Raw genomic sequence first — 83511 nt, 5'->3', positions numbered from 1 at the left:
TTTTACTTACTTGTATAGTGACCTATCAGGAAATTATTCGCATTTATACATAAAAAACTTTAATTATAAGGTTACAGTGTGTTTGTATGCGTTATTCTTTAAAAATTGAAGAAATACTACTAGCAGCAAACATATTCAACATTTTCCATCTGAAATATCTTAGTAACATTTTTAAAATTTCCTCTAACCTATGAGTTTAATGGGATCATCTTTGTATCTCATTACCCGAATAAAGATAATTTGTGACATATTTTAAAATAAACTATATATCAAGCAATCTGCTTTTTAAAATTGTTATAATATGAACGAACATCTTTGCTCAATACTTCACAATAGAAAGGAGAAATTGATATGAGAAAACGAAAACGCTTAGTAATAATCGGTAATAGTATATCTAGTTTACGCTGTATTGAAGAGATTTTAATACAAAATCCTAATATGTATAGCATTTCTATTTTCAGTGATGAACTCTATCCTCTCTACAATCAAATAAACACTATTTCATTACAATTAGATATTAAAAATAGAATACAAAAGCAATATAATTGGTACAAACAACATAATATTAAGCTTTTTACAAACGAAAAGGTAATAGAAATTGATCGTGAGGACGAGGTCATTGTTACAGATAAACGCCGTATTGTTTTCTACGATAAACTCATCATTGCAACAGGATCTACTGCTTTTATTTTTCCCGTTAAAGGACTGCAATTATTGGGAGTAAATAAACTTAGAACAACTGAAGAAATCCAATTTCTATTAAATATTAAGAAGCATGCAAAAAAAGCTATTATTATTGGCAATGGCCTGCTCGGTCTAAAAATTGCACAAAAATTATTTGATTTTGGAATAGACGTCCACGTAGTTCATTTCAGTTCACACTTAATGGCAAAACAAGATATCTTGGCTTGTTCATTACTATGTAACAAGCTAAAAGCAAAAGGGATTCAATTTCTCATGGAAAAAAACACGGTTAAAATCCTAGGTACAGACTATGCAGAGGGGATCCAATTCGAAGATGGCACTATTAAAAAATACGATTTAATTGTAATACCTATTGGTAGGCGACCTAATACACATTTAGCAGAAAAAGCTGGCTTATATGTTAAACGTGGCATAGTTGTTAATAAGTATATGCAAACAAATGATAAATTAATTTATGCAATTGGTGAATGCACTGAACACAATGGGATTACATTAGGATTTCCAGCTCCCCTCCATGCACAAGCTACTGTATTGGCCGAGCATATAACAAATGTACAGACAAATACTCTTTTTGCATAATTTCTTAGTTAATTAAAACTAATTCTTTATAACTTTTATCTAAAAAACTCTTCTTAATAATTGTTTAAGAAGAGTTTTAAACCTTTGAAAACGTGTTAAAGAGAACACCTTAATATTGACACATTTGCAACCCCGTTACGTATTAAATTAAAGTATTAATTTAACGAATTTCCGGAAAGAATTCTCCTTCCTCAAGCGTGTGAAGGGCGTAGCCCAACGGTAGGTGGGAGATGAATTTCGGTTTGGCGTAGCCAAAAGGTTTTCCTTTTTATTTTGCCTCTGATATAATCAGTCTTATAAATTATAAAGGCTGGTATATAAATGAAATTAGATAGTAATAACCATTCAGTATTCTTGTTATATTATCACCTTGTATTGGTCGTGAAATACAGAAGAAACGTGTTTGATGATGATATGTCAGACTATGCAAAAGATATGTTTGTTCGACTATCTGAAAACTATAACATCACATTAGTTGAATGGAATCATGATGTAGATCATGTTCATATTTTGTTCAAGGCACACCCTAATACAGAAATGACAAAATTCATCAATGCTTATAAAAGTGCAAGTTCTCGACTTATTAAAAGAGATTTTCCACAAGTGAAAAAGAAACTTTGGAAAGAGATGTTTTGGGCAAGAAGTTTTTGCTTGCTAACTACTGGTGGTTCGCCAATAGACGTAGTAAAAACATATATTGAAAATCAAAGTGAAAAGTGAGGTGAAATGATATGACAAAGCATAATAAAGCGTATAAATTCCGTTTGTATCCAACAGAAGAACAAGCACATCTTATGCGTAAAACCTTCGGTTGTGTACGTTTCGTGTATAATAGAATGTTAGCTGAACGAAAAGAAGTGTACGAAAAATACAAAGATGATAAGGAACAACTCAAGAAACAAAAGCTTCCCACTCCTGCGAAATACAAAGCAGAATTTGAGTGGTTAAAAGAAGTTGATTCATTAGCATTGGCAAATGCTCAACTAAACTTGCAAACTGCCTATAAGAATTTCTTTCGTGGTCAAAATGACTTCCCAACATTCAAAAGCAAAAAAGACAGAAAGTCTTATACAACGAATGTAGTGAACGGAAATATTATATTGCTTAACGGTCATATCAAATTGCCAAAACTGAAAATGGTACGTATCAAGCAGCATAGAGAAATACCACAAGACCATGTAATCAAGTCATGTACGATTTCTATGACACCTACTGGTAAATACTATGTGTCTATCTTGACTGAATACGAAAAAGAGATTGTACAAAAAGAAGTAGAAACAATTGTTGGATTAGACTTTGCGATGGATCGATTATACGTTAGTTCTGAGGGTAAGAGAGCCAATTATCCTAAATTCTATCGTGAAATGTTAGACCGATTAGCAAAGGCACAACGAGTATTATCAAGAAGAACAAAAGGTTCTATTCGTTGGAATAAACAACGTATCCGTGTAGCTAAGTTACATGAAAAAGTAGCGAACCAACGTAAGAACTTCCTTCATCATAAGTCTAAAGAGTTAGCTACTCATTTTGATGTTGTAGCTATTGAAGATCTAAATATGAGAGAAATGTCGCAAGTACTTCATTTTGGAAAAAGTGTCGCTGACAATAGTTGGGGTATGTTCACTTCTTTCTTAGCTTATAAACTACACGAACAAGGCAAACAACTTGTGAAAATAGACAAATGGTTTCCTTCCACAAAAACATGTAGCAGTTGTGGGAATGTGAAAAATATGTCATTGTCTGAGCGAGTATATTCTTGTATATGTGGTGTAAATCTCGATAGAGATTATAACGCAGCTATCAATATCAAAAATGAAGCAATACGCCTATTGGCGTTAGCATAGATAGCAATAAAATAACCCTTGGAACAAGGGAGTTAGCTCGACTGTCTTAGGACGAATTCGTTAGCTACCAAAAGTAACGACTAACCGAGAAGCCCCCATTTCAAACAATCCGTTAGGATGTTAAGTGGCGGGTAGTTCACTTAAGGAGACATACTAAAATGCAACGACACAAAAATATTTATCTATTAATTATTTTATGCACGGTATTATGTATAATAACTCTAGTCCATAAAGGTGAAAATAATAGCGCTAAAAATACAACATATGAGATGGATAAACTTGTTAAACTCGATAAAAAAAATCATATTCTAAAAAGAATAATACTTTAGAAGTCCCTTTGATTCTACAAAATCCAGAATTAGAACGTGGATGCGAAGTTACAAGTTTAGCAATGCTTTTAAATTTTAACGGGCTATCCGTTGATAAATTAGAGTTAGCTGAAAATATTAAATATGTACCTTTTCAACACAATGGATTTATGGGAAATATGGACGAAGGATTTGTTGGAGATATGTATGACATAGATATGCCTGGTTTAGGTGTGTATATTAAGCCGATTTTAGAGTTGGCCAAATTATACATATCGGAGAATTGTATTATAGACTTAACCGGAAGTAATCCGGAAGATTTATATAAAGCAATTGACAAAGAACACCCTGTTTGGATTTTAACAAACGCGAGCTTTCGCAAACTACCTGATTATGAATTTCGTACTTGGAAAACAAATATGGGTGAGAGACAGGTTACATACCGTCAACATAGTGTTTTACTAACTGGATACACCGATCAATATGTATACATTAATGATCCATTAGATACGGAAAAAAATAAAAAATTGATAAGAAGGATTTTGAAGAAGCATGGGTTCAATTAGGCAGACAAGCCCTAACTATCATTCCTAAAAAAAACACAGAGCTATAAGATTTGAGATAAACTTAAAATTACTAATTTCTCATTATATAATTATTACATAATAATACCTAGTTTACACGAGAATCACTAACGTTATTCGTTATTAATTATATAAAATTAAAGGACACACCTATACCATTGGAGTGGTACGTAAGGTGTGTCCCTCACATAAATCAAAAATATAAGATAAAATAATTTGAAATTTATTTTTTAAGTTTGATTATAAGGCATGTGATATTTTGTGGCTCAAAAAATCCATACCTTATCAATTAAACCGATTGGTAACACATATTCCCTTTTTTGTGATTTCCTCATATATAATGATTTTAAGAATTTATATAATTAAAATACTTGCTAATTTGTAAAAATTCCTCTTTTATATTCTGAGAAAGGGGTTTTTTGTCAGAAACTGATAAGTCTTCTAATAGCTAACTGATTTTTTATTATTATTTTCTTATTTCCAACAGAGGCCATGAGTCCTAAACTTTCAAACTTATTCAATTTACGACTAATAGTCTCTCTTGTTACCCCCGCATAATTTGCCAATTCCTCTCGTGTCAATGGCAAGTTAATAAGTATTCCATCCTCAGTACTTTTGCCATATTTATCACAAAACTCCAATAGTATGTGAGCAATTCTAACTTCAGGATTGTTTGTAGCTAAATTTTGCACTAAATTCTCTATCTTAGCTAAACGTTTTGTGACAACTTTTAACAACTTTAATGCAATACTTGGATTTCGTTCCATTATATAATCCATATTTTCTTTTTTTAGCATACAGATATGAGTATCTTCTATAGCATATGCACTAAAATTACTTTTTTCATCATAATTAAATATATTTAATTCACAAAAGGATTCACCACTTGTTAGTATATGCAATATTTGCTCTTTCCCTTGAAGAGTTAATGTACATAGCTTTACTTGTCCACTATTAATAATAAATAATGTATCTGATTTATCTCCCTCAAGAATTAATGGCTGACCCTTTTTAAACTTCCTATGTTTTGTCATTGAAGCTATATTACTAATTTCCTCTTCGGAAAGGGTCTTAAAAATTAGTACTTTTCTTGGGCAAAGCTCTCTTGATTTTTTATGATTATCGTCCATATTTTCTCACCTTACTTTAACTATAGAATTAAAAATATAATGATATCCAAGGTTATTATAGACATTTTTATCAAATATTGCAGTGACCCAAATCACAACTATATGTTTATGAAGACAGTGATATACACTATCTTCATAAACATATTTTGATATGGCATAGAAAAATATGGCCCTGAGGAGAAAGGGTGGTGTCAGGGCCATATAGAGTGTACCGAGAATGGCTGAATCGGTATAAGTATCTGCTACATAATTATTATAGAATTTTTCAAAGAATATTTCTGTGACCAGAATCACATTCAAAAATATAAAAAACAATGAGAATACTGTGCAGTATTCTCATTGTTTTTTCCTTCTTATTCATCTAGTGGTGCAAAATGATTTTTATCTTCTCCGCACACAGGACAAACCCAGTCCTCTGGTAAATCTTCGAAACTTGTTCCTGGTTCTATATCCTCATCTGGATCCCCTACCTCTGGGTTATATACATATCCACATGGTAAACAAATGTATTTTTTCATGATTTCCTCTCCTTTTTGTACAGATTTATATTTTTTCTTTTAACTTGTTCATTATTTCACTTATGTTTGTATTTAATAAATCTATTCCTTCTAACGACACATGCTTTTCAATCGCAGATTTGTAAGAAATAGATGCAGCAACTCCTTCTAATGAAATCACACCGACTATTTTATTATCCTTAATAAATAACCTTGTATACTTCTCCTTACCGTCTTCTTCAACAATTGTTGTATCACATTGCTCTTCATTAACAACTCCAATTGAAAATAAAGATACATTGAATGCGTTAAAAATAGTGGTTGGAATTTCTTTTTTATAAATAGCAGTTTTAGAGACCATATTACTACCTGCTACTCTGCCTTGTTCCAAGGCAGTCCCCCATAAGCCTTCAATTTCATTATTTACTTCTGCAACATCTCCCGCGGCGTATACGGAGTCTATATTTGTTCTCATCTCCTCATCCACAACAATTCCTCTATTTAATTTAATAGCCGTATCATGTACAAGTCTAGTATTCGGAGTAACGCCAATTGAGTAGACAATACTATCACAATTAATTTGAGAATTGTCGTTCATCTTTATGCCAGTTACAGATTCTTTCCCGAGAATAGAATCAATAGAAGTATTTAAATACACCTTTACTCCTTCCTTTTCAATTCTTCGTTTCAAGAGAAGCGAAGATTTTGTATCTAATTGTCTTCTCATTAATAAAGGAGCTACTTCTACAATGGATACCTTTTTACCAGCTTTCAGAATAGACCATGCTGTTTCTAACCCTTGTACACCCCCACCAATGGTCACAACACTTTCTTTGTCCTCTAAATGACCTTTAAGCTCATCTGCTTCTTCCATGTCTCTAATAGTAAAAATATTTTTTTATTAATTCCATTTATCTCTAATCTTCTATTATTCGCTCCTGTACAAATTAATAGTTTATGATAAGAAAATACCGCTTCATTGGATGTAACAATAAATTGCTCATCTGTATTAATTTTTACCACCTTTGTGTTTATAAAAACTGATATGTGATTATCTTGATACCACTTTTTCTTTTTAATTAACACTTTTTCACTGTGTAAATCTGAATACAGATCCTTTGATAATTTAATTCTTTTATAAGGTAGTGATGGCTCCTCACCAAAAATAAATATATTTGATCCTTTATCATACTCTCTAATAGTTTTAGCGGCATTTACAGCCGCTACACCACTCCCAATAATAACAAAATTCTTTTCCATGTTTTCACCTCCATTTTTCTATTAAATAGAACTCAATAATAAATCTGTAACAAATGTTGTTGCATGTTGGATTTTTTTTACTTTCTCCTCATCTCTTGGAGAGAATCTAATCCGAATAGGAAATTCAACATGAGTCATACCTGTAGATTTGATAACTTTTGATGTGCTTTGTACATTCATATTTGTTTCATTGAGGTAATCTTGTATCACTTCAATTGCCTCTCCACTCCAACCATATGAACCGAATGAAGCTGCAATTTTCCCTTCTAGGTTCATTTCTGTGATTTCTTTTAAAATGTCTTCTAAATTACCAATTATATCTGCATATCTAGTTGAAGATCCTATGAAGACTGCATCTGCTTCTTGGATACTCTTTAAAACCTCTAATTTTTTTGATTTATCAGCGTTAAATACTGTTACATGAATATTATCTGCTTCTAAAGTTTCTTTAATAATATTTGCCACTTTTTTTGTATTATTTTTAATTGTTGTATATACAATTGTTACTTTCTTATCTTGATTCGTATCTCTACTCATATCCGCATATAATTTAATATACTTCTGTATATCCTGACGTAAAATGTAGCCATGAGATGGTGCAATCATTTGTACATCCAAATCTTTTAGAGCTTCTATTAATGTTCTTACATATCTTCTATGTGGATGGATAATGGCATTATAATAACCAATAAAGTCTTCCGTAATATCTACATTCGCTTTATCACTGAAAATCTCGTCATTTGCTATATGAGTACTAAAAATATCACAAGGAAATAAAATTTTATCCTCTACACAGTAGGTAATCATTGTTTCTTCAGTATGAAGATATGGCGTTTCTTTAAATTTCAATGTTTTTCCACCAATATCTAATGTATCACCGTCTTTTACTACTAAAAACTTTCGATTATGCAGTTTATACATCTCTTGTATTTCTGGTACTGCAATTTCTGTACATACAATCGTTGCATTAGTAGCTCTTGATGCTAATGCTGCCAATCCCCCTGAATGGTCGGGTTCTGTATGATTCACTACGATATACTGAATTTCTTGTGGATCAATTAATTTACTTAATGATTCTACAAATTCTCTTCCAAACTCTATATCAACTGTATCGATCACTGTTGGTTTTTCCGTTTTTAGCAAGTACGCGTTATAAGTTGTTCCTTTTGCTAAGATTAAACGATGAAATGGAACTTCTCTATTATCAACTTTTCCTACCCAATATATATCTTTAGTTAACTGAATTTCTTTGCCCATATAACTCAATTCCTCCTCAATCAGATTCGATTTACCACTGAATTATATAAACTTTTTTATAATTAAAAGAGGACTAGAATCACATTTTAAAAAAATTAATAAAAAAACACCTGAGTAACAGCTTTCTACTCAGGTGTTTTTAAAATTTATTTTGTTGCTACAATTACTAATGCCGGACCATCAAGTGAATATATTTTTTTATCAAAATTAGCGTAAGTTTCTACTGACTCAAATCCACAATCTATTAATATGGGAAGTAATTGTTTTTTTGTAATTGGATATAACTCTATACTATTTGAGAATTCTTCACCATTTGTATTTAATGTTACAGTAAATAGTACCTTTTTTCTCACTATTGCATAATCTCGTTTGAATGAGAAATGTTCTTTCGTAATTACTGGAAATATGAAATTTTTTTGATTTAATACTTTTTCATAGTTTACAATTTGAACTATGAACTTTCCATTTTTCTTAAGTTTTTTAAAAGAACGTTGAATGAAATCAGTAATTTCCTGTACATTGTCCAAATGAACCAACGTATTTCCAATACAATAAATACCATCAAATATCCCAGGCACATCGTCTATTTGCTGCATTCTAAGTGTATTTACAAAAAGTCTTCCCTTATGGGCTATAGCCTTCTCAGAAATTTTATCAGCCATTTTCTTCTCTGGTTCCATCGCAGTTACAATCATTCCTTTTTCAACTAATGCATTAGCCACATTCCCTGTTGCCGCACCTACATCAATTACGGAGTCCCCCTCTTGTAAATATGAAGCAATAAAATTCAATTGTTTTTCATTTTCTGGAAAAATTTCATCATAATACGGCATTAATTTTTGGTAAAAAGTCATTATTTATACATTCCTTTCTACATCCAGGATTGGAGAAAACATTAATACAACAATTAATCCAAACAAATTAATATATGAATATAACATAAACAATATGAATCATTATTAGTCTTTACGAGACAAAATATTTAAATACTATTATTGTTGTAATAAAAACGTAAATAGCATTTATACTCTCTAAAATCCCCACTTTTAAGATTGAAATATTCCTTCCATACAGTACTATAGACCGTATCAAACTTGGGATAAAAATAATGGTAATCGTTGGTGATAAAATAAGTGTAACAATCACAAGTAATAGATGGTACCACCATGACAGAATGCGATACGTTGGATTCTTTTTTTCACGTATCATTGTTTTTACATAAAACGTACTTCCTATAAAATATAAAAATGTTATAGTCGCTATTATCAATATATTTTTATCGACTGTTTTCATTGTGAAGTAATAACTTATAATGCCCCCTATACAAAACAAAAGAATTGCACATACATCATTTAATAAGGCTCGTTCATTTTTTTTGCTAGAAAAATAAATGTTTATACAAAAAAACGGGAGCATAATAATAGAAAAGTAAACTATACGCCATTCATAACTAAGAGCAATAGCTGTACATATACAAGCCTCACCAAAGTACAGAAAAAAATAATACAAATAATACTTCTTTCGCGGCTGTTTTACATACATTAATAAGGGATATGTAGCTAAATACACAAAAAACCACGCTAAAAAAAGAGGTATATGATACCATGTCCATTTACCAGTTAAAATACCTAAAACAAATGGAATAAGCAGCATTCCCCAGGCTCCATGCTGCTTTGGAATAATTAACTTCATTCTTCCACACCTCACATTTAATTTTTTATCAAAATGTTACGTAAGAATGATAAGAATTAGCATGTATATCATTAAATTTATAGATAAAAAACTTTACCAGTGAGAGAATCCCCCCCACTGGTAATCATACTCCACCAATTTAGGGAATACCCATCCCAAATAGTAAAATATAATGAATTTCTCATACTCACTCTTCTCTTATAAGATAAACCATGTTTTAAAAAAATACTGTGAGTGAAATCACTGCATTTTATTTTTATACCTTTTATTTTTTGAACTACCCCCACTTTCACTTCGTTTAGAAGTGAGGGATTCCTAAGTAAAGAGTTCTATCGAACTCTAGTTGATTAGGCTAACCCCGCAGTCCTTGCGGTTAGAAGCCTTATCGCTTCATTTTTTATATTGATACTTGCGTTAATATCCCTATCATGGTGTGTACGACAAGAAGGACAGTCCCATTCACGTAGGTTTAGATTTTTAACGTCTTTGTTCTGATATCCACAACAAGAACATAATTGGCTGGAAGCAAATGTTTTCGATACGACAATGACTTGTTTGCCGTACCATTTTGCTTTGTATTCTAACATGTATCGAAATTGCGACCAAGACACTTCACTAATTGCTTTTGCTAACTTATGATTCTTTAACATATTCGATACTTGCAAATTCTCAATACCGATAACATCGTGGTTTTTGATGATTTCAGTTGAGATTTTGTCTAAGTAATCTTTTCTAGCATTTGAAATGTATTCATGAATTCTAGCTACCTTTACTCGTTGCTTATTCCAGCGAGAAGATCCTTTCATTCTTCTAGAAAGAACACGCTGTGCTTTCGCCAACTTAGCTTCTAATGATCGGAAAAACTTCGGATTTTTATAGGGTCTTCCATCTGACAAAATAGCGAAATCTTTTAGTCCTACATCTATTCCAATGTAAGAATTTGTTTTCGGAAGTTCTTGTACTTCTGTTTCAACTAACAATGACACAAAATATCTACCAGAAGGGTTCCGTCTAACTGTAGCATTTACAATACGTCCCTTTACTTCACTACTTTTGGCAAATCGAACAAGCCCTAGTTTTGGCAATTTAATTTTGTTTTCTATAACAGCAATGTTTTCATTTGTTTGTTTTGTGGTATAAGATTGTACGTTGTTTTTCTTAGATTTAAAGCGCGGGGCGCTGTTTTGTTTTTTGAAAAAGCGTGTATAGGCATCCGCAAGGTTGCGGACAGACGACTGAATCGCAATACTATCCACTTCTTTTAGCCAAACAAACTCTTTCTTCATGGCAGGTAGTTTGGCAGAGCATGTACCATAGTCAAGCCTTTTCCTGTCTCTTTGTATGCGTGATCCCATAAGGATAGGAAATGATTGAATACAAAGCGAGAACAACCAATCGTTTTGTTGATTAGAATTGCTTGTGCTTGATTTGGATAGATACGAAACTTATAGGCTTTATTAATCATCATTTCATTCACCTCCATTTCGGTATATGACCATTATACACCGAACGTATATTTGATAGATAGTGGAGTAACACTTTCTATATGTCGAACAATTCATCTCCCATCTACTCACTGTGCTGTGACCCTTCACGCTCCTTGAGGAAGGAGTCTTCTTGGCTAAAATGATAAAATAAAACATTGTTCAGTGTGTTTTTACTCTCTATTCATATCCTCACTCTTTGAACCTAAAACAAAAGAATTTTTATCTATAAATAATTGAATCATTCTATATCTTTTTATTTTTTATGAGCAAGGTAATACGATATACTTCTAGATTTAGTCTCTTCTAAACAGAAAAGATTACATACTTCATTTATTAGTACCATTGCAGAAACGAACTGTATATAGTATTATTTATCGATGTTAGATACTATATATTGAGTAGGAGTGAATTTTATGAACAACTCAGACAATGTAAAACAGCAAAAAAATACTTTATGGACAACTTTTGATAAAATTATAAACAGTAACGATCAAGACTTAATGCAAGAAAATGCAAATGTTGATGGTCGATCTCCAATGGGAATGATGGGAACATTTGCATCAGAGAGCGCAAAACTTTATGTAAGGGAACATTTGCTTTCTAAACAAGTAAAACAAGCTATTAATCAAAATATTTTATACCCACACGATTTAGATTTTTATGCAACAGGAACAACCACTTGTTCACAAATTCCTTTAGCACAATTGCTGAAAAAAGGGTTCCACACTGGACATGGCCATATGAGACAACCACAAGATATTAAAAGTGCATTAGCACTCTCGTCTATTATTCTTCAAGCTAATCAAAATATGCAGCATGGTGGGCAATCTCTTGCCATGTTTGATATAGATTTAGCACCATATGTGAGGAAAACATTTGAAAAAAATAAGAAAAAGTTAAAAGACTATCCGCTAACAAAGGAACAAATCGAAGTGTTTGCATGGAAAGAAACAGAAAACGATACATATCAAGCATGTGAAGCATTTATTCATAATTCCAATAGTATGCATAGCCGTGGTGGTGGACAAGTTCCGTTTATTTCAATTAATTACGGAACAGATACATCAAAGGAAGGAAGGCTATTAATTAAACAATTACTACAGGCAACACAAGCGGGATTAGGAAAAAGTGAAACTCCTATTTTCCCCATTCAAATTTTCAAGTTAAAAAAAGGTGTGAATTTTGAAGAAAAAGATCCAAATTATGATTTATTTGAACTTGCATTAGAAACAACAGCAAAGCGATTGTTCCCTAACTTTTCATTTTTAGATGCGCCATTTAATGCAGCGTATTATAATGGGCACCCAGAAAGTGAAGTATGTTATATGGGTTGTCGTACTCGTGTGATGTCTAATATTCATGGTGAGGAGACAGCAATTGGCAGGGGAAATCTATCATTTACCTCTATTAATCTAGTAAAATTGGCTTTAATGAATGATTCAAAAGAGGGATTTTTCGAATCGTTAAATCATTATATCAAACTTGGCATTCGTCAATTGCTAGAAAGATATTCATATCAATGCACAAAAAAGGCAAGAGACTTTCAATTCCTATATTCACAAGGGATTTGGCGCAATGGAGAAAAACTCCAACCGGAAGACTCAGTTACTGAGATTTTAAAGCAAGGAACATTGAGCCTTGGTTTTATTGGACTTGCGGAATGCTTGGTTGCCTTAACAGGAAAACACCATGGGGAAGATAAAGATTCATGGCAACTTGGAAAAGAAATTGTTACCTTTATGAGAAATAAGATGGACCAAGCAACAGAAGAACATTGCTTGAATTTCACTTTAATTGCAACTCCTGCCGAGGGACTATCAGGGAAGTTTATCAAAAAGGATTGTGCTGAGTTTGGAACTATTACAGGTGTAACCGATCATGATTACTATACAAATTCATTTCATATTCCAGTTTATTATCCTATTCAAGCAATTAATAAAATACGTTTAGAAGGACCGTTTCATGCTCTTTGTAACGGTGGTCATATTACGTATATTGAACTAGATGGGGCGGCAGCGCATAATCAAATGGCTTTAAAACAAATTGTTCAAGCAATGGCACAGTATGAAGTAGGATATGGTTCAATTAATCACCCAGTGGATCGTTGTAAATGTTGTGACTATAATGGAGTGATTGAAAATGAGTGCCCTAGCTGTGGAAATATAGAAGATCATCATATTGAAAGAATTCGCCGTATTACTGGATATCTTGTAGGGGACATGTCAAAATGGAACAATGCAAAGCGTAGTGAAGAAGCAGATCGTGTGAAACATAAATGAAGGTAATGAATATTATTCATGATAGTGTAGTAGATGGTGAAGGATTACGGACAGTTGTGTTTTTTGCCGGTTGTCCGCATCATTGTTTAGGTTGCCATAACCCCAAATCATGGAATCTTTATAATGGTACCGAGATGAGTGTGAAAGAAATTATAAAAGAAATTTCCACAAATCCTCTAACTGATGTAACATTTTCAGGTGGTGACCCATTTTTTCAAGCTATCGAGGTCAAAGAAGTTGCAAAGGCTGTAAAAAGTTTAAACAAAAATCTTTGGATTTACACTGGCTATACACTAGAAGAGATACAAAACTCACAAAACAAAGATATGATTGAGCTGTTACATTATGGAGATGTTTTAGTTGATGGAAGATTTGAAATCCAAAAAAGAGATTTGACTCTTCCATTTCGCGGAAGCTCAAATCAACGTATTATACGCCTAAAATAAGTATAATTCCCTTGCTTTTTTTCAATTATTAGTCATCACTAACCCAGTATTTATGAGCGGAAAGTATCTGCTCATAAGTACTGGAAATATACAATAAAAAAATTTATAAAACAGGTTAAAAAAAGAGACATGCTCAATTCTTACACTTTTTCCGCAATGCTTTTGGAACATATATACAAAAAGGTTCGCTTTCCATGTAATCCCCCGTCATCGCAAATGCCCTAGAACGAGATCCCCCACAAACATATCGAAACTCACAAACACCGCATTTTCCTTTATAATTGTCTGGATTACGAAGACTTTGAAAAACAGGAGAGTTTCGATAAATTTCAGCTATCGGTGTTGATTTAATATTCCCGGTTTTAATTGGCAATAGCCCACTTGGGTATACATCTCCAATATGAGAAATAAATACAACTCCATTTCCATCATTTACTCCTTTTGGAGCGCGTCCAAATTCATTAACTCCGTCCGTCATCCCTTCCATCAATACATCTCTATATTGAATAATTTGATCTATCTTTTTAATTCCCTTCATTTTTTCTTGAAGAACAACGCGTCTATAGTGCTGAGCAACTGTGGTTTTTATATCAAAAGAAACAGTTTTACTAAGCTGATATAGCCAGCGGAACACTCTTTCATGTTGAATTGGTGAAATCATATCTTTCTCTTTACCACGTCCTGTTGGGACTAAGAAAAATACACTCCACAACACACAATCTAATGCTTCTACTAAATTTGCCATATCTTTAAGTACACTCAAATTATAATTAGAAACAACTGTATTAATTTGAATAGGGATTTTTAATTCATTTAAATGATGAATTGCATCCATTGTTAATTTAAATGACCCCTCTGTTCCTCTAAAATGATCGTGTACTTCAGCTGTTGGTCCATCTATACTAAATGCCCATCTAGCAATCCCAACATCTTTTGCTTTTTTAATCGCTTCTTTAGTAACCTTTGGAGTAGCACTGGGGGTCATGGAAACCCGAATACCTTTCTTCACCGCGTATTCAGCAATATCATATATATCCGAACGCATTAATGGATCCCCACCAGTAAAAACCAGCATCGGATTATCCATTTCATATATATCATCAATTAGTTTTTTTCCTTCTTCTAATGTTAACTCAAAAGGATCGCGATAATGCTGAGCTTCAGCACGACAATGTAGACATTTTAATTCACATGCTCTTGTTAACTCCCATATTACAATAAATGGGTTTTTATTATAATCACGATTTGTCAAAACGAAAGCCTCCCATCAACTTACATACTATATTGTAAAATTATATGTTCATTTATGTTGTGAGATTTATCACGCATAAGTTTTTAGCAATTAAAAATCCCTCACCAAATAGATCAAATTAAGATAAAAAAGCACTCACCTATAAGTAGGAGAGCGCTTTTTATTTTAAAAATATCTTAAAAATTTATATTTTATATTTTTTTATATAAATTTTATTTATTTATTATTTCTATTAGATTTCATCAAGTCATCTAGTAATAAATCTAATTCTCTACTATAACAAATTACCTTTTCATGAGTGAATCCATACTGCTTAACAAGCGATATTAATTCCTCTTTTTTTTCAATTACTTGATTTAACTTCTTATAATTAGACATAGCTTTGTACACTCCCATCTTACCTTCATACAGGTCATCTAGGCAGCATTTTTGTTAGATGTTCTATTTAAAACAATGCTGTTTATAATATATATTTCCCCTTAACACCCATATACAATATATTTACAAATATCAAATACAAAATCTATGAACTTAAAAAGTTATACCTACTTAACTTATTACACACCTTTATATGCTTGTTTATAGACTTCTTTTAATTCTGAAATCAATGGGAGTTTCGGATTTGCTGGTGTACATTGATCTTCAAATGCTCTTTCCGATAAGACATCCACAACATTTTCAAATGCTTCTTGTTTTACTCCTTGTCCTGCAATACTCATATTAATATTCAATTCTTTTCCAAGGCTGATAATTGCTTGTACCAGAGATTCTACCCCTTCTTCTACTGTACTTGCTGGCAACCCCAATGTTCTTGCAATATATGCATAACGTTCATCTGCCACAAAATGCTCATATTTTGGGAACAATGCATGTTTTCTCGGCTTAATAGCATTATAGCGAATTACATGCGGCATTAAGATTGCGTTAGCGCGTCCATGTGGAATGTGAAATTCTGGTCCAAGCTTATGCGCCAAACTATGATTAATACCAAGAAATGCATTTGCAAAAGCCATACCTGCAATTGCAGAAGCATTATGCATTTTCTCACGTGCTTCTTCATCATTTCCATTTTTATATGCTCTTGGTAAATATTTAAATACTAGATCAATGGCTTTTAAGGCCAATCCATCTGTATAGTCATTTGCCATAATAGACACGTATGCTTCAATTGCATGTGTTAACACATCCATTCCAGTGTCTGCTGTTACATGAGGTGGCACTGTCATTACAAACTGTGGATCAATAATTGCTACATCTGGTGTTAATTCATAATCAGCAAGTGGATATTTTATATTATTTTTTTATCTGTAATAACCGCGAATGGTGTCACTTCTGACCCTGTTCCTGATGTTGTTGGAATCGCAACAAATTGTGCTTTTTGCCCTAGTGTTGGAAATTTACATGTACGTTTTCTAATATCTAAAAACTTTTGTTTGATTCCAAAGAATTTTGTTTCTGGATATTCATAAAATAGCCACATTCCTTTTGCTGCATCCATTGCTGAACCTCCGCCCAATGCAATAATTACATCAGGTTTGAAGCTTCTCATCATCTCAGCACCCTTGAATACTGTTTCATCTGATGGATCTGGTTCTACCTCTGAGAAAACACCTACTTTTACATCATTTAAATGCTGTTGTAAGTAATGTGTAACTGTGTCCACATATCCCAGTTCTACCATTCCTGGATCCGTTACAATGAATGCTCGTGAAATGTTTGGCATCTTAGCTAAATATTGTGTCGCATGTTTTTCAAAAAAAACCTTAGGTGGTAATTTGAACCATTGCATATTATTTTTTCTATTCGCCAAACGCTTTACATTTATTAAATGTGTAGCTGTTACGTTTTGAGAAACAGAATTTTTACCGTATGATCCACAACCTAATGTTAAAGATGGAATAAATGCGTTATATATATCACCAATCCCACCTTGTGCTGACGGTGAATTTACAATAAGGCGACAAGCTTTCATTCTTAAACCAAATTGTTTTTGTACTTCTTTATTTGTAGAATGAATAACCGCTGAATGCCCTAAGCCACCTAAATTTAACATTTCTTCACAGTATTTAAATCCTTCTTCTTGTGAATTTGCTTTGATACAAGCTAATACTGGGCTCAATTTTTCACGTGATAGTGGATATTCTGCACCCACTCCCTTAATTTCAGCTACAAGTATTTTTGTATCTTCTGGTACCTTAATGCCTACTAATGATGCAATATAATGTGCTGATTTCCCAACGATATCACTATTTACTGCACATGTATTTTCATTAATAACAAGCTTCTCTAATTTTATTCTCTCTTCTTCTGTAACAAAATAACAGTTGTTGTCTTGCATTTCTTTTTTTACACCATTATAGATTTCTTTATCTACAATGATTGCTTGCTCAGAAGCACAAATCATACCATTATCAAATGTTTTTGATAAAATTAAATCATTTACAGCTCGTTTTACATGTGCTGATTTCTCTAAATAACAAGGTACATTCCCAGGTCCTACTCCTAAGGCCGGTTTCCCTGTAGAATATGCTGATTTCACCATTCCAGCACCCCCGGTTGCAAGAACAAGTGCAACCCCCTCATGGTTCATTAATCTTTTTGTTGCCTCAACAGAAGGTTTTTCGATCCATTGAATGCAATTCTCTGGTGCCCCTGCCTTAATTGCAGCATCTCTTAAAATTTTAGCCGCTGCAACAGAGCAACGCTGAGCAGATGGATGAAAAGCGAAAATAATTGGATTTCTTGTTTTCATTGCAATAATTGCTTTAAACATAGTAGTTGAAGTGGGATTTGTTACTGGTGTCACACCAGCAACTACACCTACTGGTTCGGCAATTTCAATGACTTCTTCATGTGGATCTTCATGAATAATTCCTACAGTCTTATCTTTTTTTATGCTATGCCAAATATATTCAGTTGCAAATATATTTTTTGTACATTTATCCTCATACACACCTCGACCAGTTTCCTCTACCGCCATTTTTGCTAATGGCATATGTTGGTCTAATCCAGATAGTGCCATTTCATGAACAATATGATCTACTTGCTCTTGCGTATAAGATTCTAGTTCTTTTAGTGCTTCTTTTCCATTTTCAACTAAAGTATTAACAACTTCTTGTACATCATTTTCATCTTTAATTACTACGTTGACCATTGCTTGTACTTCTTTTTCATCTGTCTTGTTTGTCATATTAAAGCCTCCAGATCACTATAAAAATAGATTTAAAATGTTGGAACTTATTGTTTTCATCTTGCCTATTAAGTAAAAGCTCAAATCATGTGAAGTATTTCACAAATAATAATATGAAATTTTCAACTACTCCTACTATACATGAAATGACTATTTTTTATTGTGTACTTTTTGTGAAGTATTTCACAAATATTTATAATAATTCTAATCAATAATTACTTATTTACACCATCAATATATACAATTACATTCTCAGTTGTATTATTTCTCAATTCAATGTACACCTCAGCATTAAAATACAATATTTGTTGATGCCTTAATATCTCAATTTCATTATCAATTATAACCATTGTTTCACCGAAAACTGCATACATGCATATATCCTTGTTCAAATATTTTGGTATGACAACATTACCTGACGGATTAATGAAAAAAAATGATGGAAATGTATTTTCAGTTTTATTAATAATTGTTTTGAATACATCATCATTTAATCCCATAGGTGTTACATTTTTTAGTTGCATAAATATCACTCCTATTCATGTATAAAAAATTTAATAAAGTATAATAAATTTATACTCTATTTTTACAAACTTATAGCTAGGATCTTGACTTTGCCTATAAGTTTATAACTATTAATTTCCTAAAGCAACAGTAATTCATCTCCGTGTAAAGAACTATTAATTTGTTATAGTACGTAAATCTCTTTGTGGTGGTAACTATACCTAAAATGATATTTAACACTTATATGTAATTTAGTTATTATTATTTAATGTGTTTAGTAGTTAAAAATTTTTATTAATAAATTTTAAAAACATTAGTATATATAATATAAATAGTTTTTTATTTAAAAATATATTGTTTGTCCCCATCCTATCTGAAATATTCCCCCTTTTCTTAAAATCTTATATAAATATATATCTTATATATATATTAAGAATATAAAGATAAAACTTATATAGGTTCATGAAATATAGAATAAAGCTTGCTATGACAATGTTTTTAACATGCCCTACTGTAAAAAATCATAAATGGTATGTAATGGGAGTGTAAAAATAGACTTTGTTGTACCATCCTTTCTACATAAAATCATAAAATAATACCACTATTCCTACATAAAAAATGAAGAAAAATAATTCACTGATAAGTATATTTATTCACCCATAAATAAGAAGATATTCTCGATAGTTGTCCCCAATTTGTAGTTATTTGTACACAATCTATACACAATAATCATAATTTAGTCCACTTAATTCAGTTATTCATATTTAATCACATAAAACTTGATGAATTTTAGTAGATTTACTTATGGAACCCTTATATAACAACAATGGTATGATATTTTTATTCACAAATGATACTTTTTATAAACATATCCACTAAAAATTTAATTTTTCTTATGATTTTATGTAGAGTAAAATCTCTATTTATATAGGTATTGGATACCTTTTCAAGTTACTATTGTGGAAATTAAGAATGATGAATAACTTTTATTGTATAAAAGTGCATAAAAAAAGACTCTATTTTCAATAGAATCTTTTAGAAAAGTATATAAATGTATCTAATAGAAAGACTTTGAATGATAGAGCCAACACGAATAGCCCTCTACTTTGATTTTTTTTCAAATATAGAGAGCTGAAAATGATTACATTTCTTCCATTACTTTTAATACCTGTTCAGTTGATGTTACTTGAATTCCAGTACGTATCAGCTGTTCCAAGGCACGTATAAAGGTAATTAAATTTATGCTACCAGGTACTTCAATTACCCTTAGCTTTTCTTTTGGTAATTTATCTATCTTTTCAATGAACAATTCACGTACATCGCTAGGAATAAAGCGTTCCTTATGTCCTTTTATTTTTAGAAGTTCACGCATTTCTATTTCTAAAGCCATATAAGCATTTAGATTTGCACCTTGTTCATAAGCGTATTTTCTAAATAATGTTTCTTCTTGATATCTTAGATAATTACGATGGTAAGATTCCTCTGTAACAGGTACGGCAAATTTGTTCTTTAATAACTCAAATGTTTTACGGAACAGCTTCTTGATGCTTCGGCGAGAGTACATAGAGAAATGCAATCCGAAATCAAATATAGCTTGTTCTTTTTGTTTTGCTGGTACGTGTTGTGTAATAAGAGGATAAATCCCTTCTTTAGCTGCGGTATCAAGAATATGATACTGTGATGTTTGATTCAGTAATTTTTTCAGTGTATATACTAACTTACTTGGATATTTTTCAGTGCGATCAATCATGTCACGCAAACTATGTATTACACTACGGATTTGTCGATGACAGGTATTTTTAAGTACATGAATAAATTTATTCATGTCTCGTGTAAATTCCCCAATATGCATTTCTTGTAGTGTAGATTCAATAAATCGGGCTTTACGGGCATATGTAACCTTTGGAGTAAAAGGATCACGATACTGTAGTTCGCCTGATTCTTTTCCACATAAGAAGTCTGGATGAATAGATAAAAATAAAGTCGTGTATTTTTTCTTGTTTTGAACCCCTTTTTGTAGTTTACAGATTTTGAATAGTGGAGTTCCTGTACAAGGCAATACAGTCGTTAGTTCTTTCATAACTGCACGAATTTGATGTGGATACTTCTTATGTAGAAAGCGGTACATTCCACCAAAGTGAGTCTTATTACCTCTTTCATCCTGTTTGTCTAAAGAACGTTTTAATGTAGTTTCTCTATGCTGTTGCATAGCAATATCTAAGAATAGCTTCTTAGATGCTATTGAAAGTTCAAAGAAAGCCTTTGTAAAGACTACAGGACTAATGTAAACATAAGGATTTGCTTTTTCTGTTTCTTCATTCATAAAATGAGTTATTTTAATTGTGTATCGACTATCTAATTCATTTTCAATCGTAATAATGTTATGTAGGCTTAATTTTCTTAATGCAATATAGAATTGAGAATGCTGTATACATGCCAATTCTTCTTTGTATTGTTTATAGTCTTCCCAAAGCATATGTACTGTTACGTTTGGAATAATACCATTCGTATAGCATTTTTTATGTAGATAAAGGAATACTTCAAGATCTGCATTTGTAATACCGTACAATTTATGTTTTCTTCCCATTGTCTTTGAAATAGTATGACGTGAAAAAGATGGCTTTGCCTGTGCAACAAATCCATCGATATCCGCAATACGTTCTTCATACGACATTTGATTAATAATATCTTCAAGGTATGTATCTTTATAGCTATAGTATTTTCCTTCCAATGCATCAACAAGTGCTTGCCAAGATTTTAATGTAACGATAACCGCATTAGTAGATTGTCCATTCAGACTACGTTGATTACGAATAACAAATGATTTGCTCATCTTTTTCACCTCCTATACAAATTAAAATATACATATCCGTACAATATAAAATATACCGATTTTAATTATAGCAAATCAAAATTCGATGAAATGGGTCCCTTTAAGAGCAAACATGAAAAAATGAAATGTACGTTAATCCCTTTCATATCAAGGGGTTTCGGGTTTTGTTCTATTTTTTTTATGGACATGATATCACTATGGATTTTCATGTTCTAAATAAACAAGGAAATGAGTTATAAACTGCTAATAAACGTTGTCCTAATGGGATTGGAAGCTTATTTTCATAAAAACATAAGGGACATGATAGGGCTGTGGATTTTCATATTTCTATTTATTACAATTCACGTGAAAATCGTTAATAAACATTGATGTTAAAGGGATTTATATGAAATTTGTTATCTATAAAAGGGACGCGATACCGCTAGGATTGATTCATCTTTTCAGATAGAAAGGGACATGATACCGCTATAAATTTTCATGTTCTATAATTCCCTGAAATTTGAGGAGATGTTGTATAAATGCATGGTATATAAGGGATTTAAGAAGATTTATTAAACACGAAAGGGACATGATACCGCTATAAATTTTCTTGTTTCATACCTTGAATATAGAAGAAACCCTTTTGTATCAAGGGTAGAAAAGATTATGAAAAAAAATATATAGTTTAATTTCATGAAACATGTAAGACTGGATTTTTTCATGTTTTAGTCAAAAGGGACATGATACCGCTATAAATTTTCACTTTGTATGTAAACTTTAATGAGTATTACCATATATACAAGGGCAATTTTAAAACATGAATAACCTAGCTTTTTCATGTTTAATCAAAAGGGACATGATATCGCAAAAAAATTTCATGTTTCAGCTAATTCCTTGAAAAATATTAGGTTTCTTATAACGTCTTGCCTTTTCCAAATGGATACAGTCTTGTATAATCAGTAAAAGAAGTGGTTATAAGCATACGTGCTAGATTATCACTAAGGGATGGTTGGCTAGAACTTACTGTATTCTTTTTTATTTTCATGAATAGGAACATCATAAGGCTATATAGATTTAAGTTTAAATCATTCTCAATTGTAAATTAAATAAGGAGAAGGATATATATGGATAATGTTCTACAATTGTTTAAAGATGCATTAGTAATATCAGCACCTATCTATAAACATAATGAACAATTGTGGTATAAATGGAATGCTTATTACTTAGAAGTTAAAGAAGATACTAGTAGGATCGTAACTTCGGACTATTTTTCCCCATCATTTTCAATGCTTGTACAGTGGCTTGAACAGCAACAAAAAAAGGGAATCTCCTCTTTGGAAATATTCACTAACATAGAAGCTTACCAAATTGAAATTGATGTGGCGATAGGATTATTTGTGGAGCAAGAGTTTTCAAGAGCAAACAATGAAACCGTGCAGGAACCAAAGGAATCTAATACAAGTTTAGAGCACGAGAATTACTATGAAGTGAATAATTCTGCGGTTTATTATAAATTAAGAGATGGCATAGCAAAGAATCAATTTGAAGAAGATGAAAATACAAAGTTGAAATCTTATCCAATTGAAACGAAAGATAGTAGTGGAGTTGCACAACTTTCTTCACATAAAGATGAAGATTTAAGATTAATAAATATTGAAGAAGCTGCTCGTTGGAATACATTGGTTGATGGTGTAATGAGTAATATGGATGATTTAACTGCTGACTGTTTAGATGCAATTACTATTCAGTGGTTAAAAGAGGCAAAGTCTCCTGATGAATTCATAGATTTTTCATATAATCAGGTATTAGAAATGTGTAGCATACCTAAAGCAAAGGCTAATAACACAGAATATTATCGAGCAGAAGATAAAATAAAGGTTGCCAAACGTATTGCTGCCTTAGCAAGTATTTTTATCTATTTAAATGATGATAATGAGGTAGTTGTATTAAATGATCGAGCTGAAGCAGGTAAACATTATGAAGTAAAGCGAGAAGTTATTAAGAGGCTTTTTGTATTAGATTCTGTGGTACTCTGGAGAGATACTAACACTAACGAATATATGGGGATAGAATCTTGCAGGATTAAGCCAGGGAGCTTCTTATCAAGTTATTTATATGGTTCTAGTAGTACAACGGCACTATTATCAAAAAAAGCGTTAGAATATAATAGTTATAGACATAAATATCATAAGAGATTGATTCGTTATTTAACTTGGCAATGGAGAATTCGTCAAATGTTTTCTAGTTTAAAAAGGCCTTACTCTATAGGAGGAGATAAGGGATTACTGGCTGTCATGGGTATAAATCAAAATCAAAAGCCAAATCGTATCCGTGAACAGTTAGAAAATGTTCTTATTGATTTAGAGAAGGAAAAGGTAATATCACATTGGGAGTACAGTGAAGATTTAAAAGAGGAAATGTTAACAAAGAAGAATTGGTTTAAGAACTATTATGCTCAGTTAGGTATAATCATTTTACCGCCGAAAGAATTAATGAATTCAATAGAAAAAATAGCGAAGAAAAAAACAGTAGAGATCATACAAGAAGAGTCTCCAGTGAAAATAGAAAATAACACTTTAGATGTTGATGATTATGAAAATTCAATTAGAGAAAAAATATCATTCTTCCATGTGAATAAAAATATTACAATGCGAGAACTTTCAAAAGAAATAGGTATATCACAACCTACCCTTTCTAGGTTTTATAATAAGAAAACAAAACGCCTTTCAGGCACGGCTAAAGATAAATTAAATCAGTGGTATAAAAGACAAATTATTATCGATAAGATGTAGAAAAAGCTTAACTCCATGATAAAAAAGAGTCCCTAAAATAGGGACTCTTTTTTATCATGGAGTAATAACGCTAGCTACCAAATAAATTGGCCGTATCCAGATCTTCATATTCATCTTTTAGTACTGCTTTTTCAGTTGTTGATTCATTTTCTATATGTGTATCTTTAGAAGTAGAATTCTTTTCATTAGATGAGATTATTCTATTTGAATCAGCTACCTCTTCTTCAATTGCTTGGCTTTCTTTTTGAATAGTAAGGTTTGAATTATTTAAAAGTATACGCTTAACATCATTTAAAAAGTCTTTATCTTGAAGTAAAATTTCCTTTTGCATTTGTTGCTGTATCTTATAATCAGCCACGTCTTGTAAACCGTGTTTATCAATAAAATAGCAAACAAGTTTATACAAAGAATCGGCTATATTGCTTTGTGACTCGAACCATTTAAAGAATTCTTCATTCTCAATCTTCTTGAGGTTCCAGAAGAAGGATTCTCTTTTTTTGTCGGACATACTATTTCACCTTTTTTCGAGAAAGAATTTTCTTGATAATTTGCATCCCCTTAGCATTCATATCTACAGCGTATTTCTCTGGAATCCACAATAAGTACATTCCAACTCGCTCACAATACTCTAATAATTGATTATATAATTCATCTTTAAAAGTAATACTTCCCCCACCATACACACATAAAACTTCAGCTTCACTGGCTGTATTGTTTACATATTTTTCATCTGTATCTTCTAGGATTAGTTCAGCTTGTTCCACTTTTGTAATATTAAAGTGGGTTGTTGCCTCTTCATGGTATTTATGATCTATATCTTGAAGAATTTGAGAGAATTGTTGGCGTTTAATGTTTGTGCCACGTTCTTGATTTAATAATTTTACAGCTTCTTCTGTAGCATGACCGACACCACGTCTTTCACCGCTACAAGCATCAATTACGGGGTTCACGCCAACTGTATAGATATACTCAGTTGTTCCATCCCCAATATCAGCATGTAGAATCTTTTTGTTTTTAAAGAAAGAGCCGTCAATTTTTTTGATTTCAAGTTTTTTTGCATATAGTTTAGTGAAATCAGTAAACATCTCCTCTTCCCCTTCAAGAATTGCAAATAACGGAGGAACACCCTCTTGTGTAATGTTTGCACTATTAAATGTTAAGCTAACCGTTACCTGCTCTTCTCCTACATAAACCACTACAACATGATTTGAATTAGTAAAACGCTGTTCTAAATGTTTAGCGTTTACGGGTGTCCATTGGCTTGCTGGGATAGCTGAAATAAGGTCGACAGTCACATTGATTGATTGTGGTAGTTCTTCTGTGCGTTCCCATTCAAGTTGAACTGATTTGTTTGCAATTAATCCTAGCATATTAATTAGAGGCAAATCATCATTGTATTTTTGACCGACTTTAATGTTCATGTTTTTAGGATTTTTCCCTGTTAACATCGCTCGATTACCAATGAAATACATTCCGGATCTTCGAATTGATTTACTAGCAATATTCACGAACATATTATCTACTAAATTAACTACGTTTTTTTGGATGTTTGTCTCTGTAACATTAGGCATTGAGTAAACACTTTGATATACATTTTTCATTTTTATGTATTCACCATTGATGTAACCTTTAAATGAATCGTTCCCAATATCACCTTCTATGTCTATATGAAGAGTTTTGCCTTTTAAACTTGCCATTATACATCACCTCTATGAAATTTATTTCTAATTTATATCTAATAAATATATTATAACCTATAAAACCTTTAACAACAAGGGTTTTATAAGGTTTATGAATAAAAAATATACTTAAAATATAAAATAGATATAAAATAAATATAAAAATAGATAATAAATCGAGATGTGTTGGGTTGTTTCGGGAGATTTCTGATCTTTTGTATTTTTTAGATATGTATTAGATATCTTTTGGATATCTATAAAATATAAAAGGCGTTATTGGTGGGAGGAATACGTTTGTCGAAGATGCCTTTTAAAATATCATGTTGTTTCTATGGTTTACGAATAGACTATTGATGATATATTTTGGGAATCCAAGGGATATCTAGTGGAATGAGGTATACATTTTAATCAGGAGGAAGAAAATTAGAAAGCAAATAAGATTAATTACGAATATGACTTATACATACTTGAATAGTTAAAATGGTTAGCCGAATAAACGTTATAAAGGTGTTATTTCGGTGTTTGATATTATGTGAACGCTAGGCGTTATTAATGCGTTAAACCCCTTTATATCAACGATTTCAATGTTTTTTATAAACAAATAGCTGATAAAAGAAATGAGATTGGAAGATTAGATGTTTTTTGGTGTAGTAACGCATTGAAAGACGGTTTTAAACTGAGATCTTTACTATATAAGTTTGTTTTTGGCTATTTTGATGATAACTATAACTAAAAGACTAAAAAAGTAGTATGCAAATTAACCCTCTACATATCAAGTTACAATATGTATTTTGTTGTATATGTTCTATTTGTATCTGCAGCACTCCTTTAAAAGAATAGAGAATCTATGAAATTTGATTTGAATATAAAAATTGAACAGGATTAATTACAGATTCATATATATTTGCTAAACAAACGTTATTATGGTGTTTATCTGGCGAACTTAGCAGATGAACACTAGGCGTTTTTAAAGCGTTAAACATTGTAATAGCAACATTTAAAGGTGGTTTTAAAGAGAAAATGGTTTACGTAATGATAAAACCTATAAATTTATTTTTCGAGCTCAATAATAAAAAGTAGTTTATATAGGCTGTAAAGAATTTCAATTGAAGTATTTCTATATAAAAAATCACATAGATATTAAAGTAGTCTCTACATACATACTTAAATCATAGTGGCAATATAAAGCTATGTTGAAAAGGTGTTTTTTAGGAGGTTCATTGGTAACATACTTTGAAAAATAAAACTACTTTCTGAAGCAACTAATATAATATGATTTGGGATTGGATATATATCTAGGGTGTTAATCGGTTTACATACTTTTACTGTTTATAGTAGGAATGTAGTAAGTGATCCTCCGTGAACGCATAGCGTTCACAGAGGATCACAGGAATGCTGGCTTAAAGTTTAAAAGTAAGATATTTAAATAGATAATGAATAACCTTCAGTGCTCTTGTTTTATTTTTGAAATTAACTCTAAATTTTTGTGGTAAGACATCAAATTTTTTAACCAAAATTATATATTTAAGTTTCTTAAGTTACATTAAATACAATAGTTTTATTATATGAACGTTTTAGAAGTGTTATTTAGGCGTTGTTATTTTGTAATGGGGCCTACTTGAATCAATTTTTAGTTGCATATTTACATATTAATTAATTCGATGTTTTTGATGGATAGAGCAGAAGCTTCGGTAAAGAGATAATATGAGTGTAATTTAAAAGAATCTTCTTTTTTATATAAGGAGATTCAAGATAGAAATCTTAGTCCGGAGAGAAGTACGATGGATATAAGCATATGTTTTTTGAAATGAATTACTCTAGTCCAAACAAAATAAAATTCTACAAAAGAAACAAACGAACGGAAATATGGTTATAATAGATGATCAAACAAAAATATCTATAATCTATAGTGGAACGCTGTTTGTAAAGCCTATGAATTAGTACGACTGTTAGATGATACATAAAAGAATTAATGAAAATTGGTACTTCTGTTGAGAATGATGTGGGATTAGGAATAAAAGAAGTCTTTTTATTTATAAAAAAGCTAAATTTGTTCCAACAGTAGAAACTAGCTAATAAAAACAAAACGTATTCTTTTCAGAAGAACGAATGATACTTTGAACTGGCATATGTAGTCTAAAGAAGGCAATAATTTTTTGATGTATCTTAGATGTAATTTCAATAACGTTGGAGTCGAAGGCAAAATGTAATGAGGAGAAAGTTATAGTTATATCTAATCGCATGCTTTAGGCATTTATTTTAGAGGTTTTACGAATGAATTTTTCATTATTATGGCATATTCTATAATAGATATATTAATCAAGGATTAACTAAAAAAATAAATCAATTCATTTCTAGCTTTACAATATAATTATAAAAAAATAGAAAAATTTTATAATGGGATTTATGAGTGTAACGAAAGTTACTATCACACATTGAGGGTTTCATGAACGTTATAAAAACGGTCATGAAACCCTCAGAAAATATTTTTAACACTACTAACAATTTTTTGTATAGGATGTATTTAATATGAGAATACTATTTATGTGAAACTGTGACCTCTTAACAATATTGCGATCTATTTAATATATGAGATTACTGTTTTATCCTGTTTTTCATAATTTCGTCAAGCATGGGACGATAGTTTACAATTGCAATGAGTTTTCTGCAACCAACATCCTATCTTAAGAATTCATAAAAAGCAATATCTACAATTATATGATAACAAGCCAAGCATTTTGGCTTACGTCAATTGGCATACACCTACCACGTTCACATTTTTGAGGAAATGGTTCTTTGTCAGAGATTGATAAAATTTATGCAATAATTTTGAGAGTGCTACTTTTAAGCAACTATGCTTTTAAATGATGTTACCAAATCGAAGATGTTATAAATTTAAATTATTAATCCTAACTATAATCTATAAAGGTTAAGTGAATATTTTAAGGTATCGGGATTCTTGGAGAATCTAAACGTTATCAAAGTGTTATTTTAGTGTTTATTTTCACGTGAACGCTATCCGTTATTTTACCGACTAATCCCTTAACTACAACGTTAGGAGTTATTTAAAGAGTGTTACACCTAACAGATGTATGAATAAATAAAATAAGGATTCATATGATGTTTTGTTCCATTTGAATGATAAAAATAAAATATATCTATACATAAATTAGTATTCTATATATTACTTAATTATTATAATATAATATATTTTATAATTAGTACTAAATGTTATAAAAACAATTTCAACTAAATGAAGTAAAAATATATCGTATTAAATTCTTTAAACAGGGATCAACTTGCAAGGAGCAAAGTATAATCTTCCAAGGGCGTATTTCAAGAAATCCACTAATTTTAGCTGTGTTATAGATGTTCATGAGAGTTTCATTCTTATAACACACATTATGATAAAGGTATTAACACAAGTTTAAATCATAAGAAGGAAGTATTTTATTTATAAAGTATATGAATTACGAGAATAGCCACCTAACAAATAAGAAATGGAGTGTCTTTTTATTTAATAATCTTGCATCTCCAAACATCCTTACAGGCTGTTTGAGGCGCAAGATGTTTAATACTGTAGGAATAAAAAAATGAACGCTTACGAAACGTTAATTTAACGATTCGTAAAACGTGAACGCATAGCGTTCACAAGGAATTCGGCACATTAATATTATACGTTTAGATATATTTATATCTAAACGTATAATGTGGCTTTAGGATAGATATGTCTTATTTAACAGTGTTGATAACGCGTATAAATTAGTAATAATGAACGCTGCGATGGTATGGTGCTTTTTTATCATTACAAATCTTAAGATGTATCCTAAGTTAATGTTAAGCTTAATATAACAAATACAATCTGATAAATTTATTAAAGTAGGCTGGAGATATATGAAGTATCTTTGGAATCCATAAGGCAGGACAAAGGGATAAGTAGTTGTGATTATGCTAAAATCTTTTTAACTTAAGTGTTATTGAGTGTTTTTTATGTGAACACTACCCGTTTTTTTGGCGTTTATCTCTTTAATATCAATATCCTGAGTTGTTTAAAGGATACAATATATGCTAAAGCAATATATAAAATCTGATAGGGTGTATCAATTAATAGTCCATAATAAAGCTGGATGTTTCTATGTTGTACTAATTAATGAACGTTATAATAACGACCTTGACTATGCGATATATGTCATAAAGTAGTTGCTAAATTAAAAATAGTTGATGTTAGTAGACTATGTTCGAAGTATGATTACGGAAATATAGACATTAATTGGCGTGTTCTTCCTGTGGTACATATCTTATTAGCAAAGTTTTAAATTATAAGAGCGATAAGAATCGTCTAAAAGGCCTAGGAGCTATGTGATAGCGGCCTAACAAATTAAAGAATGGAAAATTTTCTTTGTTTAGTGTTTTGAACTTGAAACGATCTGTAAGGATATTAGATGGCAAGTATTTTAATACAATAAAAAAACGCTATGAGCGCTTACAAAACGTTAATTTAACGTTTTGTAAATAATGAACGCTATGCGTTCATTAGAGATTCAGTGCATAAATATAGTAGTTTTCCTTTAAGGACGACATAATGTAACTTTAGAAGTAAAAGATATGGCCTTTAATAATAGCGTTTATAACGCATAGGATTTAATAATAATGAATGCTGTGATTGATGACATTTATATGAAAAAATTTAGTCTGGCAAAATGAATTAAAGAAGACTAGAAAAAACATGGAGTTTCCTATACAGGTTTATTATGTGGTTAAGAAATTAGAGGATTTGTCAATCTTACCTAAAAATTGACAAAGTAAACACTTAACTAATTTTAGGAAATAGGATTAACATGTTTTTATTAGCGATATAAAGAGTTTTTTGAATCCATAAGAAAGGTCCAATAAGATATGTTAAGAAAAATATATTGGACAACTGAGTACCTAGTATCCTTGAGGTAATGGATACCTAAGTACAGAAGCCAAACGGTTTCTAATTCAGTAGGCTATCCCGATAGTTCTTATGTTTAGCTTCATTTCTAAGATTGAGCGCTGTGTTACGATCTCTATCATGACGTGTGCCACAATAAGGATAATCCTACTCACGAATGTTTAGATTTTTAACATCTATGTTTTTATAGTTGCAATTGGAACATAATTGACTAGAAGCAAATGTTTTAGATATTACAACTAATTGTTCACTACACCACTTTACTTTATATTTCAACATTGTTTGAAATTGTGACCAAGACATGTCACTAATCGCTTTTACAAGCTTTCTATTTTTGAGCATACCACTGAATTATAAGTATTCTTTACCAATGACATGATGCTTTTTGATGATTTTAGTAGAAAGTTTATGTAATTAATCAACCCTTATAATAGCATCATGTATCACAGGCTATTTATTCTAGTTAGGATTAGTAACACAAGTTGTAAAAAACTACACTCTTCGAAATTTAACAAGAAAAAACGTATCATAGAAATTTTTTTTACAAAACTACATATTCGTGTTGTAAGGATGAGCAAAAAAAAAACGGTAGCTACCGCTTTTTTTGCTCAATTAGATATATTTGATAAAAAACGTATATCTGATTTAATTTAAATTAAATAAACGTTGAATGAACGTTTTTTTGGTGTTATCTTGCTGTTCTTGGCGATCTTCATTTAATAGTTCAATTGCTTTATCCAGTTTTTCTTGTAATAACTGAATCTGTAGATCTTTGTCTTCTTTTTCTGAGCGTTCCTGTAATAACAATTTAATGATATCTTGGTTTTGTTGTACAATTTTATCTTGTTGCTCAAGCATGTGAGAAAATTTTTCTTGAATCATCAAAATATCAGTTTCTGAACGTTTTCTGAGCGTTACTTGAACTTCATTTTCCTCATGAACGCTATCCGTTTTCTGAGCGTTCTCTTCAGTATTTTCCATGCTTTCCATACTTCTTGTTGCAGCTTCTTCTAGTTTCCAGTTTTGATTTAAGTATTCTTTCATTTGCTTTAAGATATCTATATCATTCTCATAGTAAATTCGTTGATTACGCTCATTTCTTTCAAATATATATTCCATTTTTTCTAGTTCAATTGACCATCTGCGAAGTGTATTGGTGTTTATATCTAGTTGTTTTGCTACTTCTTGTGCAAAATATCCATATTCCAAACTTCACACCTCCATTATTTGTATGTTAGATATTGATTCGTTCTTGAAAAGATCTTTCCTTTAAGAGTAGAAATTTTTATAGGCAGCTATCTAATCATTTGTACTCATATCAGTTTGTTTGTATACATACTTATATATTAAGTCAGTCTATACATCTAGCGTTAATGTTTTTTCAATAATGAACGCTATTCGTTCTAATAGCGTTCATTGTTGGAAGTGAACAAGTATTTATACAACATTAATGTACATAGGAAATTATTTTAAAACTAACTATTAATATTAGAAGTTTGTTGCTGATATAAGAATTTTACTAGATATTTGCAATAGAATCAAAGCTTTCATTAATAGAATTAGCAATTAAGTATGGTTTTTATAGTACATATGCCTAAAAAGCAAATAAAAAGCTTTATTTATATGTGAACGCTATGCGTTAAAGTAGCGTTTTATTGTTGTATGAAAGCATGTATAGGTATTGTTTGAATTTTTAAAAGATGCTGATATTATTTGTTGGGTTTTGAATCTCGAACAGGTTTATTTTTATAAGTGAAAAGTAATGAGGATATTGGGAGATGAAATATATTAATTAAATATTAAATAATCATAGCTAAAAAAACTTAATTTGAGGTTTCATTTGTATTAGTATGGACCAGATTTTTGAATAATATACATTATAAATTTGATATGAAATGTAGATGTGTATAGGAAGATGAAAAGGGGGGCAATAAATCTAGACGTTTATTAATTTTACTAGTAATTAGGGTGAAGGATTTCAAGAGTCGTTAAAAGTAATAGAACAGATGCTAGAACAAAATGTAGATTGTACTATAGTTGAAGAGGGGGACGAAGACGCTTGTATAATGAAATCAGTTGTTAAGACAATTCGTGAAATAAGTTATTATACCTTTTAAAGAGTGAAATCAATGAGTACGAAGATTTTAAAGAACATAGGTAATTTAGAAAAAGTTAAATCAATATTATTGAACAATTTTGATGAATAACAAAAGACCAGTGTAGTTATATAACCAATAGAATCATATTTTAATCGATTGTTTAAAATATGAATTATGCCAAATTATATAAAAAGTTAGGGAATCTTTTAGAAAATATGCTAAGCCTCCCTAAAAAGTTACAAATAGATGCAAAGTACTATATTTAATAAATCTTGTTTTAGAAATTAAAATAAATAAAAACATTAGAATTAATATTTGGGCCATAATGGTTATTGTATCAAGGTATTGGAGATTTTTACTTAGTAAATTTCTAAGTAAATAGTTTAGTAAATAATAATTGAATATACTGTATTCATAAGGTTTAAATTTTATAGTTGAATTAAAAAGAAAAAACTATAGTACATAGAAAATATATATGATTTATGAGTTGTTTAATTGAAGACCAACAAGGTTATAAAGAACTATAGGAAGACATTACAAATAGCCTTGCTGTATATGTTTTTTTTCAGCAAGGCTATTTGTAATTGGATTTTTTTTTTTAATCGTGTTCTTCTAGAAAATTATAGAAAACAAATGTATGACTATTAGTTGTATCTGAGAGTGAGCTTGTATTTTGTGCATTACGTTTTCTACGTTCTTGCTTCTGTTTAGATTTTTGATTAAACATTTTTATGAAATGTGCAGGATTACTGTTTTCAGCTTTATTAAACTGGAACCATTGCACACATTCTTCAAAATCCCATCTTGTGTAGCGATCAATATCCGGTGGCAATCTTAAAGCAATTGTATACGCATCATTTTCAGATAGGTATGTTAGCTCTTGACTCAAAATGTAGTAATACGCTCTTTTCTGATCTTCACTCAAATAATCATTTAATTCTTGTAATCTATTATTTTTTCCTTGTTTCTCATGATTGACAGCAGGTTTTGATTGCTCTTCAATGCCGAAAAAATCTAAGGAAGGTGAAGGTTTAAAATTGTTCTTTTGCATAAATTCGGGATCTGTTACATCAGACTTTTTACTAATTTTGTTCTTTAAAAATCTAGTAAAAGTAGCACAAACATCAATTGCTACGGCCCATTTTATCTTGAAATATTCAACGATTTTTAAATAATTATTATGTATTGTTAAGATGCAGATTTATCTCTATAAAATATAATTGCACGTAAATCCTAAAATACCTTTCATCCTTGATTTAACAATGATATCTAATCCTTTTTACAATTGCACATAAAAAGAAGTACATAATTTTTCTTTAAATTATGTGCTTTTTATTTATTAAATGAAGTATTTTACATTTAAATATTATAAAATTAAACTGGATATAATAGGAATTATCGAGGAGGATTTTATGTATATTTCAGAGTTAACAATAAGCAATTTTAGATCGTTTAACAAAAAAACAACGTTAAATTTTAATGATGGAATTAATGTAATTATTGGACAAAATAATGCTGGTAAAACAACTGTAATAAAAGCATTAGATATCCTTTTTAACAATTCTTCTAGTAAGAGATTGAACATTAACGATTTTAATCGTAGTGCCTCGATTGAAGAACTAAAAGTATGCCCACCTAAAATATATATATCTGCTAAACTACAAGAATCTGAAAATGAAGGTGAATACTCAGATGAATTAGTGACAGTAGCTACCTGGTTAACAACCCTTAATAAACCGTATGAAGCTACAATTACCTATGAATATTTCTTACCTGAAAAAGAAGTAGCTGAATATACAAATTTAATGAAAAAAATATCGATTGAAGATATTAATCACTATTGGAAAGCTATTGAACATAATTTCTTAAAAAAGTATGTTCATAGAGTATACGTTGGAAATCCTGAATTCAAAAATTCTGTGCAGAATGATGAAATAAATCGTTTTGATTTTCAATTTTTAACTGCAATTCGTGATGTCGAAAGAGATTTATTCAAAGGAAATAACAGTCTTTTAAGAGAAGTAATAGACTTTTTTATGGACTACGATATTAAAAGTAACAGTGAGTTAGAAAAAAAGGAAAAAATAGAACAAATTCAAAAGAAAAAAAGAGACTTTTCAGTTGAATCAAAGAAGATAATTGAATCACTTCAGCAACGTATGAGAAACGGTGAAGAACAAATTTTAAAGTATGTCAATAATACTGGGGCTGGAATTGATGAATCTAAACCTTCATTTGATGGAGAAATTTTGGACACCGAATTATATTCAGCATTAAGACTCATTGTCGAAAAAGAATCTGGAATTAAGCTACCTGCCATTAGCAATGGGCTAGGCTATAATAATTTAATTTATATCTCCCTTTTGCTATCAAAAATGCAAAAAGATGCTTCTGGAGAATATTTAGGGTCAAATGCCAAAGTGTTCTCCATATTAGCTATTGAGGAACCAGAAGCACATTTACATCCAAGTATGCAATATAAGTTTTTACAATTTCTAAAAGAAAATAAAGATTCAGATGTTAACCAAATATTTATTACTTCACATTCTCCAAATATAACTGCTGCAGTTGATTTAGAAGATATTTTAGTTATTCAAAAAATTAATGAAGAAATTAAAATAGCTTATCCAAGTAAAGTATTCAATGATTCAAACGAGGAAGATATCATATCTCGAAATTATGTGAAAAGATTTTTAGATGTAACAAAAGCAGATTTATTTTTTGCGCAAAATGTAATTCTAGTAGAGGGTATTGCTGAACAGCTTGTACTTCCTGAATTCGCAGCCTCAATGGATTTGAATTTAGCGGACAGCCATACCACAATATTGAATATTGGTGGAAGATATTTTAATCATTTCTTAAAATTATTTGATACTAACCGCTGCAAATTTGCCTTAACAAAAAAAGTAGCGTGCATAACTGATTTAGATCCAGTTAGAAAACTAAAAGACGCTGCAGATGAGGATAGCAATTGGAAAAAGTGTCTTCCCATATTTTTGAACTTACAACCAGAAGACTATGAATATAAAAAAACTTCTAATTCACTCGTGGGGACATATAGCCATAGTGATTCGAAAATTAAAGTTTTTACCCAGACACACGGACAAAGCTCTACATTTGAATATGATTTGATTTTGAAGAATCCGAGTTGCGAAAAATTAGTAACCCCTTCAGTTTCTAATGCTCAAGAGATTAAAGAGTTAATGGACCTTGTTGCAAGAGATAAGCCTATAAAGGAAGTAGTTGCAAGAATAAGAAAGAATGCCTTTAAAGACGAGCTTTTAAACTTGCTTACTCTTGGATTGTTAAAAGATGAGTTAAGCGTAAAGAAAGGCATAATTGCTAGTCGATACCTATTATCTATCTCTAAAGGAGAAGCGGCTCAGGAGATTGCTTATGTCATAAGTACAGCTGAGCAGGGCTTAATTGAGCCACCAGATTATATAAGCGAGGCGATAAAATGGATTTGTCAGTAGCCACGGAATTAGAAAATAGTAACAGTATAATACCAATTGATGAGCATTTTAAATTATATGCTGGACCGGGTGCAGGAAAAACCACTTTTTTAACCAATCATATTAAAAGAATTCTACATCAATCAACTAAACTTGGAAAAGCAAAAAAATTGCTTGTATTACTTATACAAATACTGCCGTTAATACACTTGTCAATAAACTCGAAGATTCTATTGAATCATTAGAAATATGCACAATACATAGCTTCTGCTATAAGCACATTGTCAAACCATACATTTGGATTTTAGAAGATTCACCTTTACCTATTGATAAAATAGATGGGCATGAACAAATTAAACTACGGCACAGTCAAATCAATCAATTAAAAATTGAAATTGGACAAAATTATTTAAATGATGTGAAATTATGTGAGGCGCTAAATAAACTTCAATGGGTTTTAGATGATGAAATACCAACATTAAAGTTTTTAAATGCTTATGATGGTAAGATAGAAGGTTATTTCCTAAAAAAAAGTGCTTATTATAAATATAAACAATTATATTGGTCCGAAGGAAAATTAAGTCATGATGATGTCCTTTATTTTGCGTATAAAATTTTACAAGAAAACATACGAATAATAGATATTATTAGAGCTAAATTCCCCTATATTTTAATTGATGAGTTTCAAGACACAAGTCCATTACAAACAGCCATTATTGAATTGATTGGGCAAAAAGAAGTTAATATAGGAGTAATAGGTGACTTATGCCAATCAATTTATTCTTTTCAAGGGGCAAACGTAGAATCATTTGAGATGTTTTCAATTGAAAATATGAAATTATATATTTTAAAGGATAATCATAGATCAAGTAACGAGATTATAAATGTACTTAATCATATGCGTAAAAATAAAGACTTTGAGCAATCCTCTCCCACTCATAAATCTGGTAACCTTCCTACTATACTGGTAGGATCTAAGAAAAGTGCTTATCATTACTTGAATGATAAATCAATAAATCCAGTTGTACTATCATATAAAAGTGAAAACTCAAAGTCCGTTGAATATGAAACAGATTTAATTGAAGATATGGATTTCAATATTATTCTTCAAGATTCAAATAATGAAAGAGGCTGGAGAATTTTTCATATAATCCAATCTATCGAATTAGCTAAACAGTTTCAATTAAAAGAGGCTTTAAGATTAATGAAAATTGCTTATCGAAAAGATGAGCCTTTTACTGATAAAGAGGCTTTTGTTAACTTAAAAAGATTTTTAAATATGTACAATGAATTTGAAACCAAAAGCATTACTTACTTCCACAACGAGTTAATTGTAGGGCAATACAATGTTAAGGGACGTATTTCCAGAGGAGCAGCAAAAACATTATATGATGGTTTAACTTATAGAAAAGTTGCCCTCCAAATGAAAATTTTAGATGACTTAAGTGATTTTAAAACAATCCACCAATCTAAAGGAGATGAATTTGAAAATATTTTAGTAATAATTCCTCCCCAAAAACAAGGAACAGAGCTAAACTTTCTGCTTTCACCTAACATGAATATAGAAGTGCATAGAGTTTATTATGTGGCATTAAGTAGGGCAATCTCGGGACTCTATATTAATGTTGAGAGCTTAAAAGAACAAGAAAAAGCAGCACTCATAGAAATTGGTTTTGAAGTAATACAGGTAGACCAATCAAATGAATTAAATATTACTACTAAGGAGCTAGTTAAATCCTTATAAGTCCTAGATATTTTAACTAAGAATAAAATTTAAAAGCATATTTATGAAATATCAGCAGTCCCTGGTTTTATTTGTAAAATAAAACCAGGGACTTTAATGCTATAAAATACAATCAATTTAGTACGCAGAGGAATTTGTATATTTTTTCCTAGAATAATAAATCTTATATAATTTAAATATAGAACCCGTTTGAATTAAATAGATGCATCTTGACTCTATATTAAATATCTTGTAATCAAACTAGTTTATAGTTAATAGGAGAAGCAAGGTAAGTGATAATGATGGAAGATGTACTTTTGGAAAAGAGGGACTTAATAAGTGAGGTAATCTTTGGGGTATATGGAAATTACCGATAAATTAATTTTTCAATAGGTGCAGTTATCAAATATTTAAACGAAGAAGGAGATACTCTATATATAATGCTTAAATCTGTAACAGATTTTCCTTCGATGTGTAAATTTACAATTTCTTTTTTTTTATGATCATCACTTTTTTGATGACTATAGTCGGTCGATTGAAATGTCATGAGAATCCCAAAAGCTTTCGGTGAAGAGCATAAAAAAAGGCTGATTTTTCTCAAGAACTATTAGTTCTTTAATGTGATATAGATAGAACTTATATTAGATTACTTGAGTGTACTCAAAGATAATTAAGCATATCTGCCGTATTCGTCATATGTAAGGTATTAAATATTGCCCCACATGAATTAATTAAAGAAGTGGAAGAACCTATAAATTCCTAATAATGAATCTGTCTAAAGAAACAATCTAACATTCTGGTTATTTAATGCTTCTTTTTGTTTTTTGGTATAAGATATATTATATAAATACCATCCGTATATCTAATTAATTAAATGAAGAATTTCCACCAAGGACTTACAACATTTTAAAAGTATTTTAAGGAGTGAGGGAATTATTTTGAAAATCTATGTCCCAGCAGTTCAAAAATGTATTTTAAAAGAAACAGGTTGTAAAAATTCTATATACCATCTTCTTGAAAACGAAAAGGAGATTACTGGTGAAATTATCAGAATTGAAAAGCACTTTTTTAATTTTAAATGTGGAGAAGATTTATATTGCTTTACAACTGACAAAAAGAAGAGCGATTTGTCCGCTACATATGTATTACTAATTGAGAAAATAACAATTGAACAGAACATAAATGTTAATGAAATTGTGATAAAGCATTGGCTTAAGCACCCTTTACTATCTAGAAATTTTACTAATGAAGAAATTTTAAATAGCTGGAGTAGAGCATTCAATTTTATTGAGGAAAATATAGAGACAGATGAGAAGGGGCTACGCAGACCACAAATTGGTGCTCTATATTCTATTTTAAGCCATTTAAAAGTTCCAAATAATGTGGCTACAGTGGTGATGCCTACTGGTACTGGAAAAACCGAAACGATGCTTTCAACATTAATAGCAGCTAAGTGTGAGAAGTTATTAATCACTGTTCCAAGTGATGCTTTAAGAACGCAAGTCGCTAATAAATTTCTTAAATTGGGCTTGCTCAAAGAATTTGGGATTGTTAATTCAAGTGCGCTATTCCCCAAGGTGGGACTGATTTTTGAGAAGTTTCCTTCTACAGAATCTTTTGAAGGATTTCTAGAAAACTCTAATGTAGTTGTTACTACCATGAATATTTTATCTCGGATGGATAAAGGTAATAGAGCTTTACTCTCAAAATATTGTTCCAATGTATTTATAGATGAAGCACATCATGTAAGAGCAACTTCATGGGAAGATGTTAGAAAGACATTTGATGATAGTAAGGTAATTCAGTTTACTGCTACTCCATTCAGAAATGATGGTAAAAACTTAGATGGTAAAATTATATTTAATTATCCCTTAGAAGAAGCACAAAAAGAAGGATATTTTACTGAGATAGAGTTTATACCTGTTAAAGAGTATGATGGTCACAAGGTAGATAGGGTAGTTGCAGCAACCGCCATTGAAAGACTAATTAAGGATAGGGATGATAATGATTTCCCTCACATTCTAATGGCTCGATGCTCTAATAAAAATAGAGCACTACAAGTTTTCAAAATATATCAAGAGCTAACAGAAAACACGAATCTTATCCCTGTTTTAATATATTCAGGAATTGAAAATCAAAAAAATATTTATCAAGAAATTATAAACAAGAAATATAACATTATTGTATGTGTGGATATGTTAGGAGAAGGATTTGATTTACCAGAATTAAAAGTTGCAGCACTTCATGATATAAGGAAGAGCTTACCAATAACATTACAATTTATTGGGAGATTTACTCGTACTAAACATGATGAAAGTTTAGGTAAAGCTGCATTTATTGCTAATATTGCTGAATTAGAAGTAACAGGTGTTCTTGAAGATTTATATAGTAATGACGCAAACTGGAATAATTTGATTAGCAACATAAGTTCCACTAGTGTTGAATCCGAAATAGAATACAAAGATTTTTTAGAGGGATTTAAGAATATAACTCAATCTAACTTTGCATTCAAAAATATACATCCCAAATTAAGCACAGTCGTATACAAAGGTAAAAGCATGTTTTGGTCACCTTTAGTATTAAAAGAATACTTTACAAAAAACACTAATTATGAATATGTGTTTTTTGATATAAACCAAAATGAAAATATGGTTGTTATTGCTTATGCAAAGAAAAATTCCTTGGATTGGTTAAACGATAAAAACACATTTAATTTATCATGGACATTGATAATTTTAATTTGGGATTCTGAAAAAAAATTACTATACATTAACAGTTCGGATAATTCTAGCCTATATAAAGAATTAGCAACTCAAGTAATAGATCAACCCATACTAATTAACGGAATGGAAGTCTTTAAGTCACTTTATAATATTAACAGATTAAAACTTCAAAATGTTGGTATGAAACTTTTCTTAGCAAAAGATATCAGATACCGTATGAGCGTAGGTAGTGACCTTAGTGAAGCTATCCCCTTAATGGAAAAACAGCGAAGCCAAAAATCATATGTGGTTGGGACTGGATTTGAAAATGGAGAACCAGTTAATATAGGCTGCTCGTACAAGGGAAGAATTTGGACTAAGTTACAAGGGAATTTGATGAATTTAAAAAAATGGTGTACTAATGTTGGGGAGAAATTATCAAATTATTCAATTGATCCTAATCAAGTATTAGTTGAATGTCTAGTTCCCACAAGAATATGCCAGCTTCCTAATGAAGTCCCAATAGGCATTGATTGGGATTACGAAGTGTATATGGAAAATGAGACCAAATTCCGTTTTAAGGTTGGACATATAGAAAAAAACTTAAGTGCAGTAGAATTAAATATTAAAAACTTTGAAATTAGGGGTTATTTAGAAATAGAGTTAAAAATTGACGAGATATGTATACCTATTAAATTTACAGTTTTTAATGATCTTTCTCATGGTTACGAAGAAGGTTTACCCAACTATAAATTTGAAGTCTTGAGCGAAGACAAAGTACTCGTGGAATTTGGTTCTAAAAGGATGCCACTTATTGACTTTCTAGATTACTATACACCTACTATTTGGTTTGCAGATGGATCTTCTTTAACTGGGAATGATCATATTATTCTAAAACATCACATTAATTTATATAATAGGGAATTATTGATGCCATTTGATTGGACTGGTACTGATATTTCGAAAGAATCTCAGCATGTCAATCCAAAAATTGAAGATTCCATACAATATAGAATGATTCAATATTTAAAAGAAAAAGATTATAGCGTTATTTATGATGATGACGGCAGTGGTGAAATAGCCGATATTGTTACAATTAAAGAAACTGAAGATGAATTAAAAATACAACTATACCATTTAAAATACGCTAAAAACGGAAGAGTTTCCGAATCTATAGCAAATCTTTATGAAGTGTGTGGACAAGCACAAAAGTCTACACAGTGGAAATATAAATCTGGAAAAGAATTTTTCAGTCATTTACTAAGAAGACATACCAAAACCTATTCGGGTCAACAATGTAGCCGATTAGAAAAAGGTAATCTAGAATTATTGACAACGCTACAAGATAAAGCAAAAAAGAAAATTCCGATGTCTTATGAGATTTTTATTGTTCAGCCAAGTATTTCAAAGAAAAGTGTGCGAGACGATATTTTAACTTTATTAGGAGTTACAGAAAACTTTATTAAAGAGACAACAGGTATAGAGTTAAAAGTTATTTGTAGTTATTAAAATACATAGGAGTCTTACTCTAGCGTTTCGTAAGACTCCTAATATTATTTATAAATTTAATCTAGCTATCTTCCAAATCTAAATTGAATAACTCATTAAGTTTTTCTATTTTTTTATCGTTTACATCAATAGTATTTGAAATTGCTGATTCATTTTGCAAAACCTTATTAGGGTTATTTAATTCTAAAACTTGTGAAGCTTGATTTGGTAAAGTAATAATTGCTGCCTTCACATTAGCTTGTCTTAATTTTTCTGATTGTCCGTATAAATGAGGAAAATAACTTTCAGCAACAATTTGATTATACAGTGTTTCGTAGTGAGTTCTCTGGACAGTTACTTTAGATAGCTGTTGTTTCAATTGCTGAATTTCTAACTGCAGTTTTGGTACAGATTCTTCAAGTGTTGCTAATTTTTTAACGTCTGTGTAAAGATCACTAATAATGTTTAATAGCTTTGTAATCTCATTTTTTAATTCTATTGTGTTAGTACCATATTTTAAAAAAAGTTCTTCAACACTAGGAATCGTTATAATACCGCTTTCGTCCAGTTTAGGAATATGAATAGGTGAATTTAAATGATTTATAAATTCTTTCATTCGCCTACTCCATGTATTCCTTCCGATTCCAGTTTCTTTTTCTAATAATAACGACGTTAATTTTCGACTAGGCTGCTTATATTTAACCTCTAGAGCAATTTGCTTTAAATCTTCATCAGACCATTGTTGTGGTTTCCCTCTTTTAGTTTTTACCATTCTTATCACCCGCAATATTAGCATCTATTTTCGATTTCAATTCCATATAGTATTGTAACTTTTTGGCGGCCGACTTTCTTTCAGTTATATTTAAGTCATGACCGTATCTTTGTGGTAATCCAAATAAGCTTTCTAAAAGGGAAATAGACTCTTCAATTCGTTGTTCTAAATCTACAGAATGATTAGACAGCCATCTAATAGCTTCGTCTTTTTCATTTATACTAGGGGAGAAAATATATTTTGGACAAAACTCACAGAACTCAATACAAGTATTCGGGAAATTCTCTTTTAGTTCTGAACATAAACCGTATTGAACTCTACCTATGTGTTTTGCAGTTATCTTCTCTTTCGCAATGTTAGATTTATGAACAATATATTTTTTCCACCCTATGATAGAGTTGTCCATTCTATAGCTAATCTCTGCTTCGAGCTTTAGTTGAGCTAGCCTATATACATATGATTGTGCAAAATGCTGAACATGACTAAAGTAACCTTGCGTAATTTTTAATTGACTATGTCCAGCTAGAGTAGCAATATTATGCATACTAAACCCTTGCAAACACATATTGATGATAGCGAAATGTCGCGTATCCCCAGATTTCACGCGTTCCAAATTGTATTTACCATATTTATCTTCTACGATTATTTTATAAAATCGATCTTTTAAGTCATTAAAATTACGTAAGTTCATTATCGGATTCTGCTTTTTTCTTTTAACTTTATAATTTAAGCTGAACATTTCTGATGGGAAAAAATATTCAGAGTAAGGAAAGTACATATTTACCTTGTCCCTTACTTCTATTAAAGTTTGGTATGTTTTTCGATCAATCACAACTGAATCATATTTTATAGAATCATTAATAGTAGTAGATTTATTTTTTATTCGTGGAACTGAAATTGTATAGGGCTCATTTTTACTTTCATCATAAGACAGGCAATTTTTTTAAGTTTTAGAAGTTCACTTGGACGCATAGGCAATGTATTAGTGAGTAACCACCAAACTAAGATTGGTATGTAACTTATAATTTCTTCTACAGAATTATTTTTAAAATAATGATTGATAACATCATCTAACTCAAGTACATCTTGAAAGTTAGGTAAATCTCTGGATACTTTTGATTGCTTAGGCATACTAGAGCATATATTAAGGATTTCTTGATAATTATTAGTTCTATAAAAATCAATGAAATTAGAGGTAACACTAACCATGTGATAACCAAGATATTTATATTTCTTAATACTTTCAACTAATATACTCTTTAATTGAACCAAACTTTCGAAACCTTGAGATTCAAGTATAACCTTTCGTAATACAGATAACTCATCATAAGTTGTTTTGGATGTCTTTCCAGATATAAGTCTAAGTAAAATAAAGTATTTTAGATGTTCATTGATTTGTGGATAGCTAATTAGATCAAATTTCATTTGCAAGTTTAATTGTGATAAAGGATCATAAACAAGCCAAAGGTTGTCTGCAAAAGATTTATTTTTTATAACTGTGCTTTCGACTAAATCATCAAATATCTGTTTATAATCTTTTAATAACAAGTCATCTTTAGAAATTTGTTGGATGGACTCTATTTTATAAAAACGTGACTCATTTAAAATTTTTCTAATCTCCATGGTTATCTCCTGGTAAATAGATTTTATAAGCATATCGTTTTAACAAATCATTGATTTGATTTACCTCTACATAAGCTTTTACATAACTTTTACCGAAAGTATCATTAGCCTCACTCAGTATCAATAAGCATTGCAGTAGGAAGCGACTTTGCCTTTTTAAAAGATTTTCATTATCACTTTCCTGTATTGAAGTTAAAAGTCTTAGAGTTTCTTGATTTAATTGAATTAAAATCAAATTTTGTGGAAGAACATATTCACAATACATGCAATTCATTAAAGCTGGATAAGCACAATTGGGGAATACTAAACATTGTGCATGCTCAACTTTAGAAGGCATAGAATGAATTGATAACTTCGAAAATAACTCATGTAATTGCTGTTTATTTAAGCGCATAACTTGGTGTATAACTTTTAACCTTTTCTCATAGATTGTATTCATTACTTTCACAATCGAATCATTATCAGTCTCCTCTATAATGGCAGGGGTTAAATAATTAGAAACATAAGCAGCTATTGATTCGGTTTCTTTAAGAGAGAGGTGTTCTTTAATTTCTTCAATCATAGTGGTCCTATCTTCTAGATTTAAGTTGTTATAGTTATCAGTATATGTAAATCTTAATAATTGTTCATATAACCATCCAAAATTTCCTCTTCGAAAAATATTTATGGCCACTCTTCCAAGAGAACCATCTTTATTCATCATCTGTATATAAGCTTTTGTAGTATCTTCATTTTTATGTGATCTTGCATTTTTAGATAAAGTTAGTGCCAGTTGAGAATCAAAGGCATCTCCTTCAGTTACTGATCCATATAGGTATGTTGCCAAAGAACGATTCATTATCAAGCTACTAAATCTAAATCCCTCAAATTTTTTATAATCGTTAAAAAATTTTAAATGAGTCACACCACCTTGAGTTTTAATTTGACGATACTTTCCCGCGATAAAGGTTTCTAACTGACATGTTTTATTTTCTCTTAATCGCTCGGATAAAACTAATGCGTAAGCTAGTGGCATCTCTAGGTTCGAAGGTACTAAGAAAGTAAGTAGCTCACCTGTTTTAGATGCACGCTTATTTCTAAAGGAAAGATACAAAGTCTTAATTACTATTTGAACTTGATGCTCATTCAATTTAAAGTTATTACTGTAAAAATCTGTTTCCTGAATATCAAGTTCTTTTAAATTTAAGTTAGGTGTATTGAGAATTAAATCACTTCCTCGTATAAAATCACAGCATAGTAAAGTAACATATACCCACATATTTGCATAAGATCTGCTATTAAGACTTTTTTCGATATGAAGCTCTATATTTTGTACATGCTTATATATTTGATTAAACGTTGCAGCCGAATAAATTTCCTGTTCTTTACGTTTAGACTTTTGGACAGCTAACAATTTATTCTTTAAAGGCATATTTTTTTGATCAAATACGTATGATAGAAACCGAGTAAATAGCAATTTTTCCTTCGAAGTAAGCAGCCCTTTTTTTAAAAACAATTGATTTACTTCCTCTATATCAACTTTGAAGATTTCCTCAGATAAGTTTCTTTGGAGTTTGTTATGAAAATTAATAAATTGGCCAATAGTAGCTTGTTTATGAACTGTAGAGCCTGTACATTTATTAAAATAAGCTTGTGAATAAGTTAGAAATAGCGTTCGAGTATCCATAAACAAATTATTCTGTTCTGTTTTGATAGATATTTTTTTTATCGCATATTCGCAGTCAATCTCTACAGGATTATCACGTTCTTCGACAAACCGTTTGTATTTTATCAGCTCTTCTTTTGGTATAAAAATGCGACCATTTATTTTTTTTACATTTATTTTATGATTGGAGCCTTTCGAATAAATACGTTCTTGAATAGTAACAATACTCCTATTAAGAATCTCCGAAGCCTCTTTAATTGAATAATAATCTTTATTCAAACGAACCATGGCCGTTCAACTTCCTTTCAATAAGATTAGGAATATACTTCTCATGCATATTATCTAATTTCTCTTCAATTTTTTTATGCATTCGTGGTGTTGAAACCATGTAGGAGAGTGCAGATTCTAAACTAGAGTCACCTCGTAAATGTGCAATTTCATAAGGGTTTTGTGCCTCATTCGCAATGAGATTTGTAAATGTTCCCCGTCCTATATGCGTAGACCATTTAATACTTTTTAAATGCTGGGCTACTAAGCGATGTTCAATATTATTTGAAGCTTCTAAGGTGGATATTAATTTGATTTTACATTTTTCGAAGTACTGTCTATAGCTTCTACCAGACATCGGTTGTTCATTGGTGTTTAAAAACAAAGCAGTAGTTTGTTTAGAAGAGTATAGCCTTAAATGCTGTCGAATCAAGGTAGTTCCCCAACCATTTACATCTAATGCTACTTGAGATCGTGTCTTTTTTACTGAGGCATGTTCTTTTAAATCTGTTCTGAAATTTTGATTTTCTATTTTTAATATCAATTCTTTATTTGTTATAGATTTTGATATTTGTGTACGCTTTAAATTAACTACTTCTGAAACTCGTAGTCCTCCAAATATTTGTAGATATATTCCTAAAGCTATTCTGGGAGTATGTGTAGAGGCAATTTCTAAAAATAATGGTATATATTCAAATGGTAAAATGTGTTCAATTTCTTTTATTTTCTTTTGTGGATAAACCACTGTAAAAGGAGATTTATAATATAACGTATTGTGTTCGTTTTTTTCTTGTTTAAAATCGTTTAAATTAACTTTTGAGAATAGTAATTTGTTTGTTCCCCAAGTATAGAAATGCACTAAGGTTCTTTCAGCGTCTTTAACAGTATCTTGAGAAACCTTATTGGTACCCAGCCAATTTAAGTATGTAGAGCCATGTAAGATAGTCAATTCTGTTAAATTTTTGATTTTCAAACATGGATAATATTTTATTAAGTAGTTTAAAAACTTCACTATATTTGTAGCGTGCTTTTTCTGTGTATTAAATGACTTATACCCCCATTTTTCAATAATAAAATTACTAAGGTGATGAATTATATATGTGTCCGTTTCGATGTTTTTAAGAGCGATTAATGAAATATGTTTTTTTTCTTTAACTTTTTGATTTTCCCCAATTACATAATCAATCCAAATTGCTTGTGTTATAAATTTAAAATTTTCATTCACACTTTTTACTGAGATTAATTCCCCCACTAACTTTCCCCCTTTTCTAATTATGTGCAATAAGTTTTGAAGTTTATTATCCCCTATACCCTTATGAAATTAATAATTAAGCATCTTTGATGTTCTTTAATATTGAGTATACTATTATTGTACATCATTATGGAGATAAGCAGATCGAGAGGGTGAGCTTATCTATCGAGAAATATATGAACATGCAGGTGTGAACAAGCGAGAATCACGCCTATTTATCTCTTCCTATGAGGCCGCAGAATTAGAAGGAGCATTAAACCGATTAGAACCAGGAGCAGATTATGATGGGCTTGCTCAATCCGCTAAAGCAAGGCAATACCTGGATTATATTCTAGGGATTAATGTTACAAGGGGCTGTACATCCAAACTAGCAAAAAATCAATTTTTATTGGCTTCTGGTCGTGTTCAAATGTGCATCTTGAATGAAATCCGTCAGAGAGAAATCGCTATCCAAAATTATAAAGAACAAACCTATTACAATTTAAAGCTACTAACGGAAAACGGTTTATCACCAGTAATGAAAACAGAAGAGCAACTGATAGATCCATCGCCACTACAAAAGCTTGGAGATAGCTTGAAAGAAACGAATGTAATCGTAACGGAATTTAAAGAGAGTACGAGAAAAAAGAAACCAAAATTATTATATAACTTAACGGATATCTACAAAGATGCTCACGCAAAACTGAAGATAAATGCGGAAACAGCAAAAAAATATATACAGAGTTTGTATGAAGAAGGCTTTATTACTTATCCTCGTTCTTCATCCAGGCATTTACCTACAGAACAAGTGGAACGAGTGAAGGAAGTAATGGCAGCATTAGAAAAAAGCACCTATGCAAATCTCGTACAACAAGTGGTTCCATCTTCTATTACGAAAAAACATACTACTTTTAATGATGAGTTAGTCAGTAGTCACTTTGCCATCATCCCAACAACAAAATTATATGACGGGACCAACCGAAATCCATTAGAAAAACAGTTATATGACTTAATTGTAAAACGATTTATCGGGAATTTTATGAAACCAGCAATCTACCTGGTAAGAGAAGTACATTTTATAGATCAAGAGGGCAACACATACAGTACAAAAGAAAAGATCCTACAAGAGAAAGGGTTTTTAAGTGTGTTTCAAGAGGATATAGAAGAGGGGTCAGTTGAAGCATTTCAGATACCTATTTTACGAGAAGGAGATTCTTTCAGAATCGTTCAGTATGACTTGATTGAGTCTCGAACGAAGAAACCAGCCTTTCATACGGAAAGTTCCATTTTAACCTTTATGGAGACGGCAGGGCGTAAATTAGATGATGAACATTTGAAAGAACTTATGAAAGGAAAACGGATTGGGACAGTCGCAACGGAAGAAACGTTTATTCCAAAACTGTTAGAGCGAAGCTATATTGATGTTACTAACAGTCAGATTCGAACTACTAATATTGGTCGTGCGTTTATAGATGCTTTTCCGGTAGATGAAATCAAAAATCCAGCTTATACGGCTGAAATGGAAGGGATGATCTATATGATCGAAAAGAATGAAATGAAATATGAGGAATTTGTGGAGAAAACAAATACGTTTGTAAAAGACACAGTGGAACAATTAGGCGCAATGGATAATAAGGTGTCGGATAGCATTATTAATACCTGGAATCAGCAGATTGAGGTGTGCAAATGCCCTTGTAGAAAAGGAAAAATCCTTCATAAAGGCAATTTCTATGGTTGCAGTAATTATCCGGAATGTGAAATCTCCTTACCGAAAAAAATTAAAGAAAAAGCGATTCCGGAAGCGCAAGCGAAAAAGCTGTTTGAGGATAAGAAAACAGATCTTTTAAAAGGATTTAAGTCCAATGAGAAGGAGTTTTCCGCTTATCTCGTATTACATGAAGGGAAGGTTAAATTTCAGTTCCCAACACAAGAAGAGCTGTCATTTGGTAAATGTCCAAAATGTAAAAAGGGTGATATGCTTCATCGTAAAACATTTTATGGATGCACGGAGCATAAAAATGGATGTGATTTTATGTTACCAGCCAAGATAAAAGGGAAAGCAATCCCTGGTAATCAGATGAAAAAGCTAATTCAGTATAAAACAACGGATTTTATCAACGGCTTTCAAGGAGAAAAGGGAGAATTTACAGCAGCTATCTATATGGAAGCGGACGGAAGTTTGAAATTCCGTTTTCCAACAACTGAAGATCGTACTATTGGTAAGTGTCCATTATGTAAGAGTAGAGTTCTTGTAGGGAAAAGTAATTACTTATGTGAGAAATACAAAAAAGGCTGTGATTTCATTATTTTTGGTACATTCTCTGGTAAAAATTTAAGTAGTAACCATGTGAAAAAGTTATTAGAAAAGAATGTAACGGATCAGATTAAAGGGTTTATCTCGAACAAAAACGGGAAAAAATTTGACGCTCGTTTATCATACAGCGTACAGGAGAAGCGATTAAAATTCTTATTCGGCAAATAAAAATGAAATGTATCAACTATAAATGTAACAAGATAAAACAGTTCTTTACTATATAGGAAAAATAACGTAAAAACACACATGACAAGCCTATTATCATTCATATTATACGAGGTTAAGTAAAAAATTACTTATAGAGGGAGTATCTCAAAACATGCGTCATAAATACACTGATTTCTTACATATAAATGGTATAAGGCTTGTCTTATAAAATTAGTTTTTGTAAGAAAGGAGATATACTTTGAAGAAGGTATTGTTATTTTGCGATCCAGGTATTGATGATTCTTTAGCTATCATATATGGTCTACAAAATCCTAAGATTGAAATTGTTGGAATTGTTACGAGTTACGGTAATGTTACCAAAGAACAAACAACTCGAAATGCCTTATATCTTTTGCAATTGGCTGGCAGACAAGATATCCCTGTTATAAGTGGTGCAACTTTACCATTTTTCAATGGGTTTACTAATTATTATCCAGAAATCCATGGTGCAGAAGGACTTGGTCCTATTCGGCCTCCTGAAAGTATAACAACTATGCCTGTTCATGATTTTAGCTTAATCCCTAAAATTATTGAAAGGTACAAGGAAGAGTTAACAATTATTGATGTAGGAAGATCTACTTCCCTTGCGATGGTATTAAATATTTGGAAAGAACTAATGCAAAGTGTAAAGGAAGTTTATATCATGTCCGGAGTGTTCCTACAACCAGGAAATGTTACAACTGTAGCGGAAGCCAATGCGTATGGTGATCCTGTTTCTACACAATTTGTAATTAATCAGTCGAAAAATTTAACAATGATTCCTTTAAATGTAACAAATTCGGCTATATTGCTCCCGAACAAAGTGAATTATATTGTGGAACATACAAATATTCCATTCAAATCATTAATAAAACCAATCTATGATTATTATTACAGTGCCTATAAAAAATTGAATAAAAGTATTAAAGGGGCTCCTTTACATGATGTAGTTGCAATGAGTGCAATAGCTAATCCTAGTTTTATTCAATATATGTATCGTAAAGTAGAAGTTGATTTAAAATCTTTCAGAGGACAAACGATTGCTGATTTCCGTCCAGGTGCAGAAGCTATAGGGGTTCGCATTGGATTAAAATTAAATCAAAAAAACTTTATTAATGATTTTATAGAGACAATGGTTGGGAATCACAGATATTAAATAGAAAAATTCATTTCCCTATATAGTAAACCCTATGAAAAGTTAAATTTGAAGCCGAAGATAATTATATAGTAAGAAATAAAAAATCTATACTCATTCAAAAATGCGGTAATTAAGCGTCTTGTTAGTAAAGATTTTTTTATAAAGTCAGCAATTAAAAATTGAATATAACAACTATAAGTAGCAAAAGAGGACTAGGAAACGGAATAGTCCTCTTTTTTATTTCATTTTATAGAGTAAAGGGGGGATTCCGTAATGGCATATGTCAGTGCGGAGGATGCGATGGAAGCAAGAAAAGTTGACTTGATTTCATATCTGGAAGCAAAAGGAGAAACGTTTAAGAAAGAAGGAAACTATTATCGTCATACGGAACATGACAGTCTCATTATTAAAGGGAATCAATACGCCTGGAATAGTCGAGGAGAAAAGGGATATGGGGCGATTAGTTTTGCCATGATGTACTATGAGATGACATTCCCTCAAGCCGTGATGGACATTCAGAAGGGGGATTACAAAGAATTTGATCGTTCAAAAGCGGAAGAGGAGCGCAAAAAAGAACAGCAGCCATTTAGTTATCCCAAACACCTGGAAGTAAATAAGCAAAAAGAGATTAAAGAATATCTGGTTAATGAACGGAAAATAGATCCTCGCTTGGTGAATTGGCTGATTAAAAAGGATCTCATCGCCCAGGATAAGAAAAATAATGTGGTGTTTAAATGGAGGGAAGAAGGAGGCAAAGGGCAAGTCATTGGTATGAACCTTCAAGGTACAGTAAAAATGGAGAATAAAAGAGGAAGCTTTAAGCAAATTGTCCCGAATTATGAAAAAATCAATGCGGGTTTTACAGTTGATGTGGGTAAGCCGGATAAAATTTATTTTTACGAAGATCCGATTGATATGTTATCTCATTGGAGTATCAAGCAAAATAACATACAAAACGCTCGCCTGGTTTCTATGCATGGATTGAAGTCAAAAACAGTAATTCAATCTTTAATGGATGCGAAAAAAGAAGGGCACGATATTAAAGAGGTCATTATGGCAGTTGATAATGATAAAGCTGGGAAAGACTTTATTCAGACAATGAAATGCTTTGTAGATCTTAAAGAGGATATTCCAACGAATGAAAAAGATTGGAACGATGTCCGGAAGAAACAAGTGAGTGAGCAACAGGCAAAAGAAACAGCCCAACCAAAGAAAATGAAACCAATTAAAGAGGTGGAGCGAAGTGTCTAATCTACCAAAAATGCCAAACATATTACAGATTTTGATTTGTATTTTTATCCTTTATGTTCTTTTTCGTATTTGTAAATTTATGTACCGGAAGATCCAGGAGCGAAGAATATTAAAGCGAATGGCTAAGTCTGGTATTCGTTATATAGACAAAATGGACGGACATCAATTCGAAGTATATCTAAAAGCTCTCTTTCGAGAGTTGGGTTATTCTCCAACAGTCACAAAGCAGTCAAATGATTTCGGAGCGGATCTGGTATTGAAGGGGAAAAATCGTATTGTAATCCAGGCAAAACGCTACGGGATGAAAAATAGAGTCGGCATTAGTGCCGTACAAGAGATATATGCAGCACAAGCCTATTACAAAGCAAATGAGGGCTGGGTTGTAACGAACAGTGTGTATACAAGACAGGCGAAAGAATTAGCGGAAGCTTGTAATGTAAAACTAATAGATCGTGTAGAGCTTCAGAAATTGATTAATAAAATCAATCCCGAATATTCGGCTGAAGATGTGTATCAAGGGGTAACGCCTGCAGCACGGAAATGTCCAACATGTAAACATGATTTAGTCGTTCGTAATTCAAATCAAACAGGAAATAAGTTTTTTGGCTGTTCACAATATCCGACATGTACACATACAGAACCAATTAATACATGAGCTGTGATGAAAATCCGGCTCTTTTTTCATTTGTTTAAAGAATTCATGAAAAAAATCAGTTTAACTAAAAAATGAATCTTCAGATTTAGTTGTATGAGGTTTTGATATGGTTATTAATACAATAAGTCATATTTGTTATAAAAACGCATGTAAAGGGAGAGAGGGAATTTAAATGCGTTTTTAGGTTTTTTAGGAAAAATAAAAAGGATATCCATTATTTACGACTTAACCCTTTGTCTACGATCTGACGAATTGCTTCATTTCGGTTCTTCAGCTTATTTTCATGCCAATAATTTTCTATTTGTTCTACTTGTTCTTTTGTAAAAGTAACTAAAATTTGAGTGTACTTGTCTTTATTAACAGCCATATAGCAACCTCCTCAATAAAGTTATATAACTTTATTGAGGAGGTTATTACATGGAACGGAAAGGTGAACTACCCGCCACTTAACGTCCTAACGGACTGTTTGAAGTGGGGGCTTCTCGGTTAGTCGTTACTTTTGGTAGCTAACGAATTCGTCCTAAGACAGCCGAGCTAACTCCCTTGTTCCAAGGGTTATTTTATTGCTATCTATGCTAACGCCAATAGGCGTATTGCTTCATTTTTGATATTGATAGCTGCGTTATAATCTCTATCGAGATTTACACCGCATATACAAGAATAGACTCGTTCAGACAATGACATATTTTTCACATTTCCACAACTGCTACATGTTTTTGTGGAAGGAAACCATTTGTCTATTTTCACAAGCTGTTTGCCTTGTTCATTTAGTTTATAAGCTAAGAAAGAAGTGAACATACCCCAAGCATTATCAGCGACGCTTTTTCCAAAATGAAGTGCTTGCGATATTCCCTTCATATTTAGATCTTCAATAGCGACAACATCAAAATGAGTAGCTAACTCTTTAGACTTATGATGAAGGAAGTTCTTACGTTGGTTTGCTACTTTTTCATGCAGCTTAGCTACACGGATACGTTGTTTATTCCAACGCCCTGAACCTTTTGTACGTCTTGATAATACTCGTTGCGCCTTTGCTAATCGGTCTAACATTTCACGATAGAACTTAGGATAATTGGCTCTCTCATCCTCAGAACTGACGTATAATTGATCCATCGCAAAGTCTAATCCAACAACTGTTTCTACTTCTCTTTGTACGATCTCTTTTTCGTATTCAGTCAAAATGGACACATAGTATTTACCAGTAGGTGTCATAGAAATCGTACATGACTTGATTATATGGCCTTGTGGTATTTCTCTATGCTGTTTGATACGTACCATTTTCAGTTTTGGCAATTTGATATGACCATTAAGCAACATAATATTTCCGTTCACTACATTCGTTGTATAAGACTTTCTGTCTTTTTTGCTTTTGAATGTTGGGAAGTCATTTTGACCACGAAAGAAATTTTTATAGGCAGTTTGCAAGTTTAGTTGAGCATTTGCCAAAGCTAATGAATCAACTTCTTTTAACCACTCAAATTCTGCTTTGTATTTTGCAGGAGTGGGAAGCTTTTGTTTCTTTAGTTGATCCTTATCATCTTTATGTTTTTCATACGCTTCTTTCCGTTCAGCTAACATTCTGTTATACACGAAACGTACACAACCGAAGGTTTTACGCATAAGATGTGCTTGGTCTTCTGTTGGATACATACGGAATTTATATGCTTTATTCTGCTTTGTCATATCATTTCACCTCACTTTTCACTTTGATTTTCAATATATGTTTTTACTACGTCTATTGGCGAACCATCAGTAGTTAGCAAGCAAAAACTTCTTGCCCAAAACATCTCTTTCCAAAGTTTCTTTTTCACTTGTGGAAAGTCTCTTTTAATAAGTCGAGAACTTGCACTTTTATAAGCATTGATGAATTTTGTCATTTCTGTATTAGGGTGTGCCTTGAACAAAATATGAACATGGTCTACATCATGATTCCATTCAACTAATGTGATGTTATAGTTTTCAGATAGTCGAACAAACATATCTTTTGCATAGTCTGACATATCATCATCAAACACATTTCTTCTGTATTTTACGACCAACACAAGATGATAATACAACAAGAATACTGAATGGTTATTACTATCTAATTTCATTTATATACCAGCCTTTATAATTTATAAGACTGATTATATCAGAGGCAAAATAAAAAGGAAAACCTTTTGGCTACGCCAAACCGAAATTCATCTCCCACCTACCGTTGGGCTACGCCCTTCACACGCTTGAGGAAGGAGAATTCTTTCGGGAAATTCGTTAAAAAAATTTACAAATGGAACTTATAAGTCTAAATAAATAACAAAGTAATGGAGGAATGAAGAATGAAGATTGCTGTATCGGAATGGAAAGCATTGAAAAAAGAAACAAAGTTAAAGTTATTGCGTTATGCGATGTTAGAAAGCAAGTATAAGTACGCAAAATAAAAGCTCTTCATTTGCAAAAGCAAACAAAGAGCAGAAGTCATGAGTGACCGTCGAGGAAAGAAATTGGCAGATTTCTTTCCTCTATATTTTAACATATTAAAAGTTGTAGGGAAAAGGGGCGTGTAGAATGGAAGAAGGTCGTATTTCCTTTCAGCAAGGGTTTAAAGAGTTTCTTATTATGATTGTCTGTTTTTGGTTCATTATGTTTCTCATGTATGGTGAAAGCCTGTTACAATAGTAAAGAATAAATTAGGTACAAATTGATAATGAAATGGGGAAATATGCTGGATGAAAGCAACCGGAGTAACTAGAAAAGTGGATGAATTAGGGCGTATAGTGATTCCAAAGGAACTTAGAAATACGCTTGGGATTAAAGAAAAATCACCATTAGAGATTTTTGTAGAAGGGGAAGACATCATTTTACAGAAGTATCAGCCTGGTCATGTTTGTGCATTAACAGGAGAAGTGTCAAATCGTAACATGGCATTAGCAAATGGTAAGATCACATTAAGCCCAGAAGGTGCAGAACTATTAATAAAAGAAATAGAACAGTATCTTGTAAAATAAGTGCTCCTTTCAAGGGGCTTTTTTAGTAAAGATATTTAAAATTTCACGTACCGTAGTATTTAATAAAAAACAAGATACATAATCAATAGTCTACATTGAATCTTATGTTGAACTCATCTGCTAAATGGAGTCCCTTCTCTTTTGTCCAGAATCCTGTAGGCGTTTTTTTTAATTCCCACTCTTTAAAACGATTTGGATATAATTCATTCAACATATGATAAGGACGACTACCCCAAAATTATAGCGCATTTAACATAGCAAATGGACTTGATTTCCAAAACTTTATACAAGGAGTTTGGAGTCGATGTTTTAACAACCATTTTTGTGAATATACATCTATTAACTCTTCACGAAACAAGTAAACGGACCTTTATTTAATACTTAAATTATCATTCCGATTTTTACCACAAATTCTTTTTAATTGTATAGCAGGTGAGAATTTTCTGTACTTATTTCGTTTTAGCTTCCATACTTTATGTATGTAGTGCATTCTTATCAATTTTCCCCATTACTTTAACTCGTAGGGGCATTAACTTTAGAACTCTGCTAATGGATAAGCAAGTTAATAATTATACTTGAAAATGGAGTGATACGATGAATAAGACGTATGATGTCATCATTACCGGTGCTAGATGTGCCGGCTCTACCCTGGCAATTTATCTTGCTAAGGCAGGTTTCCATGTGTTGTTAGTGGACCGAGCGAATTTTCCAAGGGACACATTATCAACCCATACCTTTTTCAATAATACTGTCGCTCTTCTTCGAGAAACCGGTGTCCTGGACAAGTTATTGGAAACAAAAGCACCGCCGGTACGGGATATTAAATTTCAATTTGAGGATACCGTGATAGAAGGTCTCATCCCTGAGGTTTACGGAGAGGAAAGTTGTTATTGTATTAGAAGAACTTATCTCGATCATATTCTACTTGAACAAGCCAAATCCCAAATGAATGTAACTGTTTTAGAAGGATTTCGTGTGACGGATGTCATCCGTGATGACGAAACAGTGATAGGCGTGAAAGGTTTAGACGGCGACAACGAGAAACAAGAATTTTTAGCTCGCCTGGTAGTCGGGGCAGACGGCCGATCCTCTATTATTCGCAAGCTGGTAAAAAGTGAACTCAAAATAAGTATTCCGGCAACAGTCGGCATCTATTTCGGGTATTTCTCTGGATTTCGCCACGATAATGTCCCTAAATTTGAAGTATACAAGATAAAAGATAACACAGCCATTCTCTTTCCAACGAATGATAATTTATATGTAATTGTCGGCATTTTCCCATTAGAAAATAAGGAATTGATAGAACGGTTGAAATTAAATCCGGAAAGCTGTCTACGCAATTTCTTTACAGATAACTTTCCGAATACAACAATTGGGGTGCGCTTGAAAAATGCAGAACTAGTAGAACCGGTCAAAGGCATTCTCGGATATGATAATTACTGGTATAAAGGAATGGGAAAAGGATGGGCGTTGGTTGGAGATGCAGTTTGTTTTAAAGATCCTGGCATGGCGCAGGGTATCCATGATGCTATATGTGGAGCACGTATATTATCCAATATTCTATCAAAATATAAGGGACAATCCGATCAATCAAATCAAATGTCTGAAGAATATCAAAAGGCAATAGAAGATGAGTTTATGGTTCGGTTTCATATGGGATGCCAAATTTCGAAGAATGAACGCATATCTGAACAACAGGATGCTGTCAACAAGCTAATCAGTTCCCATCCAGAGGCTATAGAGAAGTTTTTAGGGATTTACAATTATGCAAACGAGCCCGCTGCTTTAGAAAAAGAACTCGCACGAATTATGCAATCGATCTAGCAATGATTTTAGAGATTAAGTGATTTAAGGGGTAGCACGCACATTTTAACTTTTTTATACGCTAAGGGATTCTCAAAACTCAATAACACGATTTGAATTGAGTTTTTGATTTAAGGATGAGTTTTGAGACACTATTTAGGCTCTTTTCAGCACCTTTTACATTGGAACGCACTTGTCTCAAATACATACGTTTTTGAGATCAGATGATTCTCTTAGAGTAGTAAAATCAACGTTTTTTCATGTTGAATTTTGCTTAGCGTATATTTTCGTTAAAATGTTGTTGATACGCCTATCAAAAATCACAAATAAAAAAAGATAAGATCGGCGAACACGATCTTATCTTTAGCACAAGGAGTAAACAAAAGGATAACCATCATATTTTTATTATAATTTATTTTTTGTTAATTTTGAATATTAGAACCATACTTAACAAGTATATCTATATTGAGAAATTTATTACAAAATTAGTTATAAATGATTCAAAACTCCAAAGTAAACTTTTAGCCAAAAGTTTACTTTCATTTCCGCTTAAACATTAACTTTCATCTTATTTCATTGATGTTCTAAAAACAGCAGAAAAAGTATACATTCAAATTACTGAAAATAAAGGGATTGAAAAGTGAATGGATAAAAAGCAACTCATAATTGAACTCGAAGCAAAGAACACATCCAAGGTATGAAAATGGTCTCTTAAACGTCATTGTTCAAATCGTTATTATAATTTTATTTCTGATTAGAATTAATAATGGATTACGTGTAAAGCATTTGCTAAAAATGAAAACGAATGAGGGTTTTATGGTGATTTATGTTAATTGTTTTAAGAGGGTTTTTTATAAGAAAATCTATATGTATATATTGTTCCTTACTTTAAAACGTAATACAATATACACACAGCTTGTAAGCGAGGTATATTGTATTACGTTTTGTTTTAAAGAATTTAAATTTAAGGAGTGTTTATATTTAAATGTTTGAAGAACAGTTGCTATCTTTTTATGAAAAAAATTTAAGCCTATGGAATTTAGTTTATAAACATTTTTTAAAAAATTTAATTATTGTAGCTTGTAGTTTAACTATTGGTGGTATTGTAGTTTTTGGATTATTATATATAAACTTTGGTTTAAGAAATGGTATGTATGATTATATTTATATTTATTTAATCTATATTTCCGTTTATATAAGTTTATCTATGTTTATTTTATATGAATTCATAGTATATCCAGCAGAACTTTTTTCTACTAATAAATATGGTATTACATTTAAAAGTAGTAATTGGAGAATTTTCATTTATTTTATTATTCGATCTTATTTGTTTAAAGAACGAATTCTAGTTTGTGATAATGAAGAACGTAATAAAAATTCTTTGGAATTTCTAATAAAATCTTTGGAAAAAAGGAAAGAGACGGAAGAAAAACAAAACATTCTCACAACTATATCAACTTATGGAGGAATATTCTTTTTATTTTCTATACCAGTATGGTCTGGGCTTAATGCCTGGATTTTTAATCATGGTGGTATTAATACTTTATCAGATGCAGTAGCTTACTTTCTTATAATGATCGTATTCATTTCTATAGCTGTATTTTCAATTTGGATGCCTTTAAAAACAACTGTTTTAGATGATCTTTTAAGAAAAAAATCATCTAAAATTTCATATTTAATAACCGCTTTAGCTAGTATTCGTTTTTCTTTAGAGAACCCTAATTATATTAGAATAGAAAAAAGAATTACAATAAAACACCATGAAATTAACTTAATTATTAAAGAAAAAAATATATAAGGGGTACGGAAACGATTCTGGGTATGAAGGGCCACTCTGGGTTTTAATTACAAATAAAAAAAGAACTTTATTCAAGTTCTTTTAATCTAGGATACAGGGCGGCCTGGCTTACACCTGTAATTTGGCATATTTTTTTCACTGTTTTATTGGTGTGCTCCCGTAATTCAATCGTATGATTCATACCTGAGTGTTTATCCGTGTATTTCTTCAATCTCCCTCTATACACTCCTTTTTGTTTCGCTACATGACCATCAAGCTAATAATTTTAACAACACCCATTATGAAAATTTATTTTTTCGCAACTAAAAGACAAATAAAAAAGATCCTTAACAATTTGTTAAGGACCGCGGAATAAAACCGCAATTTGGGTTAAAACCCAATCAGTTTGTTGAAAATAAATTGCGATTATAATGGCAATTGTATTCCCAAAAGCAATGTTTCAAATGAATCTTAGCATACCTGTAACTATAATGGTATCAATAAAATATGGATTGGATTACAAATAGTGGTTTCCAATATTAGAAAAAGTTTAAAAATTAAATACTTCTCATGAAGAAAGAGCCTTAAGACGAACTTGTATCAAGAAATTTTTAGAGGAAGCATCCATAGCGGATGCTCTTTTTCTTTGCTATATAAAATTTATATAATAAATGAGAAATTAATTAAGCAACAGTTGAATACTGTAACGCCCCATACATTGATTCATAGTTAAAATATTTAAAACAAACGTTTGTATAATATGCCTATGCCTAATTTCTTTATCACATAAACAAAAAAATAAGACAATTCCATTTACATATATTCAAGAATTATAGTTAGTTATAACGTGAAATTGATTTTCTTATAGTTAATTAATCTTAAATATAAATATATATATTTCTGTAAGAATGCACCATTCTTCTCTATTTACTTATATCTATATTTTTTATAATTTATTATGATATAGATATTGATTTAAAATTTTTTGTACGAAATGAACAATTGTTATTTTTAGGAATTTACAACCCTTGCAATATCTTATTTTCTTAATTCACATAATTTTCAAATATAAAAATTGCATATGCTAAGATTGGGTATATAATAAAATTAACCCGTGGTTATAGTGTTTGCTCCGATTCAGATTATGAGATAGTTTGTTTTAACTTTTTTTACATTATCAAAAAAAGAACTTGTAGTCATTCCGACAAGTTCTTTTTGTTTTTTAGTTAAATATGAACTAATTAAAATTGTAGCTTTGAAACAAAGGTTGATTAAAGATAGTTCATAAATTCATTCTTTGGTACATAAAATGAAGCTGTTTTGAAAAAAAGATTAATCAAAATACCTTCTTTTCTTCTCTGATAAGCATTTTATTTTATAAAATATTTTAATTAAACACATTTAGGTTTCTTTATATATAAGGTTATTTGATTTTGAAATTAATCCCATAAATCTAAGAAATCTTCATCCTGTTTTCTCATTTGAACTAGATAGTCTTTAACCTTACCATAACTTAGGCTAATTTGTGAGTGCATTAGTGATATTGTAGCAAGATAAAGCTCACTTAAATTTATATCAGAATCTTTAAAGAAAGTATTTTTGTTAATTAACATAATGTTATCCTCTTTAACATCAAGGTGATTAAAAAAAGATAATCTAGGTATTGAGGTTCGAGCTTTTTCTATGTTTTCCTTAGATTCTATTTTTATAAAAGGATAATTTTTTTCCTTTAAAATACCGACAAGGATCTCATTGTTATCCACTGGATTTTCATATGACGCCATTGGATTTTTATATGGAGCTGATCCTATTAGGTTTTGGTTTTCTAACTCACCATTACTAGATCGAACAGGTCTTATAGACATAGATTTTAGGAATATGTTATATTTCGCTTGACATTTTTCGCTTGTAATTCTATATAATTTACCCGACAAATCTCTTTTATCCCCGTCTATCAAGCTTAACATTTCATCAACCATGTCTTTCTTAACTTGTGTCATTATATATTGTTTTAAAAAGGTTTTCTCTCGCAATTGTAGTATATGTCCTGTTGGTGGTTCTTTTTCAACATGTTTTAGAAATGAATTCAATAGAGGTTCCACCAAGACAGAGTCAAAAGTGCTTCTATCTATATCGACATATATTTTAAGCATGTTCTCATAATCTAATAAGTTTTTCTTCATTAGCGACTGAAGAAAGTTTGTTTTCTTAATATGAGTTGATATATATTTAGCAGTAAAATATTCTAAAAACGATTTGTGAATCTATTTATAATCAACACCATCTTTTGTTAATAAAGGTACATGCTGAGTTATATCAACAAATATGTCGTGAGCTTGATTCTTATTTGAAAAATAATTATCTTTTAGAACTTCTCTAATAATATTTTGTAAGGGATCAATCTCAAAGTTACTTATATCCTTTACAAAGCAATAATAAGCAAATTTTTGAAAGAAAAACTCTAGTTCATCTCTGGAAAGGTCACTGCCTCTGTCCCTTTTAAATTCATCATCTTTTGTTAAATCATGATCTGAATACAAAGCATCATAGACAGTACGATAGAAAGAAGCTTGAGTAAGAGGTAACTCTCTTTTATTTTTGTAAGTAACATAGAGCAGTGAAACAAACATTGGATTTTTCAAGAAGCTGTTAAAATGTTGCTCAGAGTTTTTAATGGTTTCTATTAATTCTTTTTGTAGACGATATCCGGTTATATTATCATATTTTCTTATTATCGAAAATGCCTCATCTAATTTTAGATTTCTAATTTTGTATTTTTCAAAAGTAGCAAGATTTAACCCGGCATCCGGTCTAGATGTAATAATAAATCGGTTCTTGTTAGCGTGAATTAGAAATTGTTTTAAATCTGCTGATACTTTTTCCCTATCTGAACGGGAAATTTCATCATATCCGTCTAAAAAAAATAGAAAATCTCCATCCTTAATTAGCTCTAGAATGTTTTCTTTATTGAATTCATCTGATAAATAGTTAATCTTTTTATATATTTCATCAAGAACAGAGTTATCATTTTTTAAATGTCGTAATTCGATGAATATAGGTAGTTGAATTCTTTGTTGCATAGCTGATAAAAATAAGAATTTTAGAAAAGTAGATTTTCCCATTCCCGCATTATCAAAAATTATTAGTTTAGGATGATTTTCAAAAAAGCTATCATCATAATTTAACAGCGTATACTCTGCTTGGTTCGCTAAATCGTTTACCCCAGCTTCTTTTAGAGTTAAAGGTTCGTATATATTCTCTAAAGATACACGTTTATCTTTTAAAGCCAGAGTAGGGATGGAACTATATTCAAAATAGCTCTTCTCTAAATAATTACTAAATTTTTCGGCTAATTCTTCATATGAATCTGCACTTATCTTTCTCTTATTAAAAACCTTCTTAATCTTCGTATCTAAATTACAGAATAGATACTTTGCTATTTCAGTTGTTGCAGCCCTAGATGCAGGTTCTAATAAAAGTTTTGATACTGTATCTATAGTTTCAACTTGAGCCACATCCTAACCCCCTTGTATGTAAAAATGCTAATAAATAAATTATAAATAAAAACAATTGAAATATGTACATTTTACCAAAAAATATTTATAGATTGGAAAATAGTAAGTTAAAATATGGTACGATTATTTATAGAATATAAAAAATGAGGTAGATAGAAATCATGAGGATACAAGAGATTGAAATATTAAATTATAAAACCACAGTAGATTTTAAGTTTAATTGTTTCAAAAATGGACTAAATGTTTTTATAGGCACAAATAATGTTGGGAAAAGTAATATTTTAGAAGCATTAAATGCTTTCTTTAATAGGAGTTATATAGATGATAATGAAGTTTCAAGATTTCTTAATCATCAAAAGGTTAATGAATATGATTACCCTGTTATAGGAATTGATTTTGATATTTCAAATTTAGGAATGTTATATGCCCACTTCCAACCAAATAAAGACAAAAAAGGCCTTGACAAAAATGTATATGCGCAAAGTACTAATTTAGCAAACACTCTTAAAGAGCATGTCCCTAAATTCATATATCTTTCTAGAACAAATGACTTTAAACAAACAATACAATCACTTGTTGGAATGATTTCCTTTGAAAATCAATTATATTCGAGGCTTTTAACGAATGCCAACCAATTTATGAGTGAAATATTTGATTCAACTTATAAGCTCTATTTTGATTATAGAAATTTAGATGATCCACAAATTAGATTAATTGATGAATTTAATGATGATGATATATTAGAAAACAAAAGTTCTGGTACACAAATGGCAGCGTTAATTTCTTTATTACTTAGTATTGGATTAAATGATGATAGCCCCAATGGTTTTATAGTGGCTATTGATGAACCAGAAACTAGTTTACATATCGGATCTCAAAAGAAGTTATTTGGATTCTTAAAGGAACTCTCAAAGAAACACCAGGTTTTAATTACTACCCACTCTGTAGTTTTTATAGATAAAGCACATGATGAAAGTATATTTTTAGTTAAAAGAGATCATTTAGGAAGAACGGATTATCATTTAAAAGAACATAAAAATGAAAATTGGAAATCTTTAAGAGAAATTCTGGGGACAACTATATCAGATGGTTTACTTCTTGGAGAGTATAATATTGTGGTAGAAGGGCGAACAGAACAGTTTCTGTTTCCTACAATGATAGAAATTTTAGTAAGTGAAGGATTACTAAAACTCGATACATCTATGTATAATTTTATTTCCGCTGAAGGATCAGCGAAGATAGAAGCTTTTATGTCAATATTAAAAGACAAGATAGAATTACCTTTATGCTTATTTTTAGATAATGATAAATCGGGATTGAATACTAAAAAACAAATTGATAATAAAATTAAATTTAGCGGTGATTTAATAATAATCCCCAAAAAACATAACTTCCAAGAATCTGAAATTGAAGATTTTTTAGATGATGATCTTCTTTATGATTGTATCAATGAATATTATACAAGACAGATAACAACAGGTTATACCCCATTAGAAGAACTTCAATTAAAGGAACTGAGAAGTAATCTAAAATTTAATGAATTTAAAAAAAATGTAGAAGGCCACATAGCAAGTAATTATCCTGAAGCAAACAAAGATTTGAATAAAATGGCTTTTTCTTTATTGATAAAAGAAAAATTGCGGTCTTCAAGTCAATTTCAGGAATTAGTTTCAAATTTTAAATACGTTGAAAAGTACTTTTTAAGAAAGTAAGCTGTATTATAAAAAATTTACAAACAAAAAGGAATCCATAACGGGTTCCTTTTTATATTCACATCAAAAGGTACACCTTTTGATGTATGTTAAAATCTAGCTAATTTAGTGCTTCGAAAGGTTCAAAATTTCATTTTTAAAGTGCTAAATAATTAATGGTACCTTTTGAAATATTTTAGGTCTCATTTCATTAGAAATAAATCCGTCTATATAACTAAAAAATGTGATATAATATCTATTGAACATATGAATAGGATAACAACTACCTGCTGTTGGCAAGTAGCAATTTATCTAATGAAAAGATCACTTGTTTCCAAGACAAGTGATCTTTTTGTATACATTCCCTAAGCTATTTTTGAAATCGAATAGATATTTTAATCTGTGTAATTACAATAGATTTGATTAAATTTAAAACTGCAAAAAGCATAATATCGTTCATATTTGTAGTAAGAAATATATGAAAAAGACCTTATTTGCATTAGGGTGTTTTTGACGTATTAATATTCTCATATACTGGGGCAACTTTTAGAGCTTTAGATAGTTTTTTTGTTTTTAAGATTATTTGATTTTTTATAGACATAACATAGAATGTTGGTTCCATTGTTCCTTTATCCTTATTGAAAGGAGCGGTTATTAAGTAATTACCACTACTGCTAATTACAATTTGGTCTTGATTGTTTTGATTGAAGATTAAATATTTCCTTTGTCTTTCAGCAGATTCTGCACCTAATCTAAAAGAAATGAACCCTAACACCAAAATAAAAACTATAATTGCAATTGTTTTAAATGGTTTAAATGGTGATAAAATCACCTGTATATATTTTTGTACAATGGGAGGAAGATAATAATATGCCAATGTAAATACATAAATAATACACCAGATTGATATGTACCAGTTACTATATATATCTATTATAAAGACCCACCCTATTAGAGGACTGATAAAGAATAAAATCATCAATGATAGAATTATTTTACTTTTAACTCCTTTCCGCTTTAACAGTAATTCTGGTATAAGGAAAACATATCTTGCAAAAATATAAATAGTTAAAGTAGTTGCTAACCAAGGAAATATTTCCAAAAAATATCGAGTTAAATCACTTGTATCTATTTTTAATAAAGAATAATCAGTTAAATCATAATAACTATGGTATCCATATTTAAATAAAGCAGCATAAGCGTAGGCTAAAGCTGTAAATACTAGCACTATAATAGCAGCTTGATTAAATGAGGTAAGAATCATATTGCTTTCTTTTGAGTTAGTATTTTCAGTTGATACAGAAGAAATGTTTGAATTCCATTGGTTACAGCTTTGAACATTTTGTGTTTTTGAAGAACGTTTCTTTTTTGCCAAGATATGACCTCCTATAAAATTTAAAATATTTATATCAATATATTAATCTAATTAGATTAAATGGTCAAAATAAAGGATGCAAATGTTACTTTGATGTAGTGATAGATAGGCTCTATTTGACTTTGTAGCTTTGAAAAAAGATTTGATTAAATATAGTCTACAAATCCTTGTTCTCTGGCACATAAAATGAATGCATTTTGAAAAAGAAGATTGTCTAAAACTTATATAGAATTCTTTAGTCGAAAAGGAATAAAAAAACAAGTTTGTTAGACAAACCACTTTTTCTTTTTACAATTTTTTCTTTTTGGTAAGTCAGGAAACTTCTTCATTGTGTCAACAGCATGCATGAGCGTGAAATATGGATGTTTTAAAATCATTTTCGGTCCGCTCTTTTTCATAACTTCCTTAACTAAACCTTTCATATCTGGTTTATAACAATGAATTTTGCAATTTTGACATGCTGGTTTCTTTTCTTGAAATGGACATTTTGATAAACGAAAATAAGCATAATCTTTTAATTTTTGACATTCTTCACATAGAGTATTTTGTTTATGTTCGTTTTTACAATATATATCAATCATAATGCTAATTGTTTTCTCTTCACGTTCAATCCGATTCATAAATTGGCGCCTCCTGTTTCAAAGTCTCTCTGCTTTGATTGTAAAACTTTTTAGAGAGTTTATTTAAATTTTTAATGACAGTTTTTCTAATGTTTATCTCTTTCCTAAGACTTAAATATGGTTTCTTCTTTTTCTTGTGAGCTTCGGGTGCCTAAACGACTCGAACAGCAAGAGTTCACTTGATTTTTCCACGTTATTAATTGATTCTATTGGAAGGTGAGGAGTATTTGAAGTTTACTGCTATATCAAATAATTCAGCCTTAGAGCACGCAATCAGCGTTTTGTTTTAGGACCACTATACAATTTTTAAATTAATGAATATGTGGTGGTACCGTTTTTTATAAAATTGGATTTTTAGCGGAATGAATGTTAAGTTAACTTTACATTTTGTTAATTATGGTATACATTGAGGGTAAGAGGTGGTGAACTTGACTATTTTTAACAAAGTAAAGGAAATTAGAGCTCGTTTTAATTTCACACAAAGTGTATTAGCTGAAAAAGTTGGAGTGACGAGGCAAACGATCGCAACAATTGAAAAAGGGGATTACGTCCCTTCATTATTACTAGCATTGTCAATTTGTGATGTGTTTGATTTGAAGATGGAAGAAGTGTTTGTATTAAATAAGGAGGAAGAAGAGGATGAATAGATTGATGATTTCTTATGTGATTAATGTACTTATTATGGCATTAGCATGTTGGGTATTCATAGAACTTTATTACGGCATTATAGAACTTGCCAATATTATTGAAGCTAAGAAAGCAGCCTTTGAAGTATCATTAAATATTACACCAGTCTTATTCTTATTAGTTATAGGTATTGTAATAACAATTTTTTATAAAATACAGCGGAAGAAATATAATGCCCTTTCATATCTGATGTATCCACTATTGTTTCCCCTAGAAGACGAACGTGAAAAGTTAATTACTGAAAGAGCTTGTCGTACAGCATTTGTTTCAGTATGGTATGTGTTAATCATCGCAATTGGATTTTTAGTGCTTTCTCCTATTTTTAATATGTATATTCCAGGATATCCCTTATACATTGTATTTAGTGTTTTCTTTATTCAAATGACAGTTTTTTATTTATCTTTATACCGAAATAAAATAATGTAAAGCGAGACCCTCTTGTAAAAGCAAGAGGGTTTCTTTATATGCATGATTTATAGTGATTCACTTAATAATTTTCTATTTTCTAACATATCATTTAATAGAATCTGTCCCATCATCATTGCAAAGTTATCCCTGGTTTTTGTATAGTAGTCATTAAGTTTTAATAGATAGTCTTTCCTGGGGACATAGGTGATTACAAATCCACGGTTTACTTCTTTAGGCAAAGGAATATATATATTTTTAACATCCTGGTTTGTATTGTTGGGATTTTTAAATAATAAATCATTTAGATTACTAAAAAATTCTTTTCCATTAGAGATAGGGTGAATTTTTTTAGCTATGTGAACACCATTATTATTTTTATTTGAATCTATTCCCCATATAATTACACCACCAGAAGCATGAGAAAAAAACGATATAGCTTTTTCGTAATTCTTTTTATCATCTATTGAGAGGGTACTAATTGTACAATTTTTTTTGCATTGAAATGTAAGGAATATATTCTCTTCTTGCTGTGTAATGATCATTTTTTGAATGTATGAAAATCCTTCTTGTTGAAACTTTATAAAAATCTTCTTCGCATTCGCCAAATTAAACATTCTCCTTTTCTGCTTTTTAGCAAAATATTTAAAAGAGTAAATCAAAACAAGTAAACTTTGTATAGGAAATATATTTTTTAAAATTCTAATGCTTTTGATTTATTTTTTATTGTATTAATATCCTGGCATTGTTGGGAGAGCTGGGCACATTCATGAAAAGCAAAATGTTTACATCCTACACATTTCGCTTTATTCAAATGTCTTAAAGCACAGTTAATTGCTTCTCCTGTATGATCAAAAAAGTTCTCTTTTCCAATCTCAGCATATAATCCATTCTTAATTAGAGTTGTTTTCAACTCTGATTGAGCCCCTGAAATGAGAAGTACGCCACCTTGTTTTTTAAAATGTTGGACAATATTCCTAAAGTAGACTTCGCCTGTTGTGTCAATAAAAGGAACCTTGCCCATACGTAAGATTAGAATTTTGGGTCTATAATGAATTGTCGCTAAAATGTTTTGTTCAAATGTTTGCGCAGCTCCAAAAAATAATGGACCTTCTATTGTGTAAATACTAATTTGAGGGCAATCATGAGCATTATTTACCACATGCGGTAATAATTTTTCATTCTTTGTTGTATGATCAGGAAGCACTTTTGACATCACAAGCATATTACTCATACGTTTTGTAAACAAAATAATAGCTAAAATAAGACCGATTTCCACAGCCGTTGTCAAACTTGTAAATACAGTAAGGGAAAATGTTACTAGTAATACAAGAGAATCTCCGGTCTTCATTTTAAGTATATGAACAAAATGCTGTTGCTCACTCATATTCCACGCTACAACCATTAAAATAGGAGCCATACTAGCAAGTGGGATGTGGGAGGCGTATGGAGCTAGCAGTAGAAGCGTAAATAACACAAATACTCCGTGAATCACACCGGACATGGGTGAAACAGCGCCACTTTTAATATTCGTTGCTGTTCGAGCAATTGCTCCAGTCGCCGGAATTCCTCCAAATAATGGGGTAACAATATTAGCAATTCCTTGACCAATAAGTTCTTTATTACTGTTATGTTTACTATTTGTCATCCCATCTGCGACGACAGCAGATAAAAGGGACTCAATACCACCCAACATAGCAATAACAAACGCAGGGCCAATTAAATGTTGGATACGCTCTATTGTGACCTCTGGTATATCAAACTGAGGTAGTGTATTTGGAATCGTACCATATGCTGTACCAATAGTAGGTACATGACCTGAGAAAAATATAGTTGCAATTATAGTCGAAATCAAAACACCTACTAATGAACCCGGTACTTTTGGCAAAATTTTTGGTGTTATGAGTATAACGAAAAAGCAAATCAAAGCAGTTACTACATTATAAAAATTAGTGGTACCGATATGAGTAAATATTTCTTTCAAGTTTGCTATAAAAGCCTCATGTTTTTTTATGCCTGTTAAACCTAAAAAACTAGGAATTTGTCCAGTGAATATAATAACAGCAATACCTGACGTAAAACCAATTGTTACAGGACGTGGGATGAACTTAATCAGCGAACCTAATTTAAAAATTCCCATAAGGCATAAGATAATTCCAGCAAGTAAACCAGCAAGTAGTAAATCTTCATACCCATAAGTAATGACAATTCCTAAAAGTATTGGAACAAAAGCACCTGTAGGACCTCCAATTTGATACCTTGAACCACCAAATAGAGAAATAAGTATTCCTGCAATACATGTTGTATATATTCCATACTCTGGTTTTACACCAGAAGCTATAGCAAAAGACATAGCAAGAGGAATCGCAACAACTCCAACAATCAGTCCTGAAAGAAGATCTTTTTGAAAATGCCCTAATGAATATCCTTTAAACCTTCCCGTAAATAAACCTCTCATTACAAACCCTTCTTTTCTATTTTTAATAAACCCGGATTACAAATAGGTTTCGCATTCGCTTATACAGGAGAATTTAATTTTTATAAAAGAGAACGACATCCTAATACTTACTATAAGTTTTGCTTAAATGGCGTTCTAATTTCCCTATATCTCCACCTTGTTGTACATGGAATTGTAATTTTTCCGCTAGAAGTTCTCCAGCCCGACTATCTAGCTTTTTCGTATCAATAAACGATGTGACTTTTACTTTATCTGGGGTAATATCTCTACGAAACATCTGTCCTGGAATATCAGACCAAAAACTATTCCATTCTTCTAATAATCCTATTTGATCAAACAAAAAGTTCTGAATGCCGCATAACCATGCTGTACAAGCTGTATTCCTTTTTTGACATCCAATACCATCTTGTAAATGTTGACATGAAAAGCAACAAGAATATCCACTTTTAATGCAAACATTACAAACGTGATGAGCTCCTATAGAGTGAAATATCTCAATTCCATGTTGGATGATATCTTCTCTTTTAGCCTCATTTCTCAATTTATTTCTCCTTTACCATTTCGCTTTCTGCTTCATCTAGCTCTTCTAACATAGAAATTGTATCAATTAAATGATTGTTAAAAATTTTCCGCGCAACCACCAATAAATTCATAATCATAGGATCTCGAAGGGAGTATAATACTCGTTTTCCATCTTTAGTGCCAACAACAATATTTTTCGCTCGTAATACACTTAATTGTTGAGAAACTGCAGAACCTTCTTTTTTAAGAATGCTTTGAATTTCATTTACACTTTTTTCACCTTCTGATAGAACTTCCAAAATCCCTATTCGTAAAGGATGCGCTAAAGCTTTAAAGAAATCTGCTTTAAATTGTTGCATTTCAGTTCCCATTAAAACACCTCTAGTATTTATTTACATTTAACATTTCAGAAGTATCCTATACATCTTCAAATGTTTGAATATGTATAGGATACTTCTAAAGCCAAGAATTATCAATACAAATTTAGAAACTTAACATAGGTAAATAAATGGTTTTTGGTTGAAATTACGATACTTTCTTTCGTACACAAAAATCCTATGTATCCTAGACTATACTTCTAGAGAAACCTTATACCAACAGGTTCAAAGGCGATTGAATACGGGAAAAATAAATAATGCATTTACATGAATAGACTCAAATAACGAAAAAACATTAAAGAAAAGAGGATTTACGGATCTATAAGAACGGAATATTTATTCAAGTAAGGGTGAGCTGTAAAAAAATGTAACAATCTAGTTGTAGTATGACGAATAATGAAAAGAACCCGTTAGTAAAAAACGGATTCTTTCCACTAGGTGTGCAAGAAATTCAAGGTGCCTCTGATAAAATCACTTGTATTTTTTAGTGCACGCACAAGTTTGAACAAAATATTTATTTGAACGTAAAAAGGATTTATTCAAGATAAAGATGCTTTTTGAAAAAGTAGGTGAACGCCTAAAGGGAATTAGTGAAAGACAAATTAATTTTGATGGGTTACTTGAAGAGTCGAGGGCAATTGTTATACACATTGATAAATAGTTGGTTACTTATATATTTTCTGAATTAGTAATTATAGAAATTAAAGAAGATGTATAAACTTCATATCCCTTATTCAGATTCACTATATTTGATAGATTACCTGTATTCGTAAAAGAAATATTAAATACAAAAAGGTATTAATAATATAAAAATACAATATATAAATTTAAGGTGTGTAAATCCATAAAAAGGCGATAATTTAGTATGTTTACAAAAACTGGTAGAAATTAATATTAATGTTTTGTTTGTTGAGGTGTATAAATAGAATTAATATTAAGAATATTCAATATTAATAATATCAATTTACTATAGTTTACAATTATGTAAAACTATAACCAAGATGGACTATTCTTTAAAACTTATCACTAATAAAGATTTAAAGAAATTTTTGTTTCATTTGCCATCAAGAAGGAATGGATATTTACATATAAAAAATGTATGCCAATTTGGATGTTACGTAAGTAGTTTGAGTAAACAGCTAATTTAATTTGGATTCTAAATAATTAATTAAAAGTTGTGATAGAAGGGATAAGGAATAGAAGTATTAATGGCTTTCTTAAAAGAATTATCTGAAATACTAGTATGAATTGCAGATAACGCAGTAGGATGTGAAAATTTATCAAACAAAATGGGGTGAATGAAACATGAAAGAAGTTGCGAAAAAAGCACAAATGATACGATTACAGAGGGAGGAGCATTGTAATCGTCAAGGAGATACAGAAGAGTATAATGCCAAGCAGGGGAATCTAGAAAGAAAGTGTATCAAGCTAGACAAAAAATCAGTTAAAAATCGAACGACAGAAGAAAAATGGGATGAAAGATGTAAACAAGCAGTTCAATTATTTAATCAAGGGACTGAATATCCAGATATTGCGAAAATAGTAGGGTGCAAAGTGAGTAGTTTGTATAGAGAGCTGAAGAAACGTGGAGTATTAGAAATGCCAAAGCAAGCAGCACCCTCTAAAACATTAAGATCACCCATAATACCAGCAAAAACAAAAAAATCGAGGTTTGAACGATATAAAGAGTATTATATGTATAAATAGAAGGATTAAAGACTATATAGTTGTTTATCTGAAAAATAGCTGCATCTAAGATTCTCTATTTTTCGATTTATCATAAAGTACACTTTTAGACATTACATTTAAAATTCTTATCAACTCATCTTTGGGGGATTAGTACAGATACCAAAATATTAAAAACATACATTTGAATAAATATTAAGGGATTTTTGAGCACTTGATCCTCAATGTACGCTAATATTTAGTGCTACACACTCTTCTAAAATGTATTAATCAAGCTGTACGCCACGTATAATTAATAGTCGTAATATATAGGTATATATATGAATTCTGTAAATGGAGGAGATATATAATGTTAACTGAATTACAAAAAAATTTTTTCTCAAAATTAAAAATTCCCCCAAGAGAAAATGTGAAATTTGAAGATTTACATAGAATTCTTTTGCAGATGGGGCACTTATTACCTTATGAAAACATAGACATCATGGAAGGAAATACGAAAGAATTTTCTAGAGAAAATATTGAAGAAAAGCTGCTTTTAAAGAATCGTGGCGGATTATGCTATGAAATTAATTCTTTATTATATTATTTTTTGTGTGATTGTGGATTTAATGTGTATCGAATAGCTGGAACTCTTTTTGATCCAAAAACAAGAAAGTGGAACCCTGATGATGGCCACGCACTTATCGTTTTACAACACCAAAATCAAAACTATATAATAGATGCTGGTTTCGCATCCTATCTTCCTTTATATCCTGTACCTTTTAATGGTGCCAGTATAACTTCTGTAACGGGTGAATATCGTGTTCGTAAACAAAATACGGAGAAAGGAACCCATGTGTTTGAAATGAAAAAAGGAAAAAATGGAGAAACTTCGCATTTTTTTGATTCGGACCTTAGTGATACCTGGTCTATCGGTTATGCTTTTTATTTAAATGCAATTAATGAAAAGAAAGTGAATGCTATACAAAACATGGTTATAGAGCATCCAGAATCGCCAGTAAATAAGGGGAATATTATTTGCAAATTAATTGAACACGGGCATATTGCACTTACTAAGCAAAGTTTTACAGAAACCCGGCATGGAAAGAAAATTAAAAAAGATATAACAGAGAAACAATATCATCAAATACTTAAAAATGAATTCAATATTTTTTAGACAAGTAAGATGTAGAAAGTAAACTATAAGATTTTCAACGCATTACGCCCTCATTTGTAGAAAAATGGGGGTTTTTAATTAATAAGTGCTTGAAAAGTTCTGAAATATTTTTATTTTTATGAATTTTTCTATTGTTAATAGGATAAATTCAGCGATATATAACTTAAATTTATAACGAAATACTATAAATGCTTATTGAATAACAGTGAAAATAACATCAAATATCTCCATTTTATTAAAATAGTACTACATTCATGGGAAATTTGTTCAATTGTATATATATAGATATTATTTTAAATAGTTATTAATAACGAAAGAGGAGAGGGAAAATTATGTTCAATCAAAGAACAAAAAATGGCGTCAAAAAAATCCTAGCAATTACAGCAGCTAGTACGGTGTTTTCGATGTTTGGATCATCAATTTCTATCATAGAGGCGGCGTCTGCTCCAGGAGTTTATGTTACACCTAAAAATAGTGTTTCTTCAGATATTATTAGCATAGACTGGTCTCCTGTTCAAACAGCACCTTATACATATTGGGCTGTACATAACTGGAACCAGGGGGGAGAAGCTGGTGGGTATGCTGGATTCCAACAACAAAGCGGTTTTGATGAAAATGGAAAGCGTACTTTGCACTTTGCAGTTTGGGATCCTATTTCTTCTAAGGAAGCAATAAAAGCAGAATATGTATCCCCTACATCAGTTGCAAGTAATTTTGGTGGAGAAGGAACAGGTCTTAAAATTCAGACGACATATGATTGGAAGAATTATAATTGGTATCGCATGACAATGCGTTCTTGGCAAGAGAATGGACACACAAAATTTGGACAGTGGTTAAAAGATGTTTCAAAAAACCAATGGAAGCTTATTGGGATTATGGACTTTCCAGTTCCTAACGTTACATTTAACTATGGACAAACGCTGTTTCAAGAAGACTGGCTTGGTAATGGACAAGATGTAAGAGAGGCACGTGTAAAAAATGGATATGGAAGAAATATCTCAGATAAAAAATGGACATCTTGGAATACTCAATCAATAGAGGGGCAAGAGCCATTGAATAATAATTGGGATGGGGGAGCTACTTCAGAATATCTTTGGTTTAAGGCTGGGGGAGACTCTCGATCAACTATTGGAACAGGAAAAACATTTACGTTAAATCAACCTAGCCAACCTGAAATAGGAAAACTAGATTATGATGTAAAGTCTATGTATTATGAAAATGAAAAATTAAATATAACTTGGCAATTAAAAGATAGTAGTACACCTCAATTTAAGGGGAAAATTGAAATTTATAATAATGAAAATATGACGGGCCAACCGATTAACGTAATTAATGATATTAAATCTTACCAAAATGGAATCAGTCAATCTATATCATTACCAACAAATACTTATGCAAAAATTGTATTAACAGATATATTTGATCAAACTGTTGAAAAAAAGGTGAAAATCAAAAATGAATCTCCAAACATTTTAGAAGGGGATCGGTTTGCATGGTCGATGAAGGGTATAGGAGATTTTGAATTTGCAAAACTTGATTTAAATAAATCAACAGAAGAATTGCAAGTTAGTTTAATAGCAGGTACACCACACAATTATTTTGATAGTACGTATGCAAGTATTAAAGTACAGGATACATCAGGTAAAGTGGTATATAACAAAGAGATTTATGGGAATACCCAACAAAATGCTGAATCAAAAACAGTCCCAGTAAAAGTAGGCAATTTTATTGAACTTACACACCTAGAAGGTGGAGAGAGGGCGACATTAACAAATCTGGATAATAATAAACGCGAAAGCTTTGATAAAAAAGTAATATATGAAGTTACAAAGGATGGCCTGAAGAAAGTAAATCAAATTGTTAATCCGAAACCGGACACAGAAGCTCCAACACAGCCACAAGGATTATATGCAAGCAATGTTGCATCAGACAGTGTAGAGCTAAAATGGAATCCTTCTACAGACAATGTGGGTGTAAAAGAATATCAAGTGTTACGTGATGGACAATTGATTCAAACGGTACAAGGAACGACGTTTACTGATCAAAACTTAACAGCTAATAAGGAATATAAATATGCAGTGAGGGCTGTAGATGCAACTGGAAATACATCGATTCAAAGTGATATTCTTCCAATTAAAACAAAAGATCAAAATGTATCTTATGAAAAATGGGATCCAAAGAAGGCATATACAAAGAGCGATAAAGTAGAGTATCAAGGGAAATTTTATGAAGCGGTTCAAAGCTATCAAGGAAATGGAGATCCTACTTGGATATTTGCCTTATCTTTATGGCAACCATTTAAAATGATATAAAAGTCTTTTACTTAATTTTTATATATTCGTTTAGTGGTCTCAAAAATATGTTTAGATTTTAGCAGAAGATTTCAAAATTGTAAGGGGAAAACTTAAAAACTGTATATAAAGTAAATGGTAGTAAAAATACCAAATCTAAATTTTGTTAAGAAAATGTACTGAAAAAATTGATTATATCAAGTGGGAAATAGCTTTATCACTGAGAGAAAAAAACTGTACACAGGGCATCTAAAAAGATACCTTAGCAATAACGACAATTAGGGAGAAGTATTAACTAAGGTACCTGGGTGGATGGTTGCATAGTAAATATGCAATTTTGAGCATTGTTGAATGTATTGGGATATTCAACAAGTTCAGAGTAACACAAAGTTTCTGTTAATTCAGCCGGTAAATTTGTCCAAAAAATACGAAGCTATAAATTCATTTTTTACCTCTATTGTGGATTTATAGACTCTAATAAACATGTGATTTGAATTTAAAAGAATACTTTTATAGACTTTTACTTGTCTATTATGAAAAATATACGATTTAGGAAAGTTCCTGAGCATATCATTAAGATTAGGTCACAGGATATATATAACCCTTAAATCATGAGACTCGAAAATATCTATGCATATCTTGTCATAACACCAAGACTTTTGGTAACTCTTTATTAATTAGAGGTGATGTCATGTTTGATGAGAATGATAAGCTGATTAGGAGGCATAGAGATGGAACTAACTAAATTGGAAAAGGTAATTGTTATTAGTACTTTTGTTCAAGGATTAGGTGAGGAATTCCTTGAAAATAGCAAGGACAATCATTCTTTAAAACAGCTACTTAGAGAGATAGAAAAGGTGTTTAATGATTCAACATCAAATCAAATGCGAGAAGCAGCTGAAAGTGTACTAGAAAAATTTATTTATGATTTAATAAAAGAAAACAATCTGCCACTACCAAAAATAAATTAAGATTTATTGGAGAAAGAGAGGGCAGTAAGGGAATACCTATAAGGAATCGCTACAGTTTCCCTATAAAAATCAATATCAAGCTTGCATAAAGAATAATATATAAAGAGATTATTCTCTTTATATATGCCAAAAGTCAGTTACTTGTTTTCGAGAATCATGTTTTCTAACTATCTTCATTATTTTCTGCATTGTATTTGGTGATGGCACATAATCCTTGTCATTACACAGTTGACCTAATGTATTTCTGTTTACCTTACTAGCTTTAGAAAAATCCTGAATTGAGTAATTGTAGCTAGCTAAAAATTTAGCTAGCTTTGTTCTATGTCTCCCAATACCTCTACCCCACACGTTAATCTCCTCCATAATCTTTTTTAATCATCCTTGTCCGAAATGCAAAAAACTATACGCAATTGCACAGAAAAATTTGCATATTGTACAAGCTATTCACAATAAGATGTATCAAGGTTGCTACCAAAGTAGCTATCAAGATACCTCTACCAAACTTCTAAGTTTGTAAGTCCATGTATCATCGACATTCAAAATTCTGTTTATAAAGGGGAAATTTATATGTTAACTACATTTATCTCTTTAGGAGCTTTAGGAGTAACGACAATTGGAGGGGCGCTGTTAGAAAAGCATCTTGTAAAAAACGATTATGTTGCAGCAGCGAAACTTGTAAGCGAGGGAATATATCATGGTATAAGGATAGGTGGAGTTTGTTTCATTGGTTATGTATTCATTCAAATTGTGGTGATGTTTTAAGGAGGAAATTACATGGGGATTTTAAAGGATTGGCTTCATAAACAAACTTTGAAGAATCGACTTATAGAGGTGTTTGTAAAGGCAGGTTTATATGTAGATCATCAAACACGAGGTGGGAAAGTACCCATTTACCCGAAGATACATGATATTTCTTCCTCAAAAGAAAAGGTTCGATACATATTTACCATTCCAAACGGATTAGATCCGAAAACCATTGAAAAGAAGTGGTTTTGCTTTCAACAAATATTAGGGCGTAATGTAGCAATTGAAGGTGATATTAAAAGATTTGTACTTAATGTGTTTCATTCGGATGCTGGGCTACAAGCATACAATTACAGTTATAAGAAGTGGCAGCCATTACTTATACAACATCATCTTCCTGTAATTGTGGGGCGTGACCAATTTGGAAATATGATTACGTATGACATGATTGCTTCAAACACGCCGCATCTTCTAATTGCAGGAGAGACGGGGAGCGGGAAAAGTAGTATGGTACGCGTTGTACTGTCTACACTTATTCAATATATGTCTCCTGATAAATTACATTTGTACCTGGGCGATTTGAAGAATTCCGAATTTCATTTCTTGCGAAGGGTGAAACACGTAAAAGAGGTTTGCATGGAAGAAATAGAAATGAAGATTATGCTGCAGAAAGTGTGGAAGGAAATACGCGAACGTAGAAAATTGATGGAAGAGTATGAAGTAGATCATATTGACGAATACAACAAATTAAATCCTGATAATCAGAAACCATATATCTTACTTGCTATCGACGAAGTGGTTATGTTGCAAGATGAAAAGGAATGTATGTCTATAGTTGAAAAAATATCGGCAGTCGGAAGGGCACTTGGAGTTTTTTTAATGCTAAGTATGCAACGACCTGATGCAAAAGTGTTGGATGGTAAGCTAAAGCTCAATATGACGGTTAGAATGGGCTTTAAATGTGATAGTACAATTAATAGTAATATTATGGGTACTCCTGGTTCAGAACGCTTGGAGCAATCTGGCCAAATGATATTAAAGTTAAATGGATTAAAGAAAGTACAATCTCCTTATTTAGAATTAAGTAAAGCCAAGAAGATAGTTGAACCTTATCGCGTTCCGAAAGAGAATATAAAGTTGCAAAACCTACCACAAGAAGAAAATCAATTATTCGGGGTGTTAGATTATGAGGAATAGAGACAAAGCCATACTAAACAATTTGAAGCGTTTTAGATGTATGTCTCGTGATGACATTATTGATTTGCATTTTCAAGGATTAAAGAACGCGGTTACATGCTGTAATACGGTGATGAAGCGATTAAGAAGAGATGGTCATGTGAATGCCAATATCTCGCAACAGCCATACATTTACTTCCCTCAATCCAGCACACTTCGCAAAACTAGCCAAAAGATCCCCCACTTTCTAGGCATATTAGATGTGTATAAACAGCTTAACTATTATGAAAAACCTAAACTGTTTAAAGTGGAGCCAAAGTACGGTAAAGAATTCATGGAACCTGATGCATTTACAATTTGGCGTAGATCTCCATTTTTCATTGAAGTCCAGAAGTCAGTTTACAGCAAAAAAGTTATGCAAGATAAAATAAATAGGTATGAATTATACTTCCACAGTCAGGAATGGCATAACGAATCTTGGCAGCCAAAAGAATCTAAATTCTTTCCATCAATACTTATAATTACTGAAAAGTATTATAATATCAGCTCTTTTAGCCTACGTATTTTTCAAGCTTCTTCAATTAGTAATTTCTTGAATAGCCTTGCTGTAAAAGCACAGTAACAGTCCCTAATTAGGTTTTTCTTTCTAAAGAGGTTTCTTAATTTACATCTACGTTTATTAGGTCATCATTGACTGAATTAGTTCATATATATTTAGCCAATGTGAATTCTAATACAGTTTCTGTTATTAATACAAGTAGCAATGCTGTTATCGCAACAATTTCAGTATATACATTCCTTATTGGTATTTCTATAACACTAAATGGTTAAAAAGCTTTTGTAGTAATAGAAGTATTTTTCGGAATCTATTTCTTAACGATTCGCCTCTCATCAATAACATATGATAATTGATATTAATCAGTATCTTTTATTTGATACAATCGTTTGATTAGGCGTTCTTAAGTAGTGTTTGTTAACCTTCCGGGAACATAGTTACTTTCAGCGCATCGTCTCTTTAGTTACCGAATCAATTCCACATACTTTTGGTAGGAGGAATATTACCTGGGATTTCGAAAAATGTTTACATATCCTTATAACAATAATTGATATTGGATGTTTTCTACCTTAAAAGCTAGTTAGGCAATAAAAATAACATGAATGGACATAATAAGTTTGGTAAATTCATGTATTACTTTTTTAATCCTAGGTATTATATTGCTTATAAAAGGATGTGTTAGAAGTGAGAATTGGAGTAGTTAAAGAGATAAAAAAGGGAGAAGCACGTGTAGGAATGACCCCTGAAAATGTTCGGAAGTTAGTTGAAGAAGGGCATCAAATCTTAGTAGAAAAAGATGCAGGTATTGGATCAGGATATACAAATGATGAATATACAGGCGCAGGTGCAAATTTAGTAGCACAAGGAGAAGCTTGGGAAGTCGATATGGTAGTTAAAGTAAAAGAACCATTACCTGAAGAATATCGTTACTTTAAAAAAGATCTTATAATCTGGGGTTTTTTACATCTGGCTGCGTCGAAAGAGTGTGTCGAAGCACTGAGAAATGCTGGTACTACTGCAATTGCAGGAGAAACAATTAGCGAAGATGGTGTTTTGACATTATTAAAACCAATGAGTGCAATTGCTGGGCGTCGTGCTGTATTTATGGGAGCATATTATTTAGAAAAACAACATCAAGGAGAAGGGATTTTATTATCAGGTATTGAGGGAATCCCAGCCGGAAAAGTTGTAATCCTAGGTGGAGGGAATGCTGCAACTAATGCCTGTGATATGGCAATTGGAATTGGATGTAGTGTTACAATCCTAGAGGTTAATCAAGAAAGAATTGCATATTTAAGAAAGCAATACGCAACAGAAGAAGTAAATATAATTGAATCTAATACTGAAAATCTAGAGCGAACGATTAAAGAAGCAGATTTATTTATTTCAACAATTTTAATACCAGGATCTCGTCCTCCTAAAATTGTTAAAGAGTATATGGTTCAATCTATGAAGCCAGGAAGTGTGATTGTGGATATTGCAATAGATCAAGGTGGTACGGTAGAGACAGTCGATCATTATACAACTCATGATAATCCTATATTTATTAAGCATGATGTAATCCATTATGCAGTACCAAATATGCCTGGTGCTACTCCACGTACTTCAACTATGGCCTTAGCAAATGGAAATATTGAGTATTTACTAGAAATAGCTAAAAATGGATTGGAGAATGCAATCCAAAATAAACCGGCTTTAGCGACGGGGGTAAATATTTACAAAGGGACAATAACTTATGAGAATTTAGGTACAACACTAGAATTAGATTATAAGCCATTGAAAGAAGTGTTAATATGAGTAATGAGATTTTACCACTTAACATTGGGAATATAAAAAAAGCACAAAAAATTTTAGATGGAAATGCTAGAAAAACGCCTTTGGTTAAATCTTTCTATTTAACCAGTAAAACCGGTGGAGAAATTTATTTGAAGTTAGAAAATATGCAGTTAACGGGTTCATTCAAGTTTCGTGGTGCATTTAATAAAATTTCCCAACTAACAAATGAAGAAAAAGAACGTGGTGTAATCGCTTGTTCAGCTGGAAATCATGCACAAGGTGTTGCATTATCTTCTCATTTACTTAAAATTCAAAGCAAAATTGTGATGCCAACCTCTGCACCGCAAGCTAAAGTGGATGCGACGAGAGGATATGGTTCTGAAGTTATTTTATACGGTGATACATTTGATGATGCAAAAGCGAAATGTGAAGAAATTATAAAAGAAACAGGCGAAACATACCTACATCCATATGATGATGTAGAAGTAATGGCTGGCCAAGGGACAATTGGGTTAGATATTCTGGATGATATGTGGGATGTTGATACTGTTATTGTACCTATTGGTGGAGGAGGAATTATTTCAGGAATTGCTGTAGCGCTGAAATCATTTAATCCCTCCATTAATATTATTGGAGTTCAAGCTGAAAACGTACACGGTATGAAAGCTTCTTATGATGCTGGAGAAATTGTATCACATTATAAAGCTCCAACAATAGCGGATGGTTGTGCAGTTAAAATACCTGGAAATTTAACCTTTGAAATTGTAAAAAACCTAGTAGATGAAATTGTCACTGTATCGGAAGAAGAATTAGAAGTAGCGATGAAAGACTTATTGCAACGCGGAAAGGCTGTCGTAGAAGGTGCGGGAGCATTAGCAACAGCCGCTCTTCTTGCAGGCAAAGTTGATAAATATGTACAGGGTAAAAAAGTAGTAGCGGTTATTTCAGGTGGCAATGTGGATTTAAAACGTATTTCAAGTGTATGTGAGCATTTCTTTGTTGCCAATGAAGTAAAATAACGATTGATGAATGTATATAATAAGTTGATATTGCTAAAAAGGAGCTAGGATGAAACATCTTAGTTCTTTTTTGTAATATCAGGATACTATTTAGACAGAGTTTGTTTAAAAACAAACTCTTATACAAGGGGTACAGCCAC

At 31.2% G+C, this 83511-nt stretch carries 58 protein-coding genes and 7 pseudogenes; 30 read left to right on the top strand and 35 right to left on the bottom strand.

The genetic code is table 11. The features are described from left to right. Positions 1-351: 351 nt before the first annotated feature. From HMPREF1014_RS24010 to HMPREF1014_RS23990, 4 genes and pseudogenes are all read left to right on the top strand, one after another. Complete coding sequence (locus tag HMPREF1014_RS24010) at positions 352-1284, top strand: FAD-dependent oxidoreductase (protein WP_001231610.1); 933 nt, start codon at positions 352-354, stop codon at positions 1282-1284. 321 nt (positions 1285-1605) lie between these two features. After that, positions 1606-2004: an IS200/IS605 family transposase gene (tnpA, locus tag HMPREF1014_RS24000; RefSeq protein ID WP_009327546.1), complete on the top strand. Its 399-nt coding sequence runs from the start codon at positions 1606-1608 to the stop codon at positions 2002-2004. A gap of 11 nt (positions 2005-2015) precedes the next feature. Beyond that, positions 2016-3128: an RNA-guided endonuclease TnpB family protein gene (locus tag HMPREF1014_RS23995; RefSeq protein WP_000160661.1), complete on the top strand. Its 1113-nt coding sequence runs from the start codon at positions 2016-2018 to the stop codon at positions 3126-3128. Positions 3129-3286: 158 nt separating this feature from the next. After that, positions 3287-4049, top strand: a pseudogene (locus HMPREF1014_RS23990) (C39 family peptidase). Between the two features lie 393 nt (positions 4050-4442). On the opposite strand, the gene HMPREF1014_RS23985 reads toward HMPREF1014_RS23990, so the two are convergent. The 7 genes and pseudogenes from HMPREF1014_RS23985 to tnpB all read right to left on the bottom strand — a co-directional run bounded on the left by HMPREF1014_RS23985 (position 4443) and on the right by tnpB (position 11321). Then, a complete protein-coding gene (locus HMPREF1014_RS23985; protein WP_000342564.1) occupies positions 4443-5150 on the bottom strand; it encodes a Crp/Fnr family transcriptional regulator in 708 nt (235 codons plus the stop codon). Positions 5151-5503: 353 nt separating this feature from the next. Further along, on the bottom strand, positions 5504-5668 hold the full coding sequence (gene rd / locus HMPREF1014_RS23980; RefSeq protein ID WP_000759869.1) for a rubredoxin: 165 nt from the start codon (positions 5666-5668) through the stop codon (positions 5504-5506). Positions 5669-5693: 25 nt separating this feature from the next. Further along, a pseudogene (locus HMPREF1014_RS23975) lies at positions 5694-6907 on the bottom strand (NAD(P)/FAD-dependent oxidoreductase). A gap of 21 nt (positions 6908-6928) precedes the next feature. After that, positions 6929-8164 carry an FprA family A-type flavoprotein gene (locus HMPREF1014_RS23965; RefSeq protein ID WP_000513994.1) on the bottom strand — a complete coding sequence of 412 codons (1236 nt, stop codon included), beginning with the start codon at positions 8162-8164 and terminating at the stop codon, positions 6929-6931. A gap of 146 nt (positions 8165-8310) precedes the next feature. After that, complete coding sequence (locus HMPREF1014_RS23960) at positions 8311-9018, bottom strand: class I SAM-dependent methyltransferase (RefSeq protein ID WP_000145189.1); 708 nt, start codon at positions 9016-9018, stop codon at positions 8311-8313. Positions 9019-9130: 112 nt separating this feature from the next. Further along, positions 9131-9856: a YwiC-like family protein gene (locus tag HMPREF1014_RS23955; RefSeq protein ID WP_000766863.1), complete on the bottom strand. Its 726-nt coding sequence runs from the start codon at positions 9854-9856 to the stop codon at positions 9131-9133. A 347-nt stretch (positions 9857-10203) separates the two neighbouring features. Further along, positions 10204-11321 (bottom strand): annotated as a pseudogene (gene tnpB / locus HMPREF1014_RS23950) (IS200/IS605 family element RNA-guided endonuclease TnpB). Between the two features lie 435 nt (positions 11322-11756). Between tnpB and HMPREF1014_RS23945 the strand changes: the two are divergent. Next, positions 11757-13622 (top strand): anaerobic ribonucleoside triphosphate reductase, encoded by a 1866-nt coding sequence (locus tag HMPREF1014_RS23945; RefSeq protein ID WP_001065550.1) that lies wholly within the window; start codon positions 11757-11759, stop codon positions 13620-13622. Next, a complete protein-coding gene (gene nrdG / locus HMPREF1014_RS23940) occupies positions 13619-14068 on the top strand; it encodes an anaerobic ribonucleoside-triphosphate reductase activating protein (RefSeq protein WP_000867052.1) in 450 nt (149 codons plus the stop codon). The genes HMPREF1014_RS23945 and nrdG overlap by 4 nt, the downstream gene beginning before the upstream one ends. A 133-nt stretch (positions 14069-14201) precedes the next feature. Here the strand turns inward: nrdG and HMPREF1014_RS23935 are convergent, their stop codons facing one another. The 5 genes and pseudogenes from HMPREF1014_RS23935 to HMPREF1014_RS23915 all read right to left on the bottom strand — a co-directional run bounded on the left by HMPREF1014_RS23935 (position 14202) and on the right by HMPREF1014_RS23915 (position 21847). Next, positions 14202-15320 (bottom strand): TIGR04053 family radical SAM/SPASM domain-containing protein, encoded by a 1119-nt coding sequence (locus HMPREF1014_RS23935; protein WP_000184718.1) that lies wholly within the window; start codon positions 15318-15320, stop codon positions 14202-14204. A gap of 216 nt (positions 15321-15536) precedes the next feature. Next, entirely contained in the window at positions 15537-15698 is a 162-nt protein-coding gene (locus HMPREF1014_RS23930; protein WP_002099070.1) for a Spo0E family sporulation regulatory protein-aspartic acid phosphatase, read from the bottom strand. Between the two features lie 179 nt (positions 15699-15877). After that, positions 15878-18474: pseudogene (gene adhE / locus HMPREF1014_RS23925) on the bottom strand (bifunctional acetaldehyde-CoA/alcohol dehydrogenase). A 251-nt stretch (positions 18475-18725) separates the two neighbouring features. Then, a complete protein-coding gene (locus HMPREF1014_RS23920) occupies positions 18726-19034 on the bottom strand; it encodes a hypothetical protein (protein ID WP_001176239.1) in 309 nt (102 codons plus the stop codon). A 1121-nt stretch (positions 19035-20155) separates the two neighbouring features. Beyond that, positions 20156-21847 carry a hypothetical protein gene (locus HMPREF1014_RS23915; protein WP_000045390.1) on the bottom strand — a complete coding sequence of 564 codons (1692 nt, stop codon included), beginning with the start codon at positions 21845-21847 and terminating at the stop codon, positions 20156-20158. 1103 nt (positions 21848-22950) lie between these two features. Here HMPREF1014_RS23915 and HMPREF1014_RS23910 point away from each other — a divergent pair. Continuing rightward, complete coding sequence (locus tag HMPREF1014_RS23910; RefSeq protein ID WP_000370964.1) at positions 22951-24618, top strand: helix-turn-helix domain-containing protein; 1668 nt, start codon at positions 22951-22953, stop codon at positions 24616-24618. A 70-nt stretch (positions 24619-24688) separates the two neighbouring features. Here HMPREF1014_RS23910 and HMPREF1014_RS23905 read toward each other — a convergent pair whose 3' ends face one another. The 5 genes and pseudogenes from HMPREF1014_RS23905 to HMPREF1014_RS23890 all read right to left on the bottom strand — a co-directional run. Next, a complete protein-coding gene (locus tag HMPREF1014_RS23905; protein ID WP_001280892.1) occupies positions 24689-25126 on the bottom strand; it encodes a hypothetical protein in 438 nt (145 codons plus the stop codon). 1 nt (position 25127) lies between these two features. Then, positions 25128-26315 carry a ParM/StbA family protein gene (locus HMPREF1014_RS23900; RefSeq protein WP_000157614.1) on the bottom strand — a complete coding sequence of 396 codons (1188 nt, stop codon included), beginning with the start codon at positions 26313-26315 and terminating at the stop codon, positions 25128-25130. Positions 26316-31275: 4960 nt separating this feature from the next. Further along, a pseudogene (locus HMPREF1014_RS30780) lies at positions 31276-31647 on the bottom strand (RNA-guided endonuclease TnpB family protein); the annotation flags it as partial. A gap of 231 nt (positions 31648-31878) precedes the next feature. Next, positions 31879-32442, bottom strand: coding sequence for a MerR family transcriptional regulator (locus tag HMPREF1014_RS23895; protein ID WP_000455692.1), 564 nt, complete (start codon positions 32440-32442; stop codon positions 31879-31881). Between the two features lie 1488 nt (positions 32443-33930). Beyond that, a pseudogene (locus tag HMPREF1014_RS23890) lies at positions 33931-34533 on the bottom strand (Replicase RepFR55); the annotation flags it as partial. 211 nt (positions 34534-34744) lie between these two features. Between HMPREF1014_RS23890 and HMPREF1014_RS23885 the strand changes: the two are divergent. The 3 genes from HMPREF1014_RS23885 to HMPREF1014_RS23875 all read left to right on the top strand — a co-directional run bounded on the left by HMPREF1014_RS23885 (position 34745) and on the right by HMPREF1014_RS23875 (position 42721). Further along, complete coding sequence (locus tag HMPREF1014_RS23885) at positions 34745-36808, top strand: ATP-dependent nuclease (protein WP_000275934.1); 2064 nt, start codon at positions 34745-34747, stop codon at positions 36806-36808. Between the two features lie 148 nt (positions 36809-36956). After that, positions 36957-38531, top strand: a complete 1575-nt coding sequence (locus tag HMPREF1014_RS23880; RefSeq protein ID WP_347363583.1) for a UvrD-helicase domain-containing protein — start codon at positions 36957-36959, stop codon at positions 38529-38531. A gap of 917 nt (positions 38532-39448) precedes the next feature. Next, positions 39449-42721 (top strand): DEAD/DEAH box helicase, encoded by a 3273-nt coding sequence (locus HMPREF1014_RS23875; RefSeq protein WP_000708791.1) that lies wholly within the window; start codon positions 39449-39451, stop codon positions 42719-42721. 61 nt (positions 42722-42782) lie between these two features. Here the strand turns inward: HMPREF1014_RS23875 and HMPREF1014_RS23870 are convergent, their stop codons facing one another. From HMPREF1014_RS23870 to HMPREF1014_RS23855, 5 genes are all read right to left on the bottom strand, one after another. Next, the gene (locus HMPREF1014_RS23870) at positions 42783-43472 is read right to left on the bottom strand and encodes a hypothetical protein (RefSeq protein WP_000241159.1); all 690 of its coding nucleotides are present in this window, start codon (positions 43470-43472) and stop codon (positions 42783-42785) included. Further along, on the bottom strand, positions 43459-44163 hold the full coding sequence (locus tag HMPREF1014_RS32275; protein ID WP_255344398.1) for a site-specific integrase: 705 nt from the start codon (positions 44161-44163) through the stop codon (positions 43459-43461). The genes HMPREF1014_RS23870 and HMPREF1014_RS32275 overlap by 14 nt, the downstream gene beginning before the upstream one ends. 188 nt (positions 44164-44351) lie before the next feature. Next, positions 44352-45095 (bottom strand): hypothetical protein, encoded by a 744-nt coding sequence (locus tag HMPREF1014_RS32270; protein ID WP_009327533.1) that lies wholly within the window; start codon positions 45093-45095, stop codon positions 44352-44354. Next, complete coding sequence (locus tag HMPREF1014_RS23860) at positions 45085-47028, bottom strand: helix-turn-helix domain-containing protein (RefSeq protein ID WP_000251929.1); 1944 nt, start codon at positions 47026-47028, stop codon at positions 45085-45087. The genes HMPREF1014_RS32270 and HMPREF1014_RS23860 overlap by 11 nt, the downstream gene beginning before the upstream one ends. Continuing rightward, positions 47012-48259 (bottom strand): tyrosine-type recombinase/integrase, encoded by a 1248-nt coding sequence (locus HMPREF1014_RS23855; RefSeq protein ID WP_000504252.1) that lies wholly within the window; start codon positions 48257-48259, stop codon positions 47012-47014. The genes HMPREF1014_RS23860 and HMPREF1014_RS23855 overlap by 17 nt, the downstream gene beginning before the upstream one ends. A gap of 139 nt (positions 48260-48398) precedes the next feature. On the opposite strand from HMPREF1014_RS23855, the pseudogene HMPREF1014_RS23850 reads away from it, so the two are divergent. From HMPREF1014_RS23850 to HMPREF1014_RS23835, 4 genes and pseudogenes are all read left to right on the top strand, one after another. After that, positions 48399-50720, top strand: a pseudogene (locus HMPREF1014_RS23850) (type IA DNA topoisomerase); the annotation flags it as partial. A gap of 238 nt (positions 50721-50958) precedes the next feature. After that, positions 50959-51894 (top strand): nucleoside hydrolase, encoded by a 936-nt coding sequence (locus HMPREF1014_RS23845; protein WP_000756786.1) that lies wholly within the window; start codon positions 50959-50961, stop codon positions 51892-51894. A gap of 255 nt (positions 51895-52149) precedes the next feature. After that, positions 52150-53127, top strand: coding sequence for a DUF3991 and TOPRIM domain-containing protein (locus tag HMPREF1014_RS23840; protein ID WP_000332209.1), 978 nt, complete (start codon positions 52150-52152; stop codon positions 53125-53127). Next, positions 53120-53782, top strand: a complete 663-nt coding sequence (locus HMPREF1014_RS23835) for a restriction endonuclease (protein WP_000067651.1) — start codon at positions 53120-53122, stop codon at positions 53780-53782. Before HMPREF1014_RS23840 ends, HMPREF1014_RS23835 begins: the two co-directional genes overlap by 8 nt. A gap of 214 nt (positions 53783-53996) precedes the next feature. Here HMPREF1014_RS23835 and HMPREF1014_RS31750 read toward each other — a convergent pair whose 3' ends face one another. The 3 genes from HMPREF1014_RS31750 to tnpA (HMPREF1014_RS23825) form a co-directional block, all read right to left on the bottom strand. After that, complete coding sequence (locus HMPREF1014_RS31750) at positions 53997-54149, bottom strand: ribbon-helix-helix domain-containing protein (RefSeq protein WP_000290205.1); 153 nt, start codon at positions 54147-54149, stop codon at positions 53997-53999. 203 nt (positions 54150-54352) lie between these two features. Next, positions 54353-55465, bottom strand: coding sequence for an RNA-guided endonuclease TnpB family protein (locus HMPREF1014_RS23830; protein ID WP_000166251.1), 1113 nt, complete (start codon positions 55463-55465; stop codon positions 54353-54355). Positions 55466-55476: 11 nt separating this feature from the next. Then, positions 55477-55875 (bottom strand): IS200/IS605 family transposase, encoded by a 399-nt coding sequence (gene tnpA / locus HMPREF1014_RS23825; RefSeq protein WP_000762746.1) that lies wholly within the window; start codon positions 55873-55875, stop codon positions 55477-55479. A 612-nt stretch (positions 55876-56487) separates the two neighbouring features. Here tnpA (HMPREF1014_RS23825) and HMPREF1014_RS23815 point away from each other — a divergent pair. The 3 genes from HMPREF1014_RS23815 (at position 56488) to HMPREF1014_RS23805 (ending at position 60367) form a co-directional block, all read left to right on the top strand. Next, positions 56488-56766 carry an AbrB/MazE/SpoVT family DNA-binding domain-containing protein gene (locus HMPREF1014_RS23815; RefSeq protein WP_000648347.1) on the top strand — a complete coding sequence of 93 codons (279 nt, stop codon included), beginning with the start codon at positions 56488-56490 and terminating at the stop codon, positions 56764-56766. Between the two features lie 594 nt (positions 56767-57360). Then, entirely contained in the window at positions 57361-58590 is a 1230-nt protein-coding gene (locus tag HMPREF1014_RS23810; RefSeq protein WP_001044756.1) for an NAD(P)/FAD-dependent oxidoreductase, read from the top strand. A 964-nt stretch (positions 58591-59554) separates the two neighbouring features. Continuing rightward, the gene (locus HMPREF1014_RS23805; RefSeq protein WP_000461370.1) at positions 59555-60367 is read left to right on the top strand and encodes a hypothetical protein; all 813 of its coding nucleotides are present in this window, start codon (positions 59555-59557) and stop codon (positions 60365-60367) included. A 67-nt stretch (positions 60368-60434) separates the two neighbouring features. On the opposite strand, the gene HMPREF1014_RS30755 is transcribed toward HMPREF1014_RS23805, so the two are convergent. The 3 genes from HMPREF1014_RS30755 to HMPREF1014_RS23800 all read right to left on the bottom strand — a co-directional run bounded on the left by HMPREF1014_RS30755 (position 60435) and on the right by HMPREF1014_RS23800 (position 63861). After that, entirely contained in the window at positions 60435-60578 is a 144-nt protein-coding gene (locus HMPREF1014_RS30755; protein WP_255259073.1) for a resolvase, read from the bottom strand. Between the two features lie 1207 nt (positions 60579-61785). Continuing rightward, a complete protein-coding gene (locus HMPREF1014_RS29285) occupies positions 61786-62529 on the bottom strand; it encodes a hypothetical protein (protein ID WP_009327532.1) in 744 nt (247 codons plus the stop codon). Between the two features lie 81 nt (positions 62530-62610). Further along, positions 62611-63861 carry an NACHT domain-containing protein gene (locus tag HMPREF1014_RS23800; RefSeq protein WP_000079575.1) on the bottom strand — a complete coding sequence of 417 codons (1251 nt, stop codon included), beginning with the start codon at positions 63859-63861 and terminating at the stop codon, positions 62611-62613. Positions 63862-64022: 161 nt separating this feature from the next. On the opposite strand from HMPREF1014_RS23800, the gene HMPREF1014_RS23795 reads away from it, so the two are divergent. Beyond that, a complete protein-coding gene (locus HMPREF1014_RS23795; protein WP_001222537.1) occupies positions 64023-65573 on the top strand; it encodes an ATP-dependent nuclease in 1551 nt (516 codons plus the stop codon). Between the two features lie 478 nt (positions 65574-66051). On the opposite strand, the gene HMPREF1014_RS23790 is transcribed toward HMPREF1014_RS23795, so the two are convergent. Both HMPREF1014_RS23790 and HMPREF1014_RS23785 read right to left on the bottom strand, forming a co-directional pair. Further along, on the bottom strand, positions 66052-66927 hold the full coding sequence (locus HMPREF1014_RS23790; RefSeq protein ID WP_001085167.1) for a hypothetical protein: 876 nt from the start codon (positions 66925-66927) through the stop codon (positions 66052-66054). 266 nt (positions 66928-67193) lie between these two features. Beyond that, positions 67194-67547, bottom strand: coding sequence for a nitrous oxide-stimulated promoter family protein (locus HMPREF1014_RS23785; RefSeq protein ID WP_001079531.1), 354 nt, complete (start codon positions 67545-67547; stop codon positions 67194-67196). A gap of 428 nt (positions 67548-67975) precedes the next feature. Here HMPREF1014_RS23785 and HMPREF1014_RS23780 point away from each other — a divergent pair, with 428 nt between their 5' ends. Together HMPREF1014_RS23780 and HMPREF1014_RS23775 are read left to right on the top strand one after the other, a co-directional pair. Next, positions 67976-68194, top strand: coding sequence for a helix-turn-helix transcriptional regulator (locus tag HMPREF1014_RS23780; protein WP_000151823.1), 219 nt, complete (start codon positions 67976-67978; stop codon positions 68192-68194). Next, positions 68187-68660: a hypothetical protein gene (locus tag HMPREF1014_RS23775; RefSeq protein ID WP_001080995.1), complete on the top strand. Its 474-nt coding sequence runs from the start codon at positions 68187-68189 to the stop codon at positions 68658-68660. The genes HMPREF1014_RS23780 and HMPREF1014_RS23775 overlap by 8 nt, the downstream gene beginning before the upstream one ends. 47 nt (positions 68661-68707) lie before the next feature. Here HMPREF1014_RS23775 and HMPREF1014_RS23770 read toward each other — a convergent pair whose 3' ends face one another. The 4 genes from HMPREF1014_RS23770 to HMPREF1014_RS23755 all read right to left on the bottom strand — a co-directional run bounded on the left by HMPREF1014_RS23770 (position 68708) and on the right by HMPREF1014_RS23755 (position 71990). After that, complete coding sequence (locus HMPREF1014_RS23770) at positions 68708-69247, bottom strand: hypothetical protein (RefSeq protein ID WP_001262250.1); 540 nt, start codon at positions 69245-69247, stop codon at positions 68708-68710. 86 nt (positions 69248-69333) lie between these two features. Continuing rightward, positions 69334-71097 carry a SulP family inorganic anion transporter gene (locus tag HMPREF1014_RS23765; RefSeq protein ID WP_001214626.1) on the bottom strand — a complete coding sequence of 588 codons (1764 nt, stop codon included), beginning with the start codon at positions 71095-71097 and terminating at the stop codon, positions 69334-69336. Between the two features lie 100 nt (positions 71098-71197). Continuing rightward, positions 71198-71638 carry a hypothetical protein gene (locus HMPREF1014_RS23760; RefSeq protein WP_001243315.1) on the bottom strand — a complete coding sequence of 147 codons (441 nt, stop codon included), beginning with the start codon at positions 71636-71638 and terminating at the stop codon, positions 71198-71200. A 1-nt stretch (position 71639) separates the two neighbouring features. After that, positions 71640-71990 carry an ArsR/SmtB family transcription factor gene (locus HMPREF1014_RS23755; RefSeq protein WP_000536396.1) on the bottom strand — a complete coding sequence of 117 codons (351 nt, stop codon included), beginning with the start codon at positions 71988-71990 and terminating at the stop codon, positions 71640-71642. Positions 71991-73301: 1311 nt separating this feature from the next. Between HMPREF1014_RS23755 and HMPREF1014_RS23750 the strand changes: the two genes are divergently transcribed. The 4 genes from HMPREF1014_RS23750 (at position 73302) to HMPREF1014_RS23735 (ending at position 78100) form a co-directional block, all read left to right on the top strand. After that, positions 73302-73703 (top strand): hypothetical protein, encoded by a 402-nt coding sequence (locus HMPREF1014_RS23750; protein WP_000665642.1) that lies wholly within the window; start codon positions 73302-73304, stop codon positions 73701-73703. A 328-nt stretch (positions 73704-74031) separates the two neighbouring features. Further along, the gene (locus HMPREF1014_RS23745; RefSeq protein ID WP_000954714.1) at positions 74032-74838 is read left to right on the top strand and encodes an arylamine N-acetyltransferase family protein; all 807 of its coding nucleotides are present in this window, start codon (positions 74032-74034) and stop codon (positions 74836-74838) included. A 332-nt stretch (positions 74839-75170) separates the two neighbouring features. Continuing rightward, entirely contained in the window at positions 75171-77150 is a 1980-nt protein-coding gene (locus HMPREF1014_RS23740; protein WP_000483136.1) for a DUF3472 domain-containing protein, read from the top strand. A gap of 710 nt (positions 77151-77860) precedes the next feature. Continuing rightward, positions 77861-78100 (top strand): hypothetical protein, encoded by a 240-nt coding sequence (locus HMPREF1014_RS23735; RefSeq protein WP_000424047.1) that lies wholly within the window; start codon positions 77861-77863, stop codon positions 78098-78100. 117 nt (positions 78101-78217) lie between these two features. Here the strand turns inward: HMPREF1014_RS23735 and HMPREF1014_RS32515 are convergent, their stop codons facing one another. Continuing rightward, complete coding sequence (locus HMPREF1014_RS32515; protein WP_043308935.1) at positions 78218-78463, bottom strand: helix-turn-helix domain-containing protein; 246 nt, start codon at positions 78461-78463, stop codon at positions 78218-78220. A 204-nt stretch (positions 78464-78667) separates the two neighbouring features. On the opposite strand from HMPREF1014_RS32515, the gene HMPREF1014_RS23725 reads away from it, so the two are divergent. The 6 genes from HMPREF1014_RS23725 (at position 78668) to tdcB (ending at position 83371) form a co-directional block, all read left to right on the top strand. After that, complete coding sequence (locus tag HMPREF1014_RS23725) at positions 78668-78862, top strand: hypothetical protein (RefSeq protein ID WP_000958231.1); 195 nt, start codon at positions 78668-78670, stop codon at positions 78860-78862. 12 nt (positions 78863-78874) lie between these two features. Then, positions 78875-80041, top strand: a complete 1167-nt coding sequence (locus tag HMPREF1014_RS23720; protein WP_000511837.1) for an FtsK/SpoIIIE domain-containing protein — start codon at positions 78875-78877, stop codon at positions 80039-80041. Further along, positions 80031-80642: a replication-relaxation family protein gene (locus tag HMPREF1014_RS23715; protein WP_001245890.1), complete on the top strand. Its 612-nt coding sequence runs from the start codon at positions 80031-80033 to the stop codon at positions 80640-80642. The genes HMPREF1014_RS23720 and HMPREF1014_RS23715 overlap by 11 nt, the downstream gene beginning before the upstream one ends. Before the next feature lie 68 nt (positions 80643-80710). Beyond that, positions 80711-80851, top strand: coding sequence for a hypothetical protein (locus tag HMPREF1014_RS30745; RefSeq protein ID WP_157466033.1), 141 nt, complete (start codon positions 80711-80713; stop codon positions 80849-80851). Between the two features lie 409 nt (positions 80852-81260). Next, positions 81261-82373 (top strand): alanine dehydrogenase, encoded by a 1113-nt coding sequence (ald, locus tag HMPREF1014_RS23710; protein WP_001219755.1) that lies wholly within the window; start codon positions 81261-81263, stop codon positions 82371-82373. Then, positions 82370-83371 (top strand): bifunctional threonine ammonia-lyase/L-serine ammonia-lyase TdcB, encoded by a 1002-nt coding sequence (gene tdcB / locus HMPREF1014_RS23705; protein ID WP_000064086.1) that lies wholly within the window; start codon positions 82370-82372, stop codon positions 83369-83371. The genes ald and tdcB overlap by 4 nt, the downstream gene beginning before the upstream one ends. Positions 83372-83511 lie beyond the last annotated feature (140 nt).

This window comes from Bacillus sp. 7_6_55CFAA_CT2 (assembly GCF_000238655.1).
Taxonomy (GTDB): Bacteria; Bacillota; Bacilli; order Bacillales; family Bacillaceae_G; genus Bacillus_A; species Bacillus_A cereus.
This window is presented reverse-complemented; position numbering and strand designations above follow the sequence as displayed.

Bases quoted from the DNA above. Each gene is read 5' to 3' on its own strand.
- HMPREF1014_RS23745 (WP_000954714.1), top strand. From the start codon at position 74,032: ATGTTAACTGAATTACAAAAAAATTTTTTCTCAAAATTAAAAATTCCC.
- HMPREF1014_RS23870 (WP_000241159.1), bottom strand. From the start codon at position 43,472: ATGGTAAAAACTAAAAGAGGGAAACCACAACAATGGTCTGATGAAGAT.
- HMPREF1014_RS23955 (WP_000766863.1), bottom strand. From the start codon at position 9,856: ATGAAGTTAATTATTCCAAAGCAGCATGGAGCCTGGGGAATGCTGCTT.
- HMPREF1014_RS23905 (WP_001280892.1), bottom strand. From the start codon at position 25,126: ATGTCCGACAAAAAAAGAGAATCCTTCTTCTGGAACCTCAAGAAGATT.
- HMPREF1014_RS23885 (WP_000275934.1), top strand. From the start codon at position 34,745: ATGTATATTTCAGAGTTAACAATAAGCAATTTTAGATCGTTTAACAAA.
- HMPREF1014_RS23960 (WP_000145189.1), bottom strand. From the start codon at position 9,018: ATGACTTTTTACCAAAAATTAATGCCGTATTATGATGAAATTTTTCCA.
- HMPREF1014_RS23930 (WP_002099070.1), bottom strand. From the start codon at position 15,698: ATGTCTAATTATAAGAAGTTAAATCAAGTAATTGAAAAAAAAGAGGAA.
- HMPREF1014_RS23995 (WP_000160661.1), top strand. From the start codon at position 2,016: ATGACAAAGCATAATAAAGCGTATAAATTCCGTTTGTATCCAACAGAA.
- HMPREF1014_RS23720 (WP_000511837.1), top strand. From the start codon at position 78,875: ATGGGGATTTTAAAGGATTGGCTTCATAAACAAACTTTGAAGAATCGA.
- HMPREF1014_RS23985 (WP_000342564.1), bottom strand. From the start codon at position 5,150: ATGGACGATAATCATAAAAAATCAAGAGAGCTTTGCCCAAGAAAAGTA.
- HMPREF1014_RS23840 (WP_000332209.1), top strand. From the start codon at position 52,150: ATGGCATATGTCAGTGCGGAGGATGCGATGGAAGCAAGAAAAGTTGAC.
- HMPREF1014_RS29285 (WP_009327532.1), bottom strand. From the start codon at position 62,529: ATGAAGAAAAACTTATTAGATTATGAGAACATGCTTAAAATATATGTC.
- HMPREF1014_RS23795 (WP_001222537.1), top strand. From the start codon at position 64,023: ATGAGGATACAAGAGATTGAAATATTAAATTATAAAACCACAGTAGAT.
- HMPREF1014_RS23765 (WP_001214626.1), bottom strand. From the start codon at position 71,097: ATGAGAGGTTTATTTACGGGAAGGTTTAAAGGATATTCATTAGGGCAT.
- HMPREF1014_RS23860 (WP_000251929.1), bottom strand. From the start codon at position 47,028: ATGGTTCGTTTGAATAAAGATTATTATTCAATTAAAGAGGCTTCGGAG.
- tnpA (WP_000762746.1), bottom strand. From the start codon at position 55,875: ATGAAATTAGATAGTAATAACCATTCAGTATTCTTGTTGTATTATCAT.
- tdcB (WP_000064086.1), top strand. From the start codon at position 82,370: ATGAGTAATGAGATTTTACCACTTAACATTGGGAATATAAAAAAAGCA.
- tnpA (WP_009327546.1), top strand. From the start codon at position 1,606: ATGAAATTAGATAGTAATAACCATTCAGTATTCTTGTTATATTATCAC.
- HMPREF1014_RS23755 (WP_000536396.1), bottom strand. From the start codon at position 71,990: ATGGGAACTGAAATGCAACAATTTAAAGCAGATTTCTTTAAAGCTTTA.
- HMPREF1014_RS32515 (WP_043308935.1), bottom strand. From the start codon at position 78,463: ATGGAGGAGATTAACGTGTGGGGTAGAGGTATTGGGAGACATAGAACA.
- HMPREF1014_RS23740 (WP_000483136.1), top strand. From the start codon at position 75,171: ATGTTCAATCAAAGAACAAAAAATGGCGTCAAAAAAATCCTAGCAATT.
- nrdG (WP_000867052.1), top strand. From the start codon at position 13,619: ATGAAGGTAATGAATATTATTCATGATAGTGTAGTAGATGGTGAAGGA.
- HMPREF1014_RS23815 (WP_000648347.1), top strand. From the start codon at position 56,488: ATGAAAGCAACCGGAGTAACTAGAAAAGTGGATGAATTAGGGCGTATA.
- HMPREF1014_RS23920 (WP_001176239.1), bottom strand. From the start codon at position 19,034: ATGCAACTAAAAAATGTAACACCTATGGGATTAAATGATGATGTATTC.
- HMPREF1014_RS23910 (WP_000370964.1), top strand. From the start codon at position 22,951: ATGGATAATGTTCTACAATTGTTTAAAGATGCATTAGTAATATCAGCA.
- HMPREF1014_RS24010 (WP_001231610.1), top strand. From the start codon at position 352: ATGAGAAAACGAAAACGCTTAGTAATAATCGGTAATAGTATATCTAGT.
- rd (WP_000759869.1), bottom strand. From the start codon at position 5,668: ATGAAAAAATACATTTGTTTACCATGTGGATATGTATATAACCCAGAG.
- HMPREF1014_RS23900 (WP_000157614.1), bottom strand. From the start codon at position 26,315: ATGGCAAGTTTAAAAGGCAAAACTCTTCATATAGACATAGAAGGTGAT.
- HMPREF1014_RS23735 (WP_000424047.1), top strand. From the start codon at position 77,861: ATGGAACTAACTAAATTGGAAAAGGTAATTGTTATTAGTACTTTTGTT.
- HMPREF1014_RS23725 (WP_000958231.1), top strand. From the start codon at position 78,668: ATGTTAACTACATTTATCTCTTTAGGAGCTTTAGGAGTAACGACAATT.
- HMPREF1014_RS23785 (WP_001079531.1), bottom strand. From the start codon at position 67,547: ATGAATCGGATTGAACGTGAAGAGAAAACAATTAGCATTATGATTGAT.
- HMPREF1014_RS23965 (WP_000513994.1), bottom strand. From the start codon at position 8,164: ATGGGCAAAGAAATTCAGTTAACTAAAGATATATATTGGGTAGGAAAA.
- HMPREF1014_RS23805 (WP_000461370.1), top strand. From the start codon at position 59,555: ATGTTTGAAGAACAGTTGCTATCTTTTTATGAAAAAAATTTAAGCCTA.
- HMPREF1014_RS23775 (WP_001080995.1), top strand. From the start codon at position 68,187: ATGAATAGATTGATGATTTCTTATGTGATTAATGTACTTATTATGGCA.
- HMPREF1014_RS23715 (WP_001245890.1), top strand. From the start codon at position 80,031: ATGAGGAATAGAGACAAAGCCATACTAAACAATTTGAAGCGTTTTAGA.
- HMPREF1014_RS32270 (WP_009327533.1), bottom strand. From the start codon at position 45,095: ATGGAGATTAGAAAAATTTTAAATGAGTCACGTTTTTATAAAATAGAG.
- HMPREF1014_RS31750 (WP_000290205.1), bottom strand. From the start codon at position 54,149: ATGGCTGTTAATAAAGACAAGTACACTCAAATTTTAGTTACTTTTACA.
- HMPREF1014_RS23750 (WP_000665642.1), top strand. From the start codon at position 73,302: ATGAAAGAAGTTGCGAAAAAAGCACAAATGATACGATTACAGAGGGAG.
- HMPREF1014_RS23810 (WP_001044756.1), top strand. From the start codon at position 57,361: ATGAATAAGACGTATGATGTCATCATTACCGGTGCTAGATGTGCCGGC.
- HMPREF1014_RS23830 (WP_000166251.1), bottom strand. From the start codon at position 55,465: ATGACAAAGCAGAATAAAGCATATAAATTCCGTATGTATCCAACAGAA.
- HMPREF1014_RS23915 (WP_000045390.1), bottom strand. From the start codon at position 21,847: ATGAGCAAATCATTTGTTATTCGTAATCAACGTAGTCTGAATGGACAA.
- HMPREF1014_RS32275 (WP_255344398.1), bottom strand. From the start codon at position 44,163: ATGAACTTACGTAATTTTAATGACTTAAAAGATCGATTTTATAAAATA.
- HMPREF1014_RS23945 (WP_001065550.1), top strand. From the start codon at position 11,757: ATGAACAACTCAGACAATGTAAAACAGCAAAAAAATACTTTATGGACA.